106 protein-coding genes and 4 pseudogenes (2 of these 110 cut by a window edge) are annotated in these 115,343 nt (G+C 62.4%); 70 read left to right on the top strand and 40 right to left on the bottom strand.

From position 1 onward, the window contains the following. Positions 1-935 carry the 5' portion of an ornithine cyclodeaminase family protein gene (locus EJ070_RS03495; RefSeq protein ID WP_126090073.1) on the bottom strand. It extends 37 nt beyond the left edge of the window, so only the first 935 of its 972 coding nucleotides appear in the window; the start codon lies at positions 933-935; its stop codon lies beyond the left edge, outside the window. A 16-nt stretch (positions 936-951) separates the two neighbouring features. After that, positions 952-1,224 carry an SDR family oxidoreductase gene (locus tag EJ070_RS36950; RefSeq protein ID WP_126090072.1) on the bottom strand — a complete coding sequence of 91 codons (273 nt, stop codon included), beginning with the start codon at positions 1,222-1,224 and terminating at the stop codon, positions 952-954. Between the two features lie 172 nt (positions 1,225-1,396). Between EJ070_RS36950 and EJ070_RS36945 the strand changes: the two genes are divergently transcribed. The 5 genes from EJ070_RS36945 (at position 1,397) to ugpC (ending at position 7,231) form a co-directional block, all read left to right on the top strand. After that, positions 1,397-2,836, top strand: a complete 1,440-nt coding sequence (locus EJ070_RS36945; RefSeq protein WP_245464797.1) for an NAD(P)-dependent oxidoreductase — start codon at positions 1,397-1,399, stop codon at positions 2,834-2,836. 303 nt (positions 2,837-3,139) lie between these two features. Further along, positions 3,140-4,321 (top strand): sugar ABC transporter substrate-binding protein, encoded by a 1,182-nt coding sequence (locus EJ070_RS03475; RefSeq protein WP_320286162.1) that lies wholly within the window; start codon positions 3,140-3,142, stop codon positions 4,319-4,321. A gap of 80 nt (positions 4,322-4,401) precedes the next feature. Continuing rightward, complete coding sequence (locus tag EJ070_RS03470; RefSeq protein ID WP_126090069.1) at positions 4,402-5,313, top strand: sugar ABC transporter permease; 912 nt, start codon at positions 4,402-4,404, stop codon at positions 5,311-5,313. Beyond that, positions 5,303-6,133 (top strand): carbohydrate ABC transporter permease, encoded by an 831-nt coding sequence (locus EJ070_RS03465; protein WP_126090068.1) that lies wholly within the window; start codon positions 5,303-5,305, stop codon positions 6,131-6,133. Before EJ070_RS03470 ends, EJ070_RS03465 begins: the two co-directional genes overlap by 11 nt. A gap of 27 nt (positions 6,134-6,160) precedes the next feature. Then, on the top strand, positions 6,161-7,231 hold the full coding sequence (gene ugpC, locus EJ070_RS03460; protein WP_126090067.1) for a sn-glycerol-3-phosphate ABC transporter ATP-binding protein UgpC: 1,071 nt from the start codon (positions 6,161-6,163) through the stop codon (positions 7,229-7,231). Positions 7,232-7,457: 226 nt separating this feature from the next. Here the strand turns inward: ugpC and EJ070_RS03455 are convergent, their stop codons facing one another. From EJ070_RS03455 to otnK, 7 genes are all read right to left on the bottom strand, one after another. Continuing rightward, positions 7,458-8,597, bottom strand: coding sequence for an alanine racemase (locus EJ070_RS03455; RefSeq protein WP_126090066.1), 1,140 nt, complete (start codon positions 8,595-8,597; stop codon positions 7,458-7,460). A 29-nt stretch (positions 8,598-8,626) separates the two neighbouring features. Beyond that, entirely contained in the window at positions 8,627-9,847 is a 1,221-nt protein-coding gene (locus tag EJ070_RS36665; RefSeq protein ID WP_245464796.1) for a M81 family metallopeptidase, read from the bottom strand. A 388-nt stretch (positions 9,848-10,235) separates the two neighbouring features. Then, the gene (locus EJ070_RS03445) at positions 10,236-11,171 is read right to left on the bottom strand and encodes a LysR family transcriptional regulator (protein WP_126090065.1); all 936 of its coding nucleotides are present in this window, start codon (positions 11,169-11,171) and stop codon (positions 10,236-10,238) included. A gap of 137 nt (positions 11,172-11,308) precedes the next feature. Further along, positions 11,309-12,751, bottom strand: a complete 1,443-nt coding sequence (locus tag EJ070_RS03440) for an aldehyde dehydrogenase family protein (protein WP_126090064.1) — start codon at positions 12,749-12,751, stop codon at positions 11,309-11,311. A 181-nt stretch (positions 12,752-12,932) separates the two neighbouring features. Next, positions 12,933-13,826, bottom strand: coding sequence for an NAD(P)-dependent oxidoreductase (locus EJ070_RS03435; protein ID WP_126090063.1), 894 nt, complete (start codon positions 13,824-13,826; stop codon positions 12,933-12,935). A 51-nt stretch (positions 13,827-13,877) separates the two neighbouring features. Beyond that, positions 13,878-14,519, bottom strand: a complete 642-nt coding sequence (gene otnC / locus EJ070_RS03430; RefSeq protein ID WP_126090062.1) for a 3-oxo-tetronate 4-phosphate decarboxylase — start codon at positions 14,517-14,519, stop codon at positions 13,878-13,880. Next, positions 14,512-15,795 carry a 3-oxo-tetronate kinase gene (gene otnK / locus EJ070_RS03425; RefSeq protein ID WP_126090061.1) on the bottom strand — a complete coding sequence of 428 codons (1,284 nt, stop codon included), beginning with the start codon at positions 15,793-15,795 and terminating at the stop codon, positions 14,512-14,514. Before otnK ends, otnC begins: the two co-directional genes overlap by 8 nt. Before the next feature lie 227 nt (positions 15,796-16,022). Between otnK and ltnD the strand changes: the two genes are divergently transcribed. After that, the gene (ltnD, locus tag EJ070_RS03420) at positions 16,023-16,937 is read left to right on the top strand and encodes an L-threonate dehydrogenase (RefSeq protein WP_126090060.1); all 915 of its coding nucleotides are present in this window, start codon (positions 16,023-16,025) and stop codon (positions 16,935-16,937) included. Between the two features lie 2 nt (positions 16,938-16,939). Next, on the top strand, positions 16,940-17,749 hold the full coding sequence (otnI, locus tag EJ070_RS03415; protein ID WP_126090059.1) for a 2-oxo-tetronate isomerase: 810 nt from the start codon (positions 16,940-16,942) through the stop codon (positions 17,747-17,749). Between the two features lie 84 nt (positions 17,750-17,833). Here the strand turns inward: otnI and EJ070_RS03410 are convergent, their stop codons facing one another. Both EJ070_RS03410 and EJ070_RS03405 read right to left on the bottom strand, forming a co-directional pair. Beyond that, positions 17,834-18,889 (bottom strand): aldo/keto reductase, encoded by a 1,056-nt coding sequence (locus EJ070_RS03410; protein ID WP_126095622.1) that lies wholly within the window; start codon positions 18,887-18,889, stop codon positions 17,834-17,836. Positions 18,890-18,911: 22 nt separating this feature from the next. Next, entirely contained in the window at positions 18,912-19,475 is a 564-nt protein-coding gene (locus EJ070_RS03405; RefSeq protein ID WP_348639585.1) for an aspartate/glutamate racemase family protein, read from the bottom strand. Between EJ070_RS03405 and EJ070_RS36940 the strand changes: the two genes are divergently transcribed. The 9 genes and pseudogenes from EJ070_RS36940 (at position 19,474) to EJ070_RS03365 (ending at position 28,237) form a co-directional block, all read left to right on the top strand. Then, a complete protein-coding gene (locus EJ070_RS36940; protein ID WP_245464991.1) occupies positions 19,474-19,797 on the top strand; it encodes a hypothetical protein in 324 nt (107 codons plus the stop codon). The genes EJ070_RS03405 and EJ070_RS36940 overlap by 2 nt on opposite strands. A gap of 151 nt (positions 19,798-19,948) precedes the next feature. Continuing rightward, the gene (locus tag EJ070_RS03400) at positions 19,949-20,956 is read left to right on the top strand and encodes an ABC transporter permease (RefSeq protein WP_126090057.1); all 1,008 of its coding nucleotides are present in this window, start codon (positions 19,949-19,951) and stop codon (positions 20,954-20,956) included. A 92-nt stretch (positions 20,957-21,048) separates the two neighbouring features. Continuing rightward, positions 21,049-21,981, top strand: a complete 933-nt coding sequence (locus EJ070_RS03395; protein WP_126090056.1) for a sugar-binding protein — start codon at positions 21,049-21,051, stop codon at positions 21,979-21,981. A 67-nt stretch (positions 21,982-22,048) separates the two neighbouring features. Then, positions 22,049-23,551, top strand: a complete 1,503-nt coding sequence (locus EJ070_RS03390; RefSeq protein WP_126090055.1) for a sugar ABC transporter ATP-binding protein — start codon at positions 22,049-22,051, stop codon at positions 23,549-23,551. A 60-nt stretch (positions 23,552-23,611) separates the two neighbouring features. Further along, the gene (locus EJ070_RS03385; protein WP_126090054.1) at positions 23,612-24,505 is read left to right on the top strand and encodes an NAD(P)-dependent oxidoreductase; all 894 of its coding nucleotides are present in this window, start codon (positions 23,612-23,614) and stop codon (positions 24,503-24,505) included. 137 nt (positions 24,506-24,642) lie between these two features. Beyond that, complete coding sequence (locus tag EJ070_RS03380) at positions 24,643-25,668, top strand: LacI family DNA-binding transcriptional regulator (protein WP_245464795.1); 1,026 nt, start codon at positions 24,643-24,645, stop codon at positions 25,666-25,668. Between the two features lie 258 nt (positions 25,669-25,926). Next, positions 25,927-26,077 (top strand): annotated as a pseudogene (locus tag EJ070_RS36935) (short-chain dehydrogenase); the annotation flags it as partial. Between the two features lie 132 nt (positions 26,078-26,209). Beyond that, complete coding sequence (locus EJ070_RS03370; protein WP_126090053.1) at positions 26,210-26,992, top strand: SDR family NAD(P)-dependent oxidoreductase; 783 nt, start codon at positions 26,210-26,212, stop codon at positions 26,990-26,992. Positions 26,993-27,154: 162 nt separating this feature from the next. After that, positions 27,155-28,237, top strand: coding sequence for a tartrate dehydrogenase (locus tag EJ070_RS03365; RefSeq protein WP_126095621.1), 1,083 nt, complete (start codon positions 27,155-27,157; stop codon positions 28,235-28,237). Between the two features lie 394 nt (positions 28,238-28,631). Here EJ070_RS03365 and EJ070_RS03360 read toward each other — a convergent pair whose 3' ends face one another. Next, positions 28,632-29,750, bottom strand: a complete 1,119-nt coding sequence (locus EJ070_RS03360) for an FAD-binding oxidoreductase (RefSeq protein WP_126090052.1) — start codon at positions 29,748-29,750, stop codon at positions 28,632-28,634. A 98-nt stretch (positions 29,751-29,848) separates the two neighbouring features. Here EJ070_RS03360 and EJ070_RS03355 point away from each other — a divergent pair, with 98 nt between their 5' ends. The 5 genes from EJ070_RS03355 (at position 29,849) to EJ070_RS03335 (ending at position 36,575) form a co-directional block, all read left to right on the top strand. Then, positions 29,849-30,754, top strand: coding sequence for a LysR family transcriptional regulator (locus tag EJ070_RS03355; protein WP_126090051.1), 906 nt, complete (start codon positions 29,849-29,851; stop codon positions 30,752-30,754). A gap of 89 nt (positions 30,755-30,843) precedes the next feature. After that, positions 30,844-32,922, top strand: coding sequence for a hydantoinase/oxoprolinase family protein (locus EJ070_RS03350; protein ID WP_126090050.1), 2,079 nt, complete (start codon positions 30,844-30,846; stop codon positions 32,920-32,922). Positions 32,923-32,926: 4 nt separating this feature from the next. Next, a complete protein-coding gene (locus tag EJ070_RS03345; RefSeq protein ID WP_126090049.1) occupies positions 32,927-34,912 on the top strand; it encodes a hydantoinase B/oxoprolinase family protein in 1,986 nt (661 codons plus the stop codon). After that, on the top strand, positions 34,909-35,211 hold the full coding sequence (locus EJ070_RS03340; RefSeq protein ID WP_126090048.1) for a (2Fe-2S)-binding protein: 303 nt from the start codon (positions 34,909-34,911) through the stop codon (positions 35,209-35,211). Before EJ070_RS03345 ends, EJ070_RS03340 begins: the two co-directional genes overlap by 4 nt. Continuing rightward, positions 35,208-36,575 (top strand): FAD/NAD(P)-binding oxidoreductase, encoded by a 1,368-nt coding sequence (locus EJ070_RS03335; protein ID WP_126090047.1) that lies wholly within the window; start codon positions 35,208-35,210, stop codon positions 36,573-36,575. The genes EJ070_RS03340 and EJ070_RS03335 overlap by 4 nt, the downstream gene beginning before the upstream one ends. Before the next feature lie 38 nt (positions 36,576-36,613). Here EJ070_RS03335 and EJ070_RS03330 read toward each other — a convergent pair whose 3' ends face one another. Next, positions 36,614-37,939, bottom strand: coding sequence for an FAD-binding oxidoreductase (locus EJ070_RS03330; RefSeq protein ID WP_126090046.1), 1,326 nt, complete (start codon positions 37,937-37,939; stop codon positions 36,614-36,616). Positions 37,940-38,163: 224 nt separating this feature from the next. Between EJ070_RS03330 and EJ070_RS03325 the strand changes: the two genes are divergently transcribed. Then, positions 38,164-38,640, top strand: a complete 477-nt coding sequence (locus EJ070_RS03325; RefSeq protein ID WP_126085504.1) for an Lrp/AsnC family transcriptional regulator — start codon at positions 38,164-38,166, stop codon at positions 38,638-38,640. Positions 38,641-38,662: 22 nt separating this feature from the next. On the opposite strand, the gene EJ070_RS03320 is transcribed toward EJ070_RS03325, so the two are convergent. The 7 genes from EJ070_RS03320 to EJ070_RS03290 all read right to left on the bottom strand — a co-directional run bounded on the left by EJ070_RS03320 (position 38,663) and on the right by EJ070_RS03290 (position 47,065). Continuing rightward, positions 38,663-40,318, bottom strand: coding sequence for an ABC transporter ATP-binding protein (locus EJ070_RS03320; protein WP_126090045.1), 1,656 nt, complete (start codon positions 40,316-40,318; stop codon positions 38,663-38,665). Continuing rightward, positions 40,315-41,166, bottom strand: a complete 852-nt coding sequence (locus tag EJ070_RS03315; protein WP_126090044.1) for an ABC transporter permease — start codon at positions 41,164-41,166, stop codon at positions 40,315-40,317. The genes EJ070_RS03320 and EJ070_RS03315 overlap by 4 nt, the downstream gene beginning before the upstream one ends. Next, positions 41,163-42,113: an ABC transporter permease gene (locus EJ070_RS03310; protein ID WP_126090043.1), complete on the bottom strand. Its 951-nt coding sequence runs from the start codon at positions 42,111-42,113 to the stop codon at positions 41,163-41,165. The genes EJ070_RS03315 and EJ070_RS03310 overlap by 4 nt, the downstream gene beginning before the upstream one ends. An 88-nt stretch (positions 42,114-42,201) precedes the next feature. Beyond that, positions 42,202-43,812, bottom strand: a complete 1,611-nt coding sequence (locus tag EJ070_RS03305) for an ABC transporter substrate-binding protein (RefSeq protein WP_126090042.1) — start codon at positions 43,810-43,812, stop codon at positions 42,202-42,204. Between the two features lie 64 nt (positions 43,813-43,876). Then, positions 43,877-44,599 carry an HAD-IA family hydrolase gene (locus tag EJ070_RS03300; protein ID WP_126090041.1) on the bottom strand — a complete coding sequence of 241 codons (723 nt, stop codon included), beginning with the start codon at positions 44,597-44,599 and terminating at the stop codon, positions 43,877-43,879. Positions 44,600-44,837: 238 nt separating this feature from the next. Then, positions 44,838-46,211, bottom strand: a complete 1,374-nt coding sequence (locus EJ070_RS03295) for an aspartate aminotransferase family protein (protein ID WP_126090040.1) — start codon at positions 46,209-46,211, stop codon at positions 44,838-44,840. 14 nt (positions 46,212-46,225) lie between these two features. Beyond that, positions 46,226-47,065: a GNAT family N-acetyltransferase gene (locus EJ070_RS03290; RefSeq protein WP_126090039.1), complete on the bottom strand. Its 840-nt coding sequence runs from the start codon at positions 47,063-47,065 to the stop codon at positions 46,226-46,228. Between the two features lie 320 nt (positions 47,066-47,385). On the opposite strand from EJ070_RS03290, the gene EJ070_RS03285 reads away from it, so the two are divergent. Both EJ070_RS03285 and EJ070_RS03280 read left to right on the top strand, forming a co-directional pair. Further along, positions 47,386-48,054 (top strand): haloacid dehalogenase type II, encoded by a 669-nt coding sequence (locus EJ070_RS03285; protein ID WP_126090038.1) that lies wholly within the window; start codon positions 47,386-47,388, stop codon positions 48,052-48,054. Positions 48,055-48,070: 16 nt separating this feature from the next. Next, a complete protein-coding gene (locus EJ070_RS03280) occupies positions 48,071-49,345 on the top strand; it encodes an FAD-binding oxidoreductase (RefSeq protein WP_126090037.1) in 1,275 nt (424 codons plus the stop codon). Between the two features lie 12 nt (positions 49,346-49,357). Here EJ070_RS03280 and EJ070_RS03275 read toward each other — a convergent pair whose 3' ends face one another. From EJ070_RS03275 to argE, 6 genes are all read right to left on the bottom strand, one after another. Beyond that, the gene (locus EJ070_RS03275; RefSeq protein WP_126090036.1) at positions 49,358-50,815 is read right to left on the bottom strand and encodes an NAD-dependent succinate-semialdehyde dehydrogenase; all 1,458 of its coding nucleotides are present in this window, start codon (positions 50,813-50,815) and stop codon (positions 49,358-49,360) included. 16 nt (positions 50,816-50,831) lie between these two features. Further along, entirely contained in the window at positions 50,832-51,875 is a 1,044-nt protein-coding gene (locus tag EJ070_RS03270) for a tartrate dehydrogenase (RefSeq protein ID WP_126090035.1), read from the bottom strand. A gap of 10 nt (positions 51,876-51,885) precedes the next feature. After that, positions 51,886-53,625 (bottom strand): aldehyde dehydrogenase family protein, encoded by a 1,740-nt coding sequence (locus tag EJ070_RS03265; RefSeq protein WP_245464916.1) that lies wholly within the window; start codon positions 53,623-53,625, stop codon positions 51,886-51,888. Continuing rightward, on the bottom strand, positions 53,598-53,852 hold the full coding sequence (locus EJ070_RS03260) for a hypothetical protein (protein WP_245464990.1): 255 nt from the start codon (positions 53,850-53,852) through the stop codon (positions 53,598-53,600). The genes EJ070_RS03265 and EJ070_RS03260 overlap by 28 nt, the downstream gene beginning before the upstream one ends. 79 nt (positions 53,853-53,931) lie before the next feature. Next, on the bottom strand, positions 53,932-54,855 hold the full coding sequence (locus EJ070_RS03255; RefSeq protein ID WP_126090034.1) for a glyoxylate/hydroxypyruvate reductase A: 924 nt from the start codon (positions 54,853-54,855) through the stop codon (positions 53,932-53,934). An 11-nt stretch (positions 54,856-54,866) separates the two neighbouring features. Then, complete coding sequence (gene argE, locus EJ070_RS03250; RefSeq protein ID WP_126090033.1) at positions 54,867-55,991, bottom strand: acetylornithine deacetylase; 1,125 nt, start codon at positions 55,989-55,991, stop codon at positions 54,867-54,869. A gap of 276 nt (positions 55,992-56,267) precedes the next feature. Between argE and EJ070_RS03245 the strand changes: the two genes are divergently transcribed. Beyond that, complete coding sequence (locus EJ070_RS03245) at positions 56,268-57,125, top strand: GNAT family N-acetyltransferase (protein WP_126090032.1); 858 nt, start codon at positions 56,268-56,270, stop codon at positions 57,123-57,125. A gap of 83 nt (positions 57,126-57,208) precedes the next feature. Here the strand turns inward: EJ070_RS03245 and EJ070_RS03240 are convergent, their stop codons facing one another. Beyond that, entirely contained in the window at positions 57,209-57,964 is a 756-nt protein-coding gene (locus EJ070_RS03240) for a glyoxylate/hydroxypyruvate reductase A (protein WP_189350347.1), read from the bottom strand. Positions 57,965-57,998: 34 nt separating this feature from the next. Next, positions 57,999-58,589 carry an amino acid synthesis family protein gene (locus EJ070_RS03235; RefSeq protein WP_126090030.1) on the bottom strand — a complete coding sequence of 197 codons (591 nt, stop codon included), beginning with the start codon at positions 58,587-58,589 and terminating at the stop codon, positions 57,999-58,001. A gap of 165 nt (positions 58,590-58,754) precedes the next feature. On the opposite strand from EJ070_RS03235, the gene EJ070_RS03230 reads away from it, so the two are divergent. The 9 genes from EJ070_RS03230 to proX all read left to right on the top strand — a co-directional run bounded on the left by EJ070_RS03230 (position 58,755) and on the right by proX (position 69,014). Further along, positions 58,755-60,569, top strand: coding sequence for a helix-turn-helix domain-containing protein (locus tag EJ070_RS03230; protein ID WP_126090029.1), 1,815 nt, complete (start codon positions 58,755-58,757; stop codon positions 60,567-60,569). 144 nt (positions 60,570-60,713) lie between these two features. Beyond that, a complete protein-coding gene (locus EJ070_RS03225; protein WP_126090028.1) occupies positions 60,714-61,700 on the top strand; it encodes a flavin reductase in 987 nt (328 codons plus the stop codon). Positions 61,701-61,720: 20 nt separating this feature from the next. Then, positions 61,721-63,232 carry an aldehyde dehydrogenase gene (locus EJ070_RS03220; RefSeq protein WP_126090027.1) on the top strand — a complete coding sequence of 504 codons (1,512 nt, stop codon included), beginning with the start codon at positions 61,721-61,723 and terminating at the stop codon, positions 63,230-63,232. Positions 63,233-63,273: 41 nt separating this feature from the next. Beyond that, the gene (locus EJ070_RS03215; RefSeq protein WP_126090026.1) at positions 63,274-64,353 is read left to right on the top strand and encodes an LLM class flavin-dependent oxidoreductase; all 1,080 of its coding nucleotides are present in this window, start codon (positions 63,274-63,276) and stop codon (positions 64,351-64,353) included. Between the two features lies 1 nt (position 64,354). After that, the gene (locus EJ070_RS03210) at positions 64,355-65,164 is read left to right on the top strand and encodes an alpha/beta fold hydrolase (protein WP_126095619.1); all 810 of its coding nucleotides are present in this window, start codon (positions 64,355-64,357) and stop codon (positions 65,162-65,164) included. After that, a complete protein-coding gene (locus EJ070_RS03205; RefSeq protein ID WP_126090025.1) occupies positions 65,161-65,475 on the top strand; it encodes an NIPSNAP family protein in 315 nt (104 codons plus the stop codon). Before EJ070_RS03210 ends, EJ070_RS03205 begins: the two co-directional genes overlap by 4 nt. 271 nt (positions 65,476-65,746) lie before the next feature. Continuing rightward, the gene (locus EJ070_RS03200; protein WP_126090024.1) at positions 65,747-66,889 is read left to right on the top strand and encodes a glycine betaine/L-proline ABC transporter ATP-binding protein; all 1,143 of its coding nucleotides are present in this window, start codon (positions 65,747-65,749) and stop codon (positions 66,887-66,889) included. After that, positions 66,882-67,820 carry a proline/glycine betaine ABC transporter permease gene (locus tag EJ070_RS03195; protein WP_126090023.1) on the top strand — a complete coding sequence of 313 codons (939 nt, stop codon included), beginning with the start codon at positions 66,882-66,884 and terminating at the stop codon, positions 67,818-67,820. Before EJ070_RS03200 ends, EJ070_RS03195 begins: the two co-directional genes overlap by 8 nt. Positions 67,821-67,979: 159 nt before the next feature. Next, entirely contained in the window at positions 67,980-69,014 is a 1,035-nt protein-coding gene (gene proX / locus EJ070_RS03190; RefSeq protein WP_126090022.1) for a glycine betaine/L-proline ABC transporter substrate-binding protein ProX, read from the top strand. A gap of 159 nt (positions 69,015-69,173) precedes the next feature. On the opposite strand, the pseudogene EJ070_RS03185 reads toward proX, so the two are convergent. Continuing rightward, positions 69,174-69,569: pseudogene (locus EJ070_RS03185) on the bottom strand (transposase); the annotation flags it as partial. Between EJ070_RS03185 and EJ070_RS03180 the strand changes: the two are divergent. Next, positions 69,496-69,684 (top strand): hypothetical protein, encoded by a 189-nt coding sequence (locus EJ070_RS03180; RefSeq protein ID WP_126090021.1) that lies wholly within the window; start codon positions 69,496-69,498, stop codon positions 69,682-69,684. The pseudogene EJ070_RS03185 and the gene EJ070_RS03180 overlap by 74 nt on opposite strands. A 557-nt stretch (positions 69,685-70,241) precedes the next feature. Here EJ070_RS03180 and msuE (EJ070_RS03175) read toward each other — a convergent pair. The 7 genes and pseudogenes from msuE (EJ070_RS03175) to EJ070_RS03145 form a co-directional block, all read right to left on the bottom strand. Continuing rightward, positions 70,242-70,738, bottom strand: a pseudogene (msuE, locus tag EJ070_RS03175) (FMN reductase). Positions 70,739-70,743: 5 nt separating this feature from the next. Further along, the gene (locus tag EJ070_RS03170; protein ID WP_245464794.1) at positions 70,744-71,511 is read right to left on the bottom strand and encodes a rhodanese-like domain-containing protein; all 768 of its coding nucleotides are present in this window, start codon (positions 71,509-71,511) and stop codon (positions 70,744-70,746) included. A gap of 113 nt (positions 71,512-71,624) precedes the next feature. Then, positions 71,625-73,358, bottom strand: coding sequence for a vanadium-dependent haloperoxidase (locus EJ070_RS36930; protein WP_126090019.1), 1,734 nt, complete (start codon positions 73,356-73,358; stop codon positions 71,625-71,627). Between the two features lie 124 nt (positions 73,359-73,482). Beyond that, positions 73,483-74,223: an ATP-binding cassette domain-containing protein gene (locus EJ070_RS03160; protein WP_126095618.1), complete on the bottom strand. Its 741-nt coding sequence runs from the start codon at positions 74,221-74,223 to the stop codon at positions 73,483-73,485. Positions 74,224-74,309: 86 nt separating this feature from the next. Then, positions 74,310-75,128, bottom strand: coding sequence for an aliphatic sulfonate ABC transporter permease SsuC (gene ssuC / locus EJ070_RS03155; protein ID WP_126090018.1), 819 nt, complete (start codon positions 75,126-75,128; stop codon positions 74,310-74,312). Positions 75,129-75,130: 2 nt separating this feature from the next. After that, a complete protein-coding gene (gene ssuD, locus EJ070_RS03150) occupies positions 75,131-76,309 on the bottom strand; it encodes an FMNH2-dependent alkanesulfonate monooxygenase (RefSeq protein ID WP_126090017.1) in 1,179 nt (392 codons plus the stop codon). Continuing rightward, complete coding sequence (locus tag EJ070_RS03145) at positions 76,306-77,229, bottom strand: sulfonate ABC transporter substrate-binding protein (RefSeq protein WP_245464915.1); 924 nt, start codon at positions 77,227-77,229, stop codon at positions 76,306-76,308. Before EJ070_RS03145 ends, ssuD (EJ070_RS03150) begins: the two co-directional genes overlap by 4 nt. Positions 77,230-77,581: 352 nt before the next feature. Between EJ070_RS03145 and EJ070_RS03140 the strand changes: the two genes are divergently transcribed. Next, positions 77,582-77,920, top strand: a complete 339-nt coding sequence (locus EJ070_RS03140) for a hypothetical protein (protein WP_126090015.1) — start codon at positions 77,582-77,584, stop codon at positions 77,918-77,920. Positions 77,921-77,955: 35 nt separating this feature from the next. Here EJ070_RS03140 and EJ070_RS03135 read toward each other — a convergent pair. Next, positions 77,956-78,689, bottom strand: a pseudogene (locus EJ070_RS03135) (FAD/NAD(P)-binding protein); the annotation flags it as partial. Positions 78,690-78,763: 74 nt separating this feature from the next. Here EJ070_RS03135 and EJ070_RS03125 point away from each other — a divergent pair. The 3 genes from EJ070_RS03125 to EJ070_RS36125 all read left to right on the top strand — a co-directional run bounded on the left by EJ070_RS03125 (position 78,764) and on the right by EJ070_RS36125 (position 80,698). Further along, the gene (locus tag EJ070_RS03125; protein WP_245464793.1) at positions 78,764-78,991 is read left to right on the top strand and encodes a hypothetical protein; all 228 of its coding nucleotides are present in this window, start codon (positions 78,764-78,766) and stop codon (positions 78,989-78,991) included. Between the two features lie 9 nt (positions 78,992-79,000). Continuing rightward, positions 79,001-80,020 carry an NADP-dependent oxidoreductase gene (locus EJ070_RS03120; RefSeq protein ID WP_126090013.1) on the top strand — a complete coding sequence of 340 codons (1,020 nt, stop codon included), beginning with the start codon at positions 79,001-79,003 and terminating at the stop codon, positions 80,018-80,020. A gap of 330 nt (positions 80,021-80,350) precedes the next feature. Then, positions 80,351-80,698 (top strand): hypothetical protein, encoded by a 348-nt coding sequence (locus EJ070_RS36125; RefSeq protein ID WP_189350345.1) that lies wholly within the window; start codon positions 80,351-80,353, stop codon positions 80,696-80,698. A 58-nt stretch (positions 80,699-80,756) separates the two neighbouring features. Here the strand turns inward: EJ070_RS36125 and EJ070_RS03110 are convergent, their stop codons facing one another. Then, a complete protein-coding gene (locus tag EJ070_RS03110; protein ID WP_126090011.1) occupies positions 80,757-81,377 on the bottom strand; it encodes an XRE family transcriptional regulator in 621 nt (206 codons plus the stop codon). A gap of 6 nt (positions 81,378-81,383) precedes the next feature. Next, a complete protein-coding gene (locus EJ070_RS03105) occupies positions 81,384-81,563 on the bottom strand; it encodes a hypothetical protein (RefSeq protein WP_126090010.1) in 180 nt (59 codons plus the stop codon). A 1,056-nt stretch (positions 81,564-82,619) separates the two neighbouring features. Between EJ070_RS03105 and ssuD (EJ070_RS03100) the strand changes: the two genes are divergently transcribed. From ssuD (EJ070_RS03100) to msuE (EJ070_RS03055), 10 genes are all read left to right on the top strand, one after another. Beyond that, a complete protein-coding gene (gene ssuD / locus EJ070_RS03100) occupies positions 82,620-83,792 on the top strand; it encodes an FMNH2-dependent alkanesulfonate monooxygenase (RefSeq protein ID WP_126090009.1) in 1,173 nt (390 codons plus the stop codon). Next, positions 83,789-85,207, top strand: coding sequence for an FAD/NAD(P)-binding protein (locus EJ070_RS03095; RefSeq protein WP_126090008.1), 1,419 nt, complete (start codon positions 83,789-83,791; stop codon positions 85,205-85,207). Before ssuD (EJ070_RS03100) ends, EJ070_RS03095 begins: the two co-directional genes overlap by 4 nt. Positions 85,208-85,373: 166 nt before the next feature. After that, positions 85,374-86,477 (top strand): dimethylsulfone monooxygenase SfnG, encoded by a 1,104-nt coding sequence (gene sfnG / locus EJ070_RS03090; protein ID WP_126090007.1) that lies wholly within the window; start codon positions 85,374-85,376, stop codon positions 86,475-86,477. Positions 86,478-86,590: 113 nt separating this feature from the next. Next, positions 86,591-87,514 carry an ABC transporter ATP-binding protein gene (locus EJ070_RS03085; RefSeq protein ID WP_126090006.1) on the top strand — a complete coding sequence of 308 codons (924 nt, stop codon included), beginning with the start codon at positions 86,591-86,593 and terminating at the stop codon, positions 87,512-87,514. Beyond that, on the top strand, positions 87,514-88,410 hold the full coding sequence (locus EJ070_RS03080) for a branched-chain amino acid ABC transporter permease (RefSeq protein ID WP_189350578.1): 897 nt from the start codon (positions 87,514-87,516) through the stop codon (positions 88,408-88,410). Before EJ070_RS03085 ends, EJ070_RS03080 begins: the two co-directional genes overlap by 1 nt. 3 nt (positions 88,411-88,413) lie before the next feature. Then, positions 88,414-89,454, top strand: coding sequence for a branched-chain amino acid ABC transporter permease (locus EJ070_RS03075; RefSeq protein ID WP_126090004.1), 1,041 nt, complete (start codon positions 88,414-88,416; stop codon positions 89,452-89,454). Between the two features lie 89 nt (positions 89,455-89,543). Beyond that, a complete protein-coding gene (locus tag EJ070_RS03070) occupies positions 89,544-90,881 on the top strand; it encodes an ABC transporter substrate-binding protein (protein ID WP_126090003.1) in 1,338 nt (445 codons plus the stop codon). A 70-nt stretch (positions 90,882-90,951) separates the two neighbouring features. Further along, complete coding sequence (locus EJ070_RS03065; protein WP_126090002.1) at positions 90,952-91,743, top strand: ABC transporter ATP-binding protein; 792 nt, start codon at positions 90,952-90,954, stop codon at positions 91,741-91,743. A gap of 21 nt (positions 91,744-91,764) precedes the next feature. Next, on the top strand, positions 91,765-93,012 hold the full coding sequence (locus EJ070_RS03060; protein WP_126090001.1) for an SfnB family sulfur acquisition oxidoreductase: 1,248 nt from the start codon (positions 91,765-91,767) through the stop codon (positions 93,010-93,012). Between the two features lie 97 nt (positions 93,013-93,109). Further along, positions 93,110-93,670, top strand: a complete 561-nt coding sequence (gene msuE, locus EJ070_RS03055; protein WP_126090000.1) for an FMN reductase — start codon at positions 93,110-93,112, stop codon at positions 93,668-93,670. 163 nt (positions 93,671-93,833) lie between these two features. Here msuE (EJ070_RS03055) and EJ070_RS03050 read toward each other — a convergent pair whose 3' ends face one another. Then, positions 93,834-94,250, bottom strand: coding sequence for a hypothetical protein (locus EJ070_RS03050; protein ID WP_245464792.1), 417 nt, complete (start codon positions 94,248-94,250; stop codon positions 93,834-93,836). 913 nt (positions 94,251-95,163) lie between these two features. Here EJ070_RS03050 and EJ070_RS03045 point away from each other — a divergent pair. The 21 genes from EJ070_RS03045 to EJ070_RS02945 all read left to right on the top strand — a co-directional run. After that, complete coding sequence (locus EJ070_RS03045) at positions 95,164-95,799, top strand: response regulator transcription factor (RefSeq protein ID WP_126095617.1); 636 nt, start codon at positions 95,164-95,166, stop codon at positions 95,797-95,799. A 152-nt stretch (positions 95,800-95,951) separates the two neighbouring features. Next, complete coding sequence (locus EJ070_RS36120) at positions 95,952-96,437, top strand: hypothetical protein (protein ID WP_189350343.1); 486 nt, start codon at positions 95,952-95,954, stop codon at positions 96,435-96,437. Between the two features lie 263 nt (positions 96,438-96,700). Next, positions 96,701-99,394: a phosphoenolpyruvate carboxylase gene (locus EJ070_RS03035; RefSeq protein WP_126089998.1), complete on the top strand. Its 2,694-nt coding sequence runs from the start codon at positions 96,701-96,703 to the stop codon at positions 99,392-99,394. Between the two features lie 44 nt (positions 99,395-99,438). Then, positions 99,439-100,743 carry a serine hydroxymethyltransferase gene (gene glyA / locus EJ070_RS03030; protein WP_126089997.1) on the top strand — a complete coding sequence of 435 codons (1,305 nt, stop codon included), beginning with the start codon at positions 99,439-99,441 and terminating at the stop codon, positions 100,741-100,743. Continuing rightward, positions 100,740-100,910 carry a hypothetical protein gene (locus EJ070_RS36115; protein ID WP_189350341.1) on the top strand — a complete coding sequence of 57 codons (171 nt, stop codon included), beginning with the start codon at positions 100,740-100,742 and terminating at the stop codon, positions 100,908-100,910. Before glyA ends, EJ070_RS36115 begins: the two co-directional genes overlap by 4 nt. Positions 100,911-101,259: 349 nt before the next feature. Further along, positions 101,260-101,571, top strand: a complete 312-nt coding sequence (locus tag EJ070_RS03020; protein WP_126089995.1) for a hypothetical protein — start codon at positions 101,260-101,262, stop codon at positions 101,569-101,571. 10 nt (positions 101,572-101,581) lie between these two features. After that, positions 101,582-101,965, top strand: a complete 384-nt coding sequence (locus tag EJ070_RS03015; RefSeq protein ID WP_126089994.1) for a hypothetical protein — start codon at positions 101,582-101,584, stop codon at positions 101,963-101,965. 10 nt (positions 101,966-101,975) lie between these two features. After that, positions 101,976-102,143 (top strand): hypothetical protein, encoded by a 168-nt coding sequence (locus EJ070_RS03010; RefSeq protein ID WP_189350760.1) that lies wholly within the window; start codon positions 101,976-101,978, stop codon positions 102,141-102,143. A 10-nt stretch (positions 102,144-102,153) separates the two neighbouring features. Further along, positions 102,154-103,551, top strand: coding sequence for an amino acid permease (locus EJ070_RS03005; protein ID WP_126089993.1), 1,398 nt, complete (start codon positions 102,154-102,156; stop codon positions 103,549-103,551). A 58-nt stretch (positions 103,552-103,609) separates the two neighbouring features. Then, a complete protein-coding gene (locus EJ070_RS03000; RefSeq protein WP_126089992.1) occupies positions 103,610-104,308 on the top strand; it encodes a hypothetical protein in 699 nt (232 codons plus the stop codon). Positions 104,309-104,316: 8 nt separating this feature from the next. Further along, positions 104,317-104,601, top strand: a complete 285-nt coding sequence (locus tag EJ070_RS02995; RefSeq protein WP_126089991.1) for a hypothetical protein — start codon at positions 104,317-104,319, stop codon at positions 104,599-104,601. Positions 104,602-105,300: 699 nt separating this feature from the next. Further along, entirely contained in the window at positions 105,301-106,491 is a 1,191-nt protein-coding gene (locus EJ070_RS02990) for an aminotransferase class V-fold PLP-dependent enzyme (RefSeq protein WP_126089990.1), read from the top strand. Positions 106,492-106,501: 10 nt separating this feature from the next. Next, positions 106,502-107,464, top strand: a complete 963-nt coding sequence (locus tag EJ070_RS02985; RefSeq protein ID WP_126089989.1) for a CoA ester lyase — start codon at positions 106,502-106,504, stop codon at positions 107,462-107,464. Between the two features lie 19 nt (positions 107,465-107,483). Continuing rightward, positions 107,484-108,668 (top strand): malate--CoA ligase subunit beta, encoded by a 1,185-nt coding sequence (locus EJ070_RS02980; RefSeq protein ID WP_126089988.1) that lies wholly within the window; start codon positions 107,484-107,486, stop codon positions 108,666-108,668. A 14-nt stretch (positions 108,669-108,682) separates the two neighbouring features. Further along, positions 108,683-109,582: a succinate--CoA ligase subunit alpha gene (gene sucD, locus EJ070_RS02975; protein WP_126089987.1), complete on the top strand. Its 900-nt coding sequence runs from the start codon at positions 108,683-108,685 to the stop codon at positions 109,580-109,582. Between the two features lie 52 nt (positions 109,583-109,634). Next, entirely contained in the window at positions 109,635-110,603 is a 969-nt protein-coding gene (locus tag EJ070_RS02970) for a D-glycerate dehydrogenase (protein ID WP_126089986.1), read from the top strand. Further along, the gene (locus EJ070_RS02965) at positions 110,603-111,907 is read left to right on the top strand and encodes a DUF4147 domain-containing protein (protein ID WP_126089985.1); all 1,305 of its coding nucleotides are present in this window, start codon (positions 110,603-110,605) and stop codon (positions 111,905-111,907) included. Before EJ070_RS02970 ends, EJ070_RS02965 begins: the two co-directional genes overlap by 1 nt. A gap of 189 nt (positions 111,908-112,096) precedes the next feature. Further along, the gene (locus EJ070_RS02960; protein WP_245464913.1) at positions 112,097-112,771 is read left to right on the top strand and encodes an XRE family transcriptional regulator; all 675 of its coding nucleotides are present in this window, start codon (positions 112,097-112,099) and stop codon (positions 112,769-112,771) included. Positions 112,772-113,066: 295 nt separating this feature from the next. Beyond that, positions 113,067-113,963, top strand: coding sequence for a glutamine amidotransferase (locus EJ070_RS02955; RefSeq protein WP_126089983.1), 897 nt, complete (start codon positions 113,067-113,069; stop codon positions 113,961-113,963). 5 nt (positions 113,964-113,968) lie between these two features. Beyond that, the gene (locus EJ070_RS02950; RefSeq protein ID WP_126089982.1) at positions 113,969-114,706 is read left to right on the top strand and encodes a GXGXG domain-containing protein; all 738 of its coding nucleotides are present in this window, start codon (positions 113,969-113,971) and stop codon (positions 114,704-114,706) included. Between the two features lie 8 nt (positions 114,707-114,714). Continuing rightward, positions 114,715-115,343: the start of an FMN-binding glutamate synthase family protein gene (locus EJ070_RS02945; protein ID WP_126089981.1), read on the top strand. Its footprint extends 700 nt past the window's final position; 629 of the gene's 1,329 nt are visible here — the first part of the coding sequence; it begins with the start codon at positions 114,715-114,717; its stop codon lies off the right edge, out of view.

Raw genomic sequence — 115,343 nt, 5'->3', positions numbered from 1 at the left:
GCGCGCCGCACAGCAAGATCTGCCACAACCAGGTCCTGAAGGGATACGCCGGTGCCGTCGAAAATTGTAATCTCGTCCGCCGATCGGCGTCCCTCGGCCATGCCTGCAATGACGGCGCCGATCGAACCGCGGATGTCACTTTCCCCGATCATGCCCTGCGCGTAAGCATGCTGAAATTCGCCTATGCTGAGCGACTGCGCTATCTCGTCGACGAAGAGCGCCGCGGCGGAGACAAGCTCCGAATCGAGCTCTTGCTTGCCCCGCGTATCTGCCCCCATGGCGGAAATATGGGTTCCGGGCACAACCCACTCCCTTTCGACGAGCGGCTTGGTGGAGGGCGTGACGGTGACGAGGATGTCAGAGAGCCGGACGGCGTCCTCGCGGTTTTTGTGGGCGCGGTAGGCAATGCCAAGCTGGGCAACCGTCTTGCCGAAGGCGGCCAGATTGTCTGGCGAGGGATCCCAAGCGTGGACGGTCTTAATGCTGCGGACAGCCAGGGTCGCCTTGAGCTGATAGACAGATTGGGTGCCCGTCCCGATGATCCCGAGCGACTCGCAATCCGGGCGCGACAGGTGCTTCGTGGCGATCGCGCTTGCCGCCCCGGTGCGGATGCCTGTCAAGTAATTGGCGCTAACCAGAGCCGAAGCCCGTCCTGTATCGGGATCGAAGAGCAGGGTCGAGGACTGATGATTGGTCAATCCACGTGCCAGATTGTGCGGCCAGTAGCCCCCAGCCTTGAGGCCGAGAAACGGCACAGAATTGTCCGCGCCGGTCTTTACGCCGAATACAGCATCCGCGTAGCCGACCACTTCCCGCACGACAGGGTAGTTCCTGGCTAAGCCGCGGGCCATGGCGGAGAAGGTCTGCTCGACCGCCTCCAAGGCCTCCTCGATGGCCACAAGATCCCGAGCAAGTGTTTCGGAAATGACTAGCATGGATACCCCCGCGGTCTCAGGCTTCGAGGATGAATTCGTCGATCATGACGTTCATGCCTGCCAGCATGCCGCCGTCGACCGGCAGGACCACTCCCGAAATATACGCAGCATCATTGGACCCTAAGAAGGAAACAGCCTTGGCGATGTCCATCGGCTCGGCGACACGGCCAAGCGGATACCAACGGCCAAGTTTCTCGAAGACGCCCGGGTCCTTTTGCTGGCGAATGGTCCAAGTGATGTTGTCGGTGCGCACAACCGGGAGAGACGGCGTTACAACGAATGCCGTCACGGCCGAATTCGGAGGCCACCGACATGGTTAGATTGATAATGCCCGCCTTCGCAGCGCTGTAGCTCGGATTGCCGAAATAGCGCATCCCGTTTACCGACGCGATGTTGACGATGGCGCCGCCGCGCCGGGATCGCATGCGTGGGAGGACGGCGCATATGCAGTGATACGTGCCATGGAGATTGATATCGATTTCGCGATGCCAGGAGTGGAGGCTCATGCCCTTGAGATCGCCTGCGGCGGTAAAGGCCGCGTTGTTGACAAGCAGGCTTACCGGACCAAGCGCGTCCTCAGCCGCGGCGAAGGCACTCTCCACCTGATCGGCATTTGTTATGTCGGCCTTCACAAAAACCGCACGGCCGCCGGCACCAACGATCTGGCTGACCGTCTCGCTCCCCTTGGACTCGTCGATTTCGAGAACCGCCACTGCAGCGCCCTCGGCGACCAACTGGCTGGCGATAGAACGCCCGATCCCGTGGCCCGCTCCCGTCACGACCGCAATTGTCCCGTCATGGCGAGCCATGTCTCGTCCCCCGGTCGCCTGGTTCAGGCGGTTGCTCTTCTCAACGATCAACCACTACCGGCCGTTAATGCGGTCTTCCAATGCAGAACGGGCATGGCAGGATCAGTATTTCGCATTCGCCTACCGATACCCTGGGACCGTAGGGTGTCCTCGATTGGCTGGCCGGGTGAAATCCGCAGGAGGTTTGGCCGGCGTGGCAGATACAGGGAACGGTCAATGAAGAACATCGTCGTTACCGGCGGCAGCGGCAAGGCGGGCAGGGCAGTCTGTCGTGGTCTGGTGGAGCACGGTTACAGCGTCTTGAATGTTGACGTGCAGGCTTCACGGGATCCCGTCTGCCCGTTCTACAAAGTCGATCTCAATGATCTTGGCCAGGTGATAGACGCTTTGCAGTGGGGCGGCGGCAAGGATCACCCTTTCCGCAAGTTCCGCACGCCAGATGCTGTGGTGCATCTGGCGGCGATTCCGGCACCCGACCTGATGCCCGACGATGTCATTTTCCGCAACAATGTCGTGACAACCTATAATGTTTTTGACGCGGCCATCCGTGTAGGCGTCAAGCGGATCGTTTGGGCATCGAGCGAGACCACGCTGGGCCTGCCTTTCAGTCCGTCCAACCCGCCGTCCTACGTGCCGGTTGACGAAGACCATCCGATGCGGCCTGAAAGCGCCTATTCACTGTCGAAGGATCTTGGCGAGGAAATGGCCCGACAGATGCAGCGGTGGAACCCCGAGACGACCTTCATTGGGCTCAGGCTTTCCAACGTGATGGAGCCGGCGGATTACGAGCGCTTCTCGTCCTGGCAGGACGACCCGCATGTCAGGGAGTGGAACTGCTGGGGCTACATCGACGCGCGCGATTGTGCCCAGGCGGTGCGCAAGGCGCTGCATGTTGATCTTGTCGGCGCAGATCATTTCATCATCGCTAACGCCGACACCGTGATGGATCAACGAAGCGCTGAACTTATGAAAGCGATCTTTCCTGACGTACAATTCAAGCGCGAGATCAAGGGCCGCGAGACGTTGTTGTCGATAGATAAAGCGCGACATGTCCTCGGCTACGAGCCAGAGTTCAACTTCGGGCGAATCTAGAACGCGTCGTCACAAGTATGCTATTTATGCACAACAGAAGGCGATCAAGTTCGCCTTTTGCTATACTGCGCTTGTTGCGAAAAGCATCCGGGATGCCTTCATGCGACCTATGCTACTTCTTCATGCCCCCATGCGATAATTGTATTTTCACCTGTCGTTTTGCTGGCGCACAGTGTCTTGATCGGTGCGGCGCCTGGGTGCTGCCGCTTCGGGTCGAAAAGAAGACAAACACCTCATGAGGAGAACAAATTCATGACTTTCAGCATTCGCAAAGCGATGGCTGCGTCGGCCCTCGCTGTGGGCATGGCTTGGGCGGGCAGCCCGGCTTATGCCAAAACGCAGGTCAACTTCACCGTGGCGGAGTATAGCTCCAAGACTGGCCCGTACTTTGAGGAAGTGGCGGCGGCCTTCGAGAAGGAGAATCCCGACATCCATATCAACATCCAGGTGGTTCCGTGGGACACGCTCCTGCAGCGGCTAACCACCGATATCGCCGGCGGCCAAGCCCCCGACATTTCGATCATCGGTACGCGCTGGCTGGTTGACTTCGCCTCCCAGGGCATCGCCGAACCGGTCGATTCCTACCTGACGCCAGAATTCAAGTCGACCTTCATCGACACTTTCATGGCGCCGTCCGTCATCGATGGCAAGACCATGGGGCTGCCGGTCGCCGCCTCTGCCCGCGCCATGCTGGTCAACACCGATCTGCTCGACAAGGCCGGCGCCAAGGCTCCCGCCAACTGGGACGAGTTCTATACGACTGCCGAGAAGCTCAAGGCTGTTCCCGACACCTTTGCCTTCGGTCTGCAGGGCAAGGAAATCGAGACCGACGCCTATTTCTACTACAGCCTTTGGACTCACGGCGGCGACATCCTGAAGGGTGATGGGACGTCGGGCCTCGACACCCCTGAGGCACTCCAGGCTGTGACATTGTACAAGAAGATGATCGACGAAGGACTGACCCAGCCTTCTCCGACCAACTACACCCGTGAAGACGTTTTCAACCTCTTCAAGCAAGGCAAGGTCGGGATGGTCTTCACCTTCCCGATGCTCATTCCTCAGATCAAAGCCGAGGCGCCGAACCTGAAGTACAAGGTCCTGCCTTTCCCGGAAGGCAAGGCCAAGGCGACCTACGGTGTGACCGACACGCTGATGCTCTTCTCTTCCTCGCAAGTGAAGAAGGAAGCCTGGAAGTTCATCGAGTTCGCGTACAAGGACGAATGGCGGACCAAGTTCGATCACGGCGAAGGCTTCCTGCCCGTAACGAAGAATGTCGCGGCCGAGAAATACTACAGCAGCGATCCTGATATTGCCGGCTTTGCAGCGGGTCTGCCCTATGCGAAGTTTGCTCCGACCATCGCGAATTGGGAAGAGATCGCCGACACGACAGTTCGCGCCTTGCAGCAGATCTATCTTGGCCAAGCCAAGCCTGACGAAGCGCTCAAGGCTGCCGCGGCCGATATCAACAAAATTCGCAGCAAGTAGGCGCTGCCGCGAAAGATGGGCGGGCGTGGGGTAGCCCGCCCATTTCCCTGAGCGAGCCTCAATAGCCGTGGAACGGGATCATGAAATCGCGGACGCGCATACCGACGACACCCCTGTTGATGATCCTGCCGAGTTTTCTTCTGGCGATGTCGATCATCGGCTATCCGATTCTTGACCTCGCCTGGACGTCAATGCAGGAGGTCAGCCGCTTCGGAAAGATGATGGGCTTCGTCGGCTTGGCGAATTTCGCCGAAGTGTTTCGTGATCCGCTTTTCTATTCATCATTGGTGCGCACGGTGATCTGGACGGTCGCGGTGGTTGGCGGAACGCTGATCATATCACTGCCGATTGCGATAATGCTTAACGACGATTTCTATGGTCGGGGCCTTGCCCGCGTAATTGTCATGTTGCCCTGGGCGATTTCACTCACCATGACAGCTGTGCTCTGGCGCTGGAGCCTCAACGGTCGCGCCGGACTCATCAATGCGACGCTGATGGATTTCCACATCATCAGCGAGCCGATCGAGTGGCTCGCCACCGCTCCACTTGCCTTCACCGTCGAGATCCTTGTCGGTATCCTGGTCTCCATTCCATTCACAACGACGATCTTTCTCGGCGGCCTGTCCTCTTTGCCGCAGGATTCGTATGAGGCCGCGGTTGTGGACGGCGCCAAGCCCTGGGATTTGTTCCGCTACATCACGCTGCCGCTGATGAAGCCCTTCATCAATATCGCGATAGTGCTCAACGTCATCTATGTCTTCAATTCGCTTCCAATCATCTGGGTCATGACGGAAGGCGGGCCTGCCAACGGCACCGACATCCTGGTGACCTATCTCTACAAACTGGCTTTTCGCTTCGGCCAGCTCGGTAAAGCGTCTGCGATCTCGCTGATCATGTTCTCCGTCCTGTTCGTCTTCACCATCGCCTATGTGCTGATGGTGATGCGGCAGGAACACGACAACACTGCCGAGGAGGTGAAGCATGACGCCTAAGCTGAAAAAGAGCCTCCTTTACTGGCTTTTGCTGTCACCGCTTTGCGTTGTTATCCTGCTGCCATTCGGCATCATGTTCGTGACCGCCCTGCGACCACGCGACGAACTCTTCGTCTATCCGCCGACCTGGACCTTCAGCGAATTTCGTTGGGAAAACTTCGTCGAAATGTGGGTGAAGACCAATTTCGGCGGGGCGCTTCTAAACAGTCTCTATGTCAGCCTGACCTCGACGGTCATCGCGATCGCGCTGTCTATTCCTGCCGCTTACGCGCTGTCGCGCTACCGCTTTTCCGGTAAAGGGCTCTACAGGAATTTCCTTTTGATGACACAGATGATGTCGCCGATCGTGCTTGTCCTAGGCCTGTTCCGGCTGATGGTGCATCTCAACCTGGTCAACAGCCTCAATTCGCTGGTCGTCACCTATGTCGCCTTCAATATGGCCTTCACGATCTGGATGCTGCAGAGCTACTTCAACACGATTCCGCGCGAGCTCGAGGAAGCGTCCTGGATAGATGGTGCAACCGGCTTTACCAGCTTGGTGAAGATCTTCTTGCCGCTGGCCATTCCAGCCATGGTCGTGACCGCGATATTCACCTTCATCAACAGCTGGAATGAATTCGTGCTGGCGCTCACTTTGATCCGCAGCCAGAACGATTACACGTTGCCGGTACAGATATTCTCCCAGGTGGCTGGACGTTACCAGGTCGAGTGGCACCACGTCATGGCGGCGACTGTGCTTGCCACGGTCCCTGTCGCCATCGTCTTCTCCTGGCTGCAACGCTATCTCATCCGCGGCATGGCGCTCGGAGCGGTCAAATAAGCCTTGGAAATATAAGGACCTCCCAACATGGCATCGGTTACCATCAGCGGCGTCGAGAAGTGGTTTGGCACCCTGCAGATCCTCCATGGCATCGATATTGACATTGAGGACCAGGAGTTTGTCGTCCTGGTCGGGCCATCCGGCTGCGGCAAATCCACGTTGCTGCGCATGATCGCCGGCTTGGAATCGATATCGGACGGCGAGATATCGATCGGCACACGGATGGTCAATGACGTGCCGGCCCGCGACCGCGACATCGCCATGGTCTTTCAAAACTACGCCCTCTATCCGCATATGAGCGTCTTTGACAATATCGGCTTCAGCCTGAAGTTGAGGAAAAGGTCGAAGCAGGAGATTTCGGAAAAGATCAACGAAGCCGCCGAGATACTCGATCTTACGCCCTATCTGGAGCGCTCGCCGCGACAGCTGTCGGGCGGACAGCGACAGCGCGTTGCCATGGGCAGGGCTCTGGTCCGGGATGCGCAGGTCTTCCTCTTCGACGAGCCGCTTTCGAATCTGGATGCCAAGCTTCGGGTTGTCATGCGGACTGAGATCAAGGCCCTTCACCAAAGGCTCAAGACCACGTCGGTCTATGTGACACATGACCAGATAGAGGCCATGACGATGGCGGATCGCATCGTCGTCATGAACAAAGGGCGTGTGGAACAGATTGGAACGCCGATGGATCTTTATGACTTTCCGGCCAATCTGTTTGTGGCGGATTTCATTGGCTCGCCGTCAATGAATTTCATCGAGGGCATCGTTGCTGCTGATAACGAGGGACCTTTTGTAACGGCTAAGGATGGAACCCGGCTCGCCATTTCACGCGAGTCCTCAGCCGCCCTGGGCCAGAAGGTTGTCTATGGAGCAAGACCTGAACATCTGGTCTTGGCTGGCGGAAACGAAGGCTTTGACGCGACCGTCGAAGTCATCGAGCCGACTGGCCCAAACATGCAGATCTTTGCAGACGTTGCGGGACAGCGAATTTGCGCGCTGTCCGCTGAACGTCGTACCCACAAGCCGGGACAGAGGATCAGATTGCACTGTCCTGAGACGTCCGTTCACCTTTTCGACGCATCTTCAGGCGCAAGGATTTGAGAGCGTCGCTCGCAAGTATTCTGTAGCGAATGCCATCTCGAAGCGCGTTAAGTCGAAAAGTCTTCGAGCGACGCGCCTTCTTCCCAACCCGGCTGACCAGCCGCACTTCGCGCGACATGAATTAAGCCCCTGACGCCATGTTGGCGCAGGGGCTCTCTTTGTTGCCAGGCGCGAGGTCTGCAATCAGATCGGTGCTGAACGGTCGCAGCAAATCCCCGACAGCCCCTCACCAGCCGTTGATGCGCGGCCATTCGACGATGTTGCCATCATGGCTCCCGGCAACTGCATGATATCGATCGTACATCGCCGCGGTCATGCAGGCATGGTTGGGGAGAATCCGCACCTTGGAACCAACTGGCAAGGCGTCATAGGGGAAGGGCCCCTGGCTCACCAGGAGGCCGTGTTCCTGGTAAACATGGCCAACAGTGACCCCCGGAATCCGTTCTTGGCAATGCACGTCCATGACCATGCCGAAGCCGACATCCTCCGTCAGACCCGAAGCCGCCGTGCTGCGATCCTTGGACAAGGCAAGCGCGCCCGCATCGATGAGGGCAGTGTTGAACTGGGGCCGATGGCCGATGACCGTCGCGAGAACCGAAAGCGAAATGTCCTCCCGCCCACAGGAATAGATCTCGGACTGCATGACATCACCGAACATGTAGACGCCGCAACGCACCTCCGTCACGCCGGCAAAATTCACACCATGGGTCGCTGTCGGTGTCGAGCCGACGCTAACGACCGGAACGGCAAGGCCAATCGCCCTTAGTCGTTCAGCAGCGGACACTGCTACGACACGCTCTTCCTCCGCCACCTTGCGGATATCCTCGATGGTGCGTGATTGATAGGAATGACCGGCATGGGTCAGCACACCCTCGAGCCGGGTTCCCGGCAGTTCGGCAAGCGCCCGGCCGATATCCAGCAATTCCTCAGAACCGCTAAGAACGCCGGCACGCTGCTCGCCTGAATCGAGTTCGATGAGGACGTCAACTACAATGCCCAAGCCGATGGCTTGCCGGTTGACTTCCCGGGCAAGGCTTAGCTGGTCGAGGATGACGCTCACCTTGATGCCGCGTTTGACGAGCTCGGCGATCCGAGCCAGCTTGTCAGGCAGAACGGTAACGCCATAGGTGATGTCGGAAATTCCGTGGCTTGCGAAATATTCAGCTTCCTTGAGAGTCGAGACCATCACCCCGCCGAAATTTCCGGCGATCGCTATGCGCGCAACCTCAATGGATTTAGCCGTTTTCATGTGAGGCCGAAACCGGACGCCATGATCCTTGAGCCTGCGGGTCATCCGGCGCGTATTTGCCTCGAGCAGAATCCTGTCCAGGATCAGGCTCGGTGTGCTGAGATTATTCAATTCCATGGTTCCCCTTGCGCAATTCGTGTCGGAGCTCAGGCGCGTGGCCACGTCACGTCGCGATCGACGGGGAAAATCGGCCGCGGCAAGAACTTAAAATCGAAACGTGTGAGAATTGGCGATGACAGGCCGGGCGCGTCCACCTCGATCACCTGGTCTGGTCCGAAGAATTCGTCAAAGCCGGCACGGAAATGACCGCGTGATTTTACGACGATCGAACGCGCCTTGCTGATGTCGATCCCCATCATCTCGAAGAAGACCGGGTCGGCACACTGTGTACGTATGGAGATGATGACAACCTTGATGCCTTCGACGTCGAGAAGCACTGTCGTGCCGAGATCGAGCCTGCGATTGGCGTAGAAACCTCGGCGGCCGACACAATCGCCGTCGCGGATCCGTAGCACGGTCGCACTGGCTTCAAATCGGCGGGAGAACCTGTCTGGCTCAACCCGGTTGAAGACCGCCCGGAAACGAGCGCCTTCTCCCAATTCCATGGCCTCCCGCGCCAGCGCCGGATCGTTGAAAATGCCAAGCACGGCTCCATTGGCTCGAGCCTTTATCAAGGCCTCGAGAAGCCATGTCGTGTTGCCGTTCGCCCCGCCCCCGGGATTGTCGGCGACATCGGCGAGGATGACGGCTGGCAGGCTCGGATCTTCTCCAGCGGTGACCGCTTTTGCCACCGCCTCGTCGAGCGGGGTGAGGTGCGGGTCATAGCGCCGGTAGTCACTCCAGGCATACTCGGCAATATCCTGGGCTACTGCCTCGGCGACGGCGCGGTCGCTGCGGGCGGTCACGATGATGCACAGGCCGTTTTTTGCTGTGTCGGCATAGGCAAAACCGCCGAGTATCGAGACATTCATGATCTCGCCGCCGGACTTGGCCTGACCATATCTCATCAGATCGGCATAGGGTCCCTTGTCGGTGAGAAGGGTCACGGTCGGCGGGCAAACTGGCAGGCGGATGATTGCAGACGCCGGCCGCAATCCAGATAGCATGGAGCTCATTGCAAAAGCCGCCTCGCGACCGCGAGCGACCATGTCGACGTGCGGATTGGTCTGGTAGGCCACCACCAGATTGACTGCCGCAACCATCCGGTCGGAGACGTTTCCATGAAGATCGAGAGTCGCGACGATGGGGCAGTCTTTTCCGACCACGGAACGGGCCATTTCGAAGATATCGCCGTCGGGATCTCGGTCTTGTGTCGTGATCATGGCGCCGTGGTTGCATATGTACACCCCGTCGAGCGGCCGCTTCAAGCCTACCTTTCATGTCTTCCAATGTCTGGGCGAAGAAATCATGGTCAATCGGTCCACCTGCCTCGACAAGGCCGATCAGTATCGGAGCGGCTTCCCATTCGACGGAACTGTCCATCGTGGCGCAGAAGCTGTGCATTTCCGCAGGGATCTTCGACTCGTCCTTACGGAGCTCCTCGGCCATTTCGATGCCGGCCACGTAGAGCCGACTGAGGAAATCATCGCGCCCGCTTACCGGAGCGAAGCTGTTGCTCTCCAGCATAAGTCCTAAAAGGGCGATTTTCTTTTTTCGAAACATAGACCGCACTCTCTCTTGCACCTCCAGGAAGGATAGGCCGGTGTGTCGGCCTCCTCCAATGCAAGCTTGGCCTTGTTCGATGCGCGAGGGGTATCAGTAATTCTCGGGTGGGAGGAGTTCTGCCGGCCCGGCCTCACCGTCCAGCATGGACCACAACTCTTCCGCCATTGCGGGCAGCCGCTCGCGCGAGCGGAAGATGCGAATTTCAACGGGGATGAACCATTTTTCGTCGCCGGCCAATACAAGGCTGCCGGATGTCAGTTCTTCCGAGATACTGCTCTCCGGAAGCCAAGCCATGCCTCGGCCCTCGCGACTTAGCGTTTTGAGTACAGCCGCCAGTTGGCTGACGAAAACCTTATCCAGATAGACCGGTTCTTCCACATTTTGGATCATGTGTTCGACAGCCTGCCCGATCGCAGACGTTTCAGTATAGGCTAGATAGTGAACGGGCTCTTCCTCTGTGCCAGGAAGTTTATCAAGGGGGGAGCCGGCGGAATCGGGCAGTGTAACCGGCAGCAGCCGGTCGGTGCCGACAAGCTTCGAGGTGAAGTGCATCGGCGGCAAATTCATCTCGACCTGCGGGTGAGCGTGACTGATGGCAAAATGGGATTCACCCTTGATCAGCGACTGCATGCAATCGTTGAACTGGCACGAATCCAGTCTGATGTTGAAGGTATGGGTCTTGGCCTCGATCGACCTGATCCAGTTGGGAAAGAAGGTCAGTGAAAGGCTGTGCGTTGCAGAAAAGCGGATGAGATTGGCCGAAGTCTCACCGACCCGGCGTGCATCCTCCCGTCCCTGAAGGAGTCTTCTAAGTACCTCCTCGGCGACAGGCCGGAACCGTTCGCCCGAGGGCGTTAAACTGATCGGTTGGGTGGTCCGATCAAAGAGCTTCGCGCCGACCCAATCCTCGAGGCTCTTGATACGGCGGCTGAAGGCTGGTTGGGTGGTGTAGCGCGCCTCGGCCGATCGGGAGAAATTTCGAGTGTCCACCAGGCTGAGAAAGTCCTCAAGCCAACGGCTTTCCATTTCGCACCCCGGTCACTTGCTTTTGGTCGTAGTATTGTCAAAACGAAAGCCATGTCCAGCTAAGTTGACGTCGTTTCGCGGTTCCTAACCGTCATGCCCATAGTGCCGGCTGGAGATGTCGAGACGGTGGCGATAATTTACAGCTTGATCCCGACGTTCTTGGTCTGCACATAGCCTAGAAGGGCTTCCTGTCCCTTTTCTCGGCCATAGCCGGAGCGCCGCGTCCCGCCAAAGGGCGTCTCGACACCGCCAACCCACCAGTCATTCACATAGATCTGGCCTGCGACGAGACGATCGGCCGTCCAGAGGGCAAGTTTGAGGTCGCGGGTAAAGACTCCAGCCGCGAGCCCGTAGTCGGTCCCATTGGCAATAGCGATAGCTTCCTCGGGGGTGTCAAACGGGATAACAACCAAGACCGGTCCGAAGAATTCCTCCTGCGCGACACGCATATCCGGACGAACGTCGGTGAAAATCGTTGGCGGCAAGAAAAATCCCTCGCGCGCCAGCCGCTTCCCGCCTATTGCAAGGGTGGCACCTTCCGCAACGCCAACTTCGCACAATGTCTCAATGCGCTGCAGTTGGCGCTCCGAGATCACGGGTCCCATGTCGCAGCCCTCAAGCCCCGGGCCGACAGTCCGTCGGGCTGCCTCGGCCTTGAGCTTTTCAACCAACGGCCCGATGATTGAACGATGAGCCACGAGCCGAGAGGCGGCCGAACAGATTTGGCCAGCATGATGCAGTATACCGCGGGCGATGTTTCGCGCTGCATTGTCGAGGTCTGCGTCTGCATAGGCGATGGCGGCCGATTTGCCACCAAGTTCCATGACGCACGGGATAACCCGCTCCGCAGCCGCTCGTAGCACGCTCTTTCCTGTTTCCACTGACCCTGTGAAGACGATGTGGTCTATATCCTTATGTGCAACGAGAGCTGCTCCCGCCTCGGAGCCATAACCGCAAACTATGTTGACGGCGCCTTTGGGGACACCGGCGCGTTGGCAGGCTTCTGCCAACACGAAGAGACTGAGAGGCGAGTCCTCCGGCGACTTCAGCACAACCGTGTTGCCTGTCACAAGGGCGCAGGCAATAGATCGCGCGCCCACCGGAAGCGGTCCATTCCAGGGCACGATCTGAGCGGACACGCCGTAAGGCATTCTAATCGTATAGTCGACGACGTTCTCCCCGAGCGGGATCTGCCGTCCTTCCAGCTTGTCGGCCATCCCACCGTAATACCGAAGGTAGCGTTGGGTGAGCTTCACCTCGTTGTACCCGGCGGCGCGCGTCTTGCCGTTGTCGTGGATTTCCAGCTCCGCGATCTCATCCGCAAGCGTTTCGAGCTCCTCGGCAATCGCAAACATCAGTTCGCCACGGGCTGCTGGCGTCAGCGACTGCAGCCGGCGTTCCTGGAAGCAACGCCTCGCCGCGGCAACGGCCAGATCAATCTCAACGGCTCCTCCGCACGCGACCTGAGAAATGACCTTGCCATTGCCCGGGTCGACGATTGGGATCGAGCGCCCGTCAGAACTATCCACCCATTCGCCACCAATAAAGTTTCGCCAATAAGGTCGAATTTCCGCAGCCAAGATGCACCTGATGTTCCGCTGATTCTGATCCAGGTTAGGGCTTGCACGGGCAGGGGGGCCAATGTCTTTTCTCTATAACGTGATGTAGATTTTGAATAGGGCGCCGGTGCCCCAAGACTCCCCTCGAGTATTGAATCCTCTAACCCCAGCGCACCGCGGCATCCGCGGGGCGGCCATGCGGCTATTCGATCCCGTTTGCCCGCGCGATGAAATCGGACAAGTGGGGCACGTAATCAGCAGCCCCGTTCCCACCATTCGCCATTGCCACTGCGAAAGAGTTCTTCACGGCGCTGGCCATTGTCGTGGTTACCGTGGCGGCATTCGCCATCGATTCGACATAACGCATGTCCTTGTAGGCGTTGCTAAGGCTGAACTTATGCGCCTCGCGGTCGCCTTCCAGCGCATAGCCCATGAAGGTCTGGTAAAAACCGCAATCCATACGCCCGCCGCGGATCACCTTGTCGAACTCGGCCACCGGAATGCCGACCTTGCGCGACAGCGCGAGCGCCTCGGAATAAAGCGCGGCATAGCCAAGCGAGAGGAAGTTGTTCAAAAGCTTCATCCGGTGGCCATCGCCGACCCCGCCGATATGCACGATCTTGGCAGCCCATGTCGCAATAACCGGCTGAACCCTGGCGAAGATGTCCGCCTTGGCCCCAATCATACAATCGAGCGTTCCCGCCCACGCTTCTTTCGGGGTGCGGCTGAGGGGCGCATCGGCGAAATGCACGCCGACCACGGCCAGTTCCACAGCAAGGCGCTGGGTGACCGTCGGATCACTAGTGGAACAATCGACGATCACGCTGCCCGCCTGAAGGCCGGACTTCAGTGCCGCAATTGCCGCAGCCACTTCGGGCGATCCGGTCAGGCACAGGAAGATGATGGTACAATCGCGCGCCATCTCCTCCATCGAGGCCGCTTCGACCGCGCCCCGCGATACAAGATCTTCGACCGGTCCGCGGTTGCGGTGCGCGACCACGGTTAATGGAAAGCCCTTTTCGACAATGTTCTTCGCCATACCATGGCCCATCAGACCGATGCCGATGAAACCGATCTTCTCATTTGTCTGTGTCATTGTCTGTGCCATCTCGTTTGTCTGTGTCATTGTCTTTGCGATCTTGGCTGGTCAGGGAAGGTTGAAGCGCACGCGCAGGTCAGCCACCTGCTCTGGGGTCAGCGAGCGCAGGACGTGGTTCTGCAGCATAAGGAAAAGCTTGGCCGTCTCTTCCAGCTCTTCGGTCGCATACTGGGCATTGGCCAGCGTGGTGCCAGCCACGACGGGGCCGTGATTGGCTAGCAGAACCGCATGGTGACGGCTGGCAAGGGCCTTGACCGCATGGGCCAGGTCGGGGTCGCCGGGCGCGAAATAGGGCACCAGAGGCAGGCGTCCGACCCGCATCACATAATAGGCGGTCAGGGCGGGCAGTACATCCTGCGGATCGATGTCGCGAAGGATGCTGACGGCAGTGGCGTGGCTGGAGTGCAGATGCACCACGGCCCCCGCATCGGCGCGTTCGCCATACATCGAAAAATGCAAAAACGCCTCTTTCGTCGGCGCGTCGCCCGACAACAGTCGCCCCTGCGCATCGAACCGCGACAGGCGTGCGGGGTCGAGCGATCCCATAGACACGTTTGTCGGCGTCATCAGCCAGCCGCCATCGGGCAGCCTGACCGAGATGTTGCCGCTCGATCCTGCCGTCAGCCCGCGGTCGAAGAGCGAGGCACCGACGCGACAAATTTCATCCCGGGCGCGGGTTTCATTAGACATGTGCAGGATCCAACTCAAGCAGGCCCCAGGCCTTCAGAAAGAAATCGGGAGCGCCGAAGTTGCCGGATTTCAGCGCAAGCGCCAGGCTCGGCGAACCGATGCTGCGGGTCCACGGCACGCCGGGGTCGATCTCTGGGCCGATTTCCAGCATCGTCACCCCCAGTGAGGCGACGACTGCGCCGGACGTTTCCCCGCCTGCGATCAGAAACCGGCGGAAGCCTGCATCCCGCAACAAGGCAGCAACACGGGCCAGCGATTCTTCAACCAGTGCGCCGGACTCATGCTGGCCCATGCACCGTTGGATGGCTTGCAGCGCCTCCGGGGTGGTGCTGGAGTAGATCACGGGCGTTGTGGTTTTTGGCTGCCTGATCGCCCATTCCGCCACCTGCGCGGCGGTCTGGCGACCATCGGCGAGGGCCGCGACATTCAATGGTAGCGTCGGCAGGCCAGCAGCCTGTGCGGTCGCGATCTGGTCACGGGTCGCCACCGAACAGGAACCTGCCAATATGATGGCGCGGCCCGCAGGCGCGGGCATTCGGGTCGTTGCGGGGCGAAGAGCCACCTTGCCCGCCTGCACGAAATTCGCGGCGAGGCCGAGAGCAATCCCCGATCCGCCGGTAACCAGCTTCATATCGGCGCATGCGGCACCGATCGTGCGCAGATCCGCATCGGCAAGCGTATCGAGGATCAGGATGCGCTTTCCCGCTGCGCGTTGCCGGGCGAAGGCCGCACGCACGGCATCGGCACCCTGCCTGACCGTCCCGATGTCCACCAGCCCCACTGGCAGCGCTGTCTGTCGCGACAGCACGCGCACGAGATTGGAGTCGTGCATCGGGTTCAGCGGATGATCCTTCAGTGGGCTGTCCGACAGCAATTGGCTGCCGACAAAAAGATGCCCCTGGTAGGTTGTGCGCCCTGCCGCGGGAAAGGATGGGCAGGCGATGGTCAACTCGACACCCATCTCTTCCATCAGCGCCTCGGCCACCGGGCCGATGTTTCCGTCATCGGTTGAATCGAAGGTCGAACAGTATTTGAACAGGATCTGCTGAGCCCCGTGTTCCAGAAGTACGCTAAGGGCGGAAACCGACATCGCCATGGCATCATCTGCGGGAATTGATCGTGATTTCAATGCGATGACAACCGCGTCGACATCTGGCAGGGCGGCACCCGGTGAAGGAATACCCATGACCTGAACCGTCCGCAGACCTTCGCGTGACAGCATCAGGCAAAGATCGGTGGCGCCCGTGATGTCGTCTGCAACTGCGCCAATCAACAAGATTCTGGTCCTTTTCCTCTGTGAACGGGCAACATTGTGCCGCGCTGCTCCGGGCGATCGTCGGGCCTGCAGCGCCTGACTGCTATGCGAAACGAGGGACTTGCTTTTCGTTCCGGTCCTAGGCTAACCAAGCAATGGCAACGCTATCATTCGCGCGTTGTCAACACAAGATCGGGCCCAAACTCAACCGGCAATTATGCCAAACATCCTGAAACCGAGGTTCTGACATGAACAGCAAGTCCGATCTGAGAGTCTGTGTGATCGGCTTGGGGTCGATGGGATTCGGGGTGGCCGCCACGCTGCTGCGTGATGGTTTCGATGTCACGGGGTTTGACGTGAGCGCCGATGCGATGGCGCGGTTTTCGGCCCTTGGCGGCAAGACCGCCGACAGTCCGGGTGCGGCAGCCAAAGACGCAGACGTCGCCATCTGCCTGGTGGTAAACGCAGCCCAGACTGAAACGGTGCTTTACGGTGCAGAGGGCGCGGCCGCCGCACTGGCCTCCGGCGGCACGATACTGTCCTGCGCGACAATGTCCCCCGGTGCCGCCCGCGATTTCGCGATCCGTGCCGAAGCGCTGGGCCTGAACTACGTCGACGCGCCGGTCAGCGGCGGCGCGACGCGCGCCGCCTCCGGCGAACTGACCATCATGGCATCGGGCGCGCCCGCCGGCATTGCGCATGCCCGACCGGTTCTGGATTGCATCGCCTCCAAGGTTTACGAGTTAGGAGAAAAGCCCGGAACCGGCGCAGCGTTCAAGATCGTGAACCAGCTGCTTGCCGGTGTCCATATCGCCGCCGCCTGCGAAGCGATCACCTTCGCCAAGGCGATGGATCTGGACATCGCCAGGGTTTACGAGGTGATAACCGCATCGGCGGGTAATTCCTGGATGTTCGAAAACCGCGTTCCGCACATCCTTGATGGCGACTACGCGCCGCGCAGCGCGGTCGACATCTTTACCAAGGACCTGGGAATCGTGGCCGATATCGGACGGGAGATGAAGTTCCCGACTCCGATCGCCTCGATGGCCTTGCAGATGTTCGTGATGACGGCTGCCGCCGGAATGGGCCGGGATGACGATGCCTCTGTCGCGCGGATGATCGCGGGCATTGCCGGGCTGCAATTGCCCGGAATGGAGGACTGATCGTGCCGCGTTTTGCCGCAAACCTGACCATGATGTTCAACGAGGTCGGGTTCATGGATCGCTTCGCTGCTGCCGCCGGGGCGGGCTTTGACGCGGTCGAATATCTGTTCCCTTGTGCGTTCGATGCGCATCGCATCGCTGATGCCTTGCGGCGGAACGGCGTGACGCAGGCGCTGTTCAACCTGCCGCCGGGAAACTGGGGCGCCGGCGAGCGTGGGCTTGCGGCACTGCCGGATCGGCAGGACGACTTTCGCGCTTCGGTCTGGACGGCGCTGGCCTATGCGTCGGCAACCGGCGTGGGCCGCGTCCATGTCATGAGCGGGCTTGCCGACAGGGCGGACCCTGTCGCGCATAAAACCTATCGCGCGTCGCTCGCCTATCTGTGCGACGCGGCAGGAGCGAGGGGGCTCGACGTATTGATCGAACCGATCAATCCGCGCGACATGCCGGGGTATTTCTTGAACGATTTCAATCAGGCAGCCGATCTAATCGCCGAGATGGGTCTGCCGAACCTCAAGCTGCAATTCGACATCTACCACCGTCAGATCATCCACGGCGATGTACTGACCGGCCTGCGCGAACTAATGCCGATTATTGGCCATGTGCAGATCGCTGCCGTGCCGCTGCGCAACGAACCGGGCACGGGAGAATTGGACGATGCCCGCATCCTGCGCGAGCTGGACGCGCTGAAGTATGACGGTTTCGTGGGCTTGGAGTATCGCCCTGCGGGCGAAACTGTGGCTGGCCTGGGCTGGCTGACAGCTTATGCTAAAGCGCGTCGCGACGAAACGGATTCAGGCGACGCGCTTTAAGCCTTTGTTTTGACGCATGTCGCCCGAAACGCTGCGCACTTTTGAGCGACACGCATCAAGGCGGTGCGACCGGGCGCAAGCTTGTCACTCTTCGGCAAAGTGTCGGTGCAGGGCCAGGTCGGCTTCGCAGAAACGATCCTTGGCAAAGTTGCGCTGGTGCCAATAGGGGTAGATCAGCGGAATGGTGCTGGCCGCTGTCAGGCGGGCGCGTTCCTCATCCGACAGGCGCAGGCTGACGGCGGCGAAGTTATCGCGGAATTGGGCCTCGTTCCGGCCCCCGATCACCAGCGAAGACACGCCGGGACGCTTTAGCAGCCAGGCCAGCGCTACCTGCGCAGCCGACACCCCATGCGCATCGCCGATTTCCACCAGGACATCCACGATGTTCCACAACCTTTCCGGGTCGCGGATCGGCGGCTCCGTCCAGCCTGCGGACTGGCGGGAACCTTCCGGCGTGGCGATACCACGCCGGTGCTTCCCCGACAGCAGGCCAGCGGCAAGTGGGCTCCAAACCAGAACGCCGAGCCCCTGATCGACGGAAATCGGCAGCAACTCGTACTCCGCCTCGCGCGCCTCGAGAGTGTAGTGGATCTGTTGGGTGACAAAGCGGGGGCGGCGGTCGCGGTCGCTGATGGCAAGCGATTTCATGATGTGCCAGCCGGAATAGTTCGAGCAGCCGACGTAACGCACCTTGCCCTGCTGGACGAGTGTATCCAGCGCGGCCATCTTTTCCTCGACCGGGGTCGTGCCGTCCCATTCGTGGATATAATAGATGTCGATGCGATCGGTGCGCAGGCGTTTCAGGCTGCGTTCGCATTCACGGATCAGGTGAAAGCGTGACGCGCCTTCGTCGTTGGGGCCGGTGCCGGTGCGCATCCGCGCCTTGGACGAAATCAGCACCTGGTCGCGCCTCCCGTCCAGCACCTCGCCCAGAATTTCCTCTGAGAGGCCGTTCGAATACATGTTCGAGGTGTCGAACAGGTTGACGCCCGCGTCGATGCACAGATCAACAAGCTGACGTGCTTCTCGCACCCCTTGCTGGCCCACCATCGCAAAGGGGCCGGTGCCGCCAAATGTAAATGTTCCCATCGTCAGGACGGACACCTTCAGGCCAGAGCGGCCAAGTGTTCTGTATTCCATCACTTCTTCCATTTTCGGTTGGTCAAGCAGTCAGGGCCTTGCGCAGATGACGCATGCCGATTTCAGGGCTGGTCAGAACGGGCAGGGTGCCCATCACCTCCCGCACCGATGGCAGCACCCGCGCCATAGAGGCTTGGGCCAGCAGTATCACGTCCACTTGCGGGGCGAGGTCACGCAGGCTTTGCGCCACCATGCGATCATGTCCTTCAGCGTCGCCTTGCGACAACCGGTCGAAGGCGCCTTCGGACAGGACGCTGGTGATGGCGCAATCGTGCCCAAGCCGGTCAGCGGTGCACCTGATCAGATTGGTTGTCGGGTCAAGCGTGGTGCGCAGCGTGGCCAGCACCCCGATGCGCCGGCCGGTTCCGACTGCCTCGATCGCCATGCCTTCATCGATGCGGAACAGCGGCACCGGGCAGAGCAGGCGTGCAGCCTCGATCGCCGGACCAAGCGACGAACAGGTGACGACGACCGCATCCGCGCCCGCGTCCACCGCCGACCAGACCATGCAGGTCAGGCGGCGCATCGTCGCTGCCGACAGGCCGCCTTCGCGGATCGTGATGCGTAGCAGGCTTTCGTCCAGCATGTTGAACGTCGCCCAGCAGGGCAGGTTTTGCCGCGCCAGCGGTTCGAGCACCGGGATCAGCCCCGGAACGGTGTGTATCATTGCAAGCGTGCCGGTCGAGGGGCTCTTTGCCAGTGGCATTTGGTGTCTTTCCCCTGATTCAGCCGGCCTGGTAGGCACGCTCATCGCGGTTCCCGCCTCAAAATCGCAGCGCTGCCATCGCCGGCAACGGATGGCATTCGCCACTGAAATTGATATTTTGCCGTTTTTCAAGCGGGATTTCGCCGCAAGCGCCCGGATCATGATGAAAATTGCATACCGTTATTCGCAAAATGAAGGTTGACGGCCACTCGTCGCTGGCGAGAAATGACAGCGCTATCATCTGTCGCGGTCAAGATCAGCAGCCGGTGACGTTGCCTGGGCCAAACGGTGCGGCTGTGCCTGCCGGCACAATACGCGAACGCGCCCAGGTGAACACGAGCGGAGGAACGTGCATGTCCGTATCTGATAACAAGGCGACGCTGGAAAAGTCGCCCGCTCGCATCTGGCACGACCTTTACCAACTGCGGCATGTGCGCGAAGTGAACGTGCTGGTCGCCATGCTGATTGTGGGCGCGCTCATCAGCCTTTGGACGCCATACTTCCTGACCACCAACAACCTCATGGGCGTCTTTCGCGCTTTTTCGCTGACCGCGATCATGAGCATTGGCATGGTCATGGTGATCGTCACGGGCGGCATCGACCTGTCGGTCGGATCGGCGATGGGCCTTGCCTCGCTTGTCACGGCGCTGTGCTTCGGTGCAGGCTATTCGACCGGCGCCAGCATTGGCGCGGGCGTCGCGGTGGGCATTGTCTTCGGTCTAAGCAACGGGCTCTTGATCACTGCCATCGGCCTGCCGCCCTTCATTGCCACGTTGGGAACCCTCAGCATTGGGCGTGGCATGATGTACATGGTGACGCACGGCGTCCCGGTCACGCCCGAAACGCCCGATGCATTTTCCCTACTGGGGCAGGGTTACGTCGGGCCTGTCCCCGTTCCCGTTGTGATCATGCTGATTTTGATGGTGCTGTTCGCGCTGGTCATGAAGCGAACGCGCTTTGGCCGCCACGTCTATGCCACCGGCGGCAACGAGCAGGCGGCCCGGCTCAGCGGGGTCAAGACAAACCGGGTCAAGCTCGCGGTTTACATGCTGTCGTCGACCATCGCCTCGTTGGCCGGGATCATCGGGTTCTCGCGTTATCTGACGGCAGAGCCGGCGTCGGGCTTCGGCTCTGAACTGGACGTGATCGCCGCAGCGGCAATCGGCGGGGCCAGCCTTGCGGGCGGCGTCGGCAGCGTTACCGGGGCCGTGATCGGGGCAGCGCTGGTGGGCGTCATCGCCAACGGCGTCGTGCTGCTGAACATCAACACCTATGCCCAACAGGCAATCACCGGCGGGGTCATTCTGATCGCCGTCAGCCTTGACGTGCTGCGCAACAAACTGACGGGAGGAAATGGCTGAAGGAATAGTTTCTGATCAACACCGGGACGAAAAGTTACGACCAAGAACAAACAAAGGCCCGTCTCAGGAACGAGCGGGCAGGAGGAAAGACGATGCGTACCTTCATGAAAGCAGCTCGTGCGGCGATGGCTTCCATCGCAATTATGGCGGGCACCGCGGCGTTCGCCCAGGACATCACGATTGCTGTGGTGCCGAAAGTGGCCGTGCCGTTCTTTGACGACTGTAACACCGGCGCGAAGACCGCTGCCGATGCTCTGGGTGTCAGCTACCAGTGGGTCGTTCCGCAAAACACGCAGGGCGCGACCCAAGTCAAGATCATCGAAGATCTGATCGCCCGCCAGGTCAACGGCATCGCCATTTCGGTGAACGAGCCGAAGTCGGTCGAAGGCGTGATCAAGCAAGCAATGCAAGCTGGCATCAAGGTCGTGACCTTTGACAGCGACAGCGCCAAAAGCGTCCGCAGCATGTACATCGGCACGATCAACAAGCAGGCCGGCGTGACGATGGGCAACTCGATGGCCAAGGCGCTGGGTGGCAAGGGCAAGATCGCCATCGTGACCGGGCAGCTTGGCGCATCCAATCTGAACGAGCGTATCGACGGCGTGAAAGAAGCGCTGACTGCCTACCCAGGAATCGAGATCGTTGCCGTCGAAGGCACTGAAGACGACCTCGCCAAGGCCGTCTCCGTGACCGAAGCGCTGCTGCGCGGTCACCCGGACCTGGCCGGCATCTTTGGCATGAGCCAAGTCGGTGGTCCGGCTGTGGCCAAGGTTCTTGCCGAGCAGGAATTTGCGGATCGCAAGGGCAAGGTGGCTGTCTTCGCCTTTGATGACCTGCCGGACACCATCAAGGGTGTGAAGGACGGCTACATCAACGGCATCATGGTGCAGCGCCCCGTCACCATGGGCAAACTGGCCGTCGAACATCTCGTTGCCCAGGTCAAGGGCAAAGAGACCGAAAGCAAGGACATCGATACCGGCGTGACCGTGGTGAACGCTGATAACCTCGGCAGCTATACGAAATAAATGAGCTGCCGAGAGGGGCGAAGCTTCTCCCTGCTTCGCCCCTTTTTTTACGAAAGCCGAGGCGACCATGTCCCACTTCCTTGAAATGCGCGGCATCGCCAAGACGTTTCCCGGCGTTAAGGCGCTGAACAGGGTCGATCTCCAGCTGGCGCGTGGCGAGGTGCATGTGCTTGCCGGCGAGAATGGGGCCGGAAAGAGTACCTTGATGAAGATCATGACCGGCGTATATCGCGCCGATCCGGGAGGGGTGATCCGTGTCGATGGCCAAGACGTGGTGATCAGGGATCCCGTTCACGCCAGCGCGCTGGGGATCAGCATCATCTATCAAGAGCTGGCGGTGGTGAACAACCTGACCGTGGCCGAAAACATCTACCTTGCACGCGAACCGCTTGGCGCGGGCGGGCTGATCGACAGCCGCAGGATGAACGCCGATGCCAAGGCGGTGCTGGCCGAACTGGACATGAACATCGAGCCGACGGCAAAGGTCGGCAACCTCAGCATCGGGCAAAAGCAGATGGTGGAGATCGCGCGCGCGATTTCCTATCGCTCAAAGCTGATCATCATGGATGAACCGACCGCCTCCCTCAGTCACCACGAGGCATCGACGCTGATGCGGATGGTGCGCAAGCTGGCATCGCAGAACGTCGGCGTGGCCTATATCTCGCACCGGCTGGACGAGATTTTCGAGATAGGTGATCGCGTGACGGTGTTGCGCGACGGCGAAACCGTCGACACCCGCCCGATCGGCGACATGACGCGCGACATCCTCGTGCGCAAGATGGTCGACCGTGACATGTCGCAGCTTTTCGGAAAACACAACTCGCATGCCACCCGAGACGTGCTGCTATCCGTACGCGGCCTCGGGCTGAAGCGGCCCACCTCGCGCGGGGCGCGGGTGGCGGATGTCAGTTTCGATCTGCACAAGGGTGAGGTGCTGGGCCTCTTCGGGCTGGTCGGCTCCGGCCGGACAGAGATCATGGAAATGGTCTTCGGCAGCCGCCCCAGCGTCGGCGAAATCCGGGTCGAGGGGCAGAAGGTCTCCATTCGCGAGCCCTCGCAGGCCATCGACCTCGGCATCGGTTTCGTGACCGAAGACCGCAAGGAGATGGGCCTCGTCCTGGGCATGTCGGTGCGCGAGAATTTCAGCCTGACACACCTGTCGGATTACTGCACGATGGGCGTGGTGCAACGCAGGCGCGAGACAAACGCCTGCCTCGCCTACATCCGCTCGCTGGGGATAAAGACACCGTCGCCCGAACAAAAGCTGCTGACCCTGTCGGGCGGGAACCAGCAGAAGGTCGTGATCGCCAAGTGGGTGGCGCGCAAGCCGCGCATCCTGATCGTCGACGAACCGACGCGCGGCATCGACATCGGTGCCAAAGCCGAGGTGCACGCCCTGCTCAACCGGCTGGCCGAGGATGGGATGTCGATCATCGTCGTCTCTTCCGACCTGCCTGAGGTGCTTGCCATCAGCGACCGGGTGGTAGTCCTGAAGGAAGGGCGTATCACCGGCATTCTTGACCGCGAAGACGCGACGCAGGAGCGGGTCATGCTGGCGGCTACGGGCTGATCCCGCCAGGTGACAGATTGCGCAACAGCCTGATGAATTGTCCATTGACGGAGACTGAGCATGACGAAACGCATCATTTTCACCGGCGGCACCGGCAAGGCCGGTCGCCATGCCGTGCCGCATCTTCTTGCCAAGGGCTATTCGGTCCTCAACGTCGATCTGAAGCCGCTCGATCATCCGGGCGTCAACACCCTGATCACCGACATCACCGACAGCGGTCAGGTGTTCAACGCGCTGACCACGCATTTTGGCTTTGACGGCTACAATGACGGTGCTCCACCCAAGGCCCCCGATGCGGTCGTGCATTTCGCCGCGGTGCCGCGCGTGATGATCAACCCCGACAACACGACCTTCTCCGCCAACACCGTGGGCACCTACAACGTGATCGAAGCGGCGATGAAGCTGGGCGTGCGCAAGGTCATCATCGCCAGCTCCGAAACGACTTACGGCGTTTGCTTTGCCGAAGGCGACAAGGATTACCATTCGTTCCCGCTAGAAGAAGATTACGACAACGACCCGATGGACAGCTACGGCCTGTCGAAGCTGGTCAACGAAAAGACCGCCCGCGCCTTTGCGATGCGCTACGGCGCCGACATTTACGCGCTGCGCATAGGTAACGTGATCGAGCCGCATGAATATGTGAACTTCCCAGGCTACCTCGACGATCCGATGTGCCGCAAGCGCAATGCCTGGAGCTATATCGATGCCCGCGACCTGGGCGAGATCGTGCATCTGTGCCTTGAAAAGGATGGGCTTGGGTTTCAAGTATTCAACGCAGTGAACGATACCATCACCGCCGACCTGCCTACGACGGAATTCCTTGCGAAATACTGCCCGAACACCCCCATCACCCGCCCGATGGGCCGGGACGAGGCGCCATTGTCCAACCGCAAGATCCGCGAGGTTCTGAATTTCAAGGAAGCGCACCCGTGGCACAACTTCGTCAGGCGCTGATCCTCACAAGGAAGGGGCGGCTGCGTGCCGCCCCTTCGTCCCTTCGGGCACAAAATGAATGTACAACCCCGCTGGCATCGTGGCATCACAAGCGTTCAACCGCGGTCAGAACGCTGCCTCCGCACAAGGGGATCCCGTTGACGAAGATCAGGCAACGCCTTCAGGAAAAGAAAAGCAAGGTGACGGTCCACGAGGTGGCGCGTCTGGCCGGTGTCAGTGAATCGACCGTGTCGCGGATCATGCGCAATCAGGGGCTGGTTGCGGAAGCCACCCGCGCCAAGGTGATGGAAAGCGTCCGCACTCTTGGCTACGTCCCCAACCGCATCGCTGGATCGCTGGCATCGCTGGATTCGTTCCTGGTGGGCGTCGTGGTGCCCTCGCTTTCAAACATTGTCTTCCCCGAGGTGCTGCAGGGCGTCAGCGCCGGGCTGAAAACGTCGAACTATCAGGCAGTCATCAGCATTAGCGACTACGACATGGACCGCGAGGAAACGCTGGTGCGTGGGCTGCTTGCGTGGAAACCCGCGGCGATCCTAATCGCGGGCTTCGATCACACCATGGCCACCCGTCGCATGCTGGACCAAAGCGGTGTGCGCGTGGTCGAGATGATGGATATCGATAGTGCGCCCATCGACATGGCCGTCGGCATGTCGCATCGGCATGCGGGCTATGCGGTGGGCCAGCACCTGATCGCACGCGGTTACCGGCGGTTTGGCTATGTCGGACATGACTGGACCGCCGATCGTCGCGCACGCCTGCGCTATGATGGCATGTGCGAAGCCCTTGGCCAGGCAGGGCTGTCGTTCGTCGCCCATGCCATCGCCGATGGCCAAAGCTCCGTCGCTGCGGGACGGAAACAGACGGCGCAGCTCTGCGCCACCTCATCGGTCGACGTCGCAGTCTATTCCAACGACGACATGGCGGTGGGCGGCATATTTCACTGCCTCGCAGCAAGCATTAGGGTACCGGACAAACTGGCGATCTTCGGCTTCAATGGTCTGGATATCGGGCTGGAATTGCCGCAGCCCCTGTCGACGATGCGTTCGAACCGTTTCCTGATTGGGCAAAAGGCGATCGAGGCGATCCTTCTGGCCCCTGAACGTCCCGAGACACCGTCGATCATAGACACCGGATTTGAGATCTTCCCCGGGGCTACAGCCTGACCCGGCAGCAATAGCCAAGGAAACCGCATGTCGCACTTGCTAGAGGTTCGACTGCCGTCATCACCGGCGGGCATCGGCCTTGCGGCGGTACGGTATCTGACGCGTGCTGGCTGCGGGTCTGCAGCGCCGATTGCGATGCAGGCCGGATCGCGATGGCACGTTAGATCATGTTCGCCGCCCCAGGCGACGTGATTGGGGTGCCGCCGATGTGGCCGACAAGACACAACTGAGCGCGCTAGCCGATCAGGCCTTCCGCACGGCAACTTCTACATCTTGTGCCCTGACAACGAAGTGGATCGCGCCACCGACGAAAAGCGCATCTGCTGGGCGGCTGGCGACATAGCCCGACAACCGTCCACCCCTGTCGCGCTGGCACCCCGATTTTGCCGATGCCCTCAAGGAATGGCTTAATCCTGAGTGCCGCCGTCCATGCCGCGGATGCATGGGGATATCCGAGCTTGGCATTCCACAAGGCGCGCGGCGTCGCGTAAACAAGGCGTGACGGTCCTGCTTCGGTGGCCGCGCGCGAGAGTGCAGCAGCATGGGTGTTTTTGATCGGCTTCGCCTCGATGACAAGCAGGTGTTTATCACGGGCGGCAGTCGGGGGCTGGGGCGTGAAATGGCCCTCGGGCTTGCCGAAGCTGGCGCCGACATTACGATGGCGAGCCGCACAGCGGAAAGTCTGGACAAGACCGCCGCCGACATCCGCGCGATGGGCCGCAAGGTCGCGACCATCGTTGCGGATATGAGCGATCCCTCCACCTGCGAAGCTGCCTGCCTTAAGGCGGTGGCCGCGCAGGGCAGCTTTGACATCCTTGTGAACAATATCGGCGGGCGGCGGATGAACGTGCCTCTCGAGGATATGCCATTGGACCAGTGGAAGGCACTGGTTGACCTGAACCTGACTTCGACCTTCCTGTGCTGCAAGCACATCGGCGGCGCGATGATCCGGCGCGGCCAGGGCGGGCGCGTGATCAACCTTGCCTCGATAAACGCCATGGTCGCGGGCCGCAACATCCAGGGCCGGCATTACGAGACGGCAAAGGCCGGGGTGCTGATGCTAACCCGGAGCCTTGCTGTGGACTGGGCACGGCACGGAATCACTGTCAACGCGATCTGCCCGGGCATCTTCGAAACCGAGCCGAACAAGCTTTGGGCACAGAAGAATCCAGAAATCATCGAAGCTTATGTGCAGACCATACCGATGGGCAAGTTGGGAGATCCCGAAGACCTCGGCGCGCTGGCGGTTTACCTTGCCAGCGATGCGGCCCGCTACATGACTGGGGCGGCGTTGGTGATCGACGGCGGTTATGTGTGCCTCTAAGTGCATGCCTACCCGCGCAGGTACCTGCGCTACTCAAGCTCTATGGCCAGGCCAGAAGATCGAGCGCGAGGCCCTGAAGCTCAATGCGCAGCGCGCCCGGTCGCGATAGCCTCCATCCTTGGCTTGGCGCTCCCTGCTCATCGCATGCCAAGGAGATTGACAGTGCGCAAATATTCGATCGCTGCAATTCCCGCAGACGGAATTGGACCAGAGGTCATTGATGCCGGGATCACCGTGCTCGAGGTGCTGGCCGCGCAGCGCGGCGACTTGAAGCTGGAATTCAGCCTCTTCGATTGGGGATCGAATTATTATAAGCGCAACGGCGTCATGATGCCGGCCGACGGACTGGAACGGCTCAGGAAATTTGACGCCATCTATTTTGGCGCCGTCGGCGCGGCCGACGTACCCGACCATGTCACCCTTTGGGGGCTGCGCCTGCAAATCTGTCAGGGTTTCGATCAATACGCCAATGTGCGGCCGACCAAGATCCTGCCCGGCATTGCTTCTCCGCTGCGCGACGTGCGGGCCGGCGACCTCGACTGGGTGATCGTGCGCGAGAATTCGGAGGGTGAGTATTCAGGCGCCGGCGGACGGGTGCATCGCGGTCTGCCGGAAGAAGTCGGAATGGACGTGTCTGTCTTCACCCGCGTCGGCGTGGAGCGCATCATTCGCTACGCCTACCGGTTGGCGCAGTCCCGGCCGCGCAAGCTCTTGACCGTGGTCACCAAATCGAACGCGCAGCGCCATGGCATGGTGATGTGGGACGAGATCGCCGAGAATGTCTCGCACGAATTTCCCGACGTCACCTGGGACAAGATGCTCGTGGACGCCATGACCGTGCGCATGGTGCTGAAGCCGCAGAGTCTCGACACGATCGTGGCGACGAACCTTCATGCCGACGTGCTTTCAGATCTCGCAGGCGCACTGACTGGCAGCCTTGGCATTGCGCCTACGGCTAACATCGACCCCGAAAGGCGTTTCCCGTCCATGTTCGAGCCCATTCACGGATCGGCATTTGATATCGCCGGCAAAGGCATTGCCAATCCTATCGCCACATTCTGGACCGCGGTGCAGATGCTCAGTCACCTGGGCGAGCATGGGGCGGCCGATCAGCTTATGCGAGCCATTGAGCGCGCTGGTGAAGCCGGCATAATGACGCCCGATGTTGGCGGCAAGGCAACCACACGCCAAGTCACCGAGGCGGTCAGCAACGCCATACGAGGGCGCAACGTTTTGATGGGCTGATTTTGCTCCCGTTCGCCGACGGGCCGGCTAGGGCAACTGGCGAAGCGGCTTAGAGTTCCGCTTTATCGTCTGCACAATCGCGAGTTCGAGCAAAACCAGCGGCGAGATCATACGGAACGATACGGGAAAGCATCTGAATTTGGCCCACGAAAAGAGGAATAGAATCAAAGCTTTGAGTACATCCTCAGCGACTGACATAATCCTTATTCGCCAACAGCTTACGAAGCGGTTCGCCGAAGTCGATTCAAGAAGCTTGGTCTAGCCGTTCGCCGATCGCGTTTGTCATCTGCGGAACGGCAGCTTTGCGCCCAATGTCCGCCATAGCGCTAAGCTCTGCCGTCCCTGAAACCGGTCATTGCTGTGTCCTGGAAAGGCCAATCTTATCGATTCGTCGTCAGGCCGCGCGGCCAAACCGATCCACCCTGAAATCGTCGAGCGGCGTTGCGCAACGGCCGGTCGTTATGAGTTCCGCCATGGCGTCGCCAACGCCGGGACCGAGTTGGAAGCCGTGACCGCAGAACCCGAAGGCGTGGAACAGGCCCGGCGTCGTGGCCGATTGCCCCATCACCGGCAGCATATCTCGAACATAACCCTCGCAGCCCGACCATGTGCGGATTACTGCGACCCGTGCGATGGCGGGCATGAGCCGCGCGACGGCGCGCAATTGTATCGGCAGCCGCATCGGATCGGCGCTCGCGTGGCCTGGATCGAGGTCGACCGATACCCTTTCGGCCGCCCCGCCGAAGACGATGTTGCCTCGCTCGACCTGACGCAGATAAGCGCCATAATCCTTGTCGCGAGTCCAGATGCCGACCACCGGCAGGACCCGATATGGCAGCGGCTCGGTCACGCCCATCTGCGGACCGCGTGCGTCGAGCGGCACCATTTCGCCGAATTGCGCGGCGACGCGCGCACCCCAGGCGCCGGCGGTGTTAAGCAGGCATTCGGCGGCGAACGACCCTCTCGAAGTGGCGACAAGGAAACCGGAGACGGTGTGCTTGATCGTCTCAACTTCGGCCTCCTCGACGAGTTCCGCGCCGAGCTTTTGGACTGCCTCAGCAAAAGCCAGCGCGATCAGCCGCGGATTGCCGCTGCCGTCATCCGGCGAGAACGACGCCGCGATCGCTTCAGGACCGAGGCCGGGAAACCGGGAGCGGATTTCGCGCGAGCCAAGTTCCTCCAGCTCCAGCCCCCAGGGCCTCGCGGCTTGAGCGTAGGCCCGCATGTCGGCAAGACTTCCCTCATCGAAGATCAGTCGGATGTGGCCGGTGGCGCGGAATTCGACGTCGCGGCCAAGCATCTTTTCAGCCTCGCCCCACAGGCTGAGCGAGCGGTGGGCGAGCGGAAGCTGCGACAGGTGACGCCCGGTGCGCCGGATGTTGCCGAACGAGGCGACGGTCGCCCCAGTGCCGATCCGGTTGCGTTCGATCAGTGTCACGCGCGCGCCGCGTCTTGCGAGGAAATAGGCCGAAGCCGTCCCCATCAGGCCGCCGCCCAGCACGATCACATCCATAGTCGATCCTTGATCCTTGGATGCATCTTGTCGGCGCCGCGGCATTGCGTCAAAGATGGGTTTGGGCAAGACCCATAAGCTTTACCTATGGAGTGGCAATGCGGGCCCGGCAGCTCGAAGTGTTCATCGCCGTCATGCGCGCCGGCACCGTGACCGCCGCGGCACGGATGCTGAACATCTCCCAGCCTGCGCTCAGCCAGATCCTGCTCCACACCGAGGACGAACTCGGCTTCACGCTGTTCGAGCGGGTTAAGGGCAGGCTGCGACCGACCCCGGAGGCGCTCGAGATCTTCCCCGATGCCGAGAGGCTGTCGGCGGGGCTCGACGGTTTGCGCCGCAAGACCACCGACCTGCGCCTGGGTCGGGCAGGGCTGGTGCGGGTCGCTGCCTCGCCGCCGCCGGCCATGTCGATATTGCCGTGCGCCTTCACCAGGTTCCGGGCGCAGCATCCCTACATATTGCTGCGTTCCCATAGCGCGCCGATCGCCGCAATCGTCGACATGCTGCGCGCCGGCGATGCCAGCCTCGGCGTGGCCATGGACGATCGCCTGCCTCCCGACATCGAGGCCGAGGTGATCGGGAATATAGGTTTCGCGTGCCTGCTGCCCGCCGGGCATGCGTTGGTCAGGAAAACCGAGCTGACGCTCGCCGATCTCGCCGGCGAGGAGTTGATATCCTATCGCGGAAACACCCGTCCCGCCGACGAGTTGGCCCACGCGGCTCGCGCGCAGGGCGTGGCGCTTTCGCCGTCGCTTGAGATCGACGCATCCATCTCCGCGGTCGGCTTCGTCCAGGCCGGTCTGGGTATCGGCCTGGTCGACGCGCTGCTGCCGTGGCAGCAGTTTGCCGGGCTTGCCGTCAGGCCGCTGGCGGCCGGGCCGGAATTTCCGATCGCGCTGCTTACGTCGCGCGCACGAGCCCTTTCGCGGGCCGACGAGATGATGCGCGACGAAATCCGCGAGGCGTGTGCCGCCGTCCTGGGTGACCATCGCGCGAAAGTATAAGCAAGACTTATATCCTTGCCCGTCATCCATCTTGGACCCTGACCATCCGCTCGTGCCAGCTTTGGTCGGCAGACAGGAAGGGACGCATCATGGATGGTGCCATTGCGGCGGATGAAGCGCGGAGCAAGGCCGACTGGAAGGTCGGCGTCGATATCGGCGGGACATTCATCGATTTCTGCGCGCTCGAAGCCAATTCCGGACGCGTCGCCTCGCTGAAAGTGCTGACGACGCCGGAAGATCCGGGCGCCGAGCTGATGACGGGTCTCACCCTGCTGGCCGAACGCGAAGGCTTCGATCCGACCCATATGACGCGCTTCGTGCACGGCACGACCGTCGGCATCAACACGATCATCCAGCGCAAGGGCGCGCCGCTGGCGCTGTTCACCAATGCCGGCTTCGAGGACGTGATCGAACTCGCGCGGCTTCGCATGCCGGACATGTATTCGCTGTTCTGCTCGCGGCCGGACCCGCTGATCTCGCGCGACATGGTCTTCGGCATTCCGGCTCGCATGCGTGCCGACGGCAGCGAATCCCGGGCACCGGACACGGCGGCGGTGAAAAGCGCGGTCGCCGCGGCGAAAGCGAACGGGGCGCAAGGGATCATCGTCTCCTTCCTCCACGCCTGGCGCAACGCCGCGCAGGAAGCTTCCGTGAAGGCGGCGATTGCGCGTCTTGCGCCCGACCTCTTCGTCTTCACCTCGGCCGAGGTCTGGCCGGTCATCCGCGAATACGAGCGCAGCTCGACCGCCATCCTCAATGGCTATGTCCATCCGCGCGTCTCAGGCTATCTGACTGCGCTGGAAGAGCGGCTGAAGGGCCGCGGCGTGCCTGCACGCCCCATGCTGACGAAGTCGAACGGCGGGCTGATGAACGCTGCCGAAGGCAAGCGCGCATGCGTGAACATGCTGCTGTCGGGGACGGCCTCCGGTGTCATCGGCGCGGCGTGGCTGGCGCGTCAAGCCGGAGAAGACAAGGTTCTTACGCTCGACATCGGGGGCACGTCGGCCGACTTCGCGCTCATCATCGGCGGCGAGGCGCAGTTCGGAACCGGCGAACTGATCGGCGAATTCCCGCTCCATATCCCGTCCGTGTCGGTGAGCTCGATCGGCGTCGGCGGCGGCTCGATCGCTAGTGTCGACGCGCAAGGCGTGTTGCGCGTCGGACCGGAATCGGCGGGCTCGACGCCGGGACCTGCATGCTATGGCCGTGGTGGCGAGCGGGCGACGGTGACGGACGCCATGGTGGTCTGCGGATGGCTCGGCCACAGCGCGATGGCCTATGGCCAGCTCAGGATCGATACCCAACTGGCGCATCGCGCGGTCGGCGACCTTGCTGCCCGGCTCGGCCGCCCGGTCGAGCAGACTGCGCAGGCGATCCTCGACATCGCGGTGTCGGAGATGTTCGTCGAGGTCGAGAAGCTCGCCTCGCGCGCCGGCGTCGACCTGCGCGAATTCACGCTGATGCCCTTCGGCGGCGGCGGCCCGATGCTCGGCGCCTTCCTGGCTCGCGAGCTCGGCATGAAGCGGGTCATGGCGCCGCGCCGCCCCGGCGTGGTATCGGCGCTGGGCGGGCTGGTGGCCGATCTGCGCGGAGACTTCATCCGCACCATCTTCAGCCCGTTGTCGGGCGCGTCGCTCCCCGAAATCCGCGAGGCCTTCGAGGCGCTTGCGCGAGAGGGGCGCGACTGGCTCGCGGCGCAGGGGCACGATGCGGCCGCTGAGCTCAATTTCTCCTGCGACATGCGCTACGTCGGGCAGAGCTACGAGATCGAGGTCGTGCTGTCGCCGCAATGGCTGGCGGATGGCGACGCCGCCGCCATCGAGCAAGCCTTCCACCGAACCCATGAGCAGCTCTACGACTTCCATGATCCGGAGGGCGAGATCGAGCTTGTGAACGTCCGACTGTCGGCAATAGGCGCAGGGCCGGCGCTCTTCTTCCCGGAGACCGACGAGATCGACGCCCCGGCCAGTCCGGCGCGCCGGCTCCCGGTCTATACGGGCCAAAGCATCGAGACGGTCGATCTCCACGACCTGCAGACTCTAGTGCCTGGCAGCACGTTCCGAGGACCCGCTGTGGTGGTGCAGGAAGACACGACCTTCGCCATCCCCGCGGGAGCGCAGGCACGGGTCGACCGCCATCTCAACCTTCTGCTGACCTTCGCGGAGTGACGCCATGTTTGACCGCACAAACCTTCAGGTTCTGGCGAACCATGCCCGCGCGGCCGCCGAGAACATGGCGCACACGCTGCATCGCACCGCGCACTCCGCCTTCGTCAAGGAAACGCAGGACTTCACCGTGATGCTGATGGACCGTTGGGGGGCGACCTTCGCCGTCCCGATGGAACTCGGCGCCACCTGGTATCCCGGGCTTTCCTATCACCGTGCAATCGCGATGGTCGACGACTACCGGCCGGGCGACGTCGCCTTCACCAACGATCCTTATTCGGGCCACGTCGCCACGCACGCGCCCGACACGCATTTGTGGAAGCCCGTCTTCGTCGACGGTGAGATCGTCGCCTGGACCGGAGGGCACATCCACAACACCGACATGGGCGGGGCGGTGCCGGCTTCGCTCAGCCGCGCGCTGACCGAAATCCATCAGGAAGGTATCCGCTTTCCGCCGATGAAGCTGGTGCGGGAAGGCGTCTTCGACGAGACGATCCTGCGGATCATGAGCACCAATGTGCGCAAGCCCGAGCTCAACATCGGTGACATCAAGGCACTGGTCGGCGCGCTCAACACCGGCGAGCGCAAGATCCAGGCGATGGTGAAAAAATTCGGCAAGGCCGGATTCATCGAGGGTGTTTCGGCACTTCTCGACCATGCGGAGGCGCAGGCGCGCGATGTGCTGCGCGCCATGCCCGACGGCACTTGGGAGTTCGCCGACTATGCCGACGAGGATTCGGTCGAGGCCAATCCCTGCCGGCTGAAGCTGACGCTGACGATCGACGGCGACGAAGCGGTGCTCGACTTTACCGGCTCCGATCCGCAGCTCGGCTCCTCGCTCAACGTTCCATCGGGCGGCGACCCGCGCCACACCATGCTGCTCGTCGGTGTCTACTACGTGCTCTATACGCTTAATCCGAAGCTCCTGCTCAACATGGGCCTCACGCGGCCATTCACCTGTATTACGCCGCAAGGGTCGGTGCTGAACCCTGTCCATCCGGCGGCGGTCGGCATGCGCTCGCTCACTTGCGCGCGGCTGCGGTCGGTCATCTTCGGCGCCTTCTCGCAGGCCGTGCCCGAGCGCCTCCCTGCCGCCCCGGCCGGCAACAACTGCATCGTCAACGTCATGACCGTCGATGAGCGCACCAGCCGGAGCGTCATCGCGGCGGTGAACCCGGTGGTGGGCGGCGGCGGCGCGATGCCGCATCGCGATGGCACCAACGGATCGGGCGCCGATGCCGCCTATCTCAAGAACACGCCGATCGAAATCACCGAGACCGAAACCCCGGTCGAGTTCGTGAAATACGGGCTCGCCCGGGATAGTGGCGGCGCGGGCCGCTGGCGCGGCGGGCTGGCGACCGAAATGGCCTTCCGCGTCTTTGCCCCCGACTCCAGGATCACGGCCCGCAATCGCGACCGCAGCTTCTTCCGTCCCTGGGGCGTGCTGGGCGGCAAGGCGGCGGGCCTGTCGGACATGGTCGTCAATCCGGGGACCGGGCACGAGCGGCGGCTGGGCAACATCGACACAGCGGTCCTGCAGCCGGGCGACGTGCTGGAGATCCGCTCCGCCGGCGGCGGCGGGCGCGGCGATCCGCATCAGCGCGAGCCCTGGCGGGTCGCGCAGGACGTGCGGCGTGGCTACGTCTCGGCGGCAGCAGCCGAAAGCGAGTATGGCGTCGTCATTCGCGACGGCGAGGTCGACCGGCAGGCGACGGAGCGGCTGCGCGCCGGACAAAAGCCTTCCGCCGGCCATTTCCATTTCGGCCCGGAGCGCGAAGGCTATGAAGCGCAGTGGACACAGGCTGCCTATGGCCGGCTCCACGCTCTGCTGGACGCCTTGCCGATCCACTGGCGCTTCTTCGCCAAGACGGAGATCTTCCGCCGCATGAAAGGCCGCTCCGGGCCGGAAGGCGTCCAGGCGGCTTTCGACGCGGCCTGCGAACGGTTTCCCGAATTGCCCCGTCCCGGTGCGGTCCGGGAGGCCGCGGAATGAACACCGCCGGCCGCATCGTCCGGCTGGCCGAGTTCGACCGGGCACAGGTGCGCTTCTTTCTCGACGGTGAGATGCGTGGCGCGCTTGCAGGCGACACCGTGCTGATCGCCATTCTGGCTTCAGGACACGCGTTGCGAAACTCCGAGTTCGGACCTGAGCCGCGCGCCGGCTTCTGCCTGATGGGAGCCTGCCAGGATTGCTGGGTGTGGCAGGAGGAGGGGCCGCGTCTGCGGGCATGCTCGACACCTGTTGCCGAAGGCATGCGGTTGCGCACGACGCCTCCGGAGAACTGGCCGTGAGCGAGACGTCATCGCCGCGGATCGTGATCGTGGGCGCGGGTCCGGCCGGCATAAGGGCCGCCGCGACGCTGGTCGAGGCCGGGCTCCACCCGGTGGTGATCGACGAAGGGCATTCCGCGGGCGGGCAGATCTATCGTCGTCCGCCTATCGGGTTCGTCCGCACACCGGAACAGCTCTACGGGCCGGAGGCGGCGAAGGCCCGCGCACTGCATGCGCTTTTCGACCGGCTGGCCGAAGAGGGGCGGCTCACTTATTGCGCGCGCAGCTCGGTCATCGCCGCGCATGAGGGGCGGCTGCACGTGCTGGGAGAGGGCGGCGTGGAGGTGATCGGCTATGACCGCCTGATCCTTGCCACCGGCGCATCCGACCGCGTCGCTCCCGTTCCCGGCTGGCAGAGCGCCGGCGTCTATAGCCTTGGCGCGGCGCAGATCGCGCTCAAGGCGCAGGGCGTAGCCCTCGGGAGGCGGATCGTGCTCATCGGATCGGGGCCCTTGCTGACGCTGGTCGGCGCGCAACTCCTCAGGGCCGGAGCGGATGTGGCGGCGGTGCTCGACACCTCATCTTTGCGCCAGCAGATGCGGGGGCTCTGGGGACTTGCGGCCCTTCCTATCGTTGCGCTGCGCGGCGTGGCCCTGCGGGCGCGGCTCGGCGGCCGCTATCATGCCGGCGTGACGCTCGGGCGGATCGAGGCCGATACATCGGGCGTCACGGCGATGCGCTGGCGCGATGCCGGCGGCCGGGAGCACCTCACCCCATGCGACATGGTCGGCATGGGCTGGCACCTGCGGGCGGAGACGCATCTGGCCGACCTGACGGGATGCGCCTTCATTTATGACGAGCAGTGGCAACAATGGCTGCCGAAGACCGACGATATGGGCAGGGCCGGCAACGGAGTCTATCTTGCCGGCGATGGGGTTCGTCTCCTCGGGGCGGATGGCGCGGAAATAGCGGGGCGTCTTGCTGCAACGGTGTGCCTTTCCGATCTCGGGCGTCCGGCGCCTTCCGTCAATGCCGACCTGCGCAAGCTGGCGCGGCTCGAACGCTTTGCCCGCGGGCTGGCTCGCGCCTTTCCCTGGCCGTTCGAGATGGTGCGGGCGCTGCCCGACGAGGCGATCGTTTGTCGCTGCGAGAATGTGAGCGCTGGCGCCATACGCGAGAGCGTGGAACGCGGCGGCGGCGAGGCCAACAGGGTGAAATCGCTGTCACGCGCCGGCATGGGGCGCTGCCAGGGGCGCTATTGCCAGTTGGCGGCCGCCGAACTCGTCGCGGCCCAAGCCGGTTGTGCGCTCCATACCGTCGGCCGGTTTCGCGGGCAGGCTCCTGTGCGGCCGGCGCGGATCGGCGCTTTTCTTGGGAAAGGCTGATGCAATTGCGAAAGCCGGAGATTGGCGTCCGTTACGTCTTAGAAATCGGCAACCTTCCCCCAGGCCGAGTCATCGAAGCGCCGCGGATCGTAGGATGTCGCATCGACGATCGGTTCCGACCCGGTCACCAGATCGGCGACGAGATGCCCGGCGCCCGGCCCGATGCCGAAGCCGTGTCCCGAGAATCCGGCAGCCAGGAAGAAGCCCGGAACGGTATCTATCTCGCCGATGGCGGGCACGCCGTCCGGCGTGCTGTCGATATAGCCGGCCCAGGCAGCACTTATCCTGGTCTGGCGCAGAGCCGGCAGCAGCTCGACCGCGCGGGCGTGGGTCAGGCGGATGGTCGCCCGATCCGGGACCGGATCGAGGATGCGCATGCGCTCCATCGGCGTCGGCCGGTCGAGCCGCCAGCGCTGCAGCGTTTCGTGACCCGAACGCATGCCCTGCAGGCCGCCAGGCGCGAGGCTTCGCCAGCGCTTCAGGAACATCGGGACGAACTGCGAGGAGAAGCGCAGTTGCTGCGGCGTCACGTCCACGCGTCCGCGTCCGCTGATCGCAAGCGTGTAGCCACCGTCGCTGCGGCGCGTGACCGAAATCCTTGCCGTGTGCAGCGCATCCGGCAGGCCCTCGGCGCCGGGCGAAACGGACAGGATGGAGGAGCGGACCGATGCCTGCGGGAAGCGGAAGCCGAACTGATGGCAAAAGGAGGACGCCCAGGCGCCGCCGGCAAGCACCGCCACCTTCGTCCGGATCGTACCGCTTTCCGTCATCACACCGCTCAAGCGCCCGCCCTCGGTCTCGATACCGCGCGCAGCACAATTCTGGTGCACGCTGCCGCCGAGCTTGAGTATGGCGCGGGCGACCGCGGGCGCGGCCTGCGACGGATCGGCGGTGCCGTCGGTCGGCGAGAAGACGCCGCCCTTCCAGATACGGCCCGTGGCGTGACCGCGCGCGCTCGCTTCGGCGCTGTCGAGCATGTGGGTGGTGACGCCGGCCGTTTTGGCAAAGTCACGCCAGCGCGCCCAGCCCGCCAGTTCCGCGTCGTCATTGCTGAGGTACAGCAGGCCGCAGCGGCGGAAGCCGGTGTCCTCGCCGGTTTCTTCCGCAAAGCGAGCCCACAGGTCGAGGCTGTGGGTGGCCATCGGCAGCTCGCGCGCGTCGCGGTTCTGCTGGCGGCACCACCCCCAGTTCCTCGAGGATTGCTCGGCGCCGATGCGGCCCTTTTCGACGAGCGCGACCTTCATGCCGCGCCATGCCAGATAGTAGGCCGCGAAGACACCCACGATGCCGCCGCCGATCACCACCGCGTCCGCGGATTGCGGCAGTTCGCCGGATGTTTCGATTTGCTGCAGGGGCGCGCGCATGATCCTCTCTGTCTTGACGCTTCAATCTACCGCCTTGCGCAGGCAGCCGGTGCTGCAATTGAGGCTGAGGCAGAATTTTATTCCGGCAGGCTCGCTGAAATCGAGAGTCCCTGCGTTTCAAAGCGGCACCCGCCTGGATGGACAGGCCGGCGGGCTGTGGTAGTGTCAATCGTTATAGACAGAGCAGCATTTTGTGCTGTGGTTTGCATTCTTCGGAGATGACCGTGAAACTGGATCGGATCGATATTAAGATTCTTCACGAACTGCAGAAGAACGGCCGCATCACCAATGTGGAACTGGCCGAGCTGGTGCATCTGTCGCCGAGCCCGTGCCTGATGCGGGTCAAGAAGCTTCAGTCGGAAGGCTATATCGAAGGCTATTCCGCGCAGGTCAATCTCGGCAAGCTCGGCCAGACACTGACCGTGTTCACCGAGATTACCTTGAAGAACCACCGCCAGGTGGACTTCGCCCGCTTTCTCGCCGTCGTGGAGAAGATCGACCAGGTCATCGAATGCCACCTCGTGTCGGGCGGCTACGACTACCTGATGAAATTCGTCACCGCCGGCATCGGCGAGTATCAGACGATCATGGAGCGGCTGACCGACATGGATATCGGCATCGACAAGTATTTCAGCTTCGTGGTGCTGAAGTCGCCCATCGTCAAAGCGCACATGCCGTTGCCCAGCCTGTTCCCGATGTGAAGCGTGGCCGCCTCGAATTCCTCTACCTGTGGCCGTACTGGCTGACCAATTCGGGGTCGCGGACGAGGCCGTCGAGCCAGGTCGGATCGAGCTTCGGCACGGAGGAGAACAGAAGCTTGGAATAGGGGTGGGTCGGCGCCTTCACCTTGTCGGGCGTGATCTGCTCCACCCGCTCGCCATTGTACATCACCATGATCTCGTCGCAGATGGCCTCGACGACGGAAAGGTCGTGGCTGATGAAGATGTAGGAGAGGCCGAGCTCGCGCTGCAACTCCTTGAGCAGCTCGATCACGGCTGACGCCACCACCGTGTCGAGCGCCGACGTGATTTCGTCGCAGATGATGAGCTTGGGGTTGGCCGCGAGCGCGCGCGCGAAGTTCACCCGCTGCTTCTGGCCGCCCGACAGCTCCGCCGGATGACGGTAGCGCAGCGCCTTCGGCAGGCGCACCATGTCGAGCAGTTCGTCGACCCGCTTCGAGCGGGCCTGCCTGTCGAGCCGGTGATAGAAGGCCAGCGGGCGGGAGATGATGTCCTCGATAGGCTTTGCCGGATTGAGCGCGGTGTCGGCATATTGGAACACGATCTGCATCTCGCGCAGCTGGTCCTGGCTGCGTTTCCTGGCGGTGCGCTCCAGTTCCTTGCCGTCGAAGACGATGTCGCCGGCCGCCGCCGGATGGATACCGGCGATGACCCGCGCCAGCGTCGATTTCCCGCAGCCGGATTCGCCGATGATGCCGAGGTTGCGCCCCTTCTCCACGACCAGGCTGACGGACTGGACGGCGCGGATGAGCGGCAGACCGTCGGCGCGGACCGCCCCGTAGCCGGCTGTCAGGTTGTCGATACGCAGCAGCGGCTTCGGTCCGGCTTCCGCGTCCGTCCGCGTTTGCCGCGCCTTCGGTTCGAAGGCAGCCAGCAGCTCCCTCGTATAGGGGTGCTTGGCAGCCGAAAGAATTTCTCGCGTCGTGCCGGTCTCCTGCACCTCGCCGCCCTTCAGCACCACGATGCGATCGGCGATCTGGGCGACGACCGCGAGGTCGTGGGATACGTAGACACCCGCTATGCCGCCCGCCTTCATCACCGACTTGAATGCCTTCAGCACGTCGATCTGCGTCGTCACGTCGAGCGCCGTCGTCGGCTCGTCGAAGATGACCAGCTTGGGATCGCCGATGAGCGCCATGGCCGCCGCCAGGCGCTGCAATTGCCCACCCGAAACCTGGTGCGGATAACGGGCACCGATCCCTTCCGGGTCCGGCAGCGACAAGGCCCTGAACAGCTCGATTGCGCGCTTTCGCGCCTGGTCCGGGGGCATCAGCCGGTGGATGCGCGTGACCTCGATCACTTGCTCCATGATCGTGGATGATGGGTTGAAGGAGGCGGCCGCACTTTGCGGAACATAGGCGATGTCGGTGCCGCGCAGCTTCGCCCGTTCCTTCTCGGCGAGTGCCGCCATGTTCTTGCCGTTGACGTTGATCTCGCCGCCGGTGATCCGGCAGCCGGGCCGTGGGTGGCCCATGAGCGAGAGCGCCACTGTCGTCTTGCCGGAGCCGCTCTCGCCGATCAGGGCGACGATCTCGCCGTCGGCGATGTCGATGCTGACGCCCTTGATGATTTCGACCAGACGTCCGGCGTGGGTCGTGGCCTCGATCCTCAGGTTCCTGACCTCGACGAGGTTGGTCATGCGTCACGGTCCCTGATCTTCTGCGGCAGGTTGTCGATCAGCAGGTTGACGCTGATGGTGAGGCTGGCGATCGCCAGCGAGGGCACGATGACTGCAGGAGCCGCGAAGGGCAGGCCGCCGATGTTCTCGCGCACCAGCGCGCCCCAGTCGGCTAAAGGCGGCTGCAGGCCGAGCCCGAGGAAGGAGAGGCCCGAGAGCAAAAGCACGATGAAGACGAAGCGCAGGCCGAAGTCGGCCAGCACCGGACGGATGATGTTGGGCAGGATCTCGGACCCGATGAGATAGGCCGTGCTCTCACCACGGACGCGGGCGACGGTCATGAAGTCCATGGTGTTGATGTTGACGGCGAGCGCCCGTGCGAAGCGGTAGGCGCCGGGGATGTAGATGACGGCGAGCGTCAGGATCAGCACCGGGATCGACGAGCCGACTGCGGCCACGACGACAAGGCCGAACAGCTTGCTCGGGATGGAGTTCATCGCGTCGAGGAAGCGGCTGAGGCAGGTGTCCAGCCAACCGCCGGTGACGGCGGCGATCATGCCGAGCACGACGCCCGAAAAGCAGGCGATGGAGACGGCGGCGAGCGATATGCCGACGGTGTAGCGTGCGCCCATCAGAACCCTGGAGAGCATGTCGCGGCCCAGATAGTCGGAGCCGAGCCACAGCCCCTGACGCATCGGGCCGAAATAGTCGTCGTCGACGATGTCGCCGATCGGATGGGGAATGATATAGGGCGCGAAGATCGCGATCAGCGTCCACGCCAGGATGACCAGCGAGGCCACGACGCCCACGAGGTTGTAGCTGTGGCCCAGGAAGGACCTTCGGGAGGCTTCCACGCGCGCCATCGTCATCTGAGCCTCGGGTTGGACATGATGGCGATGATATCGGCGGCCGTGATGAGCAGGAGATAGCCGAGGCAGAAGATCATCGCGCAGCTCTGGATCAGCGGCAGGTCGCGGGTCGCGACCGCATCGACCATCAATTTGGCGATGCCGGGATAGTTGAAGATCGTCTCCACGATGATGACGCCGCCGACCAGGTAGGACAGCGAGAGCGCGACCGCGTTGACGATCGGCCCGAGCGCGTTGGGAAGCGCGTGCCTCAGCACCATGCGGCTGCGCGAGGCGCCCTTGAGGAGCGCCATCTCGACATAGGGCGTGGAAAGCGTTTCGATCACCGCGGCACGGGTCATGCGGATCATCTGGGCGGAGATGACGAAGGTGAGCGTGATCACCGGCATCGCGTAGATGCGCACGAGGTCGGTCAGCGAATGCGCCTCGTTCACCGAGGACAGCGCCGGCAACCATCTGAGATAGACGGCAAAGAGCAGGACCGCCAGCGTCGCGACCATGAACTCCGGCACGGAGATGACGCCGATCGAAAGCACGGTGACGGTGCGGTCGTAGAGGGAGCCGCGCAGCATCGCGGCGGTGATGCCGAGCGTCAGCGCCAGCGGCACCGAGATCAGCGTGGTGATGCTGGCCAGCTTCATGGTGTTGACGAAGCGCCCGCCGATCAGCGCCGCGACCGGCATGTCGTTGGCATAGGAGGTGCCGAGATCGCCATGGAGCAGGCCGACAAGCCAGCGCAGGAAGCGCAGAATCGCCGGATCGTTGAGGTGCATGGCTTCGCGCAGGCCGGCGACGGCCTCGGGGGTCGCCGCCTGGCCAAGCAGGATCGACGCGGTGTCGCCAGGCAGCATGCTGGTGGCGAAAAACACGGCGAACAGGACTATCAGAAGGGTGACGACCGCGACAGCCAGCCGCTTCACCACGAGGTTGAGAACCCCAGACTTCATGGAAGCGCTCCCTGCGGTTGCGTTAGGCCAAACAATCTTGCGCAATGCAGTGCCGGGGACCGGCTGACCGGTCCCCGGCAGGCGCCCCTCAGGCTTCGAGCCAGAGGTATTCCGCCATTGCGTAGCCCATCATGCCACCGAGCGGGTTCGCTTCCAAACCCTTCACCTTGCTGGAGAGGGCATCGACGTTGGAGATATAGGCCGGGATGATGGTGCCGGCTTCCTCGGAAACCATACCCTGCATCACGCCGTAGATTTCCTTGCGCTTGGCCTGGTCGAGCAGGCCTCGCGCCTCGACGAGCAGCTTGTCGAACTTCTCGGATTTGTACTGGCTTTCGTTCCACGGCGCGTTGGAAGCGTAAAGCAGCGAGAACAGGATGTCCGGCGTCGGGCGCGGATTGATGTTGCCGAAATGGACCGGCGCCTTGAGCCAGTAATTGTCCCAGTAGCCATCGGACGGGACGCGCTGGACGTCGAGCTTCATGCCGATATCAGCGCCGGCGGCCTGGATGATCACCGCCATGTCGATCGACGAGGTCGCCGCGTCGGAAGCGACCACGGGGATCGGCTGGCCGAGCAGGCCCGCCTTCTGGAAGTGGAACTTCGCCTTGTCCGGGTCGAAGGCCTTCGGCTTGAGATCGGCGTTATGGAAGATATTGGCTGGCGACACGGGCTGGTCGTTGCCGATTTCGCCGAGGCCGCGCAATGCCGATTTGACGATCTGCTCGCGGTTGACGAGGTACTTCATGCCGGCCACGAAATCGGCCTTGCTGCCCGGATCCATGTCGAGCCGGATGTTGAGGTCCGTATAGTTGCCCGAGGTCGTCTTCGACAGCTCAAAGCCCTGCTGGCTCTCCAGCAGCTTCATCGAGCGCGGATTGATCGAGGCCGCAAAATTGATGTCGCCGGAAATCAGGGCGTTGACGCGGGCGCTGTCGTCAGTGATGGCGATGAATTCGAAGGAGTCGAGGTAAGGCTTGCCCGACTTCCAGTAGTTCTTGTTCTTGGTGACCACCGAACGCACGCCCGGTTCGAACGTCTGCAGCACGAAGGCGCCCGTGCCGTTGCCCTTGGAGAAATCGGTGGTGCCGTCGGCGACGATCATGAAGTGATGCAGCGCTAGGATGGTCGGCAGGTCGGCATTCGGATCGGCGAGCGTGATTTCGACAGTCGACTTGTCGACCGCCTTGAAGCCGGTCATCTGCGCGGCGATCTTGGCGACCTTGGAGCCGACCGCCTTGTCGAGATGGCGCTTCAGCGAGAAGACGACGTCGTCGGCGGTGAGGTCCTTGCCGTCATGGAAGGTGACGCCCTTGCGCAGCTTCACGGTCCAGGTCTTGGCGTCCTTGCTGTCGAAGCCTTCAGCCAGCTCCATCTGCGTCTTGCCGTCCTTGTCGAGGAAGGTCAGGCGGTTGTAGAGCGAACAGCAGCGGACATAGTCGGTAGAGAGCGACGCCTTTGCCGGATCGAGCGTATCGGCCGTCGAGGACGACCAGCCGGCCGCCTTGAAATTTCCACCGGAAACCGGGGTGGCGGCGACGGCTTGCGTGGCGCGGCCAAGCACCACGCTGCCCGCGGCAACCGCGGCGCCGCCGGCCAGCAGCATCTTGAGGAGTTCGCGGCGACTGGCGCCTCGCCGAATGGCGTTTTCGACCATGGCATCGTCTGCGCTGGTCCAGTTCGTGATCTTGTCGGTCATGTCATTCCCCTTTCTGTTTCTTTAGTCGGGATGCTCGTCTTGCTGCGGCTTTCCGGGCTTGGGCTCAGGTTCGTTCCTTTAGACTTTCCCGCACGGCCGACGCAAAGGCGGCCATCGAGGTGAAGTGGTGGTCCGGCACGGTGAAGCGCTCGGGCTCTATCGTGCCGCCATAGCCCTTCAGGGCATGGCGGCGCTCAATCCAGCAGTTGGTCATGCCAAGCGCCCGGGAGATGCCGATGTCGTGATACTGGCTTTGCGCGACGTGCAGGATGTCGTCCTTGTCGTCGCCGCGGGCGGCCACGAAATCGAAGACTGCCTGGAAGAAGGCGGGGTCCGGTTTCTCCGTGCCGGTGTCGTCGGTCGTGAAGGTGGCGAAGAAGGGCGATCCGAGCTGCTTCTCGAAATGGTCGAGCGCCCAGCGCCGGGCATTGGTCATGGCAATCAGCCTGTGGGCTTTCGCAAGGTCGGCCAAGGCCGCCGCGCTGTCGGAGAAGCCTTGCCAGGTGCTGGCGGAATCCCGCAGGCGGGCTCCGTATTTCTCCTCGGCCGGCAGGCCGAGCCGCGGCGCGATGACCATGTAGACACGCGCCAGATCGTCAGGGAACAGGCCCGCATCGGGCATGTAGCGAGCCTGCCGGTAAAGGGCCAACGCCTCCTCGCCGTCGAAGGAGACACCAGCTTCGGCGGCGATGCCGGCCAGGCAGCTCGTGATGCCCCCTTCGAAGTCGATCAGCGTGCCGACCACATCGAAGGTCATGTATTTGAATTCGCTAAAGCCCCTGGCCAAATCTGGCTCTCCTCTGCGCGCGACCGAATTGCATCATGCTGAACAGAACAAAATTCCGTGCTGTCCGGGGCGTCGGCCTTTTTCAAAACCTGGAAATTCGGGCTTTCTGGCCTTGTCTTTAAAAGCAGTCTGGCACTTCCCCCGCGCTGGATTCGCCGAAAAGGCGCGGGGCTGCGGCACAAAATTGCGAAATCGCCTGCCGAAGCGATATTTCGAAACGCGAAATATTGGCCGCCCGTCATGCCAGCGCCTTGCGGACATCCGCGTCATCCAGCGTCTCATCGAGCGTTCGGCGGGTGCGCTCGATGATCGCGTCGATGTCGCTGTCGGTGCAGCAGAGCGGCGGGGCATAGCCGAGGACCCCATGCGCAAAGGCGCGGATGATCAGGCCGTTGTCCCACGCCCTGTCGAAGACGCGCCGCGCCGGCATGGCCGAGGCGGGAAGTGGCGTCTTCTTCTGTTTGTCGACCACCAGCTCGATCGCTGCAAGCATGCCGCGACCGCGCACATCGCCGACGAGCGGGTGGTCCCTCAGCTCCTCCAGCCCCCCCATCAGGCGGGCACCGGCTTTGGCGCCGTTCTCCAGCAGGCCGTCCTCATAGAGCTTCAGCACCTCGAGCGCGACGGCGGCGCTGACCGGATGAGCGGAATAGGTATAGCCGTGGCCGACCGCCGCGCTGCCGGCGCCATCGGCGATGACGTTGTAGACATGATCGGCCATGAACACGGCGCCCATCGGAACATAGCCCGAGGTCAGACCTTTTGCCGTCGTCATGAAATCGGGAACGATGTCCTCATCGGTGCAGGCAAAGAGAGGTCCCGTGCGGCCGAAACCGGTGATCACCTCGTCGGCGATGAACAGGATGCCATACTCGCGGCAGAGCTCTCGCATCGCCTTGATCCAGCCTTTCGGCGGGACGATGACGCCGCCCGAGCCCTGGATCGGCTCGGCATAGAACGCGGCGATCCGCTCCGCCCCGATCGTCTCGATTTTGGCCTTCAGCGCGGCGAGCGATGCGGCAATGATCGCGTTCCCGTCCTCGCCCACCGGATTGCGATAGGGATAGGGCGAGGGAATCTTGTGCTGCCATTCGAAGGGAATGCCGAAGCCGGCGTGAAAGGCGGGCAGGGCGGTGAGGCCGGCGCCGACCACCGACGACCCGTGATAACCCAGCTCGATCGAGATGAACTGGTCGCGTTGCGGCTCGCCCCTGGCGTTCCAGTAATAGCGGACGAACCGGATCGTGCTGTCGACCGCGTCCGACCCGCCGAGCGTGAAATAGACGTGGTTGAGGTCCCCCGGCGCGCGCTCGGCCAGTTCCGAGGCAAGCCGGATGGCCGGCTCCGAGCCGAGGTCGAAATAGGCGGTGGCGTAGGGAAGCTCGTGCATCTGCCGGGCTGCCGCCTCGACGATACTGTCGTGGCCATAGCCGGCATTGACGCACCAAAGCCCGGCAAAACCGTCGACAAGCTGCCGGCCGGACGCATCGGTCACGGTGGCGCCCTTCGCCGATTTCAGCACGCGCACGCCGAGCGCCTCGTGGCCGCGATAAGAGGCGACCGGATGGATGAGATGGGCGCGGTCGAGTTCGACCAGGGAATTGGCGAGCATTGTTGTCCTCCGGATTATCCGAGCGCCTGGTTGGCGAGGGCGTAAACTTTTGGCCTGGCCTGTTCGGGGCCCTTCTTGGCGGGGCGGTCCATCGCCACGCCGCCGCCGACATGGGCGAGGCCGATTTCCGTGAGCCAGTCGGCAATGCCTGTCCTGCTGTCCGTGTCGACGCGCAGGAAGGCGCCGGGGCGCGACGCGGCGAAAAAGCGGATTAGTGCTTTGGCTTCCTCAGCGCTGCTCGCGATGACCGGACCGATCACCTCGCCGCGTCCGAACGGACGGATCGCGGCATAAGCCTCGATGGCGCCGTCGTGGCGAATGACGGCGAATTGGCCACGCTCGGCCAGAGCATCGATCAGGGCTTCACGGTCGGCGCCATAGGCATCGCGGTCCAGCGCCTTGATCTCCGGCAGATCATCGCCGCTTGCCGCTTCCACGCCGTCGGGCGCGCCAAGCTGAGCGATGCTTCCCTGATGCTGCAGGATGGTGCCCGAGGGCGCGAAGCCCAGTTTCTGATAGAGCGGCATGCCGTCTGCCGTCGCGACGAGCCGCAGCGGACGATCCTCTGCAAGAGCGAAGGCCTGTTCCATCAGGCGGCGCCCGAGCCCCTTGCCACGCACGTTCCGGTCGACGATCACCATGTTGATCATTGCGCAATCGGCGCCATAGGGCGTCACCAGTATGGTTCCGGTGACCCGGCCCTGGTCATCGAGGGCGACCGCGCCGCTCGAAAGCTGCAGCGCCATCTGCCAATCCTGCGGGCGATGCGGCCAATTCTCCTGCCGAGATAGCGCGACTGCACCGTCGATATGATCCGGCCCGAAGTCCTGGAGTTCGATCTCGCCTTGCTGCATGACGCACCTTTCAGTCTGACCCTAAGTCTCGATCATTGGTGCGCCGCAGATCGTCTGAAGGTCTCGACTTCGACGGTATCATTCGCCGTTGCGCAGGGGGTGCGCCGCATCTTGTGCTGGCGCCTATGGAACTAGATGCGTTTAGCGCCTCCACCGGCGGCATCCTTCGAAGCTCAAGATGCTACAGCGTGCCAAACGGAACCGCGGATACGGAACTTTCTGCTTTCGGCAGGCGCTTTTCGGTCAGGTGGGTCGCTTTCTGCCGGTCTATGATGAAAAACGTCCCAACACGGATGTGCTTCCACCGGAGATCGACGGATATGGCATCTTTCAGGCCCAAATACATCACCTTCGACTGCTATGGCACGTTGACCAATTTCCAGATGGCCGAGGCGGCGCGTGACCTCTATGGCAGCCGGCTCGATGAGCCGCGCATGCAGGAGTTCATCAAGAACTTCGCAGCGTACCGGCTGGACGAGATATTGGGCGACTGGAAACCTTATGCCGATGTCGTTCACAACGCGCTCGAGCGCGCCTGCAACCGCAACGGCGTCGCCTTCAGCTCCGACGAAGCCAAAATGGTCTATGAGCGTGTCCCGACTTGGGGGCCGCACGCCGACGTTCCAGCCGGCCTCGCCAAGGTCGCCAAGGAAATTCCGCTGGTCATCCTCTCCAACGCCATGAACGCGCAGATCATGTCCAATGTCGAGAAGCTCGGCGCGCCATTCCATGCCGTCTACACGGCCGAACAGGCTCAAGCCTACAAGCCACGCTTCAAGGCTTTCGAATACATGTTCGATAGGCTGGGCTGTGGTCCGGAGGATGTTCTTCACTGCTCGTCCTCGTTCCGCTACGACCTGATGTCGGCGCAAGATCTCGGGATCAAGAACAAGGTCTGGGTCAATCGGGGTCACGAGCCGGCTAACCCCTATTACGGCTATGTCGAGATCGCCGACATTTCCGGTCTTCCGGGCGTGGTCGGGCTTTGAAACTGACGGGATGCAAATGAAGCTGGTCTCCTACTGGCACGACACCGCTCCTGTTTTTTCCGGCGGGGCGCAAGGCCCGGTCGAGGGACACTACGACGCCGCCGTCATTGGCGGCGGCTTCACCGGTCTCGCCGCCGCGCGCCAGCTGGCGAAGGCCGGCGCCAAGGTGGTCGTGCTGGAGGCGGAGCGGGTGGGCTGGGGCGCCTCCGGGCGCAATGGCGGGCACCTGAACAACGGCCTCGCCCACAGCTATCTTTCGGCCAAGGCGGAACTCGGCAAGGAACGGGCAATCGCGCTCTACCGGGCGCTCGACGACTCCGTCGACAGCATCGAGACGCTGGTCGCCGAGGAGGGTATCGACTGCAATTTCCGGCGCGCCGGCAAGCTGAAGCTCGCCTCCAAGCCGCAGCATTTCGAAGCGATCGCCCGCAACTTCGAGGCCGTCCATGCCGAAGTCGATCCGGATACGGCGCTGCTGTCGCCGAACGATCTCAAATCCGAGATCGGCTCGCCCTTCCATGGCGCGATGCTGTCGAAGAAGAGCGCCATGATGCATATGGGCCGCTATGTGTCGGGCCTCGCGACGGCCGCCGCTCGACACGGCGCCGTCATCCACGAGAACACCAGGGTGACCGACCGCAGGCAGGCTGGCCCCAGGCATGAGCTGACCACCTCGCGAGGCAAGATCAGCGCCGACAATGTGCTGGTGGCGACGGGAGCCTACACGACACCGAATTTCAACTACTTTCGCCGCAGGCTCATCTCGGTCGGCAGCTTCATCATCGCCACTCGGCCGCTGAGCGATGTCGAGATCGCCGCGACCATGCCAGGCAACCGGACATGCGTGACATCGATGAACATCGGCAACTACTTCCGGCTGTCGCCCGACAACCGCCTGATCTTCGGCGGCCGCGCACGCTTCTCGGCGACTTCGGACCAGCGCTCGGATGCCAAGAGCGGGCAGATATTGCAGGCAAGCCTCGCGGCGATTTTCCCGCAACTTTCAAAGGTCGAGATCGACTATTGCTGGGGCGGGCTGGTCGACATGACCAAGGACCGCTTCCCGCGCGCCGGCTATCATGACGGCGTCTGGTACGCGATGGGCTACTCCGGTCATGGCGCGCAGCTTTCCACCCATCTCGGCATGATGCTTGCCGACGCCATGCTCGGCCGCGAAGACCGCAATCCGCTGAAGGGGCTCGAGTGGCCTGCAATCCCGGGCTATTCCGGCAAGCCGTGGTTTCTGCCGATGGTCGGCCTCTACTACAAGGCGCTCGACCGGATCCAATGATCGAGCTGGAGCTTAGCCCAGCCCGCCGATGTGAAAGCTTTTCATCTCGAGATATTCCTCGATGCCGGCCTGCGCGCCCTCGCGTCCGAGCCCGGACTGCTTGACGCCGCCGAAGGGTGCGACCTCCATCGAGACCGAGCCGGTGTTCAAGCCCACCATGCCGAACTCGAGCGCCTCGCCGACGCGCCAGGCGCGTTTCAAGTTCTCGGTGTAGAAGTAGGAGGCAAGCCCGTAGGGCGTGCCATTGGCGAGCGCGATCGCTTCTTCTTCGGTCTCGAAACGAAAGAGCGGCGCGACCGGGCCAAAGGTTTCCTCGCCGGCGAGCTGCATCTCGTTCGTGGCGCCGGTCAGCACCAGCGGCGCGACATATTGCTGGCCTTCGGGCAAAGCCGGCTTCTGCGTGATGATCGCAGCACCCTTGGCGAGCGCGTCCTCGACATGGCGGTTGATCTTCTCGACCGCCGCCATGTTGATCATCGGCCCGATGGCGACGCCAGGCTGCGTGCCTGGCCCCACGGCCATGGCGTTGACGCGAGCGGCAAGCTTCGCGGCGAAGGCGTCATGGACACCGGCCTGGACCAGGATGCGGTTGGCGCACACGCAGGTCTGACCGCCATTGCGGAATTTTGAGACGAGGGCGCCCTCGACAGCGAGATCGAGATCGGCGTCGTCGAAGACGATGAAGGGGGCGTTGCCGCCAAGCTCGAGGCTGAGACGCTTCACGCTGTCGGCAGCGCCACGCATCAGCAGCGAGCCGACCCGCGTCGAGCCGGTGAAGGAGATCTTGCGAACGGTTTCGTTGGCCATGATCTCGTTGCCGATGTCGGTCGGCATGCCAGTCACGATGTTGATGACGCCGGCCGGGATGCCGGCCCGTTCGGCAAGCACGCCGAGCGCCAGCGCCGAATAGGGCGTGAACTCGGACGGTTTGATCACCACCGTGCAGCCGGCGGCCAATGCTGGCGCGACCTTCCGGGTGATCATGGCGTTCGGAAAATTCCATGGCGTGATGATGCCGCAGACGCCGACCGGTTCCTTCAGCACGATGATGCGGCGGTCTTGTGTGGGCGAGGGGATGGTGTGGCCGTTGATGCGGCGTGCTTCTTCCGCGAACCATTTGACGAAGGACGCGCCGTAGCGGATCTCGCCCTTGGCTTCGTCCAGCGGCTTGCCCTGTTCCGTGGTCAGGATCAGTGCCAGATCGTCCAGATGCGCGAGCATCAGACCATGCCAGGCTTCCAGCAGCGCCGCGCGCTCGGCATTGGTCTTCTTCCTCCAGTCCCGATAGGCTGAGGCCGCGGCCTCGATGGCAGCGCGGGTCTCCGCACCGGCCATGCCGGGCACTGTGCCTATCGTGGCCTGCGTCGCCGGATCGATGACGTCGACCGTCTTGCCGGAGCTGGCAGCAACCCATTCGCCGCCGATCAGGCCGGCTTCGCGCAAGAGGCTTTTGTCCTTCAGGGTTTTCATCGGAACGACCTTGCATTCAGCTGAGCGCCGCGACGATGGCGGCGGTGATGGTGTCTGTTTTGTCCTTGCCGGCAGTGGTTCCGATGCCGCGCGCGGTCGCCGCTTCGACCGCCTTCATGATGCGACGTGCGGCGGCGGTTTCGCCGAGATGTTCGAGCATCATCGCACCCGACCAGATAGTGGCGATCGGATTGGCGATGCCGAGATGGGCGATGTCGGGCGCCGAGCCGTGCACCGGCTCGAACATTGACGGCGCCGAGCGGTCGGGATTGACGTTGGCGGAGGCGGCATAGCCGAGCCCGCCCTGGATCGCCGCGCCGATGTCGGTCAGGATGTCGCCGAAGAGATTGGAGGCGACGACCACGTCGAGGCTGTCCGGCGCCATGATCATGCGCGCGGCGAGCGCGTCGACATGATAGCTGGTGACTGTGACGTCAGGATACTCCGCCGCCAGCTTTCGCGTGATCTCGTCCCAGAACACCATCGAGTATTTCTGCGCGTTGGACTTTGTGACGGAGGCCAATTTGCCGCGCCGTGCCCGCGCCTGCTCGAAACCGAAGCGAAGGATGCGCTCGACGCCGGCGCGGGTGAAGATCGAGGTCTCCACCGCGACCTCGTCCTGCGTGCCCTGGTGCACGCGCCCGCCGGCGCCCGAATATTCGCCTTCGGTGTTCTCGCGGATGCACAAGATATCGAAGCTCTCGGCGCGCAGCGGACCCGTCACGCCCGGCAGCAGACGATGCGGCCTTATGTTGGCGTATTGCACGAACGCCTTACGGATCGGCAGCAAAAGACCGTGCAGCGAAACGGAATCGGGCACTTCCGCCGGCCAGCCGACGGCGCCGAGCAGGATGGCGTCGAAGCCGCGCAAGGTCTCGATGGCGTCTTCCGGCATCATGCGGCCGGTTTCCTTGTAGAATTTGCAGGACCAGGGGAACTCCGTTGCCGTCAGGACAAAGCCCGCGTGTTTGGCCGCAGCCTCCAGCACGGACCAGGCAGCGACGATCACGTCGCGGCCGATACCGTCACCGGGGATCAGGGCGATCGAATAGGACTTCATCGGCATCTCTCTAGAGGCTGATCAGGACGCTCTTGGTCCTGCGGTTGGCGAGATAGGCTTCGCGACCAAGATCCTTGCCGATGCCGGAGCGCTTGTAGCCGCCGGTCGGCAAGATGTGGTCGCGCGAGCGGCTGTAGCGGTTGACCCAGACCGTACCCGCCTCGAGCTTGCGCGCGATGCGTATGGTGCGGGACAGGTCGGAAGTGAACAGGCCGGAAGCCAAGCCGTAGGTCGGATGGCTGGCCAGTGCCAGCGCCTCTTCTTCGGTCTCGAAGATCTGGACAGTCAGGACCGGGCCGAAGATTTCCTCGACGATCGCCGGACTGGCCCGGTCGACATTGGCGATCAGCGTCGGCTCGTAGAAATAGCCCGGATCGTCCATGGCGCTGCCGCCGGTCAGGCACTCGCCGCCGTCGGCGACCGCAGCCTGCACGATGCTGTCGACACGCGCGCGTTGCCGTTCCGAGATGATCGGCGAATACTGCGTCGCCTCGTTCCAGGTCGAGCCTGGCCGCACCGCTTTCATCCGCTCCAGGATGGCCGTCGTCAGCCTATCTACGACACTCTTCTCGACGATCAGGCGCGTGCCGGCGACGCAGGCCTGGCCGGCGTTGAAGGTGACGCTGCCGGCGATCGCCGTCGCTGCCTTGTCGAGGTCGGCATCGGCAAAGACGAGCTGCGGGCTCTTGCCGCCGAGTTCCAGCGTCATCGGCTTGACGCCGGTGCGAGCGACGTTCTCCATGATGGCAGAACCGGCGCGGGTCGAGCCGGTGAAGCTAACCTTGGCGATCTCTGGATGGCCGGTCAGCGCCGTGCCGGTCGTCGGGCCGTCGCCGAGCACCACATTGATCAGCCCCGCCGGCAGGCCGGCCCTCACAGCGAGTTCCGCCAGATAGACGGCCGAGAAGGGCGTCATTTCCGACGGCTTCAGCACCACTGCGTTGCCGGCTGCCAGCGCCGGACCGAGCTTCCAGCCGGCCATCGAGATCGGAAAATTCCAGGGCGTGATCGCGCCGACCACGCCATAGGGCTCGCTCATGATCATGCCGAAGCTGGCGTCGTCGGTCGGTACGAGCTCGCTGCCTTCCTTGTCGGCGAATTCGGCAAAGAAGCGGATCTGCTCGGCGGTCACGGCGATATCGCCCGCGACGAGCTGGCCGACGGGGCGCGTCGAGGACAGCGCCTCGATCCGGGCGAGCGTCGCGGCTTCCGCCTCGATCAGGTCGGCCCAGGCCTGCAGGGCCCTCGTGCGCTCACGCGGGCGAACGCCGCCCCAGTTGCTCGACTTCAAGGCCCCCTTGGCGCTTTCCACTGCGCGGTCGATCATGTCGACGCCCGCCACCGGGCAGGCGGCGTATGCCTTGCCGTCCGACGGGCGACGCATCTCGATCGCGCCCTCGGCCGAAATCAGCTCCCCGCCGATGAAGTGGCCAACGGGCAGGGGGATCGTGTCGGGATCGAAGCTCAGGCTCATGGGCAAACCACTCGGCAGTATCGGCTTCAGCCTAGCGCGTGCCGGCACGCAGCATGCGCCGTTCGGTGATCCGCCGCCGACGAATGTTGCGTGTCGGACGGCAGCGACGGCAAAATCTTCCGCCGGGGTCAGCGCCGGCGCCGACGCTCGCTGGCCTACAGTCACGTAGATTTTGCGCACCGTCTCGATCGTCTTCCAGACACCGGTGAAGCCCGGCTTCATCACGAAGCTGTCGCCGGCCCGGTACGTCACTGCCTCGCCGGCGTCCGGCGTGATTTCGACAACGCCGGAGAGGATGTGGCAGAACTCGAACGTCTCCCCTTGATCGAGCGCGTCTCGCCAGGTGTCGCCTCCCAGACGCCTGTATGAACGAGGTCGTCCTTGGCGACGTCCTGCGCCCAGGTCTTGAAGGCGGGATCGCCGGCAATCAGCCGCTCGGGCAGCGCCTTGGATTCGCGCGGTGAAAAGCTCGGGTTGGTCTCGACGGATTTGAGCAGGGACAAAGGATGGCCTTTCGGTTGGAGCTTGACTTTGATGCATGTCGTTCTCCCAGAACCGCTGCACACTTCTGGGCGACATGCATTAATAACCGCGCGACCGGTCGACGAGCCCGATCGGGTCGAGACCGGCGCGATGGCGCCTGATGTTGTCGATGACGGCGCGCGCGGCGGTCGCCGGCTGGGTGACGCTGGCGATATGCGGGGTCAAGATGATCTTCGGATGCGACCAGAATGGATGGCCCGCGGGCAGCGGCTCGGGATCGGTGACGTCGATCATCGCCGCCGAAAGCTGGCCGCTGTCGAGCGCGGCGACGAGCGCTTCGTGATCGAGCTGCGGCCCCCGGCCGGTGTGGATCAGTGCTGCGCCTTCAGGCAGTTTCGCAAACAGCCCGGTATTGAGGAACCCGCGCGTCTCCTCGGTCAGCGGCAGCAGGCAGACCAGTATGTCGCTGGCCGCGAGCATCTCCTCCAGTCCGGGCTCGCCATGATGGCAGGCCACGCCCTCGATGTGTCGCGGTGAGCGGCTCCAGCCGGCAAGCGGAAAGCCGAAGGGTTCAAGCCGGTCGAGGACCGACTGGCCGAGCTGTCCGAGACCGAGCACGCCGACCCGGCGCGACCCGGCCTGGGGCTGCGCGATATCGCGCCACTCGCCGGCGCGCTGCTGCGCCAGATAGGCGGGCAAGTTACGGTGGAGTGCCAGCACGCCGAGCGTCACATATTCCTGCATCATGCGCACGATGCCTTCCTCGATCATGCGCACGACCTTCACCGTCGCGGGCACCGCATCGAAGCGGAACTGATCGACGCCTGCGCCGAGTGAAAACAGGATTTCGAGGTTGCGGAAGCGGGCGAGGTTTTCCGGCACCACCCAGGTGATGAGATAGCGCACCGCATCGGGATCGACCGTCGCGGCGTCGATGACGAAGGGAAGATCTGGCAATTCCCTCGCGAAGGCCTTGGCGAAGATAGCGCCGCGCCGCGCATCGGAGTTGAACAGGAAGGTCATTCTGTTTCCCTTCAGGCCGCGCAACGCGCGCCCAGCGCCTCGATCATCCGCCGGCAGGCGGCGAGTTCGCTGGCGAGGATATATTCGTCCGGCTTGTGGGCACGACCGATGTCGCCGGGGCCGCAGATGATCGCATCGAAACCGGCAGCCTGATAAAGCCCGGCCTCGGTGCCGTAGCTGACGGCAGCCAAAGGCGTTTCGCCGGTCAGTTCGCCCAGCAGTGCCGCCAATGGGGCGTCCTGCGGCAGCGACAGCGCTGGATAGGCGCTGACCGGCGTCCACTCGACAATATAGCCCTGCGCGACAAGGGCCTCGGCCTGCCCCTTGATGGGCGCGAGCAGACCGGCCGGGTCGACGCCCGGTATGGCGCGCGCCTCGAGGTCCAGTGTGCAGGTATCGGGGATGATGTTGACCGACTGCCCGCCGGCGACCACGCCCGCCTGCAGCGAGGAATAGGCGGGCTCGAAGGCCGGGTCGAGCGGACCGTGTGTCAGCCGCCCCGCTTCGCTCATGGCCGCGCTGAGCACCTCGGCCATGGCATGGATGGCGTTCAGCCCAAGATCGGGCCGCGAGGAATGGCCCGAGCGTCCCTTGACAATCACGCGGGCGGCCGCCTTGCCCTTGTGGCCGCGCACGGCGCGCAGGCTGCTCGGTTCGCCGACGATGACGCCGAGCGGCTTGGCGCAAAGTTCGGGAAGTCGGGCGATCAGATGCGGCACGCCGCGGCACCCGATCTCCTCGTCATAGGAAAAGGCCAGATGGACCGGCTTGGCGAGGCGCAGGCCCGCCAACGTGGACACGGCCGCGAGCGCGGCTGCCAGGAATCCCTTCATGTCCGTCGTACCGCGTCCATAGAGCCGTTCGCCGTCCCGACGCAGCGCGAAAGGAGACGAGCTCCATTGCGGCTCGGCGGCGGGAACGACGTCCATGTGGCCTGACAGAACATAGCCCGGAACATCGGCGGGGCCGATTGTCGCGAAAAGATTGGAGCGGTCGCCTTCCGGCCCCGGAAGCAGGGTGACGCGCGCTCCATTTTCGGCGAGATAGGCCTCGATCCAGCCCGCAATGTCGCCGTTCGACTTGCCGGCGACTGACGGAAAGGCGACGAGACGGTCGAGGATGTCGAAGACGTCCATTCCAGCCCCTCAAGGCATTTTCGGGTTTGCGGGCTCGGTCCCGCTGGCCATAACTTCAGAATTGCCGCAGAGCATGGGCACGTTCTTTCGCGATTGCGTGCCGAAAGCGGAAGTGTTTCAGTCGAATCTTGCGTTGGCGCCCGGCATTCGAGCAAATCGTATAGTTCTGGTTGTTTAGCGTTGGCAGGGCAAGGGGCGTTTGCGTCACCCGCTACGCAATCTTTCAGAGGCAAGGAATTGAAGCCGTCCGAAAGCTTGAAAATCGATGCCTTCTCGATGCGGATCGCCGACATCGAAGCCGTCGAGCTGGACCGCTTGCATGCGCTCTCCCTGTCGGTGGGGTGGCCGCATCGGGCCGAGGACTGGCAATTCCTGCGCGAAACGGGACAAGGCTTCGTGGCGCTCGACGAGATCGGCCGCGTTCTGGGTTCCGCCATGTGGTTTGAGCACGGCCCCGATTTCGCAACCATCGGCATGGTCATCACCTCGCCTCGGCTTCAGACGCTGGGGGCGGCGCAGTGGCTGATGAAGCGGGTCTTCGACAAGGTTCCCGGGCGCGACCTGCGCCTCAATGCGACCCGAGCCGCACGGCGGCTCTATCTCTCGCTCGACTTCCAGCCGGAGAAAACCGTCTACCAATGCCAGGGAATCGCCCGCGTGCCGACAACGAGGAGCCTGGCGGAGGCGTCCGGCGACATCCGAACTTTGGACGCAAGCGATATTCCGGCGGCGATCGCGCTCGACGCGGCGGGCTTTGGCGTGAAGCGGCCGGCACTCATTGAAAAGCTCTTTGCGCATTCGGTCGGCTACGGGCTTTTCGACGGAAACAAGCTGACCACTTTCGCGCTCTGCAGGCCCTTCGGGCGGGGCCATGTCGTGGGGCCGGTCGTGGCAGAAAGCGATGCCGACGCCGTGGCGATCCTCCGGCCGCACGTGGCCGACCATTCGGGGACTTTCCTTCGCGTCGACACCCATATGGATAGTGGCGAGTTCGCCGCCTTTCTCTCGCACGCCGGAATGCCGGTCTTCGACACGGTGCTGACCATGTCATTGGGCAAACGCCTCGCCGATTTTGCCGCCCTCGGCGAGGCTAGTCCGAAGACTTATGCTCTAGCGAGCCAAACTCTCGGGTAGTTCGGTGTTGCCTGGTCTACAAAAGTGCCGGCGAGCATTCAATCTCAGCCGTCCCCGGAAGCCTCTCCCCGCAACCAATTTTATCATAAATCTATAACCGTCGAGAACTGCGCGGAAAGCCTGCCACTGTCGAGCGCGACGAGAAGATCGGCCTGCACCAAATGGCCGCCACGCCCGCAGTTGACGATCGCCGCGCCGGGCGGGAGTTTGGCGAACAACGCACCATTCAGAATTCTGGCCGTCTTGGATGTCAGCGGCAGCAGGCAAACGAGGATATCGCTCTGACCGAGAAACTTATCCATCTCGGCTTTACCGGCGAAACATTCGACGCCTCCAATCGACTGGCGAGACCGGCCCCAGGCGTTCAACTGAAAGCCGAAGGCCTGAAGCGCCGAAAGTGAAGTCTTCGCGAGCACCCCGGTTCCGAGCACGCCGATGCGCAACGCACCTGGCGGCCGGAAACGCAAGGGCTGCCAATCGCCGGTCGCCTGCTGCACACGATAAGCGAGGAGATCACGATGCAATGCCAGTACTGCCAGCGTGACGTATTCTGCCATCGCGTCAGAAATGCCCGGCTCGATCATCCGCACGACGGGCAACTCGGCCGGCAAGGCGTCGAAATCGAACTGGTCGACCCCAGCTCCCAGCGAAAACAGCACCTCAAGGTTCGGGTCCTTCGCGCTTATGTCTGTGGGCGGATGCCAGACGCCAAGATACTTCACCGAACGCGGGTCGACCGCGTCCGCGCAATAGTGGAAGGCGATTTCGGGAGCACGTTCGGCAAAGAGCGCTGCCCACTCGGCGCCGCGTTCGGCATCGGCATCATAGAGGAAGGTCATTTCGGCGCCCCGGGATTGCTGCGAAAGACGAAGCTCAGCGTGCCTGCCCCTCAGCTTCCATTTCCGCCATGTCCTGGAACCTGTCGGCGATACGTGGATGCGCCCGCCCGCCATCACAGGCGCCAATGGCGATCAGCACCTCATCCGCACCGGGTGCGTCCGGAACCTGGAAGTTGGCCGTCAGGAAGTGGGAGCGTTTGCCGGTTTCGCTCTTGTGGGTCATCGGCAGGGAAAGAAGGGCGCCTGGCCCGTTGCGGGTATTCGTGAAGCTCAGATAGGTCGTGCCGTCTACCGCCGTGCGGAACATATTGCCGAACCGCAAGGTATGGATCAGCGCCGATGCATGTTCGATCTCGCCATTGATGCCGACCGAAGCCGCCTTGCCGTAAGCCTCGACCTTATCCGCCGACAAGAGCGCCACCAATCGCTTGGTCATTTCGGCGCCAAGACCCGGCGCCAACCGGAGAATCTCTGGTCGCAAATTTTCAACGAATCCTTGACCGGCCCACGGGTTCCTCAACACGGCTGCGACCACCACCATGGAGATCGGTTGGTCGGCTTTCTTGCCACCCTCGACGAATAATTCCTCGATGAATGTGCAGAACTTTCTCACTCCGAGATCCATGGATTCCTCATCTGTTCGCTGGATTGTGGCGCAACCTAATGAGCAACGACGGTGAATGTCTTCCTTCGTTAGGGAGGAAAAACAGAATGGCCGGCACTTCGAAACGATGTAGAATTCAGCTCCCGCGCATGCCTAACTCAGCGGGTCGTGGCGCAGGGAGCGATTGTGGACAGGAAGGCGCAAATCTCGGTTCTCAAAGATGTCGCGAGTGAGATCAATTCCGGCGGCGATCTTGTCATGATCCTGAAGCACTTGGTTTTCGCCGCCTGCCGCCATGCAAACTGGACGCTCGGTTCGATCATGTCGATCGATGCCGCTCATGGTTATGCCCATGTGATGGTTCGATATGATCCGACGTTGATCGAGCGAACGCTCCCTGACCGTTGGGAACTGGCGACGAGCCCCTCGCTGATCGCCTTGAAGCGGAACGAGCCGGTCTATATCCGCGACGTGCGCGAATCCGAGGAGTTTCCAGGTTATCGCCGCGAAGCTTTCGAGCGAGATTACCGTACCGTCCTCGTCATGCCTATGAACTGCAGCGACTTCGAGGGCCGGCCAATGGTGCTGAGCGTTGTGTCGCGGGATATCATGGAGGTCCCGGAAGAGGATTTGGCGTTTCTGGGTATGATCGTCCATCTCGGCGCCATCGCGATCGAGAGGGAGCAGCGGCTGGAAGCCGAACGGCAGGCCGGAGACAGGTTGCAAAAGGCGCTCAAGGCGCACACCTCCCTACTTGAACACGTGCTTGCAGACGGCTCAGTTTCTTCATTGTCGGCGATGGTCGGCAGCCTGCTGCCCAATCCGGTCGTCGTCGTCGATTTTACTGCGAACCAGATTATCGCCGGCCGCTCGCCAAGCGAGGTGCAGTTCGATGATGCCGCTTGGCAATCAGCAGCGGCCGGTCCGCTGAGCCGACAACTGGGAAAGGCAGCACGCGATACAATTGAGCGGGGCGGCAACAGCGGGGCGACGCTTTTTCTCGATGACGGCAGCTCCCGGCTCAATCTCGCCGCCCGCATCGAGCCCTTGACGGTCGACCGCCAACTTGTCGGGGCATTGATCGTCTTTTCCACGTCGCGTGCCTTCAGCGATCTGGACCAGTTGCTGCTTGACAGCGCCAAGTTCGCGCTCAGCGTCCAAATGATGCGCAGTTTCATCCGATTCCGTTTCGAAACCCGCACACAGACCGAGCTTTTCTTCGAGGTGGTGGAGCGGCGTTGGCGCGACGCGGCAGATGTCCAGCAGCGAGCCCAGCGGCTCGGCATCAATTTCATGACGACTCAGCAAATCGTCGTCGTCGACTTTCCCGAGAGCGCGAAGAATCTTGGCGGAACGTCCGTCGATCTGCATCACAGTCTCGCTCGTATCATGCAGCAAGCTTCCGTTCCCGCGTGCGTCGTGGCCATCGATGGCGGGCTGGTGTGCCTCATTCCCTATGACGAGGTCTGGAAACAGGAGCGGACATCGAAACTGATGCGGCGCATCGCAGCGGATCTTGGCCAATATTTTGACGAAGAACCGATCGTCATCGCCAGCAACGCCTGTGCCACCCTTACGGATTATCCGTTGGCTTGGGATCGCTGCAGCCGCATGATTGCCATCGCCCGTTCGTTCGGTCGCACCGGTGCGCTGTCCGGGCAGGATTTTGGGCCGTTGCCGATGCTCGTAGCGGCCGCGGGTGTCGACGACGTACGCGCTTTCGTTCAGGAAAGCGTCGGCGCCATCGCCGCCCATGACCGCCAGCATGGCACGCCCTATCTGAAAACGCTGTCGACTTATCTGAGGGAGGGCTGCCGCAGTGGCGCCTGCGCCGATGCGATGGGCCTGCACGTAACCACGCTGCGCTATCGCCTGTCGCGAATCGAGGAAATGTTCGGCATCGATGTCGAGACGCCAGAGCGGCGCTTTGCCATCGAATTGGCCATTCACCTGCATGGTGTCACGGAAGGTCGTTCTTTGGCTGAAGATCAATCGACCTGACCCTCGGACGGCGGATCGGCACCCTTCGTCTCTTACCGCAAACAGCAGCAATATTTTCCATGCTCTTCCGGCTGAATGAAGGAAGAAGGTCGCTCTTCTTGCGATTAGCCTTCCCGCTATCAACCAACAGGAGGCGCTGATCCCATGTTGACCACGGGAATCGCAAAGATTCCGACGGCCATAGACCCAATCGCGTTGCGTCGGGCTTTCGGAACCTTTGTCACCGGCGTCACCATCATCACAACGCGGGACACGGACGGCGATCCGCGCGGCATGACGGCTAATTCCTTCACCTCGGTTTCGCTCGATCCGCCGCTGCTGCTGGTCTGCGTCGCAAAATCGGCGTCAAGCTTTGCTGCCTTTACGACGGCGGATTCCTTTGCGGTAAACCTGCTACATGAGGGACAGGTCGACATCTCGGCGATCTTCGCCTCGAAATCCCCCGATAAATTCCAGTCCGTCAATCACGACCGCGTTCATACCGGCGCGCCAATCTTGACGGACAGCCTTACCTGGTTCGACTGCACGATCTACAACAGGGTCGACGCAGGCGATCATGTCATCCTGATCGGCCAGGTGCAGGCTTTCGGTACGAGCCCTTCAGCACCGCTCGGCTTTTGCCGCGGCCGATACGCCAGCGTCAAGGATCCGCTGCCGTCCGGCTGGCTGGCCTCGCACAACATGATCATCGGTTATCTGATCGAAGCCAGCGGTGAGATCCTGCTGCGAGCGGATGGAAGCGGTGGCTGGGCTCTGCCAACGGCCAAACGCCGTAAGGCCGGCAGCGAACTGCCGCTCGACTACGGCAAATCCCTCAAGCTGCTGTCGGATAACACCTTTCTTTACTCGATCTTCGATGTTGCCGACTGCGACCCCGGTTATTTGATCTATCGCGCCCGACTTGCCGATGGCGGACAAGGGCGCGACCTGCCGGAAGACTTGCGGTTCTTTGCCATTGACAAGCTGCCCTATGACCTCATCCCGACCCGGGAATTGCGGGCGATGCTCCGCCGCTATGTCCGCGAGCGCAAGCAGGAACGCTTTGGCATCTACGTGGATTCCGGCGACGGCGGGCGACTGGCAATGATCGAGGGCGAGGCCCGTTCGTGGCATCAGGCCATTCAAGACTAACCCGAAATCAGGAAGCGACGATGAAGACGACGGTGAAATCGCTCGAGGGAATGCGCCTCAACCTCTTTATCGACGGCCGGTTTGTCGAACCGACATCCGGTCGCTACCTGGACAGTTTCGACCCGACCACCGCGGAGGCCTGGTATCAGTTTGCGGAAGCCGACGCCAACGATGTGCGACTGGCGGTTGAGGCGGCGCAAAAGGCATTCGTCAATCCTGCCTGGCGACGTATGACGCAGACCGATCGCGGAAAGCTGGTGCGCAAGCTGGCCGATCTGGTTCTTGCCAATGCCGACGACCTGGCGCTGATCGAAACACGCGACAATGGGAAGTTGATCAAAGAAATGCGGGTGCAGATGCGCTCGATCCCGGACTCTTACACTTACTTTGCCGGCATGGCTGACAAACTGCAGGGCGATACGATCCCGGTCAACAAGCTGGACCAGCTCAACTTCAACATGCGCGAACCGATCGGCGTCGTCGGCATGATCACACCCTGGAACTCGCCGCTGATGATGTTGACAGGAACGCTCGCTCCCTGTTTGGCGATTGGCAACACCATCGTCATCAAGCCTTCCGAGCACGCGACGGCCTCGACGCTGGCCTTGGCCGAGCTAATCATGGAAGCGGGGTTTCCGGCCGGCGTTGTCAACGTCGTCTCGGGAACGGGTGCGGTAACCGGCGACGCGCTGACGCGGCAAAAGGGCATCGCAAAATACGTCTTCACCGGCAGCACGGATACCGGCCGTAAAATTGCTGCTAACGCGGCGACCAACCTTGCGCAGTGCCAGATGGAACTCGGCGGCAAATCTCCCCACGTGATCTTTTCCGACGTTGATATCGAAAAGGCCGTTAATGGGGTCGTTTCGGGCGTCTTCGCAGCTGCGGGCCAGACCTGCGTCGCCGGCTCGCGCTGCTTCGTGGAGGCCAGCGTCTACGACCGCTTCATCGAAGCGTTGGTGCAACGCACCAACCGCATCACCGTCGGCCACCCATTGGAGGACAAGACGGATATCGGCCCGCTGGCCCTGTCGGCGCAGCTGACAAAAGTTGAGTCCTACGTTGCTTCGGGCGTCAAGGAAGGGGCACGGATCGCGTCAGGCGGCAACCGTCCTCAGGCGGAAGAACTCGCCCGCGGCTGGTATTTCGAGCCGACCGTCATGATCGACGCCAAGAACGATATGTCCTTCATGCGCGATGAGCTTTTCGGACCGGTCGTTGGTGTCATGCCCTTTTCCTCGGAAGAAGACATGATCGAACTCGCCAACGACACACGCTACGGCCTCGCGTCCGGGATCTGGACCCAGAATATCGACCGGGCGATGCGCTTCGCCAACCGGATCGATGCGGGTACCGTTTGGATCAACACCTACCGGTCAGCAGCCTGCATGTCCGCAAATGGCGGCTTCAAGGAAAGTGGTTACGGCAGGCGTGGCGGTTTCGACGTCATGCGCGAGTTCTCCAGGGCAAAAAATGTCGTCATCGACTATTCCGGCGCCATGCAGGATCCCTTTGTCATTCGACTGCGCTGACCGTCAGAAACACTGGGACAAATCATCCAAGGGAGATTGAAATGAAATTTGCCGTCTCATTGGGCATGGAGCGTTTCTCGCCAGAAACCTCGATGACGGCCGTAATGGACAATCTGCTGCAACTTGCCAAAATCGCGGACGCCGGCGGGTTTGAGACGATCTGGACGCCGGAGCACCACACAATCGAGTGCACGATATCACCCAATCCGTTTCAGATCCTCACGTGGCTATCCCAGCATACGAGCCGTATCCGCCTGGGAACGGCAACGCTTGCCGCCGCCTATTGGAATCCAATCCGTCTCGCTGGCGAAGCCGCACTGTGCGATCACCTTACGAACGGGCGCCTGGAATTCGGCATCGCCCGCGGCGCCTATCAGTACGAGTTCGACCGAATGGCGCCGGGCGTCCAGCAGCAGGAGGGCGTCGGCTACATGAAGGAACTGGTGCCAGCGGTCCAGAAGCTTTGGGCCGGTGACTATGCGCATGAGGGCCAGTACTGGAATTTTCCGCGAGCGACCTCGGTGCCGAAGCCGCTGCAGAAGGGAGGTCCTCGCATCTGGGTCGCCGCCCGCGATCCTGGCACCTTCGACTGGGCGATCGGCATCGGCGCCAACATCCTCTCCACGCCGCTCTCGCTTCCGGCGGCGGAAATCGGCGTGCTCGCCAGCAAGTTCAACAAGGCGGTCGCCGATCATCCCGAGGTGAAACGCCCAAAATTCATGATGCAGCGGCGCACTTGTGTCTACGACAGGGTCGACGACTGGAATCTCGCCGTCGAGCACAGCATGAACTATGGTCGCTATTTCGAAAACCTCATGCAGAACATTGGCACCGTGAAGAACGGTTTCCCGGAGGCCGTGCCCTTCGAAAGCGTTAAGGGCCGCGACAACTACAACCCGGAAAATATCCACAAGAACCTGATGTTCGGAACGCCCGACGAAGTGATCGAGAAGCTGCTCGACTACGAAGCAGCTGGCGTCGATCAATATTGTCTCGGCCTCAGCTTCAACCTGCCCTTCGAACTGCAGAAGAAGACGCTTCGCCTGTTCACAGACGAGGTCATGCCCTTCTTTGCGCAACGCGAGCGCGAAACCCAGCAACTGGCCGCGGCAGGGTATTAGGATGACTGATACGCAGCGTCATACGGTCGGAGATGTGGTCCTGAACTATAGGGTTGACGGCAATGGGGCAGAGCCGCTGGTGCTCATCCACGGTGTCGGTTCCTACCTTGAAGCCTGGAGCGGGGTCGTCGAGCGGCTGAAGCATCGGTTCACCATCCTGACGTTCGACCTACGGGGTCACGGAAACTCGTCGCGCGTCAAAGGCCGCTACGAGATCGACGATTTCGTTGCCGAAACACTTGCGTTGGCGGACAGTGTCGGCTTCGACCGTTTCCATCTGGCCGGTTTTTCGCTTGGCGGGTTGATCGCACAGCGGTTGGCACTGACGCATCTTCCGCGCATTCAGCGCCTGATTCTCCTCTCGACGGTCGCGGGACGCACGCCCGAGGAGCGGGAGCGCGTTCTCGCCCGCCTCGCCGCTCTTCGCAGCGGCGAACCGGGATCGCACTATGACGCATCCCTGTCGCGTTGGCTGACTGAGGATTTCCAGAAGAAGAATCCCGATCTGATCGCAACGCTTAGGCAGCGAAATTCTCAGAACGATCCGGACTGTTACGCTTCTGCCTACCGGGTTCTCGCTGAGACCGACTTCGGCGGTTTTCTCGACCAGATTCGCTGCCCGACGTTGATTGCAACCGGCGAGGAGGATGCCGGCTCCAATCCGCGCATGGCAAGATATATGCATGAGCGCATCCCAGGCTCCGATCTCCGCGTCCTTCCGGGGCTGCGGCATTCAATCCTGACGGAAGCACCCGATCTCGTCGCATCGATGATGGCGGATTTTTTGACCGTGCCGGAGACCGTGAAATGATCGTTGAAGAGCGTATCTATCGCATAAGATCGGGCAAAACCTCCGAATATCTGAAGCTTGTGCGCGAGGAGGGGCTGGCAATCCAGGAACCGATTCTCGGCGGACTGATCGGCTATTTCGTCACCGAGGTCGGGGCGCTGAACCAGGTGGTCCATCTGTGGCGATATGCCGATTTCGCCGATCGCGTCGCGCGCCGGCGCACGTTGTCGGAAGATTCGCGCTGGCGGGTCTTCATTCCGAAACTGACGGCGCTGATCGAAAGCGCGGAAAACCGTATCCTTCTGCCGACCGATTTTTCGCCACTCCAATAGGACCAAGGGGAGGGTAAGGCAAAACGCTGAAGCCAACCGCGCACGGTGGAGTTGAACTGCCATTAACGCACCTCGGATCGGAGGAAGGGGAGGGGCAAAAATCCTCCGTGTTCGCGGAAGACGATCTCGCTGACATGCCCCTTAATTGATCCTCGTCAAAAAATTGCGGATCGGGAACATCCGTATCGTTGAAACATGGGAGCCATTGGTGACAGAGCGATTGAGAGTAGAGAATCTGTATAAGATTTTCGCCCCTTCACCCACCAGAGCCATGACGCTGCTCGCCACCGGCGCGGATAAGGCTCGTGTCCTTGCGGAGACCGACGCCGTCGTCGGTCTGAACAACGTCTCGCTTTCCGTTCCCTCGGGCGCCATCTACATGGTCATGGGCCTTTCGGGGTCCGGCAAATCGACGCTGGCGCGTTGCATCAACCGGCTGAACGAACCAACGGCAGGCAAGATCCTGCTCGACGATATCGACATCGTGCCGCTGCGCGAGGACGCGCTTCGCGAATTGCGGCGCACGCGCATCTCCATGGTCTTCCAGCATTTTGCCTTGTTGCCAAACAAATCGGTGATCGAAAATGCCGAATTCGGCCTGAAGTTGCGTGGCGTTTCCGCCGCGCAGCGACGAAGGCGCGCTGAAGAGGTGCTGGCGATCGTCGGTCTCGCCAAATGGGCCTATCATCGCCCGCATGAACTCTCCGGCGGCATGCGCCAGCGTGTCGGCTTGGCGCGGGCCCTGGCGACCGATGCCGACGTCCTCATAATGGACGAAGCCTTCAGCGCCCTTGACCCGCTGATCAGGACCGAGATGCAGGATGAGTTGCTGCGGCTGCAGCGCACGCTGAAGAAGACCATCCTCTTCATCACTCATGACTTCCAGGAGGCGCTGAAACTCGGAACGCGCATCGCCATCATGTCCGAAGGCGAGTTGGTGCGCGAGGGAACACCGCAATCGATCGTGCTCGAACCAGGCAGCGATTATGTCGCCGCCTTCACGCGCGAAGTCGATCGGTCGCGATTGTTTGACGCACGGTCGGTGATGCGCACCGGTTCGACGGTGTCGGGCGATGGTTCGGCATGGATCGTCGGCGACGCCGAGCATCCCGAGGCCATGAGTTTTGCCATCGACGCGTCAAACCGCATCGTCGGCTGTCTCGATGCTGCAGCTCTGCAACAGGTAAAGGCTGGCAAGCCGGTCGATGCCTTTTTGACGCGTGATTTCGTCGCGGTGAGCGGCGCCACCAAGCTCGTGGATGTCGCTGGCTTGTATCAGAGCGGCAAGGCAATGGCGGTCATTGACGAGGACGGCTGCTTCCTCGGCATGCTTGAACCCGAACATATCCTTGGACGGATCGCCTCGGCGGCGAGATCGCCAGCGCCTGCTTCGATGGGAGGCCACAATGCTTGATGCCGATGATCTAGCCATCTTTCCGGTGGACGAGTGGATTGCAGACGCCGTCCAATGGGTCGCGCTCCACCTCCGTCCACTGTTTATTGCAATCAAGTGGCCGGTCGAAAACCTGTTGTCGTTCAACGATTACACACTGCACGAAATTCCGTTTCCGATCTTCGTCGTTCTGGTGTTCTTGACCGCCTATCGGCTTGCCGGCATCGGCATCGCGGTGTTCAGCGCCATCTCACTTGTCGTGATCGCAGCCATCGGGGTGTGGACCGAGGCCATGACAACGCTTTCGCTGATTACCACGGCCATCGTGTTTTGCACGGCCATCGGCGTGCCGACCGGCATCTGGTGTGCTTGTAACGACAAGGTCTGGAGCGTGGTGCGGCCGGTGCTCGACATTATGCAGACCACACCGACATTCGTTTACCTCGTACCGGTCGTCATGCTGTTCGGCGTCGGCACAGTGCCAGGCGAAGTGGCGGTCGTAACAGCCGCTGCACCGCCGCTCATCCGCTTCACCAACCTGGGTATTCGCATGGTTGAGCAGGAAATGGTCGAAGCAGGTCTCGCCTTCGGCGCCGATAAGGGCCAGCTTCTGTGGGAAATACAGCTGCCGTTGGCTATCCCCACCATTCTCGGAGGACTGAACCAGACCGTGCTGACTGCGATGGTGATGTCCGTAGTCGTCGCCATGATCGGCGCGGAAGGCCTTGGCCTTGTGGTTCTCCAAGGCCTCGGACGTCTCGATGTCGGTCGCGCCGCCGTCGGTGGCATCGCCATCGTCCTGCTCGCCATGATGCTTGATCGAATCACCCAGCAGCTTGCCCAGCCGACCGACCGCAAGCGCAGGTCGGTGCTGCACTACCTTTTCAATCTTTTCAAGGGCGAGCGATCGCACGAGGCCATGGTAACAACCGCAGCGAACCGCACGCATTGAGCGGAGCCGCTCCGGCGGTAACCACCACCGGAATGACGACAGGCACCGGCGGCTCGTTCCGCCGGACAGGAATTCATTGCCTATCCCTTGCAGCGCCCGCGTTACAGCCGAACCTCGAACTCAGTGAAGTCCAAAGAAAAATCCAGAAGGAGAACATCGATGAAGCACAGCCTGAAAACCTTTTCCCTTTTTGTCACCGGCATGGTGCTGGCGGCCTCTCTAGGCCAAACTGCTTTCGCCGAAGACCTGCCTGGGAGCGGCAAGACGGTGCGGTACGCCCAGTCCGACAGCCTAGGCGCCAATTATGTCGTTGCCCAGATCGGCATGGCGGCGATGAAGGAACTCGGTTACGACGTCAAGCTTAGCACGCTCAACACCACGTTGTTCTTCCAGGCGGCGGCCCAGGGCGATCTCGATATCGCGACCGATATAAACTTCCCGCAGCGCGAGCCGGGCTACAAGAAGGTCGAGGCGCAGGCCGAGATCGTCGGCGGTGGCCTAATTCAAGGCGGCGGCATCAATGGCTATCTGATCGACAAGAAAACCGCCGACGCAAACAACATCACCACGCTCGATCAGATGAAGGATGCGAAGATCGCAGCTCTTTTCGGCACGACCGGCAAAGCCGACCTCATCAATTGCGATCCGGGCTGGAGTTGCGGCGACGTCGTCGACTTCCAGCTTGAGAAATTCGGACTCAAGGGCAGCGTTAATTCGGTCCGCGGCAAATACGAGGCGCTGATGGTCGAGGCCGTCGCCCGTGTTAAGCGCGGCGAGCCGGTATTCTTTTATGCCTGGAGCCCTTCGTGGATGAACAAGGCTCTGGTGCCTGGCAAAGATGTCGTCTGGTTGCCGACGCCCTTCGATGCCTTGCCGGAATCGGTCCCTAACAAGGGGTCTGCCCTAGTGCCTGGCGTCAGCGGTTGCGCTGGCGGCGCTGATCCATGCCGCATGGCCATGGCGGCGTGGAACTGGAACGCCGTCGCCAATCGGGAGTTCATTGCAGCCAATCCGGCAGTCAAGAAGCTCGTAGAGCAGATGTCGTTCCCGCTGGCCGACTGGTCGACCTGGGAACAAACGATCAGCGAAAAGGGCGGCAGCGACAGCAACATCAAAAAGCTGGCACAGGGATGGATCGAAACCCATCAGGAACAGTTCAATGCCTGGGTTGACCGTGCCAAAATTGCAAGCTGATCACAATTCACTGAAGTAGCCGCGCCAGGCCGACCCGACGCCGGGGTTTGACGACGCAAAGAAGCTCCGGTGGCGCAAGCCGCCGGGGCAATTCGATTTTGCCATTACTGCGGTGCTTTCGCTACTGAGTCCCTTGAGCCAAGCTAGAGCATCGGACTTTCATGTGAGTCCATAGCCTGCGGCAGTGAAGTAGTTTCTGCATTCTGTTGGAGAGAAGAGATTGCAGATATCGCCGATGGCCTGCCACAGGGCGTCGATGGTTCTGATGGCCCTTGCGCGCAGATGCGCCTTGAGCTTGGCGAAGGCCATTTCGATCGGGTTGAGATCGGGGCTGTAGGGCGGCAGGAAGAGCAGCCATGCGCCTCTGGCCCGGATGGCTGCCTCGGCGGCCGGACTCTTGTGGGCAGCGAGATTGTCGAGGATGACGACATCGCCCTTTGCCAGCGTCGGAGCGAGCTGCGTTTCGACGTAGGTCTCGAAGATGCGGCGGTTCATTGGCGTGTCGACGACGAAAGGGGCGGTGAGCCCATGGCAGCGCAGCCCGAAGGCACGGCTCCCACGATCGAAGCACTACGCGCTGGGCGCGGAACCCGGCCACGCCGTGCTCGTCGAACCGTGGCGCGTGCTGCTCCCGGCGCAGACCGTCGACGCCGCTTTTGAAGGCGTCTGATGGTCGCGTCGCGAGAAACCCTTCAGGACCTCGCAGCCGAGCGCGAGCCTCGAAGCTGCCAATCCGCTTCTGGCCCAAGACAGCCGCACTCGCACCCTTATGGTCAACACGGGTTCATCGACCCCTTTTGTAGGATGAAAGAGACACCGCGTGCATGGAATACTAGTCCTCCTCCTGGTCTGTAGGTTCGCCAGGCCATACGAGAGAATACGAAGGAAATGGGTTGGCGAACCAGCCGCTAACGTATTGATTTTGTGTAGAAGACGCTGACCCTCAGCGACTAACATAATCGTTATTCGCCAAGGGGTTACAGAGCGGTTCGCCAAAGTTGATTCAAAACGCTGATCCAGCGACTCGCCGTGCCCATTTATCGTCTACGGGTGGCGGCTTTGCGCCTCATCGCAGTCATTAAGGTCGAGTGCTTGTCGCGGGATCGCCGAGGATGCTGAAATCATGCCTGAGGTGCTTTTCCCCAATACCCATCGAAACTGCCAGTTCAGCCTTTGCTGTTATGGCTGAGCGAAGTTAAAATAGTCCATTTCGTCGGTCACCGCCTGCTAAGGAAACCTGCCGCGGATCGCTTCGGAAGCGAGTATGCCGTGATGGAAGTCCTTTTCGGTCGCGTACACCGCCGTGGGCAGGACGAGAGACTCGAAGAAGGCAAACAGCGGCCTCAGCGGATGCTCGACCATCAGGGCGTGACGCTCGCCGCCGCCGGTCGCGGTCAGAAGCACCGGCTTGCCGCGCAGCGCGGAGGGCTCGATCAGGTCGAAGAATGCTTGAACAGTCCGGTATAGCTGCCCTTGTAGGTGGGCGAACCGACCACCAGCACATTGGCCGCGGTAATGGCATCGAGCACCCTGCGCCCGGGTTTGTCGAGGTCGCGCACCAAACGCGCGGAACCGAGCGACGGGCCGACGTCGTCGAGGTCGAACGTGGTCGCCGCAAGGCCATGCCGATCTGCGATCTCCCTGACGAAATGCTCGACGAAGCCGCGCGTCTTCGAGGGCCGCGCAAGGTTGCCGGAGAAGCCGACGACTGTGGCGTTGGTCATGGCGGTCACCCGGTCTGCTGGTCCTGCACGATCGGACAGCTCTCGTCCTTCGCCCAGTCGGCGAAGCTGAGGTAATAGGCGCGGACATCGTCGTAGCCTGCGCGGACGGCGGCGATTGCGGCCAGCGCAGCGCGGCCACCGCCGTCGCAGTGCGTGACCACGTGCCTGCCTGAGTGAAATCCGGCATCGGACAGCAATCTTCGAAGCTCGGCGGTTGGCCTTAGGCGGCTGTCCTCGAGCAGGCTCGCGTGAGAAAGCAGACGCGCTCCCGGCAGATGCCCGCCTCGAGCATTGCGCCGAAGATCGGTGCCGGCGAACTCCGCTGCGGTGCGGGCGTCGAGAAGCTGGACGCTGTCGAGCTCTCCCTTCAGCGTGTCACGATCGACCAGACCGACGGATCCGACACCGGGCCGAGCGCAAAACGCCGTCAGGCCCGGTGCCTCGCCCGCCTTGGCCAGCAGCTCGCTTCGACCGCGGATCGCAGGCCATCCGCCGTTCACGATGAGCGCCTCGGCTCCGAAATACTGCAGGATGAACCACACGCGCGCGGCTTCCGTCATGCGCCCATCGTCATAGACGACCGCCGGCACGGATCCGCCGACGCCGAGACTGGCAATCGCACGCTCCCAGTAAGCGACGTTCTCGAATGAGGTCTCGCCTGCCTTCGCGGCTGCTTCCCAGAGCTCGACGGGCACGCGGACGGCACTCGCCGCGTGATCGGCCCGGAATGCCTCGGCATCGCGCACATCGAGCAGGCGAAAGGCGGCGAGCAAGGAAAGTTCGCCCGCCTCAATCACTGGATCACGCGGCGCGAGCGTTTCCGACCCATGGTGGGAGGCGGCCCCAGCTGCCGCCGCTTTAGCCGCGCTTGCTGTGTGCCGAGACATCACACCTCGGCCTTCGTTCCGTCGAAGCGGGTGAACGTGAATTTCCCGAACGGCTCACGATACGTTTGCCGCTCGTTGCGCAACACGCTGATCGCGACAGCCTCGCCGAGCGCCAGCGACGCCGAGAAGTCGGAGCGCCAATGGATGCCGGCCCAGTCGCGGCCGATGCCGTAGTTCCAGGCGAGCTTGTTGAGCTCGCCACCGACGGTGAGCGGCTCGCCCCGGTAGGGGACGAGCTTCGTCGGATCCTTCGGGTCTGGCTGCACGGGATTGGGGATGACGGCGTCCTCATCGAACAGCGCTTTGAGGATCGTCACGTTGGACGCAGCGATCTGGGCCGCCCCGCCGGGATAGGTGGAGTGGATCGGCGCTCCCTCCGGATACACGTGGGAGAGGAGATGGGTGCCGAACTTGCCGACGCTTCGTGCCAAAGCGGCCGAGTTCAGGACGTCGCCGTGGACGGTATAGGCGTCCACCTTGTTGGCGATGCGGTGGTGGATCAGCCCGCCATAAGCCTCCGGCCGCGGGGCGCGATGGACGTAGAATTTCTGCCAGTACGCCACACGGATGGCCAGCGAAGCAGTCAACGGCAGCAGGCCCTGTGCGTAAGTCAGGCCGAACGTGCCGTACCCGCCGGTCTGCGTTTTCGACTTCACGTAGGGATTGGATTTGCTGAACGGGATCCCAAAGCCTCCGTACTCGGCATTGGCCTTGTCGGATCCCACGCCGAGCAGCAGGGCGGCCGACCAGAATGTGGCCGGGTTGTTGTGCACATATTCGGCGAGGTCGCGGCCGGTCGCGATGTAGCGCAGCGTCGGGTCGAAGCTGGTCGGCTTGGCGGGCGGATTGCCGTTCTGGATGGCGAGCCACTCGTCGTAGCCGGTGAGGAAATCGGTGCCGGCCGCGGCGGTGCGGATGCGGGCGGGGATGAGCTGGCTGCCGTAAGGAGCGTCCTTGAGCAGGAATTGCGAGATGTAGGGACCCTGAAGCGTGCCGGGCGGCGTTGCATAGCGCCCGGTCCGCCCCGACGGATCTGCGGCGTCGACATAGAGTGCTGTCCCGCGGAACAGGGTCTCGGGCGTGATGCTGCCGTCCTTGCGCGGGCCGTTGAAGGCGGCGAGGTTGTTCAATTCGTCGACCGCGGCGAGCACGTCCTTGTTTCTGGTGTCGTTCGTCAGCTCCGACAGCGGAACGTCGCGCAGGAGCGACTGCCAGTAGAGCTCGACGGCCTCGCTCGCCCGGGTTGCGCCGTCGAGCGTCGGAGCCGGCGGGACAGCGAATTGCGGACCGACGCAGCCCGTCAGGTTCACCGCGAGCGAGCCGATCGGATTGAGCTGCTTGCGCTTCCCGCCGAGCGGTATCGCCTCGAAGTCGGCCGGATCGCCCCATGCATAGGCCTTGAGCGCCGCGTCAAAGGCTGCACGGTCGACTTCGCCGCGTTCGTCATGCGGCAGGCCGCGTGTGTCGGAGCCGATCAGGTTCGGATACTTCTGCTCGTCTCCGTTAACCGGATGCGGCGCTATCTCGACCGCGAAATCCGCATCCGCTGCGGTGCTTCGCACGACATAGGCGTGCTTACGGAAGGCGAGGTGGGCTTCCTCCGAGGTTTGTTCGGCGGCGCGGGCCGGCGTCGCGCCGACGACTGCGAGCGGAGGCAAGCCCGTGACGGCTATCGCCGCGACGCCTCCGGCGGCGCCCAGAAAGCGGCGGCGGCCGCCATCGGCAACGCCCACCGAATCTGGCGCCGCTCTCCCACGGGCGGCCCGGCCGTCTTCGCTATCCGATCCGTGACCCCGATGCGTCATTACCAGCTCCTTGCTCTTGCCGAAGCGCCGCGCGGGTCGAGGACCGCCGCGCCTATACCTCTTCGAGAATTCTCGCCTGCAGCGCGACGGCCGCGGTATCGGCGGCCTCCCGTCTCGGCCGGGGCAGATCGACCGGCATGTCGAGCGCTATGCCGCCGTCGCGAATGACGAGCACCCGGTCCGCAAGGGCCACCGCCTCGGCGACGTCATGGGTGATGAGCACTGTCGTAAAGCCGTGCTCGCGCCAGATGCGCTCAAGCAGGCGATGCATCTCCATGCGCGTCAATGCATCGAGAGCGCCGAACGGCTCGTCGAGGAGCAGGACTCCTGGCCGGCTCACCAGAGCCCTGGCGAGCGCGACGCGCTGGGCCTGTCCGCCGGACAGGACGGCGGGCCAGTCCTTCGATCGATCGGCGAGTCCCACATCCGCAAGGGCCTTGGCAGCCGTCTCGCGCCAACCCTTGGTGCGCGCAATGCCGACATTGCCCAGCACGCGATGCCAGGGAAGCAGCCGCGCGTCCTGGAAGAGCAGCCGGACGTTCGATTGCAGCGACTCGACTTTGGCGCCGCCGACCGCAATCGTGCCGCTCGTCGGCCGGTCGAGGCCGGCGATGAGGCGAAGCAGCGTGGACTTGCCGCAGCCGGAGCGGCCGACGATCGCCAGCAATTGCCCGGAGGGAATCGTCAGGTCGAGTTCCGACAGGACGCATCTCTCGCCAAACGACTTCGAGAGGCCGTCGAGGCGGACGTCCTGCCCACCCGGTGACCGCGTGTCGAGGTCGCCCGGTGCCACGCGGCGAAGCAGATCCGGCTCCGCCGGCGCGTCCGCCTCGTGGAACACGGCATCCTTGTGCAGCCGCAGCACGGTCGCAGACTCTCTCACGACGTCGCTTCCCTGGTTGCGTTCGGACGATAGGCAGGATGCCAGGCGAGTGCGCGTGCCTCGATGATCCGCGTGATGAAATCGGCCAGCTTGCCGAGCAGCGCGTAGACGATGATGCCGAGCACGACGACGTCCGTCTGCAGGAACTCGCGCGCGTTCATGGTCATGTAGCCGATGCCGGACGAAGCCGAGATCGTTTCGGCCACGATCAGAGTGAGCCACATGATGCCGAGCGAGAAGCGTAGCCCGACGAGGATCGAGGGGAGCGCACCGGGAAGGATTACCCTGAAGAACAGGGCGAATGGACCCAGTCCGTAGACGCGCGCCATCTCGATCAGCTTCGGATCGACGGTGCGGATGCCGTGGAAGGTGTTGAGATAAATCGGAAAGGCTGTGCCGATCGCGACGAGGAATATCTTCGCTCCTTCGCCGATCCCGAACCACAGGATGACCAGCGGGATGATTGCCAGATGCGGCACATTGCGCAGCATCTGCATCGAGGAGTCGAAGATGGTCTCAGCCAGTCGCGAGACCCCGGCGAGGATTCCCAGCACGAAGCCGATGCCGCCGCCGATGAGCAGCCCCTTGAGCGCGCGTTCGGTCGAGATCGTCGCGTGGGTAAGAAGCGTGCCGTTTTTGAGGCTCTCCCAGAACGCCACCGCTACTGCGCTTGGCGCCGGCAGGAGGCGGGTCGACAGCGCGCCGCTTCGCGAGGCGATCTCCCAGACGATCACGAGGCCGATCGGCAGCGCCCAGGACGCCAGCGTCTGAAACGCTGCCGCGCCGGTGCCGTGAAGGCGCGAGGGCCGGGCCATGCTCAGGACGCCCTTCTTGCAGCGGGGCGGATCTCGTTGGCGATCGTCTCGCCGAACGGACCGGTGTTGACGGAGAGCTCGGCCTTCTCCGGCGCATGCGCCAGCGGCAGCAACGGGAAGACGAGTTCGGCGAACCGGTACGCTTCTTCGAGATGCGGGTAGCCCGACAGGATGAACGTATCGATGCCGATCGACCGGTATTCGTTCATGCGTGCGGCGACTTCTTCCGGCGAACCGACGAGGGCGGTTCCCGCACCCCCTCTGACCAGGCCGACGCCCGCCCAGAGATTGGGGCTGACGACGAGCTTGTCGCGGCGCCCGCCGTGCAGCGCGCTCATGCGGCTCTGCCCGACGGAGTCCATGCGCGCGAACACGGTTTGCGCCTTGGCGATCGTCTCGTCGTCGAGATGCGCGATCAGGCGGTCGGCCGCTGCCCAGGCTTCGTCAGAGGTCTCGCGCACGATGACGTGAAGGCGAATGCCGAAGCTGAGTTTTCGGCCGTGCTTGCGGGTCGTCGCCCTCACCTTGGCGATCTTCTCGGCGACGAGTGCCGGCGGCTCGCCCCAGGTGAGATATTTGTCGACCGTCTCTGCTGCGACGTCGATGCCTTCTTCGGATGAGCCGCCGAAGTAGAGCGGCGGATGCGGTGACTGCACCGGCGGGAACAATAGCTGTCCGCCCTCGAGGCGGATGTGCTTGCCCGACGTCGTCACGGTCTCGCCGGCGAGCAGCGCCTTGTAAGCATGCATGAACTCGCGGGTGATCTCGTAGCGGTCGGCATGGCTGAGGAAGATGCCGTCACCCTTATTTTCGACCGGGTCGCCGCCGGTGACGACGTTGATCAACAGCCGTCCGCTTGACAGACGGTCCAGCGTTGCGGTCATGCGCGCGGCGACGGTCGGCGGCTGTAGCCCGGGCCTCACCGCGACCAGGAACTTCAACCGCTCCGTGGAGGTGAGCATCGCCGAGGCGACGATCCAGGAATCCTCACAGCTCTTTCCCGTCGGCAACAGCACGCCGTAGTAGCCGAGCTGGTCTGCCGCCTGCGCGATCTGCCTGAGATACGGGAGATCGGTCGCACGGCCGCCGACTGCGGTGCCGAGGTACCTGCCGTCCCCGTGGGTCGGCAGGAACCACAGCACGTTCACCCGGTCGGGCGAAAGGTCGGCTGCGGTGTTCACGATTGCGGCTTCCTCACGGCGTCGGCGATCGAGATCTCGTGCGGGATCAGGCCGAGCTTGAAGAACACGTCGGCGATCTTCTGCTGCGCGGCCGCCACTTCCGGCGTGATCGGCTGCACGCCGTAGCTGCGCCGCTGGACCGCGACCTGCAGCACCTCCTCGGGAATGCCGAGCGCCGGCGAGAACTGCTTCGCCACGTCGGCGCGACTAGCGTTGATCCATGTGTCGACCTCGCCGAGCGAGGCAAGGATCGTGTCGACCGCGTCGGGATGAGCGTCGAGGAAGTCGCGCGAGGACAGGTAGAACTCGTGATTGTCCACGACGCCGCTGCCGTTCGCCAGCTGCCGTGCACCGGTCGCCGCTTCGGCGGCTGCCAGGAAGGGCTCCCAGATGACCCAGGCATCGACGGCGCCCTGCTCGAAGGCGGCGCGCGCGTCGGCCGGCGGCAGGAAGTTCACATCGATGTCGGTGTAGGCAAGTCCCGCCTTCTCGAGGGCCTTGACCAGCAGGTAGTGGACATTGGAGCCCTTGTTCAGTGCGACCTTCTTGCCCTTCAGATCGGCCACCGTCTTGAGCGGGCTGTCCTTGGGGACCAGGATCGCCTCGGCTTCCGGTGCCGGAGGCTCATAGCCGACATAGACCAGTGGCGCGCCAGCCGCCTGCGCGAAGATCGGCGGCGCCTCGCCAGTCGTGCCGAAGTCGATGGAGCCGACGTTAAGCGCCTCAAGCAGCTGCGGCCCGGCCGGGAACTCGGTCCATTCGACTGTGTATCCCTGCGGCTTGAGCTTCTCCTCGAGCAGCCCCTTCGTCTTCAGCAGAATGAGCGTGCCGTATTTCTGGAAGCCAATCCGGACGACCTTGTCCTCGGCGTGGGCTGCCGCCGCTGCAATACCCAAGGCGATGCCGCCGACGAGCGTCATCTTTGCGAGATACTGTAGGAACGCTTTCATCAAATCGGACTCCTTCTCCCGGAGGTTCGGTCGAACTCTTGAAATCTATGGGCACGAACGGCGTCGCGCAGTGCGGCGATCCAGGATGCGCCGTCGGAAAAGCTGCCCGGTTCAAAGAGCGTACCGGGGCAGGGAAGTCCCCTCAAAGAAAATTCTACTAATTTGATAGACAAAATCAGAAACAGTTGCCTTTATGGAGACGCCGCTCCGGAATGCCCGGCCGTTACAGCCCGGCAATTTGGCCTCAATCGGTCACACCCGCGGCAACCCCGACGCTTGTCTCGCAAGCAGGGCGCCCGCGAGGCGCTGGCATTGGACACGGATGTCCGGAATCGCCCTCGATTTCGAGGAAGGTCCCGCGGGTGAGGGGGCCAACCGCGTACAACAAGTCGTTGCGCCTTCCATTCCGGTTGATCAGTGCGCCGTCGGTCGCGACGTCGAGGCCGATACGAAGCGCATCCGCCCGCGCCATGCCGCCGGCGAGAAGGGATCGGATCAGGGGGTTCGTGCTCTTGTCCGGATCCGCGACAAGGCCGGCGCAGTCATAGATCTGCCCAGCCCGAATCTCCTCAGTGCGTTGGCCGTCTCGGCGATGCAGTCGCACCGAGAAACCGCCCTCGACGGGTGTCACATCGCGCACCCGGCTCGCAATCACCCGTAATTGTCCCCTCCCAATTGCTTCCGACAGGCGCTCGCTCACCTGAGGTCCATGCGGTGCCGGTGGATATCCCACCAGGCCTTCAGGTGGCGGAAGAACCTGCGCCTTTGGGTAATCGACCAGCTCTGCCAGATCGATTGGTTGTGTGGCCGCAATCCATCGACGACGTCGCGCCAGTCGCCGCCGCGTGCTTCGGCCGCGCGGACGAGCTGGCGGAACCAATTCACGAAATGCGCAGGTCCGCAGCCGAGCGGAACCTCGGATCGTTGCAACACGATAGGCTGGTTCTTGCGGTGCACAGCCGGCAGCAATCCGCGGCGCGAGACAGCGACAATCTCGCTGGCATGCCCGCGAAGCAGCAGCGAGAGGCACGTGTCGACCATGCTGAGGCCGGTGCCGATCACGAGGACTCGATCCGTCCGCTCGCGCAGGGCGGTCCGGCCCGCATCGACCTGTGCGAGCAACAACTGGCCGCGACCGGCGCTTCGGTCGTGCCCGGTCGCCAACACGCATCGTTCGGCCACGATGCTCGATCCGTTCGCCAGGCGCGGCTCTACATATCCGTCGTGCTGCACCAGTTCGACACATTCCTCGTCGATCACGTGCAGCCGTGAACCGCTATCCTCCCGAGGCTCCTTCAGCAGATGCTCCAGATACTCGCCATAGAGGCGGCGCGCAGCGAAATAGGTCGCCGGATCGTCGACCGGAATGCTTCTTGTCTCCAGCCATTGCACGAAATGTCGGGCTTGTCCGCGAAGGCGCTCATGTTCGAAGCGCGGACGTTTAGGAGGTGGTCCGGAAGGTCGGTCGAATAGGCGAGGCCTCGTCCGTCTGGTCATCCCCGGCATGGTCAACCTGGCGATCGGCTTACTGCTGGCAACGTCACTGCTTGCCGTGATCGGCATCTTCGATCTGCTCAATGCGGCAAAATCATCCGCCTCCGCCCCTCAATGGCTGGGCCTCTACAACGAAGCCTATCTGCTCGCCGCGGTGATCTATTTCGTCTTGTGCTTCGGCGGTTCCCGCCACAGTCTTTGGCTGGAGCGATATCTGCGCGGTACATCCACGCCATAGGAGATGCCGATGCCGATCGGGGCGAACACGCGCGTCGTGCTTGCGGCGAGGCCGCAGGGGCTGCCGAAACCGAGTGACTTCAGGGTCGAAACGGTCGGCCTGCCGGAACCCGCCGACGGGGAACTGCTGCTGCAGATCCTTTATCTCTCGCTCGATCCCTATATGCGCGGGCGCATGGACGCGGCGAAGTCCTATGCCAAGCCGGTCGAGATCGATGGCGTCATCGAGGGCGGCACGGTCGCCCGCGTCGTGCGGTCCCGCCTCGATGGCTTTGCCGACGGCGATGTCGTTCTGTCACATTCGGGATGGCAGAGCTTTGCGATTTCCGACGGCACCGGGCTGCGTAAGCTCGATCCGGAGGCAGCCCCCATCACCACTGCTCTCGGCGTTCTCGGCATGCCCGGCTTCACGGCCTATGCCGGCTTGCTCACCATTGGTCGACCGAAGCCGGGTGAGACCGTCGTGGTGGCGGCCGCAAGCGGCGCGGTCGGCTCGGTCGTCGGCCAGATCGCGCGCATCAAGGGCGCTCGCGCGGTCGGTATCGCAGGCGGTCCCAACAAATGCGCGTTCGTGCGTGACGAGCTTGGCTTCGACGCGGTCGTTGATCACCGTGCGAAGGATTTCGAGGCGCAGTTGAAGGCCGCCTGTCCGAACGGCATCGACGTCTATTTCGAGAATGTCGGCGGCCATGTCTGGGACGCCGTGTTTCCGCTGCTCAACGAGTTTGCCCGCGTGCCGGTCTGCGGGCTGATCGCGCAGTACAATGAGTTGCCGGCTTCCGGCGTGGATCGGCTGCCAGGGGTCATGCGCGACGTGTTGCGCCGCAGCCTCACCATCAGGGGCTTCATCCAGCGCGAGTTCGTGGAACAGCGTCCGGCCTTCTACGAGGCGATGGCCGGCTGGATCGCGTCCAGAAAGGTCCGTTACAGGGAAGACATCGTCGATGGGCTGCACAATGCGCCGGATGCATTTCTCGGCCTCCTGCAGGGGCGCAATTTCGGCAAGCTGATCGTGCGCGTCTCGCGCTGACGTCGTCGGGAGGCGCATGGACCCTGGTGAGGGTCGAGCGCGGAGCGCCTTCGGCGATTCGGCAATTTCTTCCGTGATCCCATTGCGCAAAAAAATCGCACCGGAACGAGGGCTGTTCAGAGCAATGGATACTCATTTATCCGGTTGCAGAGCATGACGGACGGCGCGCGGGGGGGCATTTTTCCGCTGTCGCTGACATTTCCTCCGCTGCAGCGGAGGAAAGCGCAGCGTATCCATAATCTGTCGTTGCCTGCGCCGGAATCCGGAGGTTAGGGGTCCGCCATCGACGACCTGCGACGGGCGGGACGTCTTCAACAACCGGAGCAGATCATGAATCCCGCGATGCAGATGCAGCCGATGCCGATGATGATGAATGGCATGATGCCGATGATGATGGGCGGCATGCCCATGAACCCCATGATGATGGGCATGATGCCGATGATGGGCATGAACCCGATGATGGGTGGTATGCCGATGCAGGGCATGATGCCCGCCATGATGTGCAAGATGAGCTGCAAGATGACGGCCAACGGCATGGTCTGCGAAATGATGCCGATGGATGACGCCTCCAAGGACATGTTCATGGAGTGCTGCAAGCGCATGATGGCCATGAACGGCGCCGGCATGCCCATGATGATGATGTGCGGCGGCATGATGATGATGGGCCAGATGGCCTGAGCGCATCGCTGCTGAATTTGGAAAGGGGGTCGGCTTGCCGGCCCTTTTTTCGTTGTGACTAGCCGATAGCCTCGACGTAGGTCATGACGAGATAGGCGATCGCCTCACTGTCGGTGAGATTCCGGTAGCTGTGCGGCACATCGGCCTCGAACAGAATCGCGTCGCCCTCAGCAAGCACATCGGAAGCGGCCAGCCCCGCTCGAATCTCCAAACGACCCTTAATGAGGATGAGATTTTCGATCGTTCCGGGAGCGTGCGCCTCGGCGTTCTCGGTGTGGCCTGGGGCGAAGCGAAGCTCGTAAAATTCGACCTTGCGCTCGCCGTCGAAGGGAAACAGGGCCCGCGAGGTGAATTTGCCATCCGACGAGGTCAGGATCTTCGCGTGCTCGCGACGCAGCACTACCGTGCCTTGAACTTTCTGGCTGTCGAGCAGCGTCGCGAACGGCACGCCAAGTGCCGTGGCGATTTTCCAGAGCAAGCTGATGCTTGGGGCGCTTCTGCCGGTCTCGATCTGGCTGAGCATAGCTCTGCTGACGCTCGAGAGCTTCGCCAGACGTTCGAGAGAGTGCCCCTGGCGGATCCTCAGCCGGCGCAGATTTCGTCCGAGAATGTGAGGAAGCTCATCCGCAGTATCACCGCTTCCGGCGGTTTCGATAGCGCTCGACAGAGTGTCCGCCACGAAATGTCAATTCGCTTTGAGCGAGGGGCCGACCGCATAGACGGGCATGAACCAGACCGGCACCCAAGCCATCGCCATCATGCCAGGCATCATCAGCGGACCGTCGGCCAGCTGCGTCGATCTCTGCGAATTTCGGGCGACGCGATAGTCGTCCAGGCTGATGACGTTGGCGGACCGCGCGGACATTGTTGTCTTCACCGTGATGTTGCCTTTGCCCATTGAAGCTAGCCGAAGCTGAGGCAGATGACATGCCGCGCAATTCTAATTTTAGGCGGTCAGATAAACGTGCTTGCCATGTTTGGCGGAAGGGCGAGCACGCAAGTGCGCCATGGTTACGGCATGGCTGACGATTGCATCCAGACATTTGCGGAATACTCGATGCTGCCTCCAAGCCGACAATCGGTGAGCCGGTCTCGCGTTTGTCCCGTCCGTGACAACCAGTATTTATTCGATCAATGGAGGAAGAGGTCGTCGACCCCGCAAACGCGACCGCAACTGGCCTCGCAATACAAGCTGCCATGGTGATCTGGTAGATAACAGGAGGCAGAACGCGAGGCTCGAGCTTAGAGGGAGGGGTACACAGGTGGAGCTTGTTTATCGGCATCGCGCGGCTGTGACGCTGGTTCCTCGTGGCGAATGCCTGCTTATTCGATTTTCACCCTGAAAGCCGACAGTCAACTTCCGGCCCCACCTTGGTCATTCCGCGAGGCTGCGGTGCGATCGAGACGGAAGCGTTAAATAGGTGTCCGAGCTAAAGGTCGCCTCGTTCAGTGTCTTTAGCTTGGCCAGACCATACGAGAGAATACGAGGAAACGGATTGGCGAACCATCCGCTAACGTATTGTTTTCCTGTCGAAAACGATGACTCTCAGCGACTAACATAATCATTATTCGTCAATGAGTTACGAGGCAGTTCGCCGAACTCGATTCAAGAAGCCGATCCAGCCGCTCGCCCATTCCTTTTGGCTTCTGCGGAATGGCAGCTTTGCGCATCTCAGACGTACGGGCTGGCATCATCCTCGCCCGGAAGCAGACTTTGGCGCGATGACGCTCAACTCTGATACGCGACTGCGGGCCGCCCCGCATGAAACCAGGTGTCGTTCGATAAGGAAATTCCACCCTCTGGCCACGAAATAGAAAACATAATCTCTACAGATGAACTAGACTTATGCTTGATGAATCGCCGGTGGGGCCATTGGCGCCGCCTGTCAAAAACTCATTTGCCTCATTGAGCAGGACGGACATGGCTGCTGAAATCCCCGATCGCATCAAGGTTCTGTGGTTCCTGCCGACACATGGCGACAGCCGCTATCTCGGCACCTCCGAAGGTGGCAGGGCGGTCGATCTCGACTATCTGACCCAGGTGGCGCAAGTGGCCGATACGCTCGGCTACTATGGTGTGCTGTTGCCCACCGGCCGCTCCTGCGAGGATTCCTGGGTCGTCGCCTCGGCGCTGGCGCCGCTGACGAAACGGCTGCGCTTCCTCGTCGCGGTGCGGCCGGGCCTGCAATCGCCGACGCTTGCCGCGCGCATGACGGCGACGCTCGACCGCATCTCCAACGGCCGGCTGCTGATCAATGTGGTCACCGGCGGCGACCCGCTGGAGAACAAGGGCGACGGCATCTTCCTGTCACATGCCGAGCGCTATGAGGTGACGCAGGAGTTCCTGCAGGTCTACAAGCGCCTGCTGAGAGGCGAGACGGTCGAGCATCATGGCAAGCATTTCCGCATCGAGGATGGCCGCCTGCTGTTCCCGCCGGTGCAGACACCTTGTCCGCCGCTCTATTTCGGCGGCTCGTCCGATGCCGGATCGACGGTGGCGGCGCAGGAGATCGACAAATACCTGACCTGGGGCGAACCGCCGGCCGACGTCGAGCGCAAGCTCGACGGCGTGCGCGAGCTTGCCGAAAAGGCGGGCCGCAAGCTCTCCTTCGGCATCCGCCTGCACGTCATCGCCCGCGAAACCACCGAGGAAGCCTGGGCGGCGGCCGACAGGCTGATCAGCCGGCTCGACGATGCGACCATCGCCTCGGCGCAGAAGGTTTTTGCGCGCATGGACTCGGTCGGCCAGGCGCGCATGAGCGCGCTGCATGGCGGCGACCGCTCGAAGCTCGAGATCGCGCCGGATCTGTGGGCCGGCGTCGGCCTGGTGCGTGGCGGGGCCGGCACGGCGCTGGTCGGGGATCCAGCCACGATTGCCGAGCGCATCGACGAATACCGGCGTCTTGGCATCGATACCTTCATCCTCTCGGGCTACCCGCATCTTGAAGAAGCCTATCGCTTCGGCGAGCTGGTGCTGCCGCATTTGCCGACCGATCACCCGGTCAAGGCCGCCGGCTCGTCCGTCAACACCGGCCCGTTCGGCGAGACCATCGCCGGCGACCATCGTCCGAAAACGCTCGCCAGCGCCTCGTGAACGCGCTGCCGCCCCGGCCACGCAGCCACGTCGTCATTCTCGGCGGAGGCTTCACCGGCGCGGCCGTGGCCTTGCACCTTGCCCGGCAGCCCGTGCGCCCTTCCATCACGGTAGTCGAGCCGCGCCCGTTCCTCGGCGGCGGGCTGGCCTATTCCAGCGAGGAGCCGTCGCACCGCGTCAACGTGCCCGCGTCCCGCATGAACCTGCTGCCGGACGAGCCGGAGCATTTTTCACGCTGGCTGGCGCATGACGGCGAAGCCGGACGCGATCCGGAGTCGCAGTGGCGCAACGGCGATATCTTTCCCAGGCGCCGCGTCTTCGCCCGCTACGTCGCCGAGCAACTCAAGGATCACCTCGACAATGGAACGATCCGCCATGTCCGCGAGCATGGCCTGGAAGTAAGGCGCGGCGCCGATGGTTGGACCGTGACCACTTCCGGTCAGTCGATCGCCGCCGACATATTGGTTCTCGCCATGACGCATCCTTCGCCCGATATCCCGGCGGCGCTGAAGCCGCTTGCCGGTGCGCGTGGCTTCGTTGCCGATGTCTATTTTGCGGACGCGCTCGATTCCATAGCTGCGGACGCATCGGTGCTGATCGTCGGCTCGGGCCTAACGTCGGCCGACACTGTCGCCGAGCTCGACCGCCGCGGCCATCGCGGGCGTATCCTGGCGGTGTCTCGTCATGGATTGCGATCGCGCGGGCATCCGCAGCTGCGAGGCCAGCCCTTTGGTGATTTCGCCTCGACACCGGCTGCCACCGCGCTCGGCTTGCTCGAAAATATACGCTCGACGCTGGCGGCAGCCGATGCCGGCGGCGTCAACTGGCAGTCGGTCTTCGATCAACTGAGGCTGCAGGGACCGGCCATATGGTCCGCACTCACGCCAGACGAGCGAACGCGGCTGGTGCGGCGGCTGCGCGCGTTCTGGGATGTTCATCGCTTCCGTATCGCGCCGCAGGTCGAGGCTGTGCTGGAGCGCCGTCATGCCGAACGCACGTACGACAATATCGCGGCAAGCCTCGTGGCCTCGAGTCGCCATGGGGATCGCCTGGCGGTCAACCTGCGGCGACGCGGCGAGAGGCAGATCGAAGCGCTGCATTTCGATGTCGTGATCAATACGACGGGTCCGGCGCATGGCAAGGCGCTGCAGACCAACCCGGTGTTGCGCTCTCTTTGCGATGCCGAACTGATCCATATCGATCGCCATGGCCTCGGGATAGAGACGGCGCTGGACAGCCGTGCTGTCGGCCCGGAGGGCGAGCCGGTTCCTGGCCTGTTCGTCGCCGGTCCTCTGGCGCGGGGCACATTCGGCGAATTGATGGGCCTGCCGGAAGTGGCCCGTCACGCGCAGACGGTCGCCTCGCAGATAGAAGCCCAACTCGGCGCCCAGTCGGCGATCGAAGTCGCCCGCTGAAAATCCGCGACGAATGCGGGCGCGCAAAATTGGTATTTCCGTTCGGACGGCATCGCGAAAAAGGAAAATCCTACTTTGTATATATAATCAGTAGACTAATAAATTGGCGACAGCTTCCGGCCACGGCCGGATCAATCGTTGGGACAGGCCAAGCCGGGAGATTTCCATGCCTCAGAACGATCGCGACGCAGTCAAATTCGCCTATTGGGTGCCGAACGTCTCGGGCGGGCTCGTCATCTCGAACATCGAGCAGAGGACCAACCATTCGGCGGAATACAACCGCAAGCTGGCGCAGATCGCCGAAAAGGCCGGCTTCGACTATGCGCTCAGCCAGATCCGCTTCACCGCCGGCTACGGCGCCGAGGAGCAGCACGAGTCGGTGTCGTTCAGCCACGACCTGCTTGCCGCCACTACGAGCCTGAAGGTGATCGCAGCGATCCTGCCCGGGCCGTGGAATCCGGCGCTGGCGGCAAAGCAGCTCGCCACAATCAGCTACCTGACCAATGGCCGCATCGCAGTCAATCTCGTCTCCGGCTGGTTCCGCGGTGAGTTCCACGCCATCGGCGAGCATTGGCTCGACCATGACGAGCGCTACCGGCGCTCGGAAGAATTCATCCGCGCGCTGCGCGGCATCTGGACCGAGGACAGCTTCACCTTCCGCGGCGACTTCTACCGCTTCAACCAGTATTCGCTGAAGCCGAAGCCACCGCAGCCGCTGCCCGAAATCTTCCAGGGCGGTTCGTCGCGCGCCGCGCGCGACATGGCCTCGCGCGTTTCGGACTGGTACTTCACCAATGGCAACACTCCGGCGGAGATCGCCAAGCAGGTCGACGATATCCAGGCGAAGGCCAAGGCCAACAACCACTCGGTCAAGGTCGGCGTCAACGCTTTCGCCATCGTGCGCGAAACTGAAGAAGAGGCGAAGGCCGTTCTGGCCGAAATCATCGCCAAGGCCAATCCCGAGGCCGTCAATGCCTTCGGCCATGAGGTCAAGAATGCCGGCAAGGCCTCGCCGGAAGGCGAGGGCAACTGGGCGAAGTCGTCCTTCGACGACCTGGTGCAATACAATGACGGCTTCCGCTCGAACCTGATCGGCACGCCACATCAGGTGGCCGAGCGCATCGTCGACCTCAAGCGGGCCGGCGCCGATCTGATCCTGCTCGGCTTCCTGCATTTCCAGGAAGAGGTCGAGTATTTCGGCAAGCATGTCATCCCGCTCGTGCGCGAGTTGGAAAACGCGGAAGCCGCAGCGGCGCTGGCCGCCGAATAACAACGCCAGCCGCTGGCCGGAGATCGTCCGGCCACCCGACGATCATGACCGCACGCTCAATTGAGCGCGCGGCCGGGACCGTGCGCGCCTTCGCTGCAGTTGGGGACGATGGAATGCCGATATCCAGCCATGCCTTCGGGGCAGTCGAGGCTTCGGTCTACGCGCCGGAAATTCTCGCGCAGGGGCCGCCCGCTACTCAGCCGCCGGCGCGCGACGACAAGCCTGAGCAGCCGGCCGCGGAGGGTGGCGCGTCGCTTCTTTCGCTCGAAGGCATAGGGCTGTCCTTCGGCGGCGTGGTGGCGTTGGCGGATGTGGACCTGTCAGTCTTTCCCGGCGAGATACGGGCGATCATCGGCCCGAACGGCGCCGGTAAGAGCTCGTTGATCAACGTCATCAGCGGCGTCTATCGAGCGGATCGGGGTCATGTGCGCCTGAATGGCGCGCTCTATGCCCAGGTCCCGACACAGCAACTGGCGCGTCTCGGGGTCGCTCGCACCTTCCAAAACCTCGCTTTGTTCAAGGGCCTCAACGTCCTCGACAATGTCGCGTCCGGCCTCGCTTACCGCGCAAGGTCGAATTTCGCCGGCCAGATTCTGGGGCTTGGCCGATCGCGCCGCGAGCAGCAGGAGCAGCGCGGCCGTGCCGATCAGATCCTAGAATTCTTGCATCTGACTGGCGTGCGCGACCGGCTCGCCGGCACCTTGCCCTACGGCCTGCAGAAGCGGGTCGAGCTTGCCCGCGCGCTTGTCGCTGAACCGCGCCTGTTGCTGCTCGACGAGCCGATGGCCGGCATGACCGCCACCGAGAAGAGCGAGATGGCGGCCTATGTGCGGGCCGCGCGCGATCGCTTCGCTACCACCGTGGTGCTGATCGAGCACGATGTCGGCGTCGTCATGGGGCTGTCGGACCGCATCGCCGTCCTCGACTACGGACGCAAGATCGCCGACGGCACGCCCGACGAGATCAGGAACGACCAGCATGTCATCGATGCCTATCTCGGTGTCGCCTCTGACAATGAGGACGGGGCAGGCATATGATCGGCGATTTCGACTATCAGTTCTTTATCGAGGTGCTGACCGGCGGCCTGTTGTCGGGCGTCATGTATTCGCTGGTCGCGATCGGCTTCGTGCTGATCTACAAGACCTCGGGCGTGCTCAACTTCGCGCAAGGCGCGCTGCTGCTCTTCGCGGCGCTCACCTTCGTCAGCCTGGTCGAGCGCGGCGTTCCGTTCGCGCTGGCGCTTGCGGTCACCTTCGCCATCATGGTGGCGCTCGGCATCGGCATCGAGCGCGCGGTGCTGAGGCCGCTCACCAACAAGCCGCCGATCACGTTGTTCATGGCGACGCTCGGCCTTTCCTACATCATCGAGGGCGCCGCTCAGCTCATCTGGGGCACGCAGGTGCACGGCCTCGAGCTCGGCATCGAGGACGTGCCGCTGGAAGTCGGCGGCGTGCTGATCAGCCAGTTCGACATCTTCGCCGCCGCGGTGGCCGCCGCCATGGTGCTGCTGTTGTCGCTGTTCTTCCGCTACACCCGCATCGGCCTCAGTTTCCGCGCGGTCGCCGACGACCAGTTCGCCGCACTCGCCGTCGGCCTCAGACTGCCGCTGATCTGGGCAAGCGTTTGGGCAGCTGCAGGCCTGGTCGCGCTGGTGGCGGGACTGTTGTGGGGGGCGCGCCTCGGCGTCCAGTTCTCGCTGTCGCTGGTCGTGCTGAAGGCACTGCCCGTGCTGGTGCTCGGCGGCTTCGATTCCATCCTCGGCGCCATCGTCGGCGGGCTGCTCATTGGGGCCAGCGAGAAGCTCGCCGAGGTCTATATCGGCGACTATTTCGGCGGCGGCATCGAGAGCTGGTTCGCCTATGTCGTCGCGCTCGTCTTCCTGTTGATCCGTCCGTCAGGTCTGTTCGGCCAGAAGCTTGTCGAAAGGGTCTGAGCCATGAGCGCGATCGCAACCGATTTGCCTGCCGCTGCCGGCCTGCCGAGATGGCTGGCGCCGCTGCTCGTCATCGCCTTCGCCTATACGATCGTGCCGCTTATCGGCGGCAGCTATCTGTACGAGGCGATCCTGCTGCCCTTCCTGGCGCTCAGCCTGGCCGGTGTCGGGCTGAACATCCTCACCGGCTATGCCGGGCAGGTGTCGCTGGGCAGTGCCGCTTTCATGGCTGCAGGCGCCTTTGCCGCCTATAATTTCAACCTGCGCGTCGAAGGACTGCCGCTTGCCGCCAGCATCATCCTCGCCGGTCTCGTCGCGGCCGCGATCGGCATCGTCTTCGGCCTGCCGAGCCTGCGGTTGCGCGGCTTCTACCTCGCGGTCTCGACGCTTGCCGCGCAGTTCTTCGTGCAATGGGCACTGACCAAGTTCTCCTGGTTTTCCAACGACTCGGCGTCGGGCGTCATCGATGCGCCGAAGCTGTCCATCGCCGGCCTCGAGTTCGACGGCGCAACCGGCCGTTATCTCTTCGCACTGACCGTCGTCGTCATTCTCACCTTTCTCGCGCACCGGCTGGTTTCATCGCAGACCGGGCGCAACTTCATCGCCATCCGCGACAACGAGACGGCGGCTCGCATCATCGGCATCCCGGTGCTGAAGACGAAGCTACTCGCCTTCGCCATCTCGTCCTTCATCATCGGCGTCGCCGGCGTCATCTGGGCCTTCGCCTATCTCAGGACCGTCGAGCCGGCCGGTTTCGATCTCGACCGCTCGTTCCAGATCCTGTTCATCATCATCATCGGCGGGCTCGCCTCGATCCGAGGCGCCTTTCTGGGTGCCGCGCTCATCGTCGTCTTTCCGCTGGCGCTGTCGCGCCTCGGCAATTTCCTGCTGGGCGACGTGTTCGATTCCGGCGTGCTCGACATGAGCCAGCGCATCGTACTCGGCGCCCTCATCATCCTCTTTCTGATCCTGGAACCGGACGGGCTGGTCGCCCTGTGGGACAGGGTCCGGAGACGGCTCCTGCTCGCCTGGCAATCGAGCTGAGCCGGTTTGGGCCATAGGCCGCAAACCACTGCAGACATTCGGAAAATGAACCAGGGCAAAACCAAAGCCCATACTGGAGCACTCAAACCATGACCTTCCTCAGTACAGTCAAGGCGCTCGCGCTGTCGGCGGCGCTGGCCGTGTCGGTGGCCCTGCCGGCCGCCCACGCCGACGAACAATATTTCCCACTGCAGAGCTATCGCGTCGGACCCTACGCGGCAGGTGGCACCGGATTCTTCGGCGGCTTCATCGACTATCTCAACCTCATCAACATCCGCGACGGCGGCGTCAACGGCGTCAAGCTGACCTGGGACGAGTGCGAGACCCAGTACGAGGTCGAGCGCGGCGTCGAATGCTACGAGCGGCAGAAGAGCCACGCGGGCGCGGCAGCCTGGAATCCGCTTTCGGTCGGTATCGCCTATGCGATGATCGATCGCATTACCGCCGACAAGGTGCCGCTGATCACGGTCAATCACGGCCGCACCGACTCCACCGACGGGCGGGTCTTCCCCTACGTCTTCCCGCTGCTGCTCAATCCCTACAGCGAGACGTCCGGCATCGTGAACTACATCGCTGCCAAGGAAGGTGGCATCGACAAGCTGAAGGGCAAGAAGATCGTCGTGCTCTATCACGGCTCGCCCTATGGCAAGGAGACGATCCCGATCTATGAGCTACTGGCGCAAAAATACGGCTTCACCGTGCAGCAGATCGAGGTGCCGCATCCCGGCAACGAGCAGCAGTCGCAGTGGCTGACGATCCGCCGCGCCAAGCCAGCCTTCGTCGTCCTGCGCGGCTGGGGCGTAATGAACCCGGTGGCGCTGAAGACGGCGGTCAAGGTCGGCTATCCGGTCGACCACATCATCGGCAATGTCTGGTCGAACTCCGAGGAAGACGTGATACCGGCCGGCGATGCCGCCAGGGGCTATACTGCCATCACCACGCAGGCTTCCGGCAACACCTATCCGGTGGTACAGGAGATCGTGAAGACGGTCTATGGCGCCGGCAAGGGCAACCTCGAGGACAAGTCGCGCATCGGCTCAGTCTACCATAACCTCGGCATCGTCAACGGTATCCTCAATGTCGAGGCCATCCGCATCGCGCAGGAGAAGTTCGGTCATCGCACGCTGACCGGCGACGAGGTTCGTTGGGGCTTCGAGCATCTCAAGCTCGATCCCGTCAAGGTCGAGGCGCTCGGCGCCAAGGATCTGTTCCACTCCATCAATGTCAGCTGGGACAACCACGAAGGCGAAGGCTACGTGACCTTCCAGCAGTGGGACGGCAAGAAGTGGAACGTTGTCTCCGACTGGATCGCGCCCGACTGGGCGTTGCTCAGGCCGATCATCGAGAAGTCGTCCGAGGCCTATGCGGCCGAGAAGGGCATCAAGCTGCGCACCGCCGCCGATGCTGATGCACTAGCGACCAACTAACCCACCGACCGGGCGCCGATCATGCTTCGGCGCCCGCCTCACTTCGTTTGCGAGAAGCGGGAAAGACGCGATGCCGGCCAATGACGTCATTCTTGTCGTGGACAATGTCCATGCCACCTACAACCACGCCATCACCGCGCTGCACGGCGTCAGCTTCGAGCTGAGGCGAGGCGAGATCCTGGCGCTGCTCGGCGCCAACGGCGCCGGCAAGAGCACGACGCTGAAGGCGGTCTCCAACCTGCTTCCGGCCGAACGCGGCCAGATCAATGCCGGCACGATCCTGTTCGATGGCGGCGACGTCACCCGCCGGAGGCCGGGCGACCTCGTACGCGCCGGGCTCGTCCAGGTGCTGGAGGGCCGCCACTGCTTCAAGAGTCTAACCGTCGAGGAGAATCTGGTTTCCGGCGGCATCGGCCGCAGCGGCCGGCGCGCCGAGATCAACCAGGACCTTGAGCGGATCTACGAATTCTTCCCGCGGCTCGCCGAAAAGCGCAAAGCGCTTGCCGGTCTGACCTCAGGCGGCGAGCAGCAGATGACCGCGATCGGCCGGGCGCTGATGTCGCGTCCCCGCCTGCTTGTCCTCGACGAGCCTTCGATGGGCCTCGCTCCGCTGGTCGTGCAGGACATCTTCCTGGCATTGAAGAAGCTCAATCGTGAGACCGGGCTGTCGATCCTGGTTGCCGAGCAGAACTCGGCGGTCGCGCTGAAATATGCCGACCACGCCACCGTGCTCGAGAACGGCGTTTCCGTGCTGTCCGGACCGGCTGCGGAGCTTCGCCAGCGCGAGGACGTTCGAGCTTTCTATCTCGGACAGCAGGCTTCGCACGCTGCTCAGCTTCCTCACCTTCATGCCGTCGCCTAACAACTCCGAAGGAGCCATGAAATGACCGTCTCTAACGTAAAGACAGACAAGGCCGTGGCCGCCGTGCCGCCGGTGCCAAGGCCGACCGCTCCGGCGCATATCGTCAAGGACGATGCCGAAGCGATTGCGATCGCACGCCGGCTCGCCGCCGAATTCGTCAAGGACTCTTCCAAGCGCGATCGCGAGCGGATCTGGCCTGTAGCCGAGCTCGATCAATTCTCGCAAAGCGGTCTGTGGTCGATCAACGTGCCGAAAGCTTTCGACGGCCCGGAAGTGTCCTACGCGACTTTAGCCAAGGTGATCGAAATCATCTCGGCGGCCGATTCCTCGATCGGCCAGATCGCCCAGAACCATCTCGGCGTCGTCGCGGCAATCCGCACCGTCTCCGACAAGGACCAGCAGGCGCTTCTATTCGCCGAAGTGCTGAAAGGCACGCGGTTCGGCAACGCCTTCTCGGAATTCGGCTCTAAGCGCGCGGCTGATTTCGAGACCAAGTTCACCGACGCCGGCGATCATGTCATCGTCAACGGCCAAAAATTCTATTCGTCCGGCGCGCTGCTGGCCCATCTGGTGCCGATCGTTGCGCTCGACGACGAGGGCCGCGCCTGGTACGCGATCGCCGATCGTGCCGCGCCTGGCCTCACCGTGATCGACGACTGGTCGAGCTTCGGCCAGCGCACGACGCTGTCGGGCACCGTCATCATCGACAACGTCAAGGTGCCGAAGACCCATCTGGTGCCGGGCTACAAGGGTTACGACAAGCCGACCGCCGACGGCGCGATCTTCCAGATCATCCAGGTGGCGGTGGACACCGGTATCGCACAGGCCGCGATTGACGAGACGGTGCACTTCGTCCGGACGAAGAGCCGCGCCTGGATCGACAGCGGCGTCGACAATGCCTGGGACGATCCCTACACGATCCAGGCCATCGGCGATCTGACGCTTAGGCTTCATGCCGCGCAGGCGCTGCTAGAAAAGGCCGGCCTCGCCATCGACCGCGCGGTGGCCGAGCCCACCGCCGAGACCGTGGCGCATGCCCAAGTGATCACGGCCGAGGCAAAGATCCTGTCGACGGAGATTGCGATTGCCGCGACCAACAAGCTGTTCGAACTGGCGGGCACACGCTCGACCTTGGCCGAGCACAATCTTGACCGGCACTGGCGCAATGCCCGCACCCATACGCTGCACGATCCGGTGCGCTGGAAATACGCAATCCTCGGCAAGTATTTCCTCAACGGCGAGAAGCCGCCGCTGCACGCCTGGAGCTGAACGATCCGCCGCGGGCCAGGCGCCCGTGTGACCCGCCGATGGCGGCCCACTCGGGCCGCCTAAGTCTCAAATTCTGGAGCCACCCGGAGTCCGCTTCATGTCCAATCCAGCAATCGTCGGCTTTTCCGGCAACATCACCCGCCCGTCGAAGACACGCGCGTTCGTCGATCTCATCGTCCAGGATGTGGCCAACCGCCATGGCCTATCTTCGCGGACCTATGACATCGACGATGTCGGCCCCTCGCTAGGCACCGCCAGATGGGCGCGAGATCTCGCCCCAAGTGCGCAGGCGATCCTCGCACAGGTGATCGCGGCAGACGTGCTCGTCGTCGGCTCGCCGACCTACAAGGGCAGCTATACCGGGCTTTTCAAGCACTTCTTCGACCTCATCGATCCGGCGGCGCTGAAGGGTAAGCCTGTGCTCCTGACGGCGACCGGCGGCGGCGAGCGCCATGCGCTGATCGTCGAGCACCAGCTCAGGCCGCTCTTCGGATTCTTCGAAGCCTTGACGCTCCCTACCGCCGTATACGCTACCGACAAGGACCTCAGCGAAGGCGTGCTTCGGTCTGAACCGATCCTGAAACGGACCGCGCAGGCCGTTGATGATGTTGCAGCTCTGCTCGCTAAACGGTCAGGTGTCAAATTAGCGGCAGAGTAGGTTTACAGCGCTACCCTTGGCGCTAACCAAGGACCCGCAGAAACCGAAACGTTAGCTTGCGGAGCTTCAATGAGCTCCGCCTGATGTCGCCAAGGACAGCTGGCGCAAGGCGGTCGGCTCTGCGGATGCAAAGGTCAGCTTTCCACCCCGTTCTGGAAAGACGTCAGCCGGCGAGCTTCGGGCAATCTGATGGAGGCTGACCGGCTGCACCGCGGTCAGTCTCATCCCACATTGTTGAGCGGAGAAGAGCCTGCATATGCTCTGGCAGGTCGAGTTCGCCGCGCGCCTCGATCTCCAATAGATATCGGGCCTTGGCCCAGCGATCGCCCTCCCTGACCGCAGGGTAGGCGCAGATGGCCAGCAGTGCCTTTTCCTCTGCTCGGCTGGCTCTGTCGTAGTCGCGGCTGCTTCCGCCCATTTCATGGATGGCCTTGCCAAACACCACGTATTTCGTCTTGTGCGCCTCAATCAGCGCACGCAGTTCGCTGGACGGTTCTTGCTCTGGGCGTGGTGGCTCTGTGGCGGGAGCCGCTGCCGCAACGGTCGAGGCGACAACGGCGCTGCTGGAGTGAAAGAGCAAGGCGCGGCGGCTGATCCTGGACGTGGTGAACTCTCCTCTTCACTTCATGGCAGGCAAGACCGGGTGTCGCAGAAACCACCATGCCGTAACACGAAGGTTCGCGCATTCATGTCAGGATGGGTGGCCGTCACGGCTTACGGCCAACCTGGCTGGGGTGATGCGGGCGCGACGTCTGGCTCGTGATCTCTACCTCTCCCCACGCGCCCATCCCGCGCAGCGGGTTCGTTCTTCGGCCCCCAACCAGCGCTCGTACCCTTGGTCAACATGCATTCATCGACCCCTTTTGTGGGATTAAGACAGAGATACCGCTTGCATTGAAAACTAGTCCTCCTCCTGGTCCTTAGGTTCGCCGGACAATACGAGAGAATACGAAGGAAATGGGTTGGCGAACCACCCGCTAACGTATTGATTTTCTGTCGAAAACAATGACCCTCCGGGCCCACCATAACCGTTGATTCTATTGATAAAAAGTGACCTCAGCCCAAAACGTTTTGGGCCCATTATGGGCCCAGAGAGTCGGCGTCGGCTACGTTTTGTTCTTGCTCGATTTGTTCACTTGACGACTCGCAGGGTGGCTCGTCGCTTCATGGCATCGCGTTCGTTGATCGCACGGGCGATATCAACTGCGATCCGAAAGGGTTCCCAACCCTGGTCAACTCATGTGCAAAAAAATTCATGCCAAGAAAAATATCGAGCACCATCCGGTCTGGGGTTGTGGCGAAAAATTGTACTAGAAGGAAAATAAAATTCATGGTATGAATTTAGAATGCGCTATTCAACGAGACCGGTAACGCTGGGACCCGAAGCAGGTCGGAGTCACCGATCAATCGTGGAAGAGAGCAGGGGAGAAGGTGCTGGAACCCAAGGTGTGCGCCTGCGTGCCGCCACGGTCGGTTGGGATCAAGTGATATCGATGGGCGGAGAGACAAGGTTCAGAGTCTTGATCGCGGAGCGCAACCCGCTTGTGGTTGCTGCACTGACCGACATGATCTCGCGGGATCGTCGCTTTGATCTTGTCGGCAATGTGCAGACCGGCGAAGCCTTTCTCCAGGCGGCATCAGCCGCGACCGCTCAATTCGATCTTGCCGTGGTCGGCTGGAAACTGTCCGACATGAACGGCGCCAGCTTGCTTACGGAAATGCAGCAGCGCAACCTTTGTGCGCGCATCGTGATCTTTTCCAATGACCACGACGTAGCCATTCTCAGGCAGTGCGTGCGCCTCGGCGCCCAAGGGTTCTGCTATCAGTTCGACGACCCGGCGGTCCTATTCGACACACTGACCGCGGTCGCGCAAGGCCGGATTTGTATCCCCTATGTAGATGTCTCGAAAATCAACGACACGCCGCTTTCGCGGCTGACGACACGCGAGAGAGAGTTGCTGTCGGTGCTGGCCGATGGCTGGACCAACATTCAGATCGCAGCCCGCACCGGAATTTCTGAGAATACCGTCAAATATCACCTCAAAAATCTGTACGAAAAACTGGACGTTCGCAATCGAGCGATGGCGGTGGCGCTCTATGCCGGTGAAAGAAATCGCGACCGTCTTTGAGTTCAAGAAAATTGTCGCCGGCATCGGCTAGCGGCCTGCCAATTCGAGGCCGGCCAGATAAATCTCCTGCCTTAGGCGAAGAGGTATCCTGAATATCTAAAGCGCGTCGCGCTGAAGCGGAGCCAGGCGACGCGCTTTAAGTCTTTGTTTTGATGCATGTCGTTCCCCCAAAACCGCTGCGCACTTTTGGGCGACATGCATTAAACGTGCTCGGAAGGGCGACGGCACAGTCGAGTCGCCGGAGCGCACAAGGGTATCACAAGCCTCGCGGCTTCAGCGTAAAGTATGCGGTCCGCAGCGCGAACCACGCTCATACCAACGATCGCGCCAAGAACGCCTTGCGTTCTGAGCGGCAGCAGATCGGTACAGTCGCCCATTCTGACGAAAATTCTGCTGATCTGTACAGGAACGCCGTGAATCTGGACGAAAGGCTCGTCGTCGCTCTCCCTCCATTCTTCGAGAGCTTCAAGCGCATCATGGAAAGCGTTCTGAAGGGTGATTGGAGCATGCCCTTCGAAGAGACCAGGAAGCACTTGCTGCACGTCCATATCCTTTCGTTCCGCATGATAGCGCCGGACAACAAGCGTTATTCCGAAGGCCAGCGATTTTTACCAAGGTGCAACATTGTTGCATATTAGGCAAGTAGCACTTTGCGGGCGAGACGCACTGGACCAACGATTGGATAGGATTGTGATTTCTGCCTGGCCGGGTAGTCCTGGACACCCTTGCCGACCACCATCTGGACTGGGCATCGACCTACCCAATCGAATGGCAAATCTACCCGTCCGGGCGTTTTCAAGGAGCAAAAAAACCTGTCTGCTTCCAAATGGCTTTCTTAGTTTCCCGAGGCGCCTGCTCAGGTCGGCCGTCCGGGATAACGCCTAGACGAATGGGTGCCGCTTTGGACGACAGCAGACTGCTCAGCTGTCACGAGGACGTCAGAAGCCTTCTGTTCAGGCTGCTGACCTCTGTCGTCAGCGAACGTGAACCTGGGATAGCCGGCGTTCCGGCCGGGCGTGTTAGTCTCGACACTCTCGCCGATGCTCAGCGCATCCCTGCTCTCCAGGCGACCGGGATATGGTTCCAGCTCGTCGCTATCGCCAACGAATTGCTCGCGATGCGTTCACGTCGCGAGCTCGAGCAGATGGGTGGCGCGGATGAGGTGATTGGCTCCTTCGCCAATGTCGTGGGCGAGATCGCCGCGGCCGGCTATCCGGCCGAGGAACTGCAGGGTGCCCTCGATAGGCTGAATGTCGGGCCAACCATGACCGCCCACCCGACCGAGGCCAAGCGCGTCACTGTTCTCGAAATTCATCGGCGCATCTACCGTAAGCTCACCGAACTCGAGCAGCAGCGTTGGGCGCCGCGCGAGCGCGAGCAGCTGATCGACGATCTCAGGAGCGAGATCGAGCTATTGTGGATGTCGGGGGAGTTGCGACTTGAACGGCCCTCGGTCGAAAGCGAGATTGCATGGGGGCTGCATTTCTTCCGGGAGGTGATTTTCGAGGCGACGCCGAAGATCTATGATGCCATCGAGGAGGCGTTCGCCCGTCACTACCCGAAATACGATCTCAAGGTGCCGTCCTTCATGCGCTACGCGTCGTGGATCGGTGGAGATCGCGACGGCAATCCAAATGTCACGGCCAAGACCACCGCTCAGGCGCTCACGGAATGCCGCCAGGCAGCCATCAATTGGTACATCCAGCAGGTTCGCCGGTTGGTCGCCGTGCTCAGCATCAGCGCGAATGTCGTCGACATTCCGGAAGACTTCAACAAGGCGCTCGGCCACGCGCTGCATCGATCCGGCGCGGCTCGGGAGATCGTGGCGCGCAATCCGGGAGAGCCGCTGCGGCAGTTCGCGGCCGCGATGCTGGATCGCCTGCGGGCAATGCTCGGTGAGACGGCGGCCAAGCCGTATGCCCGGTCAGAGTTGTTCAAGACCGACCTGCGGCACCTCGAAACGGTCCTTGCCAAAGTGGGCGGCAACCACGTTGCGCGGCGCTTTGTTCGCCCTTTGCGCCAGCAGGTCGAGACCTTCGGCTTTCGTACGGTCGCATTGGACATTCGCCAGAACTCGACGGTCGTCAATCGGGTGCTGTCCGAGCTTTTCAAGCACATGGATGCGGACAAAGCACCGGCGCTCGATACGCCGCAATGGGCCCAGCGCATTCGTTCGGCACTCAGCGCCGGCGAACAGCTTAGGATCGATCGGCAATCGCTCTCCGAGGAGGCGCGGGAACTTCTCGACCTATTCGACGTCATCCGCGAAGCCTCCTCAGGGCCGAACGGCGGTGCGATTGGCGCCTTCATCTTGAGCATGACTCGTTCTTCCGAGGACCTGCTGGCAGTTTATCTGCTCGCCCAATATTCCGGTATGGCCACCGCGCTCGACGGCAGCGGTGCGATCGCACTGCGCGTCGTGCCGCTTTTCGAGACTATCGGCGACCTGCGCGCCGCGCCTGATGTTCTGGATCAGCTTCTTTCAGTCTCGATCGTGCGCCGTTCCGTGCGCGACTTCGACAACCGGCAGGAAGTCATGCTGGGATACTCCGACTCCAACAAGGACGGTGGTTTCCTTGCTTCGAATTGGGAATTGAATAAGACGCAAAGACGCATCCACGCCCTCAGCCAGAAGCGCAAGATCGCCATCAGCTTCTTCCACGGCCGCGGCGGCTCTGTCAGTCGAGGCGGTGCGCCGACAGGTCGAGCGATCGCTGCTCAGCCTGCTGGCACAGTTGGCGGGGCGATGCGCGTGACCGAGCAGGGCGAAGTCGTGTCATCGAAATTCGCAAATCGCGGTACGGGACTCTATCAGCTCGAGATCCTTGCTGCGAGCGTCTTCGCCCATACCGTCAAATCACACAATGAGCCTGAGTTAAGGGACATCCCTGAGTTCAGTGAGGCGCTGGAGGCTTTGACCGGCATGTCGCAGGCGTCCTATTCGGGCCTCATCAACGAGCCGGGCTTCATCGACTATTTCAACCAGGCGAGCCCTGTGGAAGAGCTGTCGCTGCTGAAGATCGGTTCGCGTCCGGCCCGCCGCTTCGGCGCGCGCGACATTTCCGATCTGCGCGCCATTCCCTGGGTTTTTGCCTGGAGCCAGAACCGGCATCTGCTGACCAATTGGTACGGCATCGGCAGCGCGCTCAACTCGTTCCTCACTGTTCGCGGCAAGGCCGGGTTGGAATTGCTCCGGCAGATGTTCGAGCGCTCGCGCTTTTTCCGCCTCATCGTCGACGAGGTCGATAAGGGACTTTACCAAACCGACATGGAGATCGGCCGGCTCTACGCTGGGCTGGTGCAGGACCACGAGGTGGGCGAACGGATATACCGCAAGATCGCCGCCGAATATGCTTTGACCCGCAAGACCATTGCCGAGATCAATGGCGGCCTGAAGGTTTCGCAGCGCTTTCCGGCCTTCAAGCAGCACTTCGACCGAATCAGGCCGCAGCTGGACGGCATACATCGGTTGCAGGTGCAGCTTTTGCGCGAAGTTCGCGCGCAGGACGGCACGACGGCCAAGCCCAAGCGTGCGGTCAACGCGCTGCTGCTTTCGATCAATTGCATTTCAACCGGTCTGGGCTGGACCGGGTGAGACCATAGTGTTGGCGTTGTGTCGCGCCGCAAGGGAGGAGCTTCATGAACATCTCGACCAAACCTGACACCGGCGCCGCAAGTCGTTTCTTCAGCGCAGGAGTAGCTGTTGCGGACCATGCCGTCAGCGACGCCATGCAGCGGGAGCTCTCTCGCCAGCGCAACGAGATCGAGTTGATCGCTTCCGAAAACATCGTCTCCAGAGCGGTGCTCGAGGCACAGGGTTCGGTGCTGACCAACAAATATGCGGAGGGTTATCCCGGCCGCCGGTACTATGGCGGCTGCCAGTTCGTCGACGAAGTCGAGGATCTGGCGCGCGAGCGTGCCAAGGCGCTGTTTGGCTGCTCGTTTGCAAACGTACAGCCGAACTCCGGCAGTCAGGCCAACCAGTCGGTCTTCATGGCGCTGATGCAGCCCGGCGACACCTTTCTGGGTCTTAACCTCTCCGCCGGCGGGCATCTCACGCACGGCGCGCCGGTCAACCAGTCCGGCAAGTGGTTCAACGTCGTTTCCTACGGGGTGCGGCCAGACACCCATCGCATCGACCTCGATGAGGTGCGCGACCTGGCGCGCAAGAACCAACCCAAGGTGATTCTTGCCGGCGGGTCGGCCTATCCCCGCATTATCGATTTCAAAGCGTTTCGTGAGATCGCCGACGAAGTTGGGGCCAAGCTGTTCGTGGACATGGCGCATTTCGCCGGCCTGGTGGCCGGCGGCGTCCACCCCAATCCCCTCGAACACGCCCACGTGGTGACCACGACCACACACAAAACCCTGCGCGGCCCCCGTGGCGGCATGGTGCTCTCCAACGACGAGGAGATCGGGAAGAAGATCAACTCGGCGGTGTTTCCTGGTCTGCAGGGCGGGCCGTTGATGCACGTCATTGCTGCCAAGGCAGTCGCCTTCGGCGAGGCGCTGGCGCCGGAATTCAAGGCCTATGCGTCAAACGTCGTCGCCAACGCCAAAATCCTTGCAGAGACACTTGCCAATGGCGGTGTCGACATCGTCTCAGGCGGCACCGATACGCATTTGATGCTGGTCGACCTGCGGCGCAAGGATCTGACTGGCAAGGCAGTGGAGACCGTGCTTGGCCGCGCCCACATCACCTGCAACAAGAACGGCATTCCCTTCGATCCGCAAGGACCGACGGTCACGTCCGGTGTCCGGCTCGGCACGCCGGCGTGTACGACGCGCGGTTTCCTCGCCGACGAGTTCCGTCAAGTCGGCCGTCTGACGATGTGCGTCATTGATGGGTTGGCCGCCAAAGGCGAGAGCGGCAACGCAGCTATCGAGGCGGCTGTGCGCGAGGAAGTGCAGGATTTGGTCGGCCGATTTAAGATCTACGAGTGACCCTTGCCGGAGCAGAGGTGTTCGCCCGTGAAGTCGGAATTGCCCTTGCTGAGCAGGCCGGCATGACCGACCTGGAGCAATTCCAGGAAAAGTGTGTAGCGGTTTTCCGTCCGGAATTGCGTAAGAACAAAGAGATAGAGCGGTTCGCCGTTTCCATGAAACGGTGAAACGCTCTCGCGTTCAACCGTTGATGGATCAGCGCCGGAAGCTCTGATCGCCGAGCGCAATTCCGCTGGGGATCAAGGCGGTTTTGCGGCTTTCGACGGCCGCTCCGCGCAACCGAAAAGGCGTGGCCCCAAACCTGTCGAGACGATGGTGAACGCGTGGCGCGCGAAGGCAAATCTATATCCGGGTTCAAATCTGTTCAGGAGCATCTCTGCCTTACCGACGCCATCCACTATCTGCACCGCGTCACTTGACAGGAAATTAACTTTGCCGGATATTCCTGTTGGGAAATTAATTTTCCCTACCGCAAAAGCGCAATGAAGCCGAAAATGGCCGCCTGGAGGAGAACAAATGGAAGCGACAATCAGTAGTCGAACTGGCGAACTCAGCCTCAACCAGCGCATCGACAAAATGCACACTCGCGATCGCGCAGGCCTGTTGGCCTTCGTCATCGTGCTGTGGGGCACACTTCTTTTCGCGCTGTTCAGCGTCTGGCCGTACATCTCGATCCCCGCCATGCGCATCATCCTGTCGGTCGCATGCGGACTGGTGTTGGCGTTCAACACGGCGGCCATTGTCGCCATGCTACGCCACTATGAGGAAGACAAGCATTTCATCTACGGCCTTGACATCAAGCATCTCGACGAGATGCGCAGGCGCTAAGGAGCTGGCAATGGCATATCAACCTCCCAAACAGGGCCTCGCCGGTCAGGTCTTCGACGTCATTACCCTGCTCGTGCTGACGGTGGGCGCCCTCTATTTGCCCCTTTACCTGGGCTTTGCCGGCGCCGCCAAAACGCCTAACCCGATCGCCAATCCGACCTGGGAAGCGCTCGGTCAGAATGCGACCGAGGCCAAGCAATGGGCAGCGATCGGAATTACCGACCCGGCTGCGGCGAACGACATCATCACCGCCCGCTTCGATTACAGTTTCAGTTGGGCCCCGCTGCTCGTCATGGCGGTGCTGGTGATTGGCTATTTTGTCTTGGTCGTGCGGCTTTCGGACAGGGAATACCGCGAAGTGATCGAAGAACGCTTCGATCCAAAGCGGCGATAGGAAGGCGACCATGGATATCTGGAACATTCTTGAGTACGTGGCCTGGGCCCTCTCAGCCATGTTCGGTGCGCTGATGCTCATGAATCTCATTCGCATCGACACCACCTACGACAACGAGTTGCTGACCTCATCACGCGAAGGCGAGATCGAGGTGACGGCCGAACGCCACCAGATCTGAGGGGACGGAAATGGCAAACGTGACTATAACCGCACCCGCAGCCGAGCGGCTTCAACTCCTGCGCGTTCTTGGCCCCGCCCATATCTGGGCGCTCGGCGTCGGCATCGTGCTCGTCGGCGAATATATGGGCTGGAACTTCTCTGTCGGCAAAGGCGGCATGATCGCCGGGCTCGCCGCCTGCTGGGTGGCTGGCCTGCTCTACACCTGCGTGGCGATGATCGACTCCGAAGTGACGTCGACCATTGCTGCCGCCGGTGGCCAGTACGCTCAGGCCAAGCATATCGTCGGGCCGTTGATGGCGTTCAATGTCGGCCTGTTCCTTGTCATGGCCTACACCATGCTCGAGGCGGCCAACGCGATTACGGTCGGCTATCTGCTTGACACGGTCGCTGGGATGATGGGCCATACCGGCCTCAACCAGAAGCCGTTCATCATCCTTTCCATCATGTTCCTGGCGTGGCTCAATTTCCGCGGCGTTTTGGCTACACTGACCTTCAATCTGGTCATCACGGCCATTGCCTTCCTGGCAATCATTGCCCTGTTCGTCTCGGTGCAACTCGGTGCCTCCGCCGTGCCGATGGACTTTTCGGCGATCACGACCTCTCCGCTTCCCTATGGCTGGATCGGCATCGTCGCGGCCCTGCACTTCGGCTTGTGGTACTATCTCGGCATCGAGGGAACCTGCCAGGCGGCTGAAGAAGTCCGATCGCCAGCGCGTTCGCTGCCCTACGGCACCATGGCCGGCATCATGACGCTGCTGATTGCCGCGACCATGACCTGGTATGTCTGCTCAGGTCTCCTGCCTTGGGAATATCTCGGTCAAGCCGGAACGCCGCTCTTCGACGCCGCGCGCGTCACGGGCAACACCGGCCTGATGGTGCTGCTCTTCGTCGGTACGATGTTTTCGACACTCGCTTCTGCGAACGGATGCATCAACGACGCTTCGCGTGCCTGGTTCTCGATGGGCCGCGACCGCTACCTGCCGAGCTGGTTCGGCGCGGTGCACCCGGTCTACCGCACGCCGTACCGGTCGATCGTATTCCTGGTTCCCATCGCCCTCATCTTCGCGCTCGGCGCGCCGCTCGACCAGGTCGTGACCTTCTCGATCTTGTCGGGCCTGCTCGGATACACCTTCATGACCTTCAACATGGTCATGTTCCGGCGCAAGTGGCCGCTCGACACAATCAAGCGCGGTTACGTGCATCCGCTCCACCCGCTGCCGGTGATTGTGCTTCTGACGCTATGCGCTGCTGCCTATTTCGCCGTTTTCCTCGGCTATGGCACGCAGCTCAGCGCGATGATGTGCTTCTACATCGTGGCATCGCTCTGGTTCCATTTCCGGCGCTACCAGTTCGTGCGTCGGGGTGACCAGTTCACCATGCCCTGGCCGAAGCCCGCCGGTTATTGAACCCGTAACGTGGCGGCGTGCCTTCTGCGCCGCTATGTTCTCATCAAGGCGATCTCGAATGATCACCACAATCGCTCTTGTCGCATTTGTCGCCGCTGCCTGTGCCTGGATGGGCAAGCGGGCGATCAGCGACCATCGTGCCATCCTCGCGCAGCGCAGGAGGCTTCTTGACGAGGCGTCGACGCTTTTTCCAGACGCTCGGATCACCTTCGCTCCCGACCAGTTTCCTATTCTCACAAGCCGCCTTGAGGACGGTCGTCAGGTCCGGGTTGAACTCCTTGCCGACACCATGGTGACGCGCCGACTGCCGCAGCTGTGGCTCAGAGTGACACTAAGCGAACTTCGCGAGTGCAGCCGGCCAGCGATTGGTGCGCTCGCCCGCCCGACCGGTGCTGAATATTATTCGCTCGTTCACGACTTGCCTGAATGGATGGCGCCGCCGGACACGGACACTTCACTATTGATGCGAGGCGACGGTCGCGCCACTGCGTGGCAGGTCGAGCGTGCCGCAACGATGTTCCGCAGCCTCTTTTCCGATCCGGGCGTGAAGGAAGCCGTCATTGCGCCGCGCGGCACCCGGGTGATCCGTCACGCCGCCCAGGGCGAGCGCGCGGCACATCTATTCCTGCGGCAGATCCGCTTTGCCGTTGTGACGATTTCAGCCGACCTCGTCAGCAAGGCGGTCGTGGAGGCGAAGTCATTGAGCGAGGCGCTGGCTGCGGGCGAGTCCACTATTCCAGTCTACGAAGCCGCCTGAGGTCGTCGATGGACAAGCCAATCAATCCCTATCTGGTCCTTGCTCTGGCGATACTCTTCCCCGGGGCGGGTCACTTCGCTGTGCGCGACGCAAAGCGCGGGCTGGCGTTTGCTTTCTTCGTGCTTTTCTTTTCGGTGATCAGCTACACGACGACAACACCGGATCAGTCGTACATCGGGCGACATGCGTTCGGGTTGTTCGTATGGGCTTTGTCCATCCCGGATGCCTATCGTCGGGCCCGGATCCTGGCGACGGTGGCAGCAAGCGGGAGGCATCACAGCCGTCTCGCTTGAGCGAAGATACTGCGAGTTCGCGCCGGTTCGTGCTCGCGTCGGCAGTCGCCAGGGCCACCAAGCCGCAACGAGGCCTTCTTGTCAGTATTCCATTTCGCTGCCGCGTGGCGTCGCGCAGCGAGGCGTGTAATGCATCGACGATGGTACTTTCGGCGCCGCCTCCGCAAGAAAGTTCGGCTGATAGCTGGTCGCCAGAGCGACGCATGCGCTTCCAGTGGCGCCGCATCTTGAACGCCCGCGGTTTCCGCCAAATTCCACAGCGGCACCGGCCGTCAGTCATCGCGGGTGCGCTGCACGAGTGCGATGACTAGACGGGTTGCACCAGCCTTTGCGAGGCCGCATCACGTCGAACCTCTCCCAACTGGTAGGATGTCCGACCGTCGTCGGATGGTCCGTTGGGTTGGGCGGTTGATGCAGGTCGCAATTCAAACCATCCCCACGCGGGCACGTTCTGCGCCCAGCGGTCTCAGCGCGCAGGTTCGGTTTCCGTGTTTGCCGGTGCCATAGGCAAACTCGACAGCGCGCGGGTAGGGTCTGACCTATCCGATAGGCGCATCTGGGCTTCTGAAAGTGTGGGCTCGACCCAATGCCAGAAGGCTCATGGAATCTATCTGGACAGGTGTTGTGAGCGGATGGGCAATCTCGATGATGGTTCGGCAGGGCACTTTGTCTGCGAAGTCTTTCGGGAGGATCCTCTTTATGGCCGGCTTTACCCATCTTTTCATCCCAGGACCGACCAATATTCCGGAAGAGGTCCGGCAGGCCATGAACCTGCCGATGGAAGACATGCGTGCTGCTTCCTTCCCCAATCTCACGCTGCCGCTGTTCGAGGACATCAAAAAGGTCTTCAAGAACGAGACCGGCCGCGTCTTCATCTACCCCTCGTCAGGCACCGGCGCCTGGGAAGCGGCGATGACCAACGTGCTCAGCCCCGGCGACCGGGTGCTGATGTCGCGCTTCGGCCAGTTCTCGCATCTGTGGGTCGACATGGCCGAGCGCCTCGGCTTCGAGGTCGACGTCATCGACTGCGAATGGGGAACGGGCGTGCCGCTCGACCTCTATGCGGAGAAGCTCCGCGCGGACAAGGCGCATCGCATCAAGGCGGTGTTCTGCACCCAGAACGAAACCGCGACCGGCGTCACCAGCGACGTCGCCGGCTGCCGCGCCGCGCTCGATGCAACGAACCACCCTGCCCTTCTCTTCGTCGACGGGGTGTCGTCGATCGGCTCGATCGACTTCCGCCAGGAGGAATGGGGCGTCGACTGCGCGGTCAGCGGCTCGCAGAAGGGCTTCATGCTGCCGGCCGGACTCGGCTTCCTGTCGGTCAGCAAGAAGGCGCTCGCCGCGTCGCGGGTGGCAACCCACCGGCGCTGCTACTTCTCCTTCGAGGACATGATCCGCGCCAACGATACCGGCTACTTCCCCTACACGCCCGCCACGCAATTGCTGCGCGGCCTGCGCGCCTCGCTCGATCTCATCGCCGAGGAAGGCCTGGACAACATCTTCGCCCGCCACCATCGCCTGGCGGAAGGCGTGCGCAAGGCGGTCGACGCCTGGGGGCTGAAGCTGTGCGCCAAGGCACCGCAATGGCATTCCGATACGGTGAGCGCCATCCTGGTGCCGGAAGGCATCGACAGCGCCGAAGTCGTCAAGCGCGCCTACCGCGCCTACCAGACCTCGCTCGGCGGCGGCCTCAACAAGGTGGCCGGCAAGGTCTTCCGCATCGGCCATCTCGGCTGGCTGAACGAGGTGATGGTGCTTGCATCGCTCTCCGCCGCCGAACTGGCGCTGCTCGACTGCGGCGTGCGCCTGGCGCCGGGTTCGGGCGTGGCGGCCGCGATCGAGCATTTCAGGCGCACCGCCGCGATGCCGGTCGCCGAGGCGGCGTGAGGAGCGGACGATGAGCCACACCATCAACCACCTCAAGAAACTGAGGCTGCAGCGCAGCGAACTCGCGGTTCCGGGATCGAGCCCGGAGATGATCGACAAGGCGGCGAACAGCGCCGCCGACTTCGTCTTCCTCGACATCGAGGACGCTGTCGCGCCGCCCGACAAGGAGCGCGCCCGCAGGAACATCATCCAGGCGCTCAACGACATCGACTGGCGCGCCAAGGGCAAGACAGTCTCGGTGCGCATCAACGGCCTCGACACCCATTACATGTACCGCGACGTGGTCGACGTGATGGAACAGGCCGGCGACCGGCTGGACACGATCCTGGTGCCGAAGGTCGGCGTTCCCGCCGACCTCTATATGGTCGAAGCGCTGGTCAACCAGATCGAGATGGCCAAGGGTTTCAAGACCCGCGTCGGCCTCGAAGCCCTGATCGAGACGGCGCTCGGCATGGCCAATGTCGAGGCGATCGCCGCCACGCCCGGCCGGCTGGAGGCAATGCATTTCGGCGTCGCCGACTATGCCGCCAGCAACAAGGCGCGCACCGTCAACATCGGCGGGCTGAACCCCGACTATCCCGGCGACCAGTGGCATTTCGCCCTGTCGCGGATGACGGTCGCCTGCCGAGCCTACGGCCTGCGCGCCATCGACGGACCGTTCGGCGATTTCTCTGATCCGGAAGGCTACACGGCGGCTGCGAGACGCGCGGCTGCCCTCGGCATCGAAGGCAAATGGGCGATCCATCCCTCGCAGATCGCATTGGCCAACGACGTGTTCTCGCCGCCGGAAAAGGAGGTCACGCGTGCCAGGCGCATCCTCGAAGTGCTCAAGGAAGCCGAAGCGCTCGGCAAGGGGGCCGCGGCACTCGACGGCAAGATGATCGACGCCGCGTCCGAACGCATGGCCCGCAACGTGCTGGTGGTGAGCGAGGCGATCGAGCGCGCCGGCCAGGCACAGGCAGCAGCCCACTGAAAGTTTTCGGGAGGATAGAATGGACATTCATGAATACCAGGCCAAAGAACTGCTCGCCCGCCACGGCGTGCATGTGCCGCGCGGCGGCCTCGCCTACAGCCCTGAGCAGGCGACCTACCGGGCGCGCGAGATCGGCGGCTCGAAATGGGTGCTGAAGGCGCAGGTTCATTCCGGCGCGCGCGGCAAGGCCGGCGGCATCAAGCTCTGCTCCAATGACGAGGAGATCTCCAACGCGGCGGAGGCCATGCTCGGGCGCAAGCTGGTGACCCAGCAGACCGGCCCGCGCGGCAAGCTGATCTCGCGCCTCTATCTCGAAGAGGCGGTCGACATCGCCCAGGAGCTCTATCTCGGCTTCGTGCTCGACCGCAAGGAAGAGCGCGTCATGATCGTGGCATCGGCCGCCGGCGGCATGGAGATCGAGGACATCTCCGAAAAGAAGCCGAATTCGATCATCCGCGCCACGGTCGATCCCGGCGTCGGCATGCAGGGCTTCCAGGCGCGCGAGATCGCCTTCGGCCTCGGGCTTGAAAGCAATCTGATCGGCAAGGCCACCGAAACCATCCTCGGCTGCTACCAGGTGTTCCGCGACTACGACGCCTCGATGCTGGAGATCAATCCGCTGGTGGTGACCCGCGACGGCAACCTGGTCGCGCTCGATGCAAAAATGTCGTTCGACGAGAACGCGCTGTTTCGCCGACCGGAAATCTCGGAGCTGCGCGACAAGAGCCAGGAAGACCCGCGCGAGACCTTCGCCAGCGACCGCGGCCTCTCCTATGTCGGCCTCGACGGCAATATCGGCTGCATCATCAACGGCGCCGGTCTCGCCATGGCGACGATGGACATGATCAAGATCGCCGGCGGCGAGCCGGCCAACTTCCTCGACATCGGCGGCGGCGCCTCGCCCGAGCGGGTGGCGAAATCCTTCCGCGCCGTGCTCGGCGACAGACAAGTCGAGACCATCCTGGTCAACATCTTCGCCGGCATCAACCGCTGCGACTGGGTGGCCGAAGGCGTCATCAAGGCGATCCGCGAGGTCGGCGTCGACGTGCCGCTGGTAGTGCGGCTCTCCGGCACCAAGGTCGAGGAGGGACGCAAGATCCTGGCCGAATCCGGCGAGGCGGTGATCGTCGCCGACACGCTCGCCGAAGCCGCCGAAAAGGCCGTCGCCGCCTGGCGCGAAGCCGCCAAGAAAAAAGCAGCCTGAGGGAGGTCGAGAAAATGGCAATCCTGCTCAACCGCAGCACGCGCGTCATCGTCCAAGGTTTTACCGGCAAGATCGGCAGCTTCCATGCCGAGGACATGAAGCGTTACGGCACCAAGCTGGTCGGCGGCGTCACCCCCGGCAAGGGCGGCCAGACGCATCTCGGCCTGCCCGTCTTCAACACCGTCAAGGGCGCGGTGCGCGAGACCCGCGCCGAGGCCAGCATCGTCTTCGTGCCGCCGCCCTTCGCCGCCGATTCGATCATGGAAGCGGCGGATGCCGGCATCAAGCTTTGCGTGTGCATCACCGACGGCATCCCCTCGCAAGACATGATGCAGGTCAAGCGCTACATGCGCCGCTACCGCTTCGAGGACCGTATGCGCCTCGTCGGGCCGAACTGCGCCGGCGTCATCACGCCCGGACAGGCGCTGATGGGCATCATGCCGGGCAGCATCTATCTCCCCGGCCGCGTCGGCATCGTCGGCCGCTCCGGCACGCTGGGCTATGAGGCCGCCTCACAGATGAAGGCGCTCGGCATCGGCGTGTCGACCAGCGTCGGCATCGGCGGCGATCCGATCAACGGTTCGTCCTTCAAGGACATCCTGGAACTGTTCGAGCAGGACGACGAAACCGACGCCGTGGTGATGATTGGCGAGATCGGCGGACCGCAGGAGGTCGAGGCTGCCGAATGGGCCAGGCACAACATGACGAAGCCGCTGATTGCCTACATCGCCGGGCTTTCGGCGCCGAAGGGGCGCCGCATGGGCCATGCCGGCGCCATCATCTCGGCCTTCGGCGAGTCGGCGCAGGAGAAGGTCGAGATCCTGAAGGACGCCGGCGTCGTCATCGTGCCGACGCCGGCCGCATTTGGCTCGACCATCGCGAACGTGCTTGGGCAACGGAAAAAGGTTGCCTGACCGGTTCTGAAGCGGCGTTAACGATCATCCTTCTGTTGATGAGGGGATTCAGATGAGACCACGCGTCATAGTCACGCGCCGCTGGCCCGCGGCTGTCGAGCAGGTACTTGCTGAGCGGTTCGACGCAACGCTCAATCGGTATGATACGCCGCTGACTTCCAATGAGCTCAGGGCTGCGTTCCGGGATTTTGAAGCGATCTTGCCGACTGTCAGTGACAATTTGTCGGCGTCTGTCTTCCCTGAAACCAAGGTTCGAACCAAGGTCATTGCCAATTTCGGCGTCGGCTTCAGTCATATCGATATCGACGCTGCACGCAGGCACGAGATCGCCGTGACCAACACTCCCGGCGTGCTGACCGATTGCACTGCCGACATCGCCATGTGCCTGATGCTTTCGGTCGCTCGTCGGGCGGGCGAGGGCGAACGTCAGTTGCGCGCCGGCGAATGGCCCGGTTGGTGTCCGACGCACATGATCGGCTCGAAGGTCTCCGGCAAAACGCTTGGGATCATTGGAATGGGCCGGATCGGCAAAGCGACCGCCCAACGCGCGCGGTTCGGCTTCGGCATGAACGTGGTCTTTTACAATCGCTCGAAAGTGGACGACGAAGAAATCGTTGCCATGGGAGCCAGACAACTGTCGAGCGTGGAGGAGGTGCTGGCACAGGCGGACTTCGTGTCGCTTCATTGTCCTGGCGGCACTGAGAACCGGCACCTTATCAATGCTTCCCGCCTGGCTGCGATGAAACGTGGCGCCTTTCTCATCAACACCGCCCGCGGTGACGTGGTCGACCAAAACGCCTTGATCGAAGCGCTAAGGCGCGGCGAGATCGCCGGTGCCGGGCTCGACGTTTTTGACGGCGAACCTCAAATTCCAGAGCCGCTGAAGCATATGGAAAACGTCGTGCTTTTGCCGCACCTCGGCAGTGCTACCAAGGAGACCCGGGTGGCCATGGGAATGCAGGCAGTGGAGAATCTGGTCGCGTTCTTCGACGGGCGCCCGGTGCCGGATCGGGTCGTGTGATGAGCCTCGACAGCTCGGCTTCCTCCTGGGTTGAGCTGCGGATGCAGGCGTTCCAGCTGTTTCGCCAAGGCATTGCCGCATCCGATCCCGAGGCGGCGGTCGCGTCCGCCTTGAAAGCAAGAGAGTCCGACATCGCCGCCGCTCGCGGCGTCATCCTGATTGCCTTGGGCAAAGCGGCGTGCCTGATGACAGGGACGGCGCTGCGTTTCGTCGGGGACAAACTGCGCAAGGCGTGCGTGGTCACCAGTCGCGAAAACGTGTTGGACATCGAGGGCATTGAGGTCATTGTCGGCGGTCATCCGTTGCCTGACGAGGGAAGCCTCGAAGCCGGCAGGGCGATTGAAGAGGCCGTGCGCTCGGCGTCGCCTGAGGACCTCATGCTGCTACTGATTAGTGGCGGGGGCTCAGCCCTCGTCTGCGCGCCTGCGCCGGGTATTTCACTTGCCGATAAGGTGGCACTCAACGAAGCCCTGGTTCGTTGTGGCGCCGACATTTCCGAAATCAATGCTGTAAGACAGATCTTCTCAAGACTGAAGGGCGGGCGTCTCGCGGAACTGACGTCAGGCGCCAAGACGCTGTCGCTGGTACTCTCGGACGTGCCCGGCGACGATGTCGCCACAATCGCTAGCGGGCCTACGGCAAAGCCCGCGACCGGTGTTTCCGACGCCGTCATTGTTCTTCGACGTCACAACCTGCTTAAGGTGCTTCCCGCGATTATGCGCAGGCAACTGGACGATCTGGTTGCTGGCGAAGATCGCGCATGTGCGAGCTTTGATCATGTCGAAAATGTCGTGATCGGCAGCAACGCCATCAGCCTGCAGCGCATGATGGATAGCGCCAAAGAGCGCTATTTCACGGTCATCAAGGCCGCCGACTGGCTGAACGGAGATGTTTCGGAGGCGGCCCAAGCTCTTCACCGCCTCGCCCTGGTCACGGCGAGACACGAGGGGCCGGTGGCAATCGTCGCCGGAGGAGAGACGACTGTGAGGGTACGCGGAAGCGGGAGAGGCGGGCGCAACCAGGAACTGGCTCTTCGGTTTGCCCTTCTAAATGAACGACAACCGATCCGGCGTCCATGGGTCTTTCTCAGTGGTGGCACCGACGGTCGGGACGGACCGACAGACGCGGCGGGCGCCCTTGTCGATCCCGGATCAACAGAACGGATGCGCCGGCATGGCTGCAAGCCAGAAGCCCATCTGAGAAACAACGATTCCTACCCTGCATTGGCGACTTCAGGCGATTTGCTTCTCACGGGGCCCACCGGGACAAATGTCGCCGACCTGCAAATACTGCTGATGAAATAGCCTCAGCAGCCGTGGGCGCTCAGGCGTCGCCTTCTCGTCAATTATCCTGAGTTGTATCCTCAGCTAAAGATGTTTACTGTTGGTAAAATGAATCAACCAACGGCAGTGAACATGGCGACGGCTAAGGCGGGTAAAATGCAGGCGGTAAAGGCGGAGAAGAAGGGCGGCAAGGTGCTGACTCCGGTTAAAATGGCAGGACCGGTAATCGCCAGCTCTCCGCCGCCGCCACGCGGCAAGCCTCTCAGCCAGGATCCCCACGCCGTTCGCGACACGCGCGAGAACGTGCTCGAGGTTGCGATCGGCCACGAGGTTCGCGCCTTTCGCAAGAAACTGGGCATCACCGTTGCCGATCTCGCCGTCACCACGGGTCTTTCGGTCGGCATGCTGTCCAAGATCGAGAACGGCATCACCTCGCCGTCATTGACCACGCTGCAGGCGCTATCGCGCGCGCTGGGCGTGCCGGTGACTGCATTTTTTCGCGGTTTTGAGGAAGAGCGCAAGGCCGTCTTCGTCAAAGCGGGATCGGGCGTGGATGTCGAACGACGCGGTACGCGTGCCGGACACCAGTATACGTTGCTGGGCCATATCGGTTCGGATTCGAGCGGAGTTGTCGTCGAACCCTATCTCATTACGCTGACAGAAGACTCCGATGTCTTCCCGACCTTCCAGCATGACGGCATGGAATTCCTCTACATGCTGGAAGGCGAGGTCGTGTATCGCCACGGCAACAATCTTTACCGGATGACGCCGGGTGATAGTCTGTTCTTCGACGCCGACGCGCCGCACGGTCCAGAAGAATTGACGCATTTGCCGATGCGATATTTGTCAATCATCTCTTATCCCCACGGGCGCGGAAACGGCTGACGTAATCCGCCGTTCATTCCAACACTGGCTATGGATGCGTGGGCTGCGCAGGCGCCGTCGCGTGTCCAGCTTCGCGCGTCAAACCTACGCGCCGTCATCTGCCGCTCTTTGAGTTGCCCTGCGGCAGACGTCACGGATCTCCGCCAGACCGGTGGCTTTCAACGCGAGGGTCCGGATCTTAACCGGTTCCTACGAGTTTGTGTTTTTCTAGAGGAAAAAAAAATTCATGACAGTTGAATTGCAGTGGGGAACCTGCTAGCCTCCATGTCAGGTAACAACCAATGGAGGTGACGGGATGTGTGGGATTGTTGGACTGTTCCTGAAAGACAAATCGCTTGAACCCAAGTTAGGCGCTCTGCTGTCGGAAATGCTGGTCTCGTTGACCGACAGGGGGCCGGACAGCGCCGGCATAGCTATCTATGACAGTGGAGCGGCCGGGCACGGCAAGATCACCATCCAGTCATCGACCCCCAAGGCTGATTTCGAAGGGCTCGAAGTCGAACTCAGCAAGAAGATCGGGGCCAAGGTCTCGTCGATCGTGAAGTCGACCCATGCCGTCCTCGATGTCCCCGCTGACAAGCTCGAGGAAGCCCGCGCTGCGATCGCCGAGCTACGTCCAAACGTGCGCCTCATGGGCGTCGGCGAGGCGATCGAGATCTACAAGGAAGTCGGTCTGCCGGCCGACGTGGTCAAGCGGTTCGACCTGGCCAGGATGGGTGGCAGCCACGGCATCGGTCACACACGCATGGCGACCGAGTCCGCCGTTACCACGCTGGGCGCGCATCCCTTCTCGACCGGCCCGGATCAGTGCCTTGTGCATAACGGCTCGCTCTCGAACCACAACAATCTTCGCCGCGAGCTGATCCGCGACGGAATGCGCTTCGAGACCGAGAACGACACCGAAGTCGCGGCCGCCTACCTCTCGTCCAAGATCGCTCACGGGCAGAATCTCGGCGAGGCGCTGCAAAGCAGCCTGGACGACCTCGACGGCTTCTTCACCTTCGTCGTCGGCACCAAGAACGGCTTCGGCGTCGTGCGCGATCCGATCGCCTGCAAGCCCGCTGTCATGGCCGAGACCGACCAGTATGTCGCCTTCGGTTCGGAATATCGCGCATTGGCGAACCTGCCTGGCATTGAGGAAGCCAGGGTTTGGGAACCGGAGCCGTCCACCGTCTATTTCTGGGAGCACTGAGGATCATGAATATTTCAAATGTTGCCACGGCGCCATCGCGTGAAGTGAGCTTTGCGCGGCGTGTCTTCGACCTCGGCAAAAATTCGCTTCGCGAGCTGAACCAGGCGCTGCACAATCTCGCCCCCGGCTCGAACGAGACCGCCTGGGAAGTGCTCAATCCGAAAGGCAGCCATTCGGTCGCCGTCGGCGTCGACCAGCCGGTCAGCATCGATGTGCGCGGCAGCGTCGGCTATTACTGCGCCGGCATGAATGACGGCGGCACTATTACCGTGCACGGCTCGGCCGGACCCGGCGTCGGCGAGAACATGATGTCGGGCCAGATCGTGGTCAAAGGCGACGCCAGCCAGTATGCCGGCGCCACCGGCCGCGGCGGCCTGCTGGTCATCGAGGGCAACGCCTCCTCGCGCTGCGGCATCTCGATGAAGGGCATCGACATCGTCGTGCGCGGCAATATCGGCCACATGTCGGCGTTCATGGCGCAGTCCGGCAATCTGGTGGTGCTGGGCGACGCCGGCGATGCGCTCGGCGACTCGATCTATGAGGCCGGGCTTTTCGTGCGCGGGAAGGTCAAGAGCCTAGGCGCGGACTGCATCAAGAAGGAGATGCGGCCCGAGCACATCGCCCTGCTTCAGGACCTGCTCGACCGCGCCGGCATCAAGGATGCCAAGCCGGAAGAGTTCTCCCGCTACGGCTCGGCCCGTACGCTCTACAACTTCAACATCGATAACGCTGACGCATACTGAGGACGACCATGAGCTACCACAATCCTCCGACGACGCCGCGCAAGTCAGCGACCTTCGATGACTATGCGATCTCGGAAATCCGCCGCGCCGCCTCCACCGGCATCTACGACATCCGCGGCGGCGGCTCCAAGCGCAAGGTTCCGCATTTCGACGACCTTTTGTTCCTCGGCGCCTCGATCTCGCGCTATCCGCTGGAGGGCTATCGCGAGCGCTGCGACACCAGCGTGGTGCTGGGCTCGCGCCATGCCAAGAAGCCGATCGAGCTGAAGATCCCGATCACCATTGCCGGCATGAGCTTCGGCTCGCTGTCCGGTCCGGCCAAGGAAGCGCTCGGCCGCGGCGCCACGCTCGCCGGGACATCCACCACCACTGGCGACGGCGGCATGACCGAGGAGGAGCGCGGTCATTCCAAGACGCTGGTCTACCAATACCTGCCGTCGCGTTATGGCATGAACCCGCGCGACCTGCGCCGCGCCGATGCGATCGAGGTCGTCGTCGGCCAGGGCGCCAAGCCCGGCGGCGGCGGCATGCTGCTTGGCCAGAAGATCTCCGACCGCGTCGCCGAAATGCGCACGCTGCCCAAGGGCATCGACCAGCGCTCGGCTTGCCGTCATCCCGACTGGACCGGGCCGGACGA

The organism is Mesorhizobium sp. M1E.F.Ca.ET.045.02.1.1, assembly GCF_003952485.1.
GTDB lineage: Bacteria > Pseudomonadota > Alphaproteobacteria > Rhizobiales > Rhizobiaceae > Mesorhizobium.
Note: the sequence above shows the minus strand (reverse complement) of the source record. Positions and strands in the feature narration are given on the sequence as shown.

Excerpts from the sequence above, each read along its gene's own strand:
- EJ070_RS36940 (WP_245464991.1), top strand. The coding sequence starts at position 19,474 with ATGTTGAACGTCGCCCAGCAGGGCAGGTTTTGCCGCGCCAGCGGTTCG.
- EJ070_RS03320 (WP_126090045.1), bottom strand. The coding sequence starts at position 40,318 with ATGACCAACCTCGTCGAGGTCAGGAACCTGAGGATCGAGGCCACGACC.
- EJ070_RS03235 (WP_126090030.1), bottom strand. The coding sequence starts at position 58,589 with ATGGATCTCGGAGTGAGAAAGTTCTGCACATTCATCGAGGAATTATTC.
- EJ070_RS02955 (WP_126089983.1), top strand. The coding sequence starts at position 113,067 with ATGTGTGGGATTGTTGGACTGTTCCTGAAAGACAAATCGCTTGAACCC.
- EJ070_RS03405 (WP_348639585.1), bottom strand. The coding sequence starts at position 19,475 with ATGCTGGACGAAAGCCTGCTACGCATCACGATCCGCGAAGGCGGCCTG.
- EJ070_RS03220 (WP_126090027.1), top strand. The coding sequence starts at position 61,721 with ATGAAGACGACGGTGAAATCGCTCGAGGGAATGCGCCTCAACCTCTTT.
- EJ070_RS03305 (WP_126090042.1), bottom strand. The coding sequence starts at position 43,812 with ATGACCGACAAGATCACGAACTGGACCAGCGCAGACGATGCCATGGTC.
- EJ070_RS03410 (WP_126095622.1), bottom strand. The coding sequence starts at position 18,889 with ATGGAATACAGAACACTTGGCCGCTCTGGCCTGAAGGTGTCCGTCCTG.
- EJ070_RS03255 (WP_126090034.1), bottom strand. The coding sequence starts at position 54,855 with ATGACCTTCCTGTTCAACTCCGATGCGCGGCGCGGCGCTATCTTCGCC.
- EJ070_RS03395 (WP_126090056.1), top strand. The coding sequence starts at position 21,049 with ATGCGTACCTTCATGAAAGCAGCTCGTGCGGCGATGGCTTCCATCGCA.
- EJ070_RS03085 (WP_126090006.1), top strand. The coding sequence starts at position 86,591 with ATGCCGATATCCAGCCATGCCTTCGGGGCAGTCGAGGCTTCGGTCTAC.
- EJ070_RS03065 (WP_126090002.1), top strand. The coding sequence starts at position 90,952 with ATGCCGGCCAATGACGTCATTCTTGTCGTGGACAATGTCCATGCCACC.
- EJ070_RS02985 (WP_126089989.1), top strand. The coding sequence starts at position 106,502 with ATGAGCCACACCATCAACCACCTCAAGAAACTGAGGCTGCAGCGCAGC.
- EJ070_RS03340 (WP_126090048.1), top strand. The coding sequence starts at position 34,909 with ATGAACACCGCCGGCCGCATCGTCCGGCTGGCCGAGTTCGACCGGGCA.
- EJ070_RS03070 (WP_126090003.1), top strand. The coding sequence starts at position 89,544 with ATGACCTTCCTCAGTACAGTCAAGGCGCTCGCGCTGTCGGCGGCGCTG.
- EJ070_RS03075 (WP_126090004.1), top strand. The coding sequence starts at position 88,414 with ATGAGCGCGATCGCAACCGATTTGCCTGCCGCTGCCGGCCTGCCGAGA.
- EJ070_RS02990 (WP_126089990.1), top strand. The coding sequence starts at position 105,301 with ATGGCCGGCTTTACCCATCTTTTCATCCCAGGACCGACCAATATTCCG.
- EJ070_RS03285 (WP_126090038.1), top strand. The coding sequence starts at position 47,386 with ATGGCATCTTTCAGGCCCAAATACATCACCTTCGACTGCTATGGCACG.
- EJ070_RS03280 (WP_126090037.1), top strand. The coding sequence starts at position 48,071 with ATGAAGCTGGTCTCCTACTGGCACGACACCGCTCCTGTTTTTTCCGGC.
- EJ070_RS03215 (WP_126090026.1), top strand. The coding sequence starts at position 63,274 with ATGAAATTTGCCGTCTCATTGGGCATGGAGCGTTTCTCGCCAGAAACC.
- EJ070_RS02960 (WP_245464913.1), top strand. The coding sequence starts at position 112,097 with ATGGCAGGACCGGTAATCGCCAGCTCTCCGCCGCCGCCACGCGGCAAG.
- EJ070_RS03400 (WP_126090057.1), top strand. The coding sequence starts at position 19,949 with ATGTCCGTATCTGATAACAAGGCGACGCTGGAAAAGTCGCCCGCTCGC.
- EJ070_RS36945 (WP_245464797.1), top strand. The coding sequence starts at position 1,397 with ATGGAGATTGATATCGATTTCGCGATGCCAGGAGTGGAGGCTCATGCC.
- EJ070_RS03015 (WP_126089994.1), top strand. The coding sequence starts at position 101,582 with ATGGCATATCAACCTCCCAAACAGGGCCTCGCCGGTCAGGTCTTCGAC.
- EJ070_RS03045 (WP_126095617.1), top strand. The coding sequence starts at position 95,164 with ATGGGCGGAGAGACAAGGTTCAGAGTCTTGATCGCGGAGCGCAACCCG.
- EJ070_RS03120 (WP_126090013.1), top strand. The coding sequence starts at position 79,001 with ATGCCGATCGGGGCGAACACGCGCGTCGTGCTTGCGGCGAGGCCGCAG.
- EJ070_RS03370 (WP_126090053.1), top strand. The coding sequence starts at position 26,210 with ATGGGTGTTTTTGATCGGCTTCGCCTCGATGACAAGCAGGTGTTTATC.
- argE (WP_126090033.1), bottom strand. The coding sequence starts at position 55,991 with ATGGACGTCTTCGACATCCTCGACCGTCTCGTCGCCTTTCCGTCAGTC.
- EJ070_RS03020 (WP_126089995.1), top strand. The coding sequence starts at position 101,260 with ATGGAAGCGACAATCAGTAGTCGAACTGGCGAACTCAGCCTCAACCAG.
- EJ070_RS03140 (WP_126090015.1), top strand. The coding sequence starts at position 77,582 with ATGTCCGGAATCGCCCTCGATTTCGAGGAAGGTCCCGCGGGTGAGGGG.
- EJ070_RS03245 (WP_126090032.1), top strand. The coding sequence starts at position 56,268 with ATGCGGATCGCCGACATCGAAGCCGTCGAGCTGGACCGCTTGCATGCG.
- EJ070_RS02970 (WP_126089986.1), top strand. The coding sequence starts at position 109,635 with ATGAGACCACGCGTCATAGTCACGCGCCGCTGGCCCGCGGCTGTCGAG.
- EJ070_RS03345 (WP_126090049.1), top strand. The coding sequence starts at position 32,927 with ATGTTTGACCGCACAAACCTTCAGGTTCTGGCGAACCATGCCCGCGCG.
- EJ070_RS03200 (WP_126090024.1), top strand. The coding sequence starts at position 65,747 with ATGACGCTGCTCGCCACCGGCGCGGATAAGGCTCGTGTCCTTGCGGAG.
- EJ070_RS03290 (WP_126090039.1), bottom strand. The coding sequence starts at position 47,065 with ATGCAGCAAGGCGAGATCGAACTCCAGGACTTCGGGCCGGATCATATC.
- msuE (WP_126090000.1), top strand. The coding sequence starts at position 93,110 with ATGTCCAATCCAGCAATCGTCGGCTTTTCCGGCAACATCACCCGCCCG.
- EJ070_RS03390 (WP_126090055.1), top strand. The coding sequence starts at position 22,049 with ATGTCCCACTTCCTTGAAATGCGCGGCATCGCCAAGACGTTTCCCGGC.
- EJ070_RS03475 (WP_320286162.1), top strand. The coding sequence starts at position 3,140 with ATGGCTTGGGCGGGCAGCCCGGCTTATGCCAAAACGCAGGTCAACTTC.
- otnC (WP_126090062.1), bottom strand. The coding sequence starts at position 14,519 with ATGTCTAATGAAACCCGCGCCCGGGATGAAATTTGTCGCGTCGGTGCC.
- ssuC (WP_126090018.1), bottom strand. The coding sequence starts at position 75,128 with ATGGCCCGGCCCTCGCGCCTTCACGGCACCGGCGCGGCAGCGTTTCAG.
- ugpC (WP_126090067.1), top strand. The coding sequence starts at position 6,161 with ATGGCATCGGTTACCATCAGCGGCGTCGAGAAGTGGTTTGGCACCCTG.
- ssuD (WP_126090009.1), top strand. The coding sequence starts at position 82,620 with ATGGCTGCTGAAATCCCCGATCGCATCAAGGTTCTGTGGTTCCTGCCG.
- EJ070_RS03180 (WP_126090021.1), top strand. The coding sequence starts at position 69,496 with ATGCGGCGGTTCATTGGCGTGTCGACGACGAAAGGGGCGGTGAGCCCA.
- EJ070_RS03270 (WP_126090035.1), bottom strand. The coding sequence starts at position 51,875 with ATGAAGTCCTATTCGATCGCCCTGATCCCCGGTGACGGTATCGGCCGC.
- EJ070_RS02995 (WP_126089991.1), top strand. The coding sequence starts at position 104,317 with ATGGACAAGCCAATCAATCCCTATCTGGTCCTTGCTCTGGCGATACTC.
- EJ070_RS03385 (WP_126090054.1), top strand. The coding sequence starts at position 23,612 with ATGACGAAACGCATCATTTTCACCGGCGGCACCGGCAAGGCCGGTCGC.
- EJ070_RS03360 (WP_126090052.1), bottom strand. The coding sequence starts at position 29,750 with ATGGATGTGATCGTGCTGGGCGGCGGCCTGATGGGGACGGCTTCGGCC.
- EJ070_RS03435 (WP_126090063.1), bottom strand. The coding sequence starts at position 13,826 with ATGACACAGACAAATGAGAAGATCGGTTTCATCGGCATCGGTCTGATG.
- EJ070_RS03225 (WP_126090028.1), top strand. The coding sequence starts at position 60,714 with ATGTTGACCACGGGAATCGCAAAGATTCCGACGGCCATAGACCCAATC.
- EJ070_RS03205 (WP_126090025.1), top strand. The coding sequence starts at position 65,161 with ATGATCGTTGAAGAGCGTATCTATCGCATAAGATCGGGCAAAACCTCC.
- sucD (WP_126089987.1), top strand. The coding sequence starts at position 108,683 with ATGGCAATCCTGCTCAACCGCAGCACGCGCGTCATCGTCCAAGGTTTT.
- EJ070_RS03455 (WP_126090066.1), bottom strand. The coding sequence starts at position 8,597 with ATGGAATTGAATAATCTCAGCACACCGAGCCTGATCCTGGACAGGATT.
- EJ070_RS03315 (WP_126090044.1), bottom strand. The coding sequence starts at position 41,166 with ATGACGATGGCGCGCGTGGAAGCCTCCCGAAGGTCCTTCCTGGGCCAC.
- EJ070_RS03310 (WP_126090043.1), bottom strand. The coding sequence starts at position 42,113 with ATGAAGTCTGGGGTTCTCAACCTCGTGGTGAAGCGGCTGGCTGTCGCG.
- sfnG (WP_126090007.1), top strand. The coding sequence starts at position 85,374 with ATGCCTCAGAACGATCGCGACGCAGTCAAATTCGCCTATTGGGTGCCG.
- EJ070_RS03005 (WP_126089993.1), top strand. The coding sequence starts at position 102,154 with ATGGCAAACGTGACTATAACCGCACCCGCAGCCGAGCGGCTTCAACTC.
- ltnD (WP_126090060.1), top strand. The coding sequence starts at position 16,023 with ATGAACAGCAAGTCCGATCTGAGAGTCTGTGTGATCGGCTTGGGGTCG.
- EJ070_RS02980 (WP_126089988.1), top strand. The coding sequence starts at position 107,484 with ATGGACATTCATGAATACCAGGCCAAAGAACTGCTCGCCCGCCACGGC.
- EJ070_RS03355 (WP_126090051.1), top strand. The coding sequence starts at position 29,849 with ATGCGGGCCCGGCAGCTCGAAGTGTTCATCGCCGTCATGCGCGCCGGC.
- EJ070_RS03060 (WP_126090001.1), top strand. The coding sequence starts at position 91,765 with ATGACCGTCTCTAACGTAAAGACAGACAAGGCCGTGGCCGCCGTGCCG.
- EJ070_RS03470 (WP_126090069.1), top strand. The coding sequence starts at position 4,402 with ATGAAATCGCGGACGCGCATACCGACGACACCCCTGTTGATGATCCTG.
- EJ070_RS36120 (WP_189350343.1), top strand. The coding sequence starts at position 95,952 with ATGCATGTCGTTCCCCCAAAACCGCTGCGCACTTTTGGGCGACATGCA.
- EJ070_RS03295 (WP_126090040.1), bottom strand. The coding sequence starts at position 46,211 with ATGCTCGCCAATTCCCTGGTCGAACTCGACCGCGCCCATCTCATCCAT.
- EJ070_RS03210 (WP_126095619.1), top strand. The coding sequence starts at position 64,355 with ATGACTGATACGCAGCGTCATACGGTCGGAGATGTGGTCCTGAACTAT.
- EJ070_RS02965 (WP_126089985.1), top strand. The coding sequence starts at position 110,603 with ATGAGCCTCGACAGCTCGGCTTCCTCCTGGGTTGAGCTGCGGATGCAG.
- EJ070_RS03275 (WP_126090036.1), bottom strand. The coding sequence starts at position 50,815 with ATGAAAACCCTGAAGGACAAAAGCCTCTTGCGCGAAGCCGGCCTGATC.
- EJ070_RS03125 (WP_245464793.1), top strand. The coding sequence starts at position 78,764 with ATGGTCAACCTGGCGATCGGCTTACTGCTGGCAACGTCACTGCTTGCC.
- EJ070_RS03445 (WP_126090065.1), bottom strand. The coding sequence starts at position 11,171 with ATGGAAAGCCGTTGGCTTGAGGACTTTCTCAGCCTGGTGGACACTCGA.
- EJ070_RS03465 (WP_126090068.1), top strand. The coding sequence starts at position 5,303 with ATGACGCCTAAGCTGAAAAAGAGCCTCCTTTACTGGCTTTTGCTGTCA.
- EJ070_RS03240 (WP_189350347.1), bottom strand. The coding sequence starts at position 57,964 with ATGACCTTCCTCTATGATGCCGATGCCGAACGCGGCGCCGAGTGGGCA.
- EJ070_RS36125 (WP_189350345.1), top strand. The coding sequence starts at position 80,351 with ATGAATCCCGCGATGCAGATGCAGCCGATGCCGATGATGATGAATGGC.
- EJ070_RS02950 (WP_126089982.1), top strand. The coding sequence starts at position 113,969 with ATGAATATTTCAAATGTTGCCACGGCGCCATCGCGTGAAGTGAGCTTT.
- EJ070_RS03000 (WP_126089992.1), top strand. The coding sequence starts at position 103,610 with ATGATCACCACAATCGCTCTTGTCGCATTTGTCGCCGCTGCCTGTGCC.
- EJ070_RS03010 (WP_189350760.1), top strand. The coding sequence starts at position 101,976 with ATGGATATCTGGAACATTCTTGAGTACGTGGCCTGGGCCCTCTCAGCC.
- glyA (WP_126089997.1), top strand. The coding sequence starts at position 99,439 with ATGAACATCTCGACCAAACCTGACACCGGCGCCGCAAGTCGTTTCTTC.
- proX (WP_126090022.1), top strand. The coding sequence starts at position 67,980 with ATGAAGCACAGCCTGAAAACCTTTTCCCTTTTTGTCACCGGCATGGTG.
- EJ070_RS03145 (WP_245464915.1), bottom strand. The coding sequence starts at position 77,229 with ATGACGCTCGTCGGCGGCATCGCCTTGGGTATTGCAGCGGCGGCAGCC.
- EJ070_RS03350 (WP_126090050.1), top strand. The coding sequence starts at position 30,844 with ATGGATGGTGCCATTGCGGCGGATGAAGCGCGGAGCAAGGCCGACTGG.
- EJ070_RS03330 (WP_126090046.1), bottom strand. The coding sequence starts at position 37,939 with ATGCGCGCGCCCCTGCAGCAAATCGAAACATCCGGCGAACTGCCGCAA.
- EJ070_RS03195 (WP_126090023.1), top strand. The coding sequence starts at position 66,882 with ATGCTTGATGCCGATGATCTAGCCATCTTTCCGGTGGACGAGTGGATT.
- EJ070_RS03105 (WP_126090010.1), bottom strand. The coding sequence starts at position 81,563 with ATGTCCGCGCGGTCCGCCAACGTCATCAGCCTGGACGACTATCGCGTC.